The 115,343-nt window shown below is 42.2% G+C and carries 108 protein-coding genes and 12 pseudogenes (2 of these 120 only partly in view); 63 read left to right on the plus strand and 57 right to left on the minus strand.

Going from position 1 to position 115,343, the window contains the following annotated elements; all coding sequences use genetic code 11:
- The 4 genes from ACQY1X_RS15060 to ACQY1X_RS15075 form a co-directional block, all read right to left on the minus strand.
- Positions 1–77: the 5' portion of a WD40 repeat domain-containing protein gene (locus tag ACQY1X_RS15060; RefSeq protein WP_103112127.1), read on the minus strand. 994 nt of this gene lie to the left of the window's left edge; 77 of the gene's 1,071 nt are visible here — the first part of the coding sequence; it begins with the start codon at positions 75–77; its stop codon lies beyond the left edge, outside the window.
- Positions 78–164: 87 nt separating this feature from the next.
- Positions 165–458, minus strand: a complete 294-nt coding sequence (locus ACQY1X_RS15065; protein ID WP_002755534.1) for a hypothetical protein — start codon at positions 456–458, stop codon at positions 165–167.
- A gap of 110 nt (positions 459–568) precedes the next feature.
- Positions 569–1,723 (minus strand): glutamate--cysteine ligase, encoded by a 1,155-nt coding sequence (gene gshA, locus ACQY1X_RS15070; RefSeq protein WP_002773150.1) that lies wholly within the window; start codon positions 1,721–1,723, stop codon positions 569–571.
- Between the two features lie 39 nt (positions 1,724–1,762).
- Complete coding sequence (locus ACQY1X_RS15075) at positions 1,763–2,155, minus strand: pre-16S rRNA-processing nuclease YqgF (protein WP_316578412.1); 393 nt, start codon at positions 2,153–2,155, stop codon at positions 1,763–1,765.
- Between the two features lie 128 nt (positions 2,156–2,283).
- On the opposite strand from ACQY1X_RS15075, the gene ACQY1X_RS15080 reads away from it, so the two are divergent.
- On the plus strand, positions 2,284–3,186 hold the full coding sequence (locus tag ACQY1X_RS15080; RefSeq protein WP_430014839.1) for a DMT family transporter: 903 nt from the start codon (positions 2,284–2,286) through the stop codon (positions 3,184–3,186).
- 5 nt (positions 3,187–3,191) lie between these two features.
- Here the strand turns inward: ACQY1X_RS15080 and ACQY1X_RS15085 are convergent, their stop codons facing one another.
- From ACQY1X_RS15085 to ACQY1X_RS15105, 5 genes are all read right to left on the minus strand, one after another.
- Positions 3,192–4,442: a vWA domain-containing protein gene (locus tag ACQY1X_RS15085; RefSeq protein ID WP_002732528.1), complete on the minus strand. Its 1,251-nt coding sequence runs from the start codon at positions 4,440–4,442 to the stop codon at positions 3,192–3,194.
- Between the two features lie 316 nt (positions 4,443–4,758).
- Positions 4,759–5,574: a prohibitin family protein gene (locus tag ACQY1X_RS15090; protein ID WP_002732478.1), complete on the minus strand. Its 816-nt coding sequence runs from the start codon at positions 5,572–5,574 to the stop codon at positions 4,759–4,761.
- 155 nt (positions 5,575–5,729) lie between these two features.
- Positions 5,730–6,953, minus strand: a complete 1,224-nt coding sequence (locus ACQY1X_RS15095; RefSeq protein ID WP_430014840.1) for an aminotransferase class I/II-fold pyridoxal phosphate-dependent enzyme — start codon at positions 6,951–6,953, stop codon at positions 5,730–5,732.
- A gap of 257 nt (positions 6,954–7,210) precedes the next feature.
- Entirely contained in the window at positions 7,211–7,432 is a 222-nt protein-coding gene (locus tag ACQY1X_RS15100; RefSeq protein WP_148045307.1) for a hypothetical protein, read from the minus strand.
- A gap of 492 nt (positions 7,433–7,924) precedes the next feature.
- Entirely contained in the window at positions 7,925–9,016 is a 1,092-nt protein-coding gene (locus tag ACQY1X_RS15105; protein WP_430013059.1) for an ISAs1-like element ISMae8 family transposase, read from the minus strand.
- Positions 9,017–9,181: 165 nt separating this feature from the next.
- Between ACQY1X_RS15105 and ACQY1X_RS15110 the strand changes: the two genes are divergently transcribed.
- Positions 9,182–10,319 (plus strand): IS630 family transposase gene (locus ACQY1X_RS15110; protein WP_430014841.1). Its coding sequence is split into 2 segments (ribosomal slippage): positions 9,182–9,618 and positions 9,617–10,319, totalling 1,140 coding nucleotides; the frame shifts between segments, so codons are not numbered across the junction.
- Here the strand turns inward: ACQY1X_RS15110 and ACQY1X_RS15115 are convergent.
- Entirely contained in the window at positions 10,305–11,105 is an 801-nt protein-coding gene (locus ACQY1X_RS15115; RefSeq protein ID WP_430013061.1) for an RNA-guided endonuclease InsQ/TnpB family protein, read from the minus strand. The genes ACQY1X_RS15110 and ACQY1X_RS15115 overlap by 15 nt on opposite strands.
- A gap of 522 nt (positions 11,106–11,627) precedes the next feature.
- On the opposite strand from ACQY1X_RS15115, the pseudogene ACQY1X_RS15120 reads away from it, so the two are divergent.
- Positions 11,628–11,750 (plus strand): annotated as a pseudogene (locus ACQY1X_RS15120) (DUF4277 domain-containing protein); the annotation flags it as partial.
- A 60-nt stretch (positions 11,751–11,810) separates the two neighbouring features.
- On the opposite strand, the gene ACQY1X_RS15125 reads toward ACQY1X_RS15120, so the two are convergent.
- Positions 11,811–12,452, minus strand: coding sequence for a cofactor assembly of complex C subunit B (locus ACQY1X_RS15125; protein WP_002731649.1), 642 nt, complete (start codon positions 12,450–12,452; stop codon positions 11,811–11,813).
- A gap of 9 nt (positions 12,453–12,461) precedes the next feature.
- Positions 12,462–13,190, minus strand: coding sequence for a response regulator transcription factor RpaB (gene rpaB, locus ACQY1X_RS15130; protein ID WP_002734727.1), 729 nt, complete (start codon positions 13,188–13,190; stop codon positions 12,462–12,464).
- Positions 13,191–13,423: 233 nt separating this feature from the next.
- On the opposite strand from rpaB, the gene radA reads away from it, so the two are divergent.
- From radA to ACQY1X_RS15190, 12 genes are all read left to right on the plus strand, one after another.
- Positions 13,424–14,950 (plus strand): DNA repair protein RadA, encoded by a 1,527-nt coding sequence (gene radA, locus ACQY1X_RS15135; RefSeq protein WP_430013062.1) that lies wholly within the window; start codon positions 13,424–13,426, stop codon positions 14,948–14,950.
- Between the two features lie 45 nt (positions 14,951–14,995).
- Positions 14,996–15,097 (plus strand): cytochrome b6-f complex subunit PetL, encoded by a 102-nt coding sequence (petL, locus tag ACQY1X_RS15140; RefSeq protein WP_002752397.1) that lies wholly within the window; start codon positions 14,996–14,998, stop codon positions 15,095–15,097.
- 71 nt (positions 15,098–15,168) lie between these two features.
- Complete coding sequence (locus ACQY1X_RS15145) at positions 15,169–15,639, plus strand: DUF29 domain-containing protein (RefSeq protein WP_002733892.1); 471 nt, start codon at positions 15,169–15,171, stop codon at positions 15,637–15,639.
- Positions 15,636–16,091, plus strand: coding sequence for a DUF29 domain-containing protein (locus ACQY1X_RS15150; RefSeq protein WP_016515037.1), 456 nt, complete (start codon positions 15,636–15,638; stop codon positions 16,089–16,091). The genes ACQY1X_RS15145 and ACQY1X_RS15150 overlap by 4 nt, the downstream gene beginning before the upstream one ends.
- Before the next feature lie 11 nt (positions 16,092–16,102).
- Entirely contained in the window at positions 16,103–16,558 is a 456-nt protein-coding gene (locus ACQY1X_RS15155) for a DUF29 domain-containing protein (RefSeq protein WP_430013063.1), read from the plus strand.
- An 11-nt stretch (positions 16,559–16,569) separates the two neighbouring features.
- Positions 16,570–17,028: a DUF29 domain-containing protein gene (locus ACQY1X_RS15160; protein ID WP_430013064.1), complete on the plus strand. Its 459-nt coding sequence runs from the start codon at positions 16,570–16,572 to the stop codon at positions 17,026–17,028.
- On the plus strand, positions 17,021–17,950 hold the full coding sequence (locus ACQY1X_RS15165; protein WP_024969564.1) for a lysylphosphatidylglycerol synthase transmembrane domain-containing protein: 930 nt from the start codon (positions 17,021–17,023) through the stop codon (positions 17,948–17,950). The genes ACQY1X_RS15160 and ACQY1X_RS15165 overlap by 8 nt, the downstream gene beginning before the upstream one ends.
- 185 nt (positions 17,951–18,135) lie before the next feature.
- Complete coding sequence (locus ACQY1X_RS15170) at positions 18,136–18,945, plus strand: Uma2 family endonuclease (protein ID WP_430013065.1); 810 nt, start codon at positions 18,136–18,138, stop codon at positions 18,943–18,945.
- Positions 18,946–19,240: 295 nt separating this feature from the next.
- The gene (locus tag ACQY1X_RS15175) at positions 19,241–20,614 is read left to right on the plus strand and encodes a 1-acyl-sn-glycerol-3-phosphate acyltransferase (RefSeq protein ID WP_430013066.1); all 1,374 of its coding nucleotides are present in this window, start codon (positions 19,241–19,243) and stop codon (positions 20,612–20,614) included.
- A gap of 39 nt (positions 20,615–20,653) precedes the next feature.
- Positions 20,654–21,475 carry an alpha-ketoglutarate-dependent dioxygenase AlkB gene (locus tag ACQY1X_RS15180; RefSeq protein ID WP_002742372.1) on the plus strand — a complete coding sequence of 274 codons (822 nt, stop codon included), beginning with the start codon at positions 20,654–20,656 and terminating at the stop codon, positions 21,473–21,475.
- A 2-nt stretch (positions 21,476–21,477) separates the two neighbouring features.
- Positions 21,478–22,857, plus strand: a complete 1,380-nt coding sequence (locus tag ACQY1X_RS15185; protein ID WP_430014842.1) for a hypothetical protein — start codon at positions 21,478–21,480, stop codon at positions 22,855–22,857.
- Between the two features lie 295 nt (positions 22,858–23,152).
- Positions 23,153–23,614 (plus strand): Hsp20/alpha crystallin family protein, encoded by a 462-nt coding sequence (locus ACQY1X_RS15190; RefSeq protein ID WP_002733604.1) that lies wholly within the window; start codon positions 23,153–23,155, stop codon positions 23,612–23,614.
- A gap of 102 nt (positions 23,615–23,716) precedes the next feature.
- Here the strand turns inward: ACQY1X_RS15190 and ACQY1X_RS15195 are convergent, their stop codons facing one another.
- The 3 genes from ACQY1X_RS15195 to ACQY1X_RS15205 all read right to left on the minus strand — a co-directional run bounded on the left by ACQY1X_RS15195 (position 23,717) and on the right by ACQY1X_RS15205 (position 25,786).
- On the minus strand, positions 23,717–24,931 hold the full coding sequence (locus tag ACQY1X_RS15195) for a DUF790 family protein (protein ID WP_430014843.1): 1,215 nt from the start codon (positions 24,929–24,931) through the stop codon (positions 23,717–23,719).
- 78 nt (positions 24,932–25,009) lie between these two features.
- On the minus strand, positions 25,010–25,354 hold the full coding sequence (locus tag ACQY1X_RS15200) for a hypothetical protein (RefSeq protein WP_002732938.1): 345 nt from the start codon (positions 25,352–25,354) through the stop codon (positions 25,010–25,012).
- 237 nt (positions 25,355–25,591) lie between these two features.
- Entirely contained in the window at positions 25,592–25,786 is a 195-nt protein-coding gene (locus ACQY1X_RS15205) for a hypothetical protein (protein WP_430014844.1), read from the minus strand.
- A 359-nt stretch (positions 25,787–26,145) separates the two neighbouring features.
- Here ACQY1X_RS15205 and ACQY1X_RS15210 point away from each other — a divergent pair, with 359 nt between their 5' ends.
- The 3 genes from ACQY1X_RS15210 to ACQY1X_RS15220 all read left to right on the plus strand — a co-directional run bounded on the left by ACQY1X_RS15210 (position 26,146) and on the right by ACQY1X_RS15220 (position 28,073).
- The gene (locus ACQY1X_RS15210) at positions 26,146–26,496 is read left to right on the plus strand and encodes an STAS domain-containing protein (RefSeq protein ID WP_002742362.1); all 351 of its coding nucleotides are present in this window, start codon (positions 26,146–26,148) and stop codon (positions 26,494–26,496) included.
- Between the two features lie 292 nt (positions 26,497–26,788).
- Positions 26,789–27,718 carry a CoB--CoM heterodisulfide reductase iron-sulfur subunit B family protein gene (locus tag ACQY1X_RS15215; RefSeq protein WP_002776286.1) on the plus strand — a complete coding sequence of 310 codons (930 nt, stop codon included), beginning with the start codon at positions 26,789–26,791 and terminating at the stop codon, positions 27,716–27,718.
- Between the two features lie 22 nt (positions 27,719–27,740).
- The gene (locus ACQY1X_RS15220) at positions 27,741–28,073 is read left to right on the plus strand and encodes a hypothetical protein (protein WP_016515043.1); all 333 of its coding nucleotides are present in this window, start codon (positions 27,741–27,743) and stop codon (positions 28,071–28,073) included.
- Between the two features lie 332 nt (positions 28,074–28,405).
- On the opposite strand, the gene ACQY1X_RS15225 is transcribed toward ACQY1X_RS15220, so the two are convergent.
- Positions 28,406–29,323, minus strand: a complete 918-nt coding sequence (locus tag ACQY1X_RS15225; RefSeq protein ID WP_002732786.1) for a glycosyltransferase family 2 protein — start codon at positions 29,321–29,323, stop codon at positions 28,406–28,408.
- 459 nt (positions 29,324–29,782) lie between these two features.
- On the opposite strand from ACQY1X_RS15225, the gene trpA reads away from it, so the two are divergent.
- Positions 29,783–30,577 carry a tryptophan synthase subunit alpha gene (gene trpA, locus ACQY1X_RS15230; RefSeq protein ID WP_430013068.1) on the plus strand — a complete coding sequence of 265 codons (795 nt, stop codon included), beginning with the start codon at positions 29,783–29,785 and terminating at the stop codon, positions 30,575–30,577.
- An 87-nt stretch (positions 30,578–30,664) separates the two neighbouring features.
- On the opposite strand, the gene ACQY1X_RS15235 is transcribed toward trpA, so the two are convergent.
- The 7 genes and pseudogenes from ACQY1X_RS15235 to ACQY1X_RS15265 form a co-directional block, all read right to left on the minus strand.
- Positions 30,665–31,530, minus strand: a protein-coding gene (locus ACQY1X_RS15235) for an IS5 family transposase (RefSeq protein ID WP_420065259.1) whose coding sequence is annotated in 2 segments (ribosomal slippage) — positions 30,665–31,140 and positions 31,140–31,530 — 867 coding nt in all. Because the reading frame shifts where the segments join, the coding sequence is not laid out codon by codon here.
- A gap of 21 nt (positions 31,531–31,551) precedes the next feature.
- Positions 31,552–31,728: a hypothetical protein gene (locus ACQY1X_RS15240; protein WP_306766097.1), complete on the minus strand. Its 177-nt coding sequence runs from the start codon at positions 31,726–31,728 to the stop codon at positions 31,552–31,554.
- An 85-nt stretch (positions 31,729–31,813) separates the two neighbouring features.
- A complete protein-coding gene (locus ACQY1X_RS15245) occupies positions 31,814–32,065 on the minus strand; it encodes a hypothetical protein (protein WP_069474849.1) in 252 nt (83 codons plus the stop codon).
- 75 nt (positions 32,066–32,140) lie between these two features.
- A pseudogene (locus ACQY1X_RS15250) lies at positions 32,141–32,425 on the minus strand (IS1634 family transposase); the annotation flags it as partial.
- A 24-nt stretch (positions 32,426–32,449) separates the two neighbouring features.
- Positions 32,450–33,424 (minus strand): annotated as a pseudogene (locus tag ACQY1X_RS15255) (ISL3 family transposase); the annotation flags it as partial.
- 207 nt (positions 33,425–33,631) lie between these two features.
- Positions 33,632–33,904: a transposase family protein gene (locus ACQY1X_RS15260; protein ID WP_430013069.1), complete on the minus strand. Its 273-nt coding sequence runs from the start codon at positions 33,902–33,904 to the stop codon at positions 33,632–33,634.
- 213 nt (positions 33,905–34,117) lie between these two features.
- Positions 34,118–35,791 carry an IS1634 family transposase gene (locus ACQY1X_RS15265; protein ID WP_430013070.1) on the minus strand — a complete coding sequence of 558 codons (1,674 nt, stop codon included), beginning with the start codon at positions 35,789–35,791 and terminating at the stop codon, positions 34,118–34,120.
- 400 nt (positions 35,792–36,191) lie between these two features.
- Between ACQY1X_RS15265 and ACQY1X_RS15270 the strand changes: the two are divergent.
- Positions 36,192–36,728: pseudogene (locus ACQY1X_RS15270) on the plus strand (IS1634 family transposase); the annotation flags it as partial.
- An 8-nt stretch (positions 36,729–36,736) separates the two neighbouring features.
- Here ACQY1X_RS15270 and ACQY1X_RS15275 read toward each other — a convergent pair.
- Positions 36,737–37,735, minus strand: coding sequence for an IS30-like element ISMae39 family transposase (locus ACQY1X_RS15275; protein WP_430013071.1), 999 nt, complete (start codon positions 37,733–37,735; stop codon positions 36,737–36,739).
- 17 nt (positions 37,736–37,752) lie between these two features.
- Here ACQY1X_RS15275 and ACQY1X_RS15280 point away from each other — a divergent pair, with 17 nt between their 5' ends.
- Positions 37,753–38,907 carry an ISL3 family transposase gene (locus tag ACQY1X_RS15280; RefSeq protein WP_002735266.1) on the plus strand — a complete coding sequence of 385 codons (1,155 nt, stop codon included), beginning with the start codon at positions 37,753–37,755 and terminating at the stop codon, positions 38,905–38,907.
- 282 nt (positions 38,908–39,189) lie between these two features.
- Here the strand turns inward: ACQY1X_RS15280 and ACQY1X_RS15285 are convergent, their stop codons facing one another.
- The 5 genes from ACQY1X_RS15285 to ACQY1X_RS15305 are packed head-to-tail and all read right to left on the minus strand — an operon-like array spanning position 39,190 to position 44,748.
- Positions 39,190–39,387, minus strand: coding sequence for a type II toxin-antitoxin system MqsA family antitoxin (locus tag ACQY1X_RS15285; protein WP_069475497.1), 198 nt, complete (start codon positions 39,385–39,387; stop codon positions 39,190–39,192).
- Between the two features lie 57 nt (positions 39,388–39,444).
- Positions 39,445–40,179 (minus strand): foldase protein PrsA, encoded by a 735-nt coding sequence (locus ACQY1X_RS15290; protein WP_430013072.1) that lies wholly within the window; start codon positions 40,177–40,179, stop codon positions 39,445–39,447.
- 18 nt (positions 40,180–40,197) lie between these two features.
- Entirely contained in the window at positions 40,198–41,652 is a 1,455-nt protein-coding gene (locus ACQY1X_RS15295) for an HlyD family efflux transporter periplasmic adaptor subunit (RefSeq protein ID WP_430013073.1), read from the minus strand.
- A 2-nt stretch (positions 41,653–41,654) separates the two neighbouring features.
- Complete coding sequence (locus ACQY1X_RS15300) at positions 41,655–44,273, minus strand: ABC transporter transmembrane domain-containing protein (protein WP_430013074.1); 2,619 nt, start codon at positions 44,271–44,273, stop codon at positions 41,655–41,657.
- 7 nt (positions 44,274–44,280) lie between these two features.
- On the minus strand, positions 44,281–44,748 hold the full coding sequence (locus ACQY1X_RS15305) for a helix-turn-helix domain-containing protein (protein ID WP_430013075.1): 468 nt from the start codon (positions 44,746–44,748) through the stop codon (positions 44,281–44,283).
- A gap of 437 nt (positions 44,749–45,185) precedes the next feature.
- Between ACQY1X_RS15305 and ACQY1X_RS15310 the strand changes: the two genes are divergently transcribed.
- Both ACQY1X_RS15310 and ACQY1X_RS15315 read left to right on the plus strand, forming a co-directional pair.
- Positions 45,186–45,785: a peroxiredoxin gene (locus tag ACQY1X_RS15310; protein WP_002735961.1), complete on the plus strand. Its 600-nt coding sequence runs from the start codon at positions 45,186–45,188 to the stop codon at positions 45,783–45,785.
- A 168-nt stretch (positions 45,786–45,953) separates the two neighbouring features.
- Complete coding sequence (locus ACQY1X_RS15315; protein ID WP_430013076.1) at positions 45,954–47,213, plus strand: L-lactate MFS transporter; 1,260 nt, start codon at positions 45,954–45,956, stop codon at positions 47,211–47,213.
- Positions 47,214–47,252: 39 nt separating this feature from the next.
- On the opposite strand, the gene ACQY1X_RS15320 is transcribed toward ACQY1X_RS15315, so the two are convergent.
- From ACQY1X_RS15320 to ACQY1X_RS15340, 5 genes are read right to left on the minus strand one after another with little or no spacing between them, the layout of a single operon-like run.
- Entirely contained in the window at positions 47,253–47,504 is a 252-nt protein-coding gene (locus tag ACQY1X_RS15320) for a hypothetical protein (protein WP_430013077.1), read from the minus strand.
- A 33-nt stretch (positions 47,505–47,537) separates the two neighbouring features.
- Positions 47,538–47,789, minus strand: a complete 252-nt coding sequence (nrtS, locus tag ACQY1X_RS15325; protein WP_123229848.1) for a nitrate/nitrite transporter NrtS — start codon at positions 47,787–47,789, stop codon at positions 47,538–47,540.
- Between the two features lie 3 nt (positions 47,790–47,792).
- On the minus strand, positions 47,793–48,356 hold the full coding sequence (locus tag ACQY1X_RS15330; protein ID WP_002776305.1) for a GUN4 domain-containing protein: 564 nt from the start codon (positions 48,354–48,356) through the stop codon (positions 47,793–47,795).
- Between the two features lie 54 nt (positions 48,357–48,410).
- Complete coding sequence (locus ACQY1X_RS15335; protein WP_430014845.1) at positions 48,411–49,541, minus strand: CO2 hydration protein; 1,131 nt, start codon at positions 49,539–49,541, stop codon at positions 48,411–48,413.
- 31 nt (positions 49,542–49,572) lie between these two features.
- Positions 49,573–49,929, minus strand: a complete 357-nt coding sequence (locus tag ACQY1X_RS15340; RefSeq protein WP_002752462.1) for a DUF1823 family protein — start codon at positions 49,927–49,929, stop codon at positions 49,573–49,575.
- A gap of 182 nt (positions 49,930–50,111) precedes the next feature.
- Here ACQY1X_RS15340 and ACQY1X_RS15345 point away from each other — a divergent pair, with 182 nt between their 5' ends.
- The 3 genes from ACQY1X_RS15345 (at position 50,112) to ACQY1X_RS15355 (ending at position 52,652) form a co-directional block, all read left to right on the plus strand.
- Entirely contained in the window at positions 50,112–51,005 is an 894-nt protein-coding gene (locus ACQY1X_RS15345; RefSeq protein WP_430013078.1) for a DMT family transporter, read from the plus strand.
- A 449-nt stretch (positions 51,006–51,454) separates the two neighbouring features.
- Complete coding sequence (locus ACQY1X_RS15350) at positions 51,455–52,054, plus strand: type 4 pilin (RefSeq protein ID WP_430014846.1); 600 nt, start codon at positions 51,455–51,457, stop codon at positions 52,052–52,054.
- Positions 52,029–52,652 (plus strand): pilus assembly FimT family protein, encoded by a 624-nt coding sequence (locus ACQY1X_RS15355; protein ID WP_430013079.1) that lies wholly within the window; start codon positions 52,029–52,031, stop codon positions 52,650–52,652. The genes ACQY1X_RS15350 and ACQY1X_RS15355 overlap by 26 nt, the downstream gene beginning before the upstream one ends.
- A gap of 124 nt (positions 52,653–52,776) precedes the next feature.
- On the opposite strand, the gene ACQY1X_RS15360 is transcribed toward ACQY1X_RS15355, so the two are convergent.
- Complete coding sequence (locus tag ACQY1X_RS15360) at positions 52,777–53,160, minus strand: hypothetical protein (RefSeq protein WP_002737184.1); 384 nt, start codon at positions 53,158–53,160, stop codon at positions 52,777–52,779.
- Between the two features lie 84 nt (positions 53,161–53,244).
- On the opposite strand from ACQY1X_RS15360, the gene hslO reads away from it, so the two are divergent.
- The 5 genes from hslO (at position 53,245) to ACQY1X_RS15385 (ending at position 61,477) form a co-directional block, all read left to right on the plus strand.
- On the plus strand, positions 53,245–54,159 hold the full coding sequence (gene hslO, locus ACQY1X_RS15365; protein ID WP_069475506.1) for an Hsp33 family molecular chaperone HslO: 915 nt from the start codon (positions 53,245–53,247) through the stop codon (positions 54,157–54,159).
- 63 nt (positions 54,160–54,222) lie between these two features.
- Positions 54,223–56,178: a chromosome segregation ATPase gene (locus ACQY1X_RS15370; RefSeq protein ID WP_287637545.1), complete on the plus strand. Its 1,956-nt coding sequence runs from the start codon at positions 54,223–54,225 to the stop codon at positions 56,176–56,178.
- Between the two features lie 488 nt (positions 56,179–56,666).
- Positions 56,667–57,878: a pentapeptide repeat-containing protein gene (locus tag ACQY1X_RS15375; RefSeq protein WP_430013080.1), complete on the plus strand. Its 1,212-nt coding sequence runs from the start codon at positions 56,667–56,669 to the stop codon at positions 57,876–57,878.
- A gap of 105 nt (positions 57,879–57,983) precedes the next feature.
- On the plus strand, positions 57,984–59,627 hold the full coding sequence (locus ACQY1X_RS15380; RefSeq protein WP_002738182.1) for a Ppx/GppA phosphatase family protein: 1,644 nt from the start codon (positions 57,984–57,986) through the stop codon (positions 59,625–59,627).
- A 200-nt stretch (positions 59,628–59,827) separates the two neighbouring features.
- Positions 59,828–61,477, plus strand: coding sequence for an alpha/beta hydrolase (locus ACQY1X_RS15385; RefSeq protein ID WP_002776298.1), 1,650 nt, complete (start codon positions 59,828–59,830; stop codon positions 61,475–61,477).
- A gap of 74 nt (positions 61,478–61,551) precedes the next feature.
- Here ACQY1X_RS15385 and ACQY1X_RS15390 read toward each other — a convergent pair whose 3' ends face one another.
- Positions 61,552–61,842 (minus strand): DUF3082 domain-containing protein, encoded by a 291-nt coding sequence (locus ACQY1X_RS15390; protein ID WP_002737160.1) that lies wholly within the window; start codon positions 61,840–61,842, stop codon positions 61,552–61,554.
- A gap of 447 nt (positions 61,843–62,289) precedes the next feature.
- Between ACQY1X_RS15390 and ACQY1X_RS15395 the strand changes: the two are divergent.
- A pseudogene (locus tag ACQY1X_RS15395) lies at positions 62,290–62,451 on the plus strand (IS630 family transposase); the annotation flags it as partial.
- Positions 62,452–62,550: 99 nt separating this feature from the next.
- Here ACQY1X_RS15395 and ACQY1X_RS15400 read toward each other — a convergent pair.
- Positions 62,551–63,108 (minus strand): 50S ribosomal protein L25/general stress protein Ctc, encoded by a 558-nt coding sequence (locus ACQY1X_RS15400; RefSeq protein WP_002736662.1) that lies wholly within the window; start codon positions 63,106–63,108, stop codon positions 62,551–62,553.
- Between the two features lie 27 nt (positions 63,109–63,135).
- Positions 63,136–64,479 (minus strand): adenylosuccinate synthase, encoded by a 1,344-nt coding sequence (locus ACQY1X_RS15405; protein WP_002776296.1) that lies wholly within the window; start codon positions 64,477–64,479, stop codon positions 63,136–63,138.
- A 298-nt stretch (positions 64,480–64,777) separates the two neighbouring features.
- On the opposite strand from ACQY1X_RS15405, the gene ACQY1X_RS15410 reads away from it, so the two are divergent.
- Positions 64,778–64,855, plus strand: coding sequence for a DUF4351 domain-containing protein (locus ACQY1X_RS15410; protein WP_223212305.1), 78 nt, complete (start codon positions 64,778–64,780; stop codon positions 64,853–64,855).
- Between the two features lie 200 nt (positions 64,856–65,055).
- Here ACQY1X_RS15410 and ACQY1X_RS15415 read toward each other — a convergent pair whose 3' ends face one another.
- The 3 genes from ACQY1X_RS15415 to ACQY1X_RS15425 form a co-directional block, all read right to left on the minus strand.
- On the minus strand, positions 65,056–66,210 hold the full coding sequence (locus ACQY1X_RS15415) for a pyridoxal-phosphate-dependent aminotransferase family protein (RefSeq protein ID WP_103111880.1): 1,155 nt from the start codon (positions 66,208–66,210) through the stop codon (positions 65,056–65,058).
- A 221-nt stretch (positions 66,211–66,431) separates the two neighbouring features.
- Positions 66,432–67,322: an indole-3-glycerol phosphate synthase TrpC gene (gene trpC / locus ACQY1X_RS15420; protein ID WP_002736464.1), complete on the minus strand. Its 891-nt coding sequence runs from the start codon at positions 67,320–67,322 to the stop codon at positions 66,432–66,434.
- Between the two features lie 138 nt (positions 67,323–67,460).
- A complete protein-coding gene (locus ACQY1X_RS15425) occupies positions 67,461–67,673 on the minus strand; it encodes a hypothetical protein (protein ID WP_002735306.1) in 213 nt (70 codons plus the stop codon).
- 299 nt (positions 67,674–67,972) lie between these two features.
- Here ACQY1X_RS15425 and ACQY1X_RS15430 point away from each other — a divergent pair, with 299 nt between their 5' ends.
- On the plus strand, positions 67,973–68,650 hold the full coding sequence (locus tag ACQY1X_RS15430) for a hypothetical protein (protein WP_430014847.1): 678 nt from the start codon (positions 67,973–67,975) through the stop codon (positions 68,648–68,650).
- A 2-nt stretch (positions 68,651–68,652) separates the two neighbouring features.
- Positions 68,653–68,943: a DUF3288 family protein gene (locus ACQY1X_RS15435; protein WP_002738029.1), complete on the plus strand. Its 291-nt coding sequence runs from the start codon at positions 68,653–68,655 to the stop codon at positions 68,941–68,943.
- A gap of 161 nt (positions 68,944–69,104) precedes the next feature.
- Here the strand turns inward: ACQY1X_RS15435 and ACQY1X_RS15440 are convergent.
- The 3 genes and pseudogenes from ACQY1X_RS15440 to ACQY1X_RS15450 form a co-directional block, all read right to left on the minus strand.
- A pseudogene (locus tag ACQY1X_RS15440) lies at positions 69,105–70,010 on the minus strand (Npun_R2821/Npun_R2822 family protein).
- Positions 70,011–70,244: 234 nt separating this feature from the next.
- Entirely contained in the window at positions 70,245–71,240 is a 996-nt protein-coding gene (locus ACQY1X_RS15445) for a glycosyltransferase (protein WP_069475512.1), read from the minus strand.
- A 379-nt stretch (positions 71,241–71,619) separates the two neighbouring features.
- Positions 71,620–72,486, minus strand: coding sequence for an IS5 family transposase (locus ACQY1X_RS15450; RefSeq protein ID WP_430014848.1), 867 nt, complete (start codon positions 72,484–72,486; stop codon positions 71,620–71,622).
- 62 nt (positions 72,487–72,548) lie between these two features.
- Between ACQY1X_RS15450 and ACQY1X_RS15455 the strand changes: the two genes are divergently transcribed.
- The 4 genes and pseudogenes from ACQY1X_RS15455 (at position 72,549) to ACQY1X_RS15470 (ending at position 76,716) form a co-directional block, all read left to right on the plus strand.
- Positions 72,549–73,337 carry an acetyl-CoA hydrolase/transferase family protein gene (locus tag ACQY1X_RS15455; RefSeq protein ID WP_002735669.1) on the plus strand — a complete coding sequence of 263 codons (789 nt, stop codon included), beginning with the start codon at positions 72,549–72,551 and terminating at the stop codon, positions 73,335–73,337.
- A gap of 195 nt (positions 73,338–73,532) precedes the next feature.
- The gene (locus ACQY1X_RS15460) at positions 73,533–74,879 is read left to right on the plus strand and encodes a CHAT domain-containing protein (protein ID WP_430014849.1); all 1,347 of its coding nucleotides are present in this window, start codon (positions 73,533–73,535) and stop codon (positions 74,877–74,879) included.
- A 293-nt stretch (positions 74,880–75,172) separates the two neighbouring features.
- Positions 75,173–75,571: pseudogene (locus tag ACQY1X_RS15465) on the plus strand (transposase family protein); the annotation flags it as partial.
- 93 nt (positions 75,572–75,664) lie between these two features.
- Positions 75,665–76,716, plus strand: a protein-coding gene (locus tag ACQY1X_RS15470) for an ISKra4-like element ISMae18 family transposase (protein ID WP_420064666.1) whose coding sequence is annotated in 2 segments (ribosomal slippage) — positions 75,665–75,821 and positions 75,821–76,716 — 1,053 coding nt in all. Because the reading frame shifts where the segments join, the coding sequence is not laid out codon by codon here.
- A gap of 34 nt (positions 76,717–76,750) precedes the next feature.
- On the opposite strand, the pseudogene ACQY1X_RS15475 reads toward ACQY1X_RS15470, so the two are convergent.
- Positions 76,751–77,548, minus strand: a pseudogene (locus ACQY1X_RS15475) (IS4-like element ISMae7 family transposase); the annotation flags it as partial.
- A gap of 355 nt (positions 77,549–77,903) precedes the next feature.
- Between ACQY1X_RS15475 and ACQY1X_RS15480 the strand changes: the two are divergent.
- A protein-coding gene (locus ACQY1X_RS15480; RefSeq protein ID WP_430014850.1) for an ISAzo13-like element ISMae28 family transposase occupies positions 77,904–79,126 on the plus strand; the annotation gives its coding sequence in 2 pieces (ribosomal slippage) (positions 77,904–78,384 and positions 78,384–79,126; 1,224 coding nt in all).
- Between the two features lie 223 nt (positions 79,127–79,349).
- Here the strand turns inward: ACQY1X_RS15480 and ACQY1X_RS15485 are convergent.
- Positions 79,350–80,354, minus strand: a complete 1,005-nt coding sequence (locus ACQY1X_RS15485) for a glycoside hydrolase family 10 protein (RefSeq protein ID WP_430014851.1) — start codon at positions 80,352–80,354, stop codon at positions 79,350–79,352.
- Positions 80,355–80,550: 196 nt separating this feature from the next.
- Positions 80,551–80,985, minus strand: coding sequence for a peroxiredoxin (locus ACQY1X_RS15490; RefSeq protein ID WP_002736091.1), 435 nt, complete (start codon positions 80,983–80,985; stop codon positions 80,551–80,553).
- Positions 80,986–81,223: 238 nt separating this feature from the next.
- Here ACQY1X_RS15490 and ACQY1X_RS15495 point away from each other — a divergent pair, with 238 nt between their 5' ends.
- The 4 genes from ACQY1X_RS15495 (at position 81,224) to ACQY1X_RS15510 (ending at position 87,809) form a co-directional block, all read left to right on the plus strand.
- Complete coding sequence (locus tag ACQY1X_RS15495) at positions 81,224–83,020, plus strand: N-acetylmuramoyl-L-alanine amidase (protein WP_430014852.1); 1,797 nt, start codon at positions 81,224–81,226, stop codon at positions 83,018–83,020.
- Positions 82,984–83,250, plus strand: a complete 267-nt coding sequence (locus tag ACQY1X_RS15500; RefSeq protein WP_193979982.1) for a hypothetical protein — start codon at positions 82,984–82,986, stop codon at positions 83,248–83,250. The genes ACQY1X_RS15495 and ACQY1X_RS15500 overlap by 37 nt, the downstream gene beginning before the upstream one ends.
- A gap of 433 nt (positions 83,251–83,683) precedes the next feature.
- Entirely contained in the window at positions 83,684–85,780 is a 2,097-nt protein-coding gene (pta, locus tag ACQY1X_RS15505; RefSeq protein ID WP_430014853.1) for a phosphate acetyltransferase, read from the plus strand.
- A 160-nt stretch (positions 85,781–85,940) separates the two neighbouring features.
- Positions 85,941–87,809 (plus strand): cation:proton antiporter, encoded by a 1,869-nt coding sequence (locus ACQY1X_RS15510; RefSeq protein WP_002737432.1) that lies wholly within the window; start codon positions 85,941–85,943, stop codon positions 87,807–87,809.
- A gap of 17 nt (positions 87,810–87,826) precedes the next feature.
- Here ACQY1X_RS15510 and ACQY1X_RS15515 read toward each other — a convergent pair whose 3' ends face one another.
- Positions 87,827–88,690: a hypothetical protein gene (locus tag ACQY1X_RS15515; protein WP_002801837.1), complete on the minus strand. Its 864-nt coding sequence runs from the start codon at positions 88,688–88,690 to the stop codon at positions 87,827–87,829.
- 49 nt (positions 88,691–88,739) lie between these two features.
- Between ACQY1X_RS15515 and ACQY1X_RS15520 the strand changes: the two genes are divergently transcribed.
- The 8 genes and pseudogenes from ACQY1X_RS15520 (at position 88,740) to ACQY1X_RS15555 (ending at position 97,154) form a co-directional block, all read left to right on the plus strand.
- Complete coding sequence (locus ACQY1X_RS15520; RefSeq protein WP_430014854.1) at positions 88,740–89,294, plus strand: hypothetical protein; 555 nt, start codon at positions 88,740–88,742, stop codon at positions 89,292–89,294.
- 646 nt (positions 89,295–89,940) lie between these two features.
- On the plus strand, positions 89,941–90,309 hold the full coding sequence (locus tag ACQY1X_RS15525; protein WP_002755507.1) for a GxxExxY protein: 369 nt from the start codon (positions 89,941–89,943) through the stop codon (positions 90,307–90,309).
- A gap of 674 nt (positions 90,310–90,983) precedes the next feature.
- On the plus strand, positions 90,984–94,100 hold the full coding sequence (locus ACQY1X_RS15530; protein WP_430014855.1) for a CHAT domain-containing protein: 3,117 nt from the start codon (positions 90,984–90,986) through the stop codon (positions 94,098–94,100).
- 22 nt (positions 94,101–94,122) lie between these two features.
- Positions 94,123–94,557, plus strand: a pseudogene (locus ACQY1X_RS15535) (transposase); the annotation flags it as partial.
- A 146-nt stretch (positions 94,558–94,703) separates the two neighbouring features.
- The gene (locus tag ACQY1X_RS15540) at positions 94,704–96,440 is read left to right on the plus strand and encodes an IS1634 family transposase (RefSeq protein ID WP_430015718.1); all 1,737 of its coding nucleotides are present in this window, start codon (positions 94,704–94,706) and stop codon (positions 96,438–96,440) included.
- A 63-nt stretch (positions 96,441–96,503) separates the two neighbouring features.
- Positions 96,504–96,699: pseudogene (locus ACQY1X_RS15545) on the plus strand (IS5/IS1182 family transposase); the annotation flags it as partial.
- Between the two features lie 30 nt (positions 96,700–96,729).
- Complete coding sequence (locus ACQY1X_RS15550; protein ID WP_002748521.1) at positions 96,730–96,966, plus strand: DUF29 family protein; 237 nt, start codon at positions 96,730–96,732, stop codon at positions 96,964–96,966.
- Positions 96,906–97,154 (plus strand): DUF29 family protein, encoded by a 249-nt coding sequence (locus ACQY1X_RS15555; protein ID WP_230457652.1) that lies wholly within the window; start codon positions 96,906–96,908, stop codon positions 97,152–97,154. The genes ACQY1X_RS15550 and ACQY1X_RS15555 overlap by 61 nt, the downstream gene beginning before the upstream one ends.
- Positions 97,155–97,580: 426 nt before the next feature.
- Here ACQY1X_RS15555 and ACQY1X_RS15560 read toward each other — a convergent pair whose 3' ends face one another.
- The gene (locus ACQY1X_RS15560) at positions 97,581–98,237 is read right to left on the minus strand and encodes an MAE_28990/MAE_18760 family HEPN-like nuclease (protein WP_430013090.1); all 657 of its coding nucleotides are present in this window, start codon (positions 98,235–98,237) and stop codon (positions 97,581–97,583) included.
- Positions 98,218–99,363, minus strand: a complete 1,146-nt coding sequence (locus ACQY1X_RS15565; protein WP_036390270.1) for a DUF262 domain-containing protein — start codon at positions 99,361–99,363, stop codon at positions 98,218–98,220. The genes ACQY1X_RS15560 and ACQY1X_RS15565 overlap by 20 nt, the downstream gene beginning before the upstream one ends.
- A 439-nt stretch (positions 99,364–99,802) precedes the next feature.
- Between ACQY1X_RS15565 and ACQY1X_RS15570 the strand changes: the two genes are divergently transcribed.
- The 3 genes and pseudogenes from ACQY1X_RS15570 to ACQY1X_RS15580 form a co-directional block, all read left to right on the plus strand.
- Entirely contained in the window at positions 99,803–101,602 is a 1,800-nt protein-coding gene (locus ACQY1X_RS15570) for an acyl-CoA dehydrogenase family protein (protein ID WP_430014856.1), read from the plus strand.
- Positions 101,580–101,942: an acyl carrier protein gene (locus ACQY1X_RS15575; RefSeq protein ID WP_016516957.1), complete on the plus strand. Its 363-nt coding sequence runs from the start codon at positions 101,580–101,582 to the stop codon at positions 101,940–101,942. The genes ACQY1X_RS15570 and ACQY1X_RS15575 overlap by 23 nt, the downstream gene beginning before the upstream one ends.
- A gap of 558 nt (positions 101,943–102,500) precedes the next feature.
- Positions 102,501–102,587: pseudogene (locus tag ACQY1X_RS15580) on the plus strand (DUF4351 domain-containing protein); the annotation flags it as partial.
- 6 nt (positions 102,588–102,593) lie between these two features.
- Here the strand turns inward: ACQY1X_RS15580 and ACQY1X_RS15585 are convergent.
- Positions 102,594–103,400 carry an MlaE family lipid ABC transporter permease subunit gene (locus ACQY1X_RS15585; protein WP_002736708.1) on the minus strand — a complete coding sequence of 269 codons (807 nt, stop codon included), beginning with the start codon at positions 103,398–103,400 and terminating at the stop codon, positions 102,594–102,596.
- Between the two features lie 228 nt (positions 103,401–103,628).
- On the minus strand, positions 103,629–105,752 hold the full coding sequence (locus ACQY1X_RS15590; RefSeq protein ID WP_430015743.1) for a tetratricopeptide repeat protein: 2,124 nt from the start codon (positions 105,750–105,752) through the stop codon (positions 103,629–103,631).
- Positions 105,753–105,960: 208 nt separating this feature from the next.
- Between ACQY1X_RS15590 and ACQY1X_RS15595 the strand changes: the two genes are divergently transcribed.
- The 5 genes and pseudogenes from ACQY1X_RS15595 to ACQY1X_RS15615 all read left to right on the plus strand — a co-directional run bounded on the left by ACQY1X_RS15595 (position 105,961) and on the right by ACQY1X_RS15615 (position 110,618).
- Entirely contained in the window at positions 105,961–106,629 is a 669-nt protein-coding gene (locus tag ACQY1X_RS15595; RefSeq protein ID WP_016515509.1) for a hypothetical protein, read from the plus strand.
- 151 nt (positions 106,630–106,780) lie between these two features.
- Entirely contained in the window at positions 106,781–107,950 is a 1,170-nt protein-coding gene (locus ACQY1X_RS15600; protein WP_123229967.1) for an HhoA/HhoB/HtrA family serine endopeptidase, read from the plus strand.
- 188 nt (positions 107,951–108,138) lie between these two features.
- The gene (locus ACQY1X_RS15605) at positions 108,139–108,954 is read left to right on the plus strand and encodes a mechanosensitive ion channel family protein (RefSeq protein ID WP_069475339.1); all 816 of its coding nucleotides are present in this window, start codon (positions 108,139–108,141) and stop codon (positions 108,952–108,954) included.
- Positions 108,955–108,981: 27 nt separating this feature from the next.
- Positions 108,982–109,170: pseudogene (locus ACQY1X_RS15610) on the plus strand (PDZ domain-containing protein); the annotation flags it as partial.
- Between the two features lie 893 nt (positions 109,171–110,063).
- Entirely contained in the window at positions 110,064–110,618 is a 555-nt protein-coding gene (locus ACQY1X_RS15615) for a hypothetical protein (RefSeq protein ID WP_430013094.1), read from the plus strand.
- Here ACQY1X_RS15615 and ACQY1X_RS15620 read toward each other — a convergent pair whose 3' ends face one another.
- The 3 genes from ACQY1X_RS15620 to ACQY1X_RS15630 all read right to left on the minus strand — a co-directional run bounded on the left by ACQY1X_RS15620 (position 110,619) and on the right by ACQY1X_RS15630 (position 112,620).
- Positions 110,619–110,936, minus strand: a complete 318-nt coding sequence (locus ACQY1X_RS15620) for a hypothetical protein (protein ID WP_271934979.1) — start codon at positions 110,934–110,936, stop codon at positions 110,619–110,621. It abuts the gene before it with no gap.
- Positions 110,937–111,058: 122 nt separating this feature from the next.
- Positions 111,059–111,949: a beta-carotene hydroxylase gene (crtR, locus tag ACQY1X_RS15625; RefSeq protein ID WP_002777092.1), complete on the minus strand. Its 891-nt coding sequence runs from the start codon at positions 111,947–111,949 to the stop codon at positions 111,059–111,061.
- 161 nt (positions 111,950–112,110) lie between these two features.
- Positions 112,111–112,620, minus strand: a complete 510-nt coding sequence (locus ACQY1X_RS15630) for a transcriptional regulator (protein WP_430014857.1) — start codon at positions 112,618–112,620, stop codon at positions 112,111–112,113.
- Between the two features lie 261 nt (positions 112,621–112,881).
- Here ACQY1X_RS15630 and ACQY1X_RS15635 point away from each other — a divergent pair, with 261 nt between their 5' ends.
- On the plus strand, positions 112,882–113,442 hold the full coding sequence (locus tag ACQY1X_RS15635; protein ID WP_430014858.1) for a PEP-CTERM sorting domain-containing protein: 561 nt from the start codon (positions 112,882–112,884) through the stop codon (positions 113,440–113,442).
- A 274-nt stretch (positions 113,443–113,716) separates the two neighbouring features.
- On the opposite strand, the gene ACQY1X_RS15640 is transcribed toward ACQY1X_RS15635, so the two are convergent.
- Together ACQY1X_RS15640 and ACQY1X_RS15645 are read right to left on the minus strand one after the other, a co-directional pair.
- Entirely contained in the window at positions 113,717–113,854 is a 138-nt protein-coding gene (locus ACQY1X_RS15640) for a hypothetical protein (protein ID WP_288138306.1), read from the minus strand.
- Positions 113,844–113,981 carry a hypothetical protein gene (locus ACQY1X_RS15645; protein ID WP_430014859.1) on the minus strand — a complete coding sequence of 46 codons (138 nt, stop codon included), beginning with the start codon at positions 113,979–113,981 and terminating at the stop codon, positions 113,844–113,846. Before ACQY1X_RS15645 ends, ACQY1X_RS15640 begins: the two co-directional genes overlap by 11 nt.
- 198 nt (positions 113,982–114,179) lie before the next feature.
- Here ACQY1X_RS15645 and ACQY1X_RS15650 point away from each other — a divergent pair, with 198 nt between their 5' ends.
- Both ACQY1X_RS15650 and ACQY1X_RS15655 read left to right on the plus strand, forming a co-directional pair.
- Complete coding sequence (locus ACQY1X_RS15650; RefSeq protein ID WP_002763566.1) at positions 114,180–114,347, plus strand: hypothetical protein; 168 nt, start codon at positions 114,180–114,182, stop codon at positions 114,345–114,347.
- A gap of 146 nt (positions 114,348–114,493) precedes the next feature.
- Positions 114,494–115,343 carry the 5' portion of an STING domain-containing protein gene (locus ACQY1X_RS15655; protein ID WP_430014860.1) on the plus strand. It continues 266 nt past the right edge of the window, so only the first 850 of its 1,116 coding nucleotides appear in the window; the start codon lies at positions 114,494–114,496; its stop codon lies beyond the right edge, outside the window.

Genomic DNA, 115,343 nt, shown 5'->3' on the forward strand with positions numbered 1-115,343 from the left:
CCGATTGTCAGCGTGGTTAAGACACTGACCACAATTGCCCCGACAAGTTTCTCCCCACGCGTAAATCGGAATTTCATAAATTTAGTTGAATATTAACAAATGAACGGTGCTATAGATTCTAGCCTTTGAGGGGATTGATTGCCAAGCAAGGTCAGATTTCTGAGCTAAGAAGGTCGATTTTTTTCGTTTTTCAGGGTTGGTAAAGCTACTTGACTTGATTGGGGCGGTAAATAGTATCTTGCTGCTTCTTCTTTGTTGATTGCCTTGCTTTTTTGGCTCTGTTGCCACCTGGCGAATATAGCGATCGCCATAATCGTTGCCCCTAAGGATAGCAGTGTCCATCTTTGTCCTAGAACCCCGATGATGACATCTATTGCCGCTGCGGTAAAGATAAAGCTAGTTATTGGTTCTTGACGGTAAGCTTTCTTGAGGAAACGCGGCCAGAGGAGATTACTCATTTTATCTATTATTTCTACGGTTTCGATAATTCCAGCTTATCCTATCATCCTGAAAAATGTTGTCGATATAACCTCAAGAGAGCCAAATAATTAGAGAAAAAGTCTTTTATTCAGGCAACTAGAATATGTTGACATAATTTATGTTCTAACTCTCGTTCCTGTTTTTCTAGGGTAATAATCGCCTGTTTGATAATACTTTTAACATCCATCCCCTGGTCGGATTGTTTTAACCATTGTTGTGCGGTGTTACCTTCACGGAGGATTTTTTGTAGGGGAGAGAGGAAACAACTAAAACCCTTTTCTTTAGCAACGGGATAAACTTGAACATAGAGGTCTTTAATCCAATCCCTAGCTAAGATTTCCCGGCCATCGTACCAATGTCTCAGGGTGGCATCAAGACTAAAACGTGCGGCAGCCTGTTCGTTTTCTTGGGTTAAAGTTAATAAATCCTCGCTGCGATTGCTACTGGGTAATTGACTTAAAATTAAGGGGTCTAATTGGGGATCTTGTAAAAGTTGAGTTAAACGGGCCTCTAAAAAAGCCATAACTGCTAATAAACTAATAGGATTAGCAATCAGGTCACAAATTCGCAATTCTAGACGATTGAGATTATAGGGACGATTGCTACCGTTAGGACGTACCGAAACCCAGAGATGACGAACATTCTGCATCGTACCGAGTTTTAATTGTTCCTCGGTCCAAGTGACAAAATGTTTATGACTTTCAAAGAGGGGAACATAAGCGGGAGTTTGGGGGAAAACTTGCCAACGACGGGAATGGGAACCGGTGATTTTACCGTCGAGAAAGGGAGAGGAAGCACTTAAAGCCAAGTATAAAGGAGCTTCTAGGCGAATTAAGCGACAGGCACGCATTAAATCCTCATAATCGCTAATACCGACGTTAATATGAATACTGGCCGTGACTACATTAGTGCCGTAGGTCTGTTCGATATAGTCATGATAGGGATTGTGGGGGTCACTGCGATAAAAATATTGACTATCGCCCAAGGAGAGGGTACTGCCGGGGATGAGGGTATAATCGCCTAAACGACGCAAATATTGCCGTAGAGCTAGACGAGGTTTTAAAGTAGCGCATAAAAGACGGTCATAGTTAGTCATGGGAGCCGTGGTATATTCTACGTTACGACTATCCGGTTCCCGGACAAAACCATCTAAATCCTTGACAATGCGATCGGATAAACCGATAATTTCTCCGGCTGCTGTTCCGGTGTACATTTCCACTTCAAAACCTTTACTTAGGAGCATCGTCAATTCACCCTGCTGTGTCTATTTTGTAGTGTGACATTATTTTGACTGTAAATGACGTTCAATCAGCAGAATCGCCACTATATCATCAATGGGGCGATCGGGAAGACGCATACCTTGGGGGATGAGTTTCTGTAATCCTTTGGGGGGAAACATCAGCCAATAGCGATCGCGAGCTTCTAGGGTACTATTGCGTTCATCTACTAGAGTAATCGGGATGGTGACACGAGCGGCAATTTTTTCGTGCCAACTTTTTGAGGTGGTTTGATTCCCCATCACCAATAATTCGATCGGATATTGTTGACAGAGACTGGCTAAACGCTCGATCGCTTGTGACGATGATATCACCTCATGGGTATAAATTTTCCCCGTCGATGACCTGACCGCGATCCCACATTTATCCTTACCCGGATCAAAACCGAGAATACACATAGTTTTTATCTTCTGCAGCAGTGGTCGGTTTTATTAAATCACTAAATTAGCGGGGGTGTGGGAAGTGGGGATAATAAATAAAAATAGTCTCGGAGTCTTCTTAATACTGTCTCCTGACAAATATAATAATGCTCAACGGATTTAGTCTCGGTGAAAATTTAACGGGAGAGATAGCGGCTTTGAGTGCGGCGGCGCTTTGGGCGGTTTCTGCGGCGATTTATAGCCTATTAGGCCAGAAAATCCCGCCTTTATTGCTTAATTTTCTGAAAGGAGTAGTCGCGATCGCTTTAATTGCCCTGACGCTGCCCCTTTCCGGACAATGGCACGATGTTAATCAACAAAGTTCGGTATTTATACTCTTGACAAGTGGCGCAATTGGTATAGGAATCGGTGACACGGCCTATTTTACCGCCCTCAATTACTTGGGACCGCGAAAAACCCTCCTGTTAGGAACCCTTTCGCCTCCCTTGGGGGCGATTCTAGCGGCGACTTTTTTGGGGGAATCCCTGAAAATATCGGCTTATATTGGCATTATTTTGACCATCTTCGGGGTTGCTTGGGTTATTTCCGAAAAAACTCCCGAAATCAATAGTCAACGCCCCTGGCGGCAAGGAATTGCCTGGGCTTTAATTGCGGCGATTTCCCAAGCGGTGGGGGCGGTTTTATCTCGTCAGGCACTGGTGCAGTCGGGAATGTCTTCTTTGCAGAGTGCCCTGTTTCGTCTGTTAGCGGGGACGGGAATAGTGTTAATTCTAATGTTTTTTCGCCGTCAGGAATCATCACCACCGATTAACTGGTCATTGCGTCTGATTGCTATTATTATTGTCACTGCTTTCGGCAGTACGTTTTTAGGCATTTGGTTACAGCAAACTGCTTTAAAATTCTCTCCTGTGGGTATTGCCCAAACTCTCACCGCTACCAGTCCTTTATTTGTCCTGCCGATCGCAGCCATGATGGGGGATCGGATTAACTTGCGGGCGATTTTCGGAGTGACAATTGCTTTGCTAGGAATTGGGATTTTGTTTCAATAAGTAGTTTATTCATCGGTTTGTAGTCTTGTTTTAGCAATAATACGGGTTTTCTTTAAATCTCCCTCGCTCAATTCTTCTCCCACCTGTAAACGGGTGGCATTAGTTTGGAGGACAGTGGCGGCATTTTTCTCTCCCAATTGTAGGGCCGTTTTGGCTGCGGTTTGTAGCATGGTGGCGGCGGCTGCTCGATCGCCCTGTTTTAATTTTTCTTCGGCGATTTGGGTTTGACGATATTTGGCTAAAGTCAGAATTGATTTCTGAACTTGATCGTTTAATTGGGATTGATAGAGAGCTTGGGAGGTGATATCAAGGCTAAAAGTCGCAGTTTCTAGCCCTTTTTGACCGGAAGCGGGATCATCGTAGCGAATCTTCACCTTAGCTATGGTGTGAGTACCGGGGGGAATTTGGTCAATATAGAGATTGAGGAGGAGAATTTTTTCTTCATCTATCATTAAATCCCCCAAACGGGTGATGTAAAAATTGCCCTCTTTTTGTAAGCTCATTTCTATAGTTTCTGGAGCAACTTGGGCAATGGGTTTTAAGTCGGCTAAATGAGTCCGAGCATCTAATTCTAATTGCAGGAAAGCGTTAGTTAACCGCACAGATTGCAGACGGTTAAACAGACGAGTAAATTCAATTAAAGCCTGTTCGGGTCTTTCGATATAGGATAAACTTCCGCCGGCGATATCGGCAATTTTTTCTAGGATATCTTGATTCCAATGATCGCCAAAACCGAAGGTATTTAAGGTGATGCCGTACTCAGCTGCTACTGCGGCTAATTTTAAACAGCGTTGATTATCTCCGTGTTCATTTTCACCATCGGTAAGCAGAAAAATATGAGATACATAACCTTTGCTGCCGCTGGAACTTTCTTGAATGCCTAATTTTATCCCTTCATCGATCGCCGTACCTCCTCCCGCTCGTAATTGTTGAATTTTTGAGCGAATTAAGGTCAGATCATCCTGTCGCGATTGGGAGGGAAGAATAACTTTAGCGCGATGATCGAAAGCTATCACCGAGAGACGATCATTAACTCCGAGGGATTCTATTAAACTTAAAGCCGCTTTTTTGACCGTTTCTAGGGGTTTTCCCTGCATAGAACCGCTATGATCGAGAACTAAACAAAGATTAATCGGTAAATTTGTGTCAATCTGTTCACTGGTGGCGGCGATCGATAGCATCAGTTGACGTTGACTGCTGCTTTGATTAGCATCGATATTACTGTCACTCAAGGCCGATTTTAGAGTTACCCGCATAAGAGTTTTTAATCGTGGTCGTTGATATTTATATTCTAATGAGTATAGTTAAATTTGTGCTTATTTTCTCGTCTGGCATCGAGTTAGACAAGTTGGAAACTGGGTGCATCTCATTTTTGTCAATCTACGATACTCACCTGTGGTTGTTCATATATTGGGAATAATTTAAAAATCACTGATAATTCCCGATTGTCGATATTTTTACTAAGTTAAGATGCAGCCCCAGCAGTTCTTGTGGGAAATTTTACCTTAGCCAGTCGGCCCTATTCTTTCGTGGAAGTCATGGTAAAATCTCTTTAATGCGAACTAAAGTTATTTACTTTTTTTGAGATGATAATAAATTGGAATCGATATTGATCAGGGGAAGGGAGCCTGAACCAGCCATGACGATAGGAAAACGTCCATCCCACTTTTCGATTGCTCGTTGTTGTAAAATTTCTGCTGTTAGGTTTTGGCGCAATAGTTTTTGAGCTTCTGCCTGTCCCTTCGCACGGTTGATTTCCGCTTTCGCTTCCTGTGCTGCTTGTTGTGCGCGAAAAGCAGCTTCTTGTGCCTTTTGTTCTGCTACTTGTTTGGCTTCAATCGCCGCGTTAAACTCTTCAGAAAAACCAAAATTAACGAGAGATACATCATTGATAATTATCCCATAACGTCTTAGTCTTTGGGCGAGGGAAGTGTCAATTTCACGTTTGAGTTCTCCTCGCTCTTGCAAGATATTTTGTACGGCACGTTGTGCTGTTGCTGCTTTGACAATTTCCGATACTGCTGGGTTGATAATACCAGAGACAATCTCATTGATATCCCCAACTTGTTGATAAATCTGATTGACTTTGTCGGGGTCGATGTGCCAGTTAACGATAATAGTTGTTTCCACATCTTGCAAATCTTTAGAAGCTCCTTTTGCCTTTACTTCCGTTGTTTGCACTCGAACGTTGAGGGTCTTGATCTTGGTGACAATCGGTATAACAGGATGAATTCCTTCATCGAGGATTTGTTTTTGCACTTTGCCAAAGTACATGACAACGCCGCGTTCGCCAGTATCAATAACGGCAAAAGGGCGCAGTATGGTAGTAAAAGCTAATATTAAAATTCCCCCCGCTATGAATGGGAACATATTGCGATTGTAATTCATGACAACTCCTTAGATATTTGATCGGTTTTATCGTACCACTGTTATTATAATCCTGTTTAAAAAGTATGGGAAAGTGGTGAGAAATAATCCATAACTGAGTTTTTAAAGTTCGATTGGGATTAACTAGAGGAGAGAAGGAAAGTGAGAGGGACCGTTTAAGATAAAGCGGCGATCGCTTGTTCTAAAGCTAGGGAAATATGGGTCCAATGGGTTCCCCCCTGACAAAAAACGATATAGGGTTCCCGTAGGGGTCCATCGGCGGAGAATTCCGAGGTGCTACCATCGATAAACGTGCCACCAGCCATCACTACTTGGCTCTCATAGCCCGGCATTTGGGCAGGAATGGGATCCAAGTAGGAACCGATGGGAGAATAGGCTTGAATGGCTTTACAGAAGGCAATCAGCTTATCGGGGGAACCGAGTTTAATCGCTTGAATAATATCGCGTCGAGGCACAAAAGGGGCAGGATTGACCGGATAACCCAACTTATCGCCCACATAGGCGATTAAATGACTGCCTTTCATCGCTTCTCCCACCATTTGCGGCGCTAGAAACAATCCCTGATAAAGGAGACGATTTTGGTCAAAAGTTGCCCCTCCCTCGCTACCGATCCCCGGTGCTGTCAGACGATAGCAGGCCATTTCCACTAATTCCGCTTTACCTGCTATGTATCCCCCGGCCGTGACAATTGTACCTCCGGGGTTTTTAATTAGAGAACCGGCCATCAGATCTGCCCCCACGTCGGTGGGTTCTTGGGTGCTGATAAATTCTCCATAGCAGTTATCGACAAAACAGACGGTATTCGGGTTTTGTTGTTTAACCATACGGACAATTCTCTCGATTTCGTCAATAGACAAACTCGATCGCCAGGAATAACCGCAGGATCTTTGAATATGCACTAAACGGGTTTGGGGTTTCACTGCTGTTGCCAAAGCCAACCAATCGATCGCACCGGTAGAATCTAGCTCTAATTGCCGATAACTAACGCCAAAATCCTTTAAAGAGCCTTGACCACTGCCCCTAATTCCAATTACTTCCTCTAGGGTATCGTAGGGCGCACCGGCTACCGCTAACATCTCATCCCCAGGTCGGAGAACCCCATACAAGGCACAGGCGATCGCATGGGTTCCTGAAACAAATTGTACTCGCACCGCTGCCTTTTGGGCCCCCAGGGCTTGGGCGAACACTTGATCTAAAGTATCCCGTCCCAAGTCATCATGACCATAACCACTAACACTGGCGAAATGATGCACCCCGACGCGGTTTTCACGGAAAGCAGCGAGGACTTTACGGAGATTTTCCTTGACCTGTGCGTCAATTTCCGAAAAGATGGGGAGAAGGGACTTTTCTGCCCTGTGGAGTAGAGAGGGGATATCCATCAAACAATAGATTCTGATCTGTATTGCATTTACCTTAAATGTCGGCTTGAAGAAACTCTCGGTTTTACCTCGGAGATGAAAAGCCGACCAATATAGAACAGCACTTCGACAGGCTCAGTGTCCACATTTCGACACATTTCGACACATTTCGACAGGCTCAATGTCAAGGCTCAATGTCAAGGCTCAATGTCAAGGCTCAATGTCAAGGCTCAGTGACACGAAGCACAACTCTAAACAGTTGTGTTAAAATCTGAGAGTCAACAGGTTGAAATGCCGCTCACATCGTGGAAATCCCGTTGCAATAGTACGGCACTTTTGAGGAGAAAAAAGAAGACAAGAGCCACCCGAAAACTCTTAAAACAGGGGAGTAAGTCTTTTCCAAGACTGAAATAAACTAAAAACATTTTGCCGTAAGGCAGATAGGGTAGGGCATACCCGGATATTGGTTGAAAGACCAAAACGCTTGGAGAGCTATCCACAAGTGGACAACTAGATAACAAGTGATATTCTAGTAGGTTCGGATAGGACATAATCGTGTAAGACGTGAGTAGGGGAAACCAGAAAGCGCAGTGATTAGCTCAAGAATCCCTCGCCTGAGCGCTTCGGGGATTGTCAACAAGCCTACTGATCATACAACGCCAATCCTTCCCTTAAAACAGCTCCCAAGGTTGACCCTAGTAATGATTAGAGCGGCCCGCCGGGGGGAGGTGCGGCTCCCTGTGGTGGGGCTCCGGGTATGGTTGATTCATTTAAATTAAGTATAGCTGATTTTGAGTCAATAAATTTGATCGAGGATTCTCAAGTTTATCTTTTTCTAATCAGAAGAGTTAGTCATAATAACTAATCTTTAATCTTCTGCCAATATTTATTATGAATAGATTGATAAAGCCTGTTTCCAAGCCACTAAAAGCCTATCTCTCTTGAAATTGTCTGAGAGTACATCCTGTTAATTTAGCTAATTTTTCTGCTTCTTACGTCGATAAAACTATCAGTTTTTCCCAACGTTCAGCTAACCACCTCTGTCCCTCTGTTATTGAGAGAAAACCCAAACCTCTGAAAAGATTCAATCCTATGGTTGTGAGAATTGACCAATTGCTTGCCGCTTGAAAATCACTTATCTCGCTTTTATCTTCCTCAAAAATTACATCTTTTACCCAATGTAACTGATTTTCTATTTTCCAGTGTCCTCGAATAATTTTAGCAAATACTTGAGCGGATTCGGTTAGGCTACTGATATAGTAAGCTGTTTCTTCATAGGTTTTATCCCCGCGACTACCCTTTCTTTCTACTTTAATAACTCTTCGCAGATTTTCAAACCCTTGTCTTTCATTTTTTCTAACTTTAAAAACTTCTATTTTTCTTGATATTTTTCGTCCATGACTATTATCTTGTTCGAGAAAGCAACTTTCTGGCTTTGAGGAATTACTCAGGTCTTGTATTCGCTGATAAAGATTTTTCTGATTTCCTTTAACGGTGATAACATAATCATTTTTACTCTTGGCTATTAAGCTGATTGTTTTTTTCTGACAGTGTAAAGCATCGCCAGTAAAAACTTTATTTTGGAGAGAGCAATCCTCAATTATAGCTTGCCCTTCGTCGATTTCAGACCCTTTTTTGTTTTCGATTCTTTTTAAGTGTAATACTAATCCACTTTCTTGACTAAACAATGAGACAAACATGATGAAATTTTGTTGTTCATTATTAGGATTCTTTAGGGTGTTTTTGAGACTTTTTCCATCCATCCCTAGCCAATTTATATCATCTCTTTGTCCATATTCTTCTAATGCCCATTCGTTAAATATTTTTAACAAACTCTGCCAGTCAACTCCCATCATTACCCTTTTAATTGTTGAATAGGATGGGACTCTTTCTGGAATTATGTTAAATTCTTTACTCAGCCTGTGCCGATTATTTTTAGCAAACTCTCCTAGCTCTCTATAACCTGAGTATCCTAGCATTGTTCCCAGTATTATTACTACTAATACTATCCATAAAGGGTGTCTTTTTCCTTTATCTTTCCGAAAGTCCTTGACTTGTTTTAGTTTTTCTATTAAGCTCAACATATATTTGAAAGGTTGGCGGTCACTCCTCATTTTACCTGATAGTGATCGCTTTTACTTTTGATATTCTGATGGGAGAATGAAACAGCCCTAGTAGAGCATCAATTTTGTTTTGAGGGATAAAAAAAGAGCTAATCTGGAAGAAGTTATCCAACTTCAGACAAAAAAATGCCGAAGAAAAAATATATTGTAGATATAACAGACTCCGAAAGAACTGAACTCGAGCAGCTAACCAAGAAAGGAAAAATAGCAGCTTACAAAATGAACCATGCCAGAATACTACTTTTAGCAGACGTCAATCAACAGGAAGGTGGTTGGACTGACTCGAAAATTAGTGAAGCCTTAAATGTTGCTCAAGCCACCATTGAGAGAGTACAACAAAGATTTGTCGAGTCAGGAATTGAATCATCATTAATTCGAAAAAAGCAAGAACATCGCCGTGCCAAAATTATCGATGGGGAAAAGGAAGCATATCTGATTGCCATCGCTTGTAGTGAAACACCAAAGGGACGAGCAAAATGGACACTTCAAATGCTGGCAGATAAAATGGTCGAACTTGAATATGTGGAAAAAATATCACGAGAAACCATCAGAAAAACCTTAAAAAAATGAATTGAAACCATGGCTGAATCAATCATGGGTCATTCCCCCAAAAGAATCAGCGGAGTTTGTCTGTGCCATGGAAGATGTCTTGGATATTTATCATAGTGAGTATGACCAGCAAAATCCCTGGCTGTGTTTTGATGAGAGTTGTAAACAATTAGTCAAAGAAACAAAAGAGAAAATACCAGCCGAACCAAGAGAACCAGAAAGGTATGACTATCAATATGAGCGTAATGGTGTAGCCAATATGTTTATGTTTTTTGAACCATTACAAGGTGGGCGACATGTAGAAGTTACACAACAAAGGACGGCGAGCGATTATGCACACCAAATGAAATATTTGGTTGATGAGCGTTATCCGGATGCCCAGAAAATTAGAGTAATTCAAGACAACTTAAATACTCATGTAAAAGCCTCATTATATAAAGCCTTTGAACCAGAAGAGGCCAAGAGAATTTTAGATAAACTCGAATTTCATTACACTCCCAAACATGGCAGCTGGTTAAATATGGCAGAAATTGAGTTGAGCGTTTTGAATCGTCAATGTCTCGATCGTCGTATCCCAGACATGGATAGTTTAAAACAAGAAATTAAGGCATGGGAAGAAAATCGAAATGAAAAGTCAAATTCAGTTGACTGGAGATTTACTGATGCTGATGCTCGTATTAAATTAAAAAAACTCTATCCCTCAATTCAAACTTGACAGACTACTAGCCTGATGAAGATAATTATCTATCTTCTGATTACGACAGCGAGTTAAACGGCGAATCCTCTGGGAACTTTGACGATTACCTTTTAACAGAGATTGTAACTCAGCCCGACGTTGGTTATAAAATTGATTCAGGCTTTTTAACGGTCTGCCATTAATCAACAAAGGGATAAAGTCCGGTTGATTTGAAGTTACAGCCATCAAATTATCTATGCCTAAATCCATCGCAGCTATCTTTTCATTAGGAGCTAAGAACTGTTCGGTTTTCTCATAAATTACCTCGATTACATAACAATCACATTTAGGAACTATTCTGACTTCTGCTATGCGCTCCGCTACTCTCGTCGGCAAGGCAATTGAAGTACCTGATAGTTTGACTATTCCTTGCCTAAGACCTACTTTGCTTATAGCTTGAATCGTGTAAACTAAGAGATTTCTTCCTTTTTTTGGCTCCTTATAGCTAGGGATTTTGGGTTTTCCCAGAAATTTATCGGGGTGACTTTTAAACTCTGATGAAGCGGCAAAAAATGATTGCCAGTTTTTGTCTAATACTCTTAAAACTTGTTGGGAAACTTTAGCGGGTAAAGCTTGATACTGTTCTGTCTTTTTCATCAGAGAGGCCATCTGATTATAGGTCAAATAGCCATGACCATAAATGAAGTTTTGTCGGATTAAATAATTGGCTGAGTTGTAAAGATTTTTAGACTGCCAAGATAAATTATCTATCTCAGCCCAAAATCGATGTCCTTTCTTGATAATGTGTCTTTCTGCTACTAACATTATTGTCCGTTGTCTTTTAACTCAGCGTCGGGTTTTGAAGGGTTGTCATCCGTTGTGATAATTGTACCAGAAGGCAATTGATAACCTGTTAAATTCCCTTGTTTCCACCACCTCCAAGCCGTTCGATAACTTATTCCTGTTTTTTTTGCCTAGTCCGATAGTTTTGTCTGCACATATTACCATGAATGACTATATATGACCATATTTATATTGAAACTTTACAATACAACCCACATTCTGCACTTCAACTTGTAGTATAACTGGTAGCATATAAAATGAAAAACCAGTTAAGTATTTATACTTATAATCTTAGGGAAGAAAAAGTGGCTCTCTTATTCTTTGTTTGATCAGTTTAACTTAATATAGAAGCGATCAATCTTTGCATCCTCTGTGTCTGGAGTGGTTCCTTCCACTCCCTCGCCAGCAGGAATGTATCTTAGAATACATTTTACCCACCAAACCCAAGAGAGCCAAAAAGTGAGAAACTAAAAAGGTTCTCAAAAAATATTCAAGTCAAGAAAAATGTCAAAGATAGAAGTAAAAAATCTAGATCACTTAGGAATAGTAGCGGGAATAATTGATGAAATAGGAATCGAAGAGATAATTAACTTAAAATTAGGAATAGATCAGCGAGAGAAAATAACATTTTGAGCGCTAATTGCCTACTCTCATCTTAACCAAATTCTTAAATCTTACTGAAATCGTCTAAAACTGACTGAAAGTGTTGGCTAATTTATCAGCAATTCCCTCGATCCAAATTTCATCTTGTTTAGTATAACTGCGCGGCGCATTTGCCGCCAAAATTAACACCCCTTCCTTACCGATGGGTTGACAGATTAAGCCTTGGGTGTTTTCCGGCAAATAGTCAAATTCGATTTTGGCGGGATATAAATTTAAATTAACTAAATAGACGGCTTTACCGGTTTCTAAAACTCTTTTGATAATATTACTAACTTTAACTTCAGAATTCTGGCTTAAGATACCGCGACGTAATAAAACTTTTCCCTGATAATAAACGATCAGAGATTTTGTCACGGTGTTGGTTAAAAGTAAATGGGAAGCCCAGGCAAGCTCAATTTTAACTGATTCTGGCAAATCTGGGGCAAATTCCAGACCTTCGCGCCCGATTAATTCCACCGCATCCGGTAAGCGGGGTTGAACTCTTTGCCAGATTAAACCCACCAAAATTAAAACCCCACTCAAAATCACTCCCATCACATCGGAACGCGCTTGCGATGGGGTTAAATCGGCAGTGGCAAAACGATTAAACATTAATACCGTACCCCCGACGATGCCGGCGAACAGGGGTAACAGTCTTAAAATACGATTGGGATCAGCTGGTGCCATAGCTGAGAACTATTCCTCGTCTAGTTCTAAAATCCGCTGGAAAAGATAGCCTGTACCTCTAGCGGTGAGAATTAACTCAGGATTGCTGGGATCATCTTCTAATTTGGCTCGTAAACGGGAAATATGCACATCCACTACCCGCGTATCCACATGACGTTCGGGGGTATAACCCCAAACTTCCTGAAGGATTTCCGAGCGGGAAAAAGCTTCTCCTGATCGACTGACCAATAATTCTAGTAAACTAAATTCCATACCGGTCAGACGGATGCGTTCATCCCCCTTATAAACTTGGCGTTTATTGGTATCGATTTTAATGGAACCGATATGAATCACACCGGAACTAGGAATCCCCGGAGCGCCATTTTTCTCTACCCGACGCAACACCGAACGAATCCGCGCCTCGAGTTCTTTGGGAGAAAAAGGTTTAACTACATAGTCATCCGCGCCCAATTCTAGCCCAGTAATTCGATCGGCCACATCGCCCAAAGCGGTTAACATAATGATAGGAATATCCGATTCTTTGCGGAGTTCCTGACAGACACCGTAACCGTCTAATTTCGGCATCATCACATCCAAAACCACTAAATCGGGTTCGGCGGTGCGGAAGGTTTCTAAAGCTTCCTCTCCGTCGGCGGCGGTGACGACTTCATAACCAATCATCGACAAACGAGTCTCTAAGATACGACGGATGCTGGCTTCATCATCAACAACGAGAATTTTTTCCTTCTGGTTCTCCAACTGAATTAACACTCCTTAGTTAAATAGTGTGATGAATTTTAAAGTTAAATAACGAGCGTTCCTGTTTATAGAATATCCCTTTGCCGTTATCATTAAGCCTAAATTTCCTATTTTATTTCTTTTATGGCAATTATCAATAACTTTATGGTCTTCCTTCCCCTTTATCATACTTAACTAAATTTGACAAGAGAATTGATCCTCAAACCGCTTTTCTTCAACTTTTCTTAAAAAACATGGCGAAATCGCGAACAATATATATCTGTAGCGCTTGTGGGGCGGAATCTCCCCAATGGTTGGGAAAATGCCCCAGTTGTGACACCTACGGGACGCTAGAAGAACAAGTGATGGCTGGTGGCAATAATCCGGCGGGAAATCGCCCAGGATGGCAAAATAGTCGCCCAAATAACGGCAAAGGGCAACGCAACCCGCAACCGCGCATCTCGGTGCGCTTCTCGGAAATTACCCAGTATGAACAGGAACGTTTTCCCTCTGGTTACGGGGAATTCGATCGCGTTCTCGGCGGTGGCATTGTCCCCGGTTCTCTTGTACTAATCGGCGGCGATCCGGGTATCGGCAAATCGACGCTTTTACTGCAAGTTACCAACCAACTCGCCCAAAGATTACCGCGCATCCTCTACGTTTCCGCTGAAGAATCGGGACAACAGATTAAACTGCGGGCTGCCCGTTTGGGGGTGGGAGTGGTTGCCGTGGAGTCGGAAAATAACGGCAATGGCAAGGAGAAAAAAGCCTCTGAATCAACCTCAGAACTCGATAATCATCTCTATGTTCTGCCAGAAACCGATTTAGAGGAAATTTTGCGGGAATTAGAATCTTTACGCCCACAGGTGGCGGTAATTGACAGTATTCAAACTCTTTATTTTGGGGCGTTAACTTCCGCACCGGGATCCGTCGCCCAAGTTCGCGAATGTACCTCCGCCTTGATGCAGGTGGCAAAACGGGAGAATATTACTTTATTAATTGTCGGTCATGTGACTAAAGAAGGGGCGATCGCTGGTCCGCGAGTTTTGGAACATTTGGTCGATACGGTGTTATATTTTGAAGGCGATCGCTATGCCTCCCATCGTCTCTTAAGATCCGTGAAAAACCGTTTTGGGGCCACCCATGAGATCGGTATTTTCGAGATGGTGGATCACGGTTTGGTGGAAGTGGAAAACCCCTCAGAATTGTTTTTAGGCAATCGCGACGAATTTTCCCCGGGTACGGCGACGGTGGTAGCCTGTGAAGGTACACGCCCGATTGTGGTGGAGTTACAGGCATTAGTTAGCCCTACCAGCTATGCTTCCCCCCGAAGATCGACTACTGGCATAGAATACAACCGATTACAGCAAATTCTCGCCGTTTTAGAAAAGCGCGTCGGCATTCCTTTATCGAAATTAGATGCCTATGTTGCCTCCGCAGGAGGGTTGGGAGTGGAAGAACCGGCGGCGGATCTGGGAGTTGCGATCGCTGTTGTCGCCAGTTTTCGCGATCGAGTTGTGGATCCGCGCACAGTCTTAATCGGGGAAGTGGGATTAGGCGGACAAGTGCGCCTAGTGTCGCAAATGGAACTAAGATTAAAAGAAGCGGCTAAATTGGGCTTTAAACGGGCAATTGTCCCCAGAGGTCAAGTTTATCCCGAAGATGTGGGCTTAGAAATTGTTCCAGTCGGCAAGGTAATCGAGGCAATTGTCGCCGCAATTCCCCCCCAGCAGCGCTTTGGGGAAGATATAGAAGAGGAGGAAGGGGAAGGGCAAGAATAACGGTACAATGCTAAAAAAGATTAAATTACTTGGGAGATTTTCACCATGTCTGTGTTAGCTGTTGCCGCTTTAGCGGGTTATCTGATCGTTTTTACCGGAATTGCCCTCGGTCTCTTTTTCGGTCTGCGCTCCGCTAAAATTATCTAGTATATAAACAGGAAAAAGCTTTAGTGATCGGTTTAACTGGTCACTATTGCCAATTCTAGGGGAAATAAAAAATGACTGTTATTCTAGACTTAAAAACTCTCTACGAAATTGATGATTCTCTCTGGTTAGAAGAAACTATCGAACTCTTGAAAGCGAAAAAATTTGACGCTTTAGATTTAGACAATTTAATCGAGGAGTTAGAAGACTTGGGGAACGAAAAAAGGTTTCGTGTTGCTAGTTTTTTACAGCAAATTATTAGACATTGTTTATTATTACAGTTTTGGACAAGGGAAAGAGAATATAATCAAGCTCATTGGCAAGCAGAGATAGTGAGTTTTAAAGATCAACTAAAACGTTATTTAACCACAAATCTTCGTAAATATCTAGAACAGGAATTTGAGCAAATTTACTTTGAGTCCGTGCGATACGTTCGTCAAAAAACCGATAATAAAGTCAACTTTCCTGATATTTGTCCCTACAGTTTAGAAGAACTTCTCGATCCTAATTGGCTACCATCTGACAATCAAGGAGATAAAAAATGACTGTTATTCCCGACTTAAAAACTCTCTACGAGATTGATGATTCTCTTTGGTTAGAAGAAACTATAGAACTGCTCAAGGCTAAAAATTTTGAGGCTTTAGATTTAGAGAATTTAATCGAGGAGTTAGAAGACTTGGGAAACGAAAAAAAGTTTCGTGTTGCCAGTTTATTAGAGCAAATTATTCGTCATGCTTTGTTACTGCAATTTTGGACAGAGAAAAGAGCATATAATCAGGATCACTGGGAGTTAGAAATAGTCAACTTTCAAATTCAGCTAAAAAGATACTTAACCACCAATCTCCGTAATTATTTACAAAATGAATTAACTAACATTTATGAAGATGCAGTTTTCTTTGTCAGAAAAAAGACTAAAAATCAAGTCAACTTTCCCGATACTTGTCCCTACAGTTTAGAAGAACTTCTCAATCCCAATTGGCTACCACCTTACGAATAAAGGAAATGATAATGACTGTTATTCCCGACTTAAAAACTCTCTACGAAGTTGATGATTCTCTCTGGTTAGAAGAAACTATCGAACTCTTAAAAGCGAGAAGATTTGACGCTTTAGATTTAGAGAATTTAATCGAGGAGTTAGAAGATTTGGGAAACGAAAAAAAGTTTCGTGTTGCTAGTTTTTTACAGCAAATTATTCGTCATGCTTTGTTACTGCAATTTTGGACAAGGGAAAGAGAATATAATCAAAGTCATTGGGAATCAGAACTGGTAAATTTTCAAGATCAATTAAATACCTACCTAACGGCAAGTTTACGGAAATATTTAGAACAAGAATTTGATAATATTTATCAGAAGGCAACCCGTTATGTGAGAAAAAAGACAAAAAATCAAGTTATTTTTCCCGATACTTGTCCCTACAGTTTAGAAGAACTTCTCGATCCCAATTGGCTACCACCATACGAATAAAGGAGATGATAATGACTGTTATTCCCGACTTAAAAACTCTCTACGAAATTGATGATTCTCTCTGGTTAGAAGAAACTATCGAACTCTTAAAAGCGAAGAGATTTGACGCTTTAGACTTAGAGAATTTAATCGAGGAGTTAGAAGATTTGGGAAACGAAAAAAAGTTTCGTGTTGCTAGTTTATTAGAGCAAATTATTAGACATTGTTTATTGTTACAATTTTGGATAAGGGAAAGAGAATATAATCGTTCTCATTGGCGTTCAGAAATCGTCAATTTCAAAAACCAGATCGACACTTATTTAACTACTAATCTCCGCAATTATCTCACTCAAGAATCACCTCGTATTTACCAGAAAGCTTTAAATTATGTTAGAGAAAAAACCGATAATCAAGTTAGTTTTCCTGGGGAATGTCCCTACAGTTTAGAAAATCTTCTTGATCTCGATTGGTTCCCCCCAGAAAATGAATAAAGGAAAAAATGAAATGCTGAAAAAGTTTCTACGTTGGCTGATTATTGGGGGAACCTTATTTTTTGTTCTCAGTAACCTTAAAAATAACTGGGATAACGTCACCTCAGTTAGAATTGAAAATCATGGCTGGTTATTTCTTTTCTTGGCACTTGTAACCACTGTTATCGCTCAAATTTGGGCAGGATGGGTGTGGACATGGATACTCAAAAGCTATCAACAACCGATTAAAACCTCCACAGGAATTGGCATCTATATGATTACCAATTTAGGAAAATACTTACCTGGTAATATCGGTCACTTTTATGCTCGCATCGTGGCAATTAATAAAGCAGGAAGTGATTGGGGAATCGCCAGTTTAAGCGTTTTATTAGAACTTTTATTGCTGGTGTGTGCAGCCTTAGCCATAGCAGTTATTGGTAGTGGTTTAGGTTGGATGAAATCTAGCTCAAGTCTAGGGATACAGATATTAGTTTTAGGATTAATTTTAATCAGCATTCATCCCAAATTTTTAAATTATCCTCTCAAAATCCTTAGCCAAAAGAAAAAGATTGCTCAAGAACCTGTTTATCTAACTAAATATCCTCTCGTCCCTCTCTTGGGTGAAACTGGATTTTTATTGTGGCGCGGTGCGGGTTTTATTTTAGCTTGGATGGTGTTAAAAATGATTACCCCCGCTCAGATTTTACCCCTCTTAGGAACCTTTAGTTTTGCTTGGTTATTGGGTTTAGTTGTCCCCGGAGCGCCGGGGGGATTAGGAGTGTTTGAAGCTACAGCGATTGCACTTTTTGACACAGAAAAATTTCCCGCCGCTAACGTACTTGTCACCGTTGCTATCTATCGTTTAATTAGCATTCTCTCCGAAGTCATTGCCGCCGGAATCGGGACAAAATTAGTTAAAGATAAAGCCAAGTTTTTTGGTTAGCTTAAGGATATTATTCGGGTGTGTTAGCCCAGTATAATGCACCCGGAAGAAAAGTTTTGATCATTGTTAAGCGAAGATAATTTTCTCAACTCCTAACATCTATCTCCTCACTCCTAAATTCTGATGTAACATAGGATCAATAATCAGCAAAAACATGGATACTCCCACCTAGAGAGGCCGAAAAAATGACGATTGCCAAAAGCGACGAAACTGCCACCTCTCCGGCACTGATAGAAGAAGATTTCGAGGACTTCTGGGAACCCCCCCCACCCCCCACAGACTTAATTTTTGATGATGGTGAACCTTTGGAAAGCAACCGACACCGCATTGCCATGAATGTCTTGATTCGCTCCCTACAGCAGGGTTACGGTGAACGAGACGACTTCTACACCGGTGGCAATATGTTTATTTATTTCAGCCGTGAACAAGCCAAAAATCGCGATTTTCGCGGGCCAGATTTCTTCGCTGTCCTCAATGTCGATGGTACGAGAGAGCGACAGGGTTGGGTAATTTGGGAAGAAGAGGGACGTTATCCTGACGTTATCGTGGAATTAACCTCTCCTAGTACCGCTAAGACTGATAAAGTGCGAAAAAAGGCAATTTATGAGGGAACCTTCCGCACGCCAGATTATTTCATCTACGATCCTTTTGATGCCAATTCTTTACAAGGATGGCATTTAGGGGCCGACCAACGCTACCATTCTTTAGAACGAAACGAGCGCGGCTGGTTATGGTGCGAAACTTTAGGCTATTGGTTGGGAACTTGGGAAGGCACTATTGACCGAGAAACGGCAATCTGGGCAAGATTTTATGACTCGGAAGGCAATTTAATCCCCTTGCCAGAAGAAGCAGCCCAGGAGCAGGCGGCTGCAGCACAGGAGCAGGCGGCTGCAGCACAGGAGCAATTAAATGCTACTCAGCAAGCTCTGGAAGCGGAAAGACAGCGTTCTCAACGGCTGGCAGCTCGTTTGCAGGAAATGGGGATAGAGCTATAGTATAGCTGTATTTGTTTAGGTGAGGAGGTAAACTGCTCCTGTTCCTCCTCGCTCAAAGTCGGTTAATTTCTCCTTTCACGGTTGAGGGAGCCTGTAATCCCAGTCTATTTGAAATCTAGCTCGACATCTGTTTGCTGCTGTGATTAGCTTTTGACCAGTGAGTAATTATTGATCAGAGTTTTCTTGGATTCTTTCTTAAACAGTAAACAGTGAACTGAAAACTCAAATTTGATAACTGATAACTGATAACTGATAACTGTCTCAACTAGGAAATTTATTTGGCACGACTACTTATATGTCTAATCTATCTTTGGGCGCACAACCTCCTCTAGAATTTATACCCCCTGACCTTAATCCCTTGCTTTTAAAGGGATGTCAAATCTTTTTACCTCTCTGGTTACAAACTCAAACCAACTTAAGGGAAATTTCGGCCGCTAATCTAGAAACTTTAATCACATTTTATCAAAAAAGTCAAGAGAAAAAAGTACGTTTACTGCTTGCCTTTCGTCATCCCAGTATTAACGATCCCTACTGTATGGCCTATCTTTTGTGGAAATTAGTACCCAAAAAAGCCCAAGAGTTAGGAATAAAATTAAACAATCCAATTCACGCTTATTTTATGTACGATCGAGGGATTCCTTTATGGGCGGGAGAAAGGGTAGGATGGTTATATTCTAAGTTAGGTGGCACACCAATTCAACGGGGAAAAGCTGATTTAATCGGATTGCGTTCGGCTCGTCGTTTATTATTAGAAGGAGATTATCCTTTAGCCGCCGCTCCGGAAGGGGCAACTAACGGACATAATGAGCTTGTGAGTGCGATTGAACCGGGTATTTCTCAATTGGCTTTTTGGGGGGTGGATGATGTCAGAAAAGCTAAACAAGAGCAAGAAGTAATTATTTTACCCATTGGTATTCAGTATTTTTATCTGACTCCAGTGTGGCAAGAAATCGAGCGAATTTTAACTAATTTAGAAACCGATAGCGGTTTAGAAACAATCCCAAATTTATCCCTAGAAGAAAAGGTTTTATACGAGCGTCTTTTTCGTTTAGGAGAAAGATTATTATCCTTAATGGAGGATTTTTATCGAGATTTCTACTATCAATCTTTGCCTGTAGTGCCTGCCAATGGTGATGATCCAAATGAAACCCTAGCCAAACGTTTAGCCAATTTATTAGATGTGGCCTTACAAACCGTAGAAAAGTATTTTAATCTTTCTCCTAATGGTAATGTAATTGATCGCTGTCGTCGTTTAGAACAAGCAGGATGGGAACGCATTTATCGGGAAGAATTAAAACCCACTCATTCTATTTCTCCCCTTGAATTAGGATTAGCTGATCGCCTGGCCGATGAAGCTAATTTAAAAATGTGGCACATGAGAATTGTCGAAAGTTTCGTCTCAGTAACTGGTTATTATGTCAAAGAAAAACCCACCGTAGAAAGATTTGCTGAGACAATTTTATTACTCTGGGATTTAGTGACAAGAATTAAAGGAGGTAATCCCTTTTTCCGTCCCCAAATTGGTCAACAAAAAGCGATAATAACTATCGGTAAACCTATTTCCGTATCCGAGCGCTATGCCGATTATAAAAGCGAGCGACGCTCGGCCGTAGCACAATTAACCCAAGATTTACAAACCAGTTTAGAAAGTTTAATTATTCATCAGTAGATAATTAATATCAAAATGTTTTAATTTTTTATCCTATCTATGAGTAAATATAAAACTTTGCATATCAAAGAATCTATCTCTCTTTTAAAAGTCTATCTGCTAGAGGCAGAAAAAACTCAGCCGATACAAGCATTGATTGACTTTAAAACATCTCAGTCTGATAATATTAGACAGTTTGCTCAATTTTCAGATTATAGCTATAGCACATTATACAAATGGTTTAGGCGTTATCGTCAGCAAGGAATTAGAGAATTTATCAAAATTAATCCTCTAGAATCAACCATTGGAGAAACATTAATTAATCGAGACGGTGAAGTTATTTTTTACCAAGAAATATTCAATGATAAACAAAGTGAATATTTGCTAAATATTTTGCAAAATGAGATAGCTTGGCGACAGGATTATATAAAAATGATGGGGCAAACCTTACCTCTACCTCGATTAACTGCTTGGTATGGCGATTCAGATAAATCCTATACTTATTCAGGAATTAATATGAATCCTCTTGCTTGGACAGATACCTTATTATATATTAAAGAGAGAGCGGAAACTCTAGCAGGTACGAAATTTAATAGCGTGCTTCTGAATTTTTATCGAGATGGTCGAGATAGCGTCGCTTGGCATAGTGATGATGAACCAGAATTAGGCAAAAATCCAGTTATTGCATCGGTTAGTTTTGGCAGCACAAGAAAATTTTCACTTAAACATAAACAGGAGGAAGATATTATCAATCTTGAGCTAACATCAGGTAGTTTGCTAATCATGCGCGGAGCAACTCAACACCACTGGTTACATCAATTACCCAAAACTAATCACAATATTTCTGCGAGAATTAATCTTACTTTTAGGAATATTATCTAACCATGAACGAACTTAACAATTTATACCACTTAATTATCGAAAATTTAATTGATCTGAATAGATTACAGGGAAAAAGTCTTAGTATTAAATCTTACTTACAATCTTTGCAACCTGATGTTAAACGACTAAGAAGTAGTTTTCATACTAATCATGTAAGTGTAGATTATTCTAATTATAACACTCAGGCTGCTTACTTACTGGCTTACTATCCTCATTATGTAGAAATGACTTATAGAGTTTTGGAAAGCTTGCAAGAAAAAGACCCCAGCTTGATGCAGCTAGTTTTTGATAAAAAACATCTCAAAGTTTGTTTATTTTGCGCGGGTGCTGCACCTGAAGCTATTGGTTTATTAAGTTTTTTACGACAATTTTACCCAGAAGTAAAATCGATAGTTATCTATTCCTACGACCTATATTCTGATACTTGGCGAATCAGTCAAGACATCACTAAAAATATAATCAACAATTGCTTTAAAGACTATCATTTTGCTCTCCTCAGTCATCATTTAGATATAAATCAAATTGATTCCTTTTTTTCAATAGTTAGTAATATAAAAGACAGCAATATTTTCATGTTTCAAAACTGTTTAAATGAATTTGGAGAAAATGATAAAGATTTAAAAACAATACTTGAAAACATGAAATTCTTATCAGAAAATATGCCTAGCCATAGCTTTATGTTTATAAACGATTTGAGATTATACACTCAAGTTAACAGAATTATAGATAGTATTATTAGTATAATTAATGATTTAAATAAAACGAACTTTGATGATTACAATGAACAAGCATTTTTGATCAATAAGAGTATGGAAGAAACTTTCAAATCATCAATCGCCATTTCTGATAATGTAACGAAATATTTATTAACGGGTGCGAACAACTTAATTCCCAGAAAAATAATTAATTATAATTATCTTAGCGTTTACAAAATTTTCAGGAAAGAAAGCAAGCTATTTGAACAAAGTATTGATAATAAATATATCGATTTATTAGAACAAGTTAACCGACTACAAACTAAGTTTAATAGTTTTGATGTTAAGCTAGAACAGTTATTAGCTGTTGAAAGTAATTATTTAAAAATTTCTGAGATTGTAGAATCCTATGATCAAAAATTAGAGGAATTTCAGACAACCTTGCAAAAGCAAAAAGATACAATACAAGCTGATTTAGAAACTTTTAAATCTCATCTGCAAAATCTTGAGACTAAGAACTCGAAACAAAAAATTAAGTTAGAGGAAATTGAGCGCAGACTGAATCGTTTTCAGGAAGAACGAAAAAACTTAACACGCCAACTAGAGAGAAATCGCAAAGCCGTTATATTCGCCATCTTAATTGGCTTGCTAGGGGTTATTTTAGGAGTTATTGCTCTATTTCGATGAAAATAATAGACAATAATTAGGTTTTGCTGAAAAAGTTTGTTGTTGGAGTCAGTTATCAGTTATCAGTTATCAGTCATCAGTTATCAGTTCTCAGTTCACTGAGAAAACACCCCACACCCCACACCCCACACCAGGAAAAACTTTTTCAGCAGACCCTAGTATAGGAGATAGTACGGGAATCTGGAAAAACTCAATACCGAAAACCCTACCCCGGTCAGACAATCTTTTATCTATCCTAAAAGTGTAGAGATAAACCAACATCTCTAGCGTTAAGAAAACTTCGGAGGTGACTTATATGGCACTTATACGCTGGGAACCTTTCAGAGAAGTAGAAAGCCTACAGAAAGAAATGAATCGCTTGTTGGACCGTATTGTGCCGACTGATGTAGGCAATGGCGAAAAAGTGGGGTTATCCTTCATCCCGGCGGCGGAAATGACCGAAACGCCAGAGGCAGTTCAGCTTAAACTGGAAATACCCGGTATGGAAGCCAAAGACCTCAACGTGGAAGTAACAGCCGATAGTCTGACCATTAATGGTGAAAGAAAATCGGAAATTAAAACCGAAGAAGAAGGATTTACCCGCACTGAATTCCGTTATGGTAAATTCCATCGGGTTATTCCTCTACCGGTTCAGGTTGATAACACTAACGTGGCTGCTGAATACAAAGATGGTATTCTCAATCTCACCCTCCCGAAAGCGGAAGAAGAAAAAAATAAAGTGGTGAAAGTGTCCATCAGTCCTGCCATTGCTCAATGATATAGCACTCATTGTCCGGTCTTAAGCGAAAGAGTTGACCTAGTCTGATTAAACCGAAGCGGGAGTATTAAATCATACTTCCGCTTTTAGCTTCTTAACCCTTTAACTTAAAACTTCTAACACTGCTTGGGGTGATAATTTATCTTTAAACCAGATAACCTGAGCGGGTAGATTTTGAAATTTAACTCCGGCTTTTTCTAGATTTAACCGTTCCGATACGGCTAAAATTAGATTATTTGCTTGGGCCGATTTAACCTGTAAAAATTTCTTTTGTAGGTATTCTGGTCGCCAATAACCAACAATTTCGAGGAGAAAAACGCGACCATCGGGATGCACTAAACGGAAATCGGGAATCATCACTCCTCCGGGTAAAGGCACTAAATCCACTTCCCTTTCTAACTGCCATTCAGTTTTTAACTGTAACCAACGTTTAGCAAAAGATTCCTCTAACATACTATCGTAGGGTTTACCCGGGGAATAGTGGGACACCAGACCACAGTTATCCTCTAAATTGAACTGTTGTTTTTTAATAGTTCCTGTATAGGAATCTTTATACTGTAATTGTGCCTTCAAATTCCAGTGAGTAACATGGAGTAAGGCAGGAATTAATTTAGCGATTTCAAAGCCATAACGACTATTAGCTTTAAATAAACTGGTGGGACCATCGATAGTAATAGTAAATCCCGTGTCGGCATCCCCTTCGATATAAGTCATTAAACGAAATAGTTTTAGATAGCGAAAGAGATATTTATATTCCCCCGGATCGTTGCGATGGACGTTGATAATTAAATAACTGGCCCGATAAAAAATACCTTGAATTTGCGAGAGGTTAAAACGATGGATTAAGTTTTCGGGGGTGGGAGCATCAAATTGAGTGAGAATTTTATTCTCCGCTAAATCAGCATAGAGTCCTTTTTCTAGAGCTACTGGAAAAATTTCTTGATTTAATTCTTGGCTGAGTTGCTGGGCAATTTTCTCCAGAATTAGCGATCGATTTTGGGGAATAGGAACAAAGTTAGCCGCTTGTTCAAAAACTCTTTTTCTTAATTCCTGGGGTTCTAAGGGACTAATAATCTCAAAGTTGGCAAAATGATTGGTTAATAGGTGAGCAAATCCCCGTTTAATTTTATAATCGGGACTGTCTCCCTCCAAGATTAGGAGTTTTTGGCTTAATTCTCCCTTAGTTTGACCGATACTTTCCTGAAAACAGCTGATTTGTTCTTTGGCGATCGCCAGATAATCGGGAGCGATCGGTAAGCGTTTGGGAATAATTGTCTCGCCATTTTGACGGGAAATCAATAAATCGGTCGGTAACATGGCAAGCTAGAGAAGAATAGTCAGATGGGGAGAGGTGGGACGACAAGGAAAGGTCGAAACCCCAAAAATCCCCCGATTCTAACTATTTTGGTCGATATAACGCTCTAAATCCTCGATCACACGGGTTAATTCTGCTTCTGTGGTTAAGCGCAGGCGATCATCGCGAACCGTTAACAAAACTTTAGCCGAAAAAGGATTCGGATAAATATTGGGATTACAAAACACTTCCAGAAACACATCACCAGTGTGCTGATATTCCAGCGGTTTTTGGGGTTGGGGTTTACCCCCACTAGCGGCATTACTGGCGATCGCTTTCAGTCGATCGAGTAAAATGTTAATTTCCCTTTGCAAATCCAGAGCAGCACTGGGACTGAAACGAAAAGTAACGGAACCTTGCAAGAGATTAAGAGTTAAAGGAATCATCGAAGAAATTAGGTTAAGAGAAAGCCTGCAGCTAATTATATTAATTTGGGGAAATTTGGGGAAATTGGGTTTTGGGGGATGGTTCAGCCAACAGTAATCAGTCAGGTTCTTCGTTACTAGGTCCGGTTCGATCGGGTGATCGCTAAATCATCCCTTATAACCCCGTCCATTGCATAAGCAGGAACCGAAAGGCCATCAGTGAACTGAAAACTCACCACTGATAACTGATAACTGAAGTTACCGACGCGGAACGAGATTAATCCGGCCTTCGTCCATTTCATCCATGAGTAACTCGAGGGCCTCGTAATCCACATCAGAAACGTAGCCAAGACGACCGAGGAGTTCACTGATTCCGTTCTCGATTTCTGGGGTGATTTGACGATAATATAGGGCTTTTTCCACTAATTGGCGGATAGTCGGCCGGGTATCCACAATTTCCTTACTCTAGCTCAACAAATCTAGTTTCTGTATCCTGCTTTACTTTATTTTAACAAAAATACCGGTATAATAGTGGGTTATCATCAGTTATTCGGGATTAGAGCTTAAACCTAACGACTTTCCCCTAGTGTTCACCCTAATAAGCCTTGATGACTGTTTCTCTTTACTGCCCAGATTATGAGGTTAACCTAAAACCAGTTCCTCCCTACAGGGGTCAAGATTAAGAAAAGATTAATCTTTTCAAGAGAGAGGAAATTTATCAAGACCGGGGTTGCAAAATCAGAAAGTTAGGACATAATAGCGGTATCTGATTTCTAGTTAAAAGGTTCATTTATGAATTTCAAAGCCCAGCCATGAAAAGTCCCGTAAAAGTCCCAGAAATTGCTCTATTTGAGCCAAGTGGCTATATTACCGCCGCTAACGTCCTAGAATTTCAAGAGCAGCTGACCAATCTGGTTAACCGGAGTCGCTCTATCACTTTTCTTGTGGATATGAGTAGGGTGGAATTCCTCGACAGCGCTGGATTAATGGCTTTAGTTACCGTCTTTCGTCTGGCTCAAAGTCAAGAAAAATCCCTCAATATCTGTTCTATTCCACCTTCAGTCAAGATTATCTTTGAATTAACCCAACTGGACCGGGTTCTCTCGATTTTCCCTAGCCGTGCTGACTTTGATGCTGTTATCACCCTCCCCCAAGCGGCGTAAGCCGACAAAATAGGGTTTCTCGCCGTAATTTCTCGGCTGAACTCTCAATTCTACCGATAAATCACCTCTTGACCGGATAGATTCCCATTTATATAACCCACTCCTCATGACAACAATTTTTCTCAAGGAGAGCCATTATACTGCTGAGATGGCTCTCCTCCTGTTTGGATATTATCTCTAGGGACAAACTACTCTACACTTGTTCGGAGCAGCTCACAAAAGACTGTCTGTTAAGAAATTCCATGACTTTAGTGATGACAGGGGGGAAGGGGGGCAAGATGGTAGATAGGTAATGAGTAGTAATTTCCTAGAATCCATGACAGTCAACAATCTCCAGTATGCTTATTTTCCCGGTTGTGTCGCCCAAGGTGCCTGTCGGGAACTATATCTATCCACGGCAGCCCTGACGGAAGCTTTGGGGATTAATTTAGTCGAACTCAAAAAAGCTGCCTGTTGTGGTTCGGGAACCTATAAGGAAGATTCGCAACTCTTGGAAGATGCCGTCAATGCGCGCAATATTGCCCTAGCAGAAGCCCTCAATTTACCCCTGTTGACTCACTGTAGCACCTGTCAAGGGGTGATCGGTCATGTGGATGAGCGCTTGAAGGAAGCAAAGCATAATAATCCCAATTATGTTGAGGAAGTTAATAATTATTTACAGAAAGAACATTGTTCCCCCTACCAAGGTACGACGACGGTTAAACACCTACTCTGGGCAATTGTCGGCGATTATGGCTTAGATAATCTGGCGGCCAAGGTGATTCGTCCCTTATCAGGCTTAAATTGTGCCGGTTTTTATGGTTGTTATCTCCTGCGGGCCCAGGATACTCTCCCCTACGATAATCCTTTTCAGCCGGAATCCCTAGAAAATGTCTTTCGAGCGGTGGGAGCAAATCCGATTTATTATCAAGGACGCACTCAATGCTGTGGTTGGCCCCTGTCCAGTTATGCCACCACCCAATCGTTCCAAATGGCAGGAAAACACATTTTAGAGGCCATGGCAGCGGGGGCCGATTGTTTAGTCACCCCTTGTCCTTTATGCCATCTTAATCTTGATTCCCGACAACCGGAAGTGGCAAAAGTGATCGGTCGAAGTTTAGGTTTACCTGTACTACATTTTTCCCAATTAGTCGCTTTAGCGGTGGGAGTCAGTCCTGATCGTTTAGGATTAGATCGACACATCGTTTCCACTAAATCCCTCTTAAAGAAATTGGGGTTTTAGAACTCAATCAGGAGTGTTAGCAATGGATTGGTTAAAAAGAATTTTTGGCTTAGATAAACCGGCAGATGCCGCTAGTGCGATCACAGGTAAAGCCGCTGCTGCGGGTATTCCCCCCGAAAGAGTCGGATTAGACGGAAAATACGACGAAAGCGGACTAGCTAAACGAGTAGTTTTAGCTTTTGACGAGACACCGGATTTAGCTGATGAAGACAAATTGTGGGTCGCTCAAACTGGTAGTAAAGTTGTACTAAAAGGCAGGGTTTCCCATCAGGCGACTTTAAATAAAATGGTAGCAATTGCCAGTAAAGTCCATGGGGCAACCAGCGTCGATACCAGTCAAGTAACTATTGGGTGAAGTCGAACGGCTGTATTCCCCGTGAAAATTAACCACTGAGTAGGTGGATTAGCATTGTTTTTTGTTCCTGAGTTGTTGTTAGGTCATTGCCGGCTGATTAATTAGGGTCTGCTGAATAAATCTAAAAACCTTGCTGGATAAGACTTTTAGCCTTTTTTGAAATCCAAAAGTACCAGATATGGGAGTGATCAGGGGGAAATTCAGGTACTTTTTCCCTGAAAATTAGGTAATTGACCCCCTCAAAATCGGTAAAACCCCACACCCCACACCCTACACCCTACACCCTGCCCCTAGGAAAAACTTTTTCAGCAGACCCTAATTATGGTTAAATGTTAATCGGCTTTTCCTTTTAGGGAGACAAAACCGGGCCTATGGGAATTACTATTGTTACTATTTTGCGGGGTATGAAAACGATTTCTCAGTTCGGGGGGAGTGGGTAAACCCTGTTTCATTTCCGCCACTTTTAAGAGGATCAAATACTCATAAAAAGCTTGCAGAGTACACCAAGCAAAACCAGCTTTACCATCGAGAATTCCCGCTAGGATAAAATACATATAAAACCAACGAAGCAAGGGACGAAAAGGCAATCGTAGGGATAAATCTTTTAAAGCTCTCCGTCTATCTACTTCGGTTTCACCAAAAAATAAATTTTTCCAACTAACACCCCCGTTAGCCAACTGATGTAGGGTTTCTGCTGCTTCATCGGTAGAATAACGATTGTGTTTTTCAATCCAACGACTTAAACCCTTACTACAGGTATAGTGGGGATAGGTTTCTTCTAAAAAAGAGGTTTTTCCTCGACATTCTTCCCTTTCCGTGTGACCATAATCGCTAAACCAGACTTGATCTTTTCTAAATAGACGCATTTGATAACGGGGATACTGGGTGCTGCGACGAATCCAAGTTCCCATAAACATAACTCTTTCGGCCACATAAAAACCAGTAAATTCTGTCTGTTGCGTGGCACTCAGACATTCTGCATACAGTTGGGGTGTCATCCTTTCATCTGCTTCGAGGATATAAACCCAATCGTATTTAGTCTCGATATTTTCTAACATCCAAGTTCTTTGTTTACCATGACTTTCAAATTGATGCTGAATCACGCGCACTGGATAACGAGAAGCAATCTCTACTGTTTGATCGCTACTGTAGGAGTCAACCACAATCACATCATCGGATAGAAGTGCCGATTCTACACAGGCGGCAATATCAATTTCTTCGTTATAGGTGAGAATGTAAATGGAAAACATGGATATAATATGGTGTTTGATTATACGCAAACCGATCGGGCAGTAGTCCTATTTTGTACCAGAAAAAGCGGAACAAAAACCCATGTTATGCCAGAAACTTTCTCAAAACTACTAGACTGAGCCTATTTTACCCTTGATCGCCATTTTGTCAATATTCTTTAAGTATTACTTGAAAAATTCTGGCTCTTCGTTACTTGTTATGGTTCGATAGGGGGGCATAAATTGACTAAATCCTTCTCTGGCAAGAGACTTAATTGATGAGTTCGCTCTAGATAAAAAACAATTGACAAAAATCGCCAAATGCCTTTCTACATAAGGAGTCCATCCCTTATAACCCCAGTCCATTGCATAACACAAACCGAAGAACCAAAATTCTTTACCTGAGCTGACAGCGACCGGCGATGAGCTATTCCCCGCCATGAGATAATAGACGGTGCTTTATCTCTCCAGTAATTTTCGATGACTGCTGTTTCCGAGTGTTTTCGTTCTCTCCGTTCCCAGGGGAATTGTGCCTTAATTCCCTTTATTACTGCCGGTGATCCCGATTTATCTACTACTGCCCAAGCTTTACGCATTTTAGACCGGGCAGGGGCTGATCTGATCGAGTTGGGGGTTCCCTATTCCGATCCTCTTGCGGATGGTCCGGTTATTCAAGCGGCAGCCACCCGCGCTTTAAATCGGGGTGTCAAGTTGGAAGATGTGCTAGAAATCGTCAAAAATGCCCAGGGAGAGGTGAAAGCTCCGATTATTCTGTTTACTTACTATAATCCCATCTATCATCGCGGGATAGATGTCTTTTTAGACCAAATTAAAGCAGCCGGGGTGAGTGGTTTGGTGGTTCCCGATTTACCCCTAGAGGAAGCGGAAAGTCTGCTGCAACCGGCTGCCGCTAAGGGAATTGAAGTGATTTTATTGGTAGCGCCTACCAGTCCCCCGGAACGAATACAAGCGATCGCCAGGCAATCCCAAGGTTTTATTTATCTGGTTAGTGTCACGGGAGTGACGGGAATGCGGAAGCAAGTGGCCACCAGAGTGGAGGAATTGCTCGATTCTATCCGTTCTGTCACCGATAAACCCGTCGGGGTAGGATTTGGCATTTCTGACGCGACACAGGCGCTACAGGTGAAAAACTGGGGTGCTGATGCGGTAATTGTCGGCAGTGCCATGGTTAAACGTTTGGCCGATAATTACCCCGGCGATGGTCTAAAATCCCTCGAAGAACTTTGCCGTAGTTTAAAACAGGCGATTCGATGAGAGATGAGGGGTTACTGGATGCGGATTAGATCGAGCTTTCATGTCTTCTCGTTCTGAATTCGTTCAATAGATCTCTTGCAAAAGTAATCAAGATATATCCTTTTGTCGGTAACGAAGTTCGTAATTGTAGATACCAGCAATCAAATTCAATCTCAGACCAAATCGCCGTCTGCGATTTCTGTATCTTGATGAAAGTATCCGAAATATTTTGAGACGACGATGAATATGCTCTATAACTATGCGCCGTTGTGATAACTGACGATTGGCTTTTTTTTGCTCTTTACTTAGTTTTTCTTTTTTCTTTTTTTTATGAGGAATTTGACTGTTTTGATGGAGCTTCTGAATTCCTTGATAGCCTTTATCCCCTAATATTTCTATTTTCTTATTTAACCTTATTTTGCTCTCTTTCCACAGTCGAAAATCATGGACTCTTCCTTTCTCACAACGGACACAGATTACCTGCCCGCTTTTTTGGTCGCAACGCGCTCGCTGCGCGAGATCGGCAAGTACTTGCGACTTTAATGTGTGGTATCCCTGCTTGCCACTATAGTATGATTTCTGTTTTTTTTGGGTCTTTCTATCTCCTGTTCTGACACATCCACCACTATTACTTCTATTTCACTATTACTTTCTAAGAGGGCTTTTTTTCCAGGTAGATTAAACAGACCTGATTTGATGAGAATATTCTCTACTTTCCTAACAATTCTATACGCCGTTGATTCGTTAATACCCCAACTATTTCCCAGATGAAAATAGGTGCGATATTCTCGCCAATATTCTAGTGTTATTAGTAGTTGGTCTTCCGTACTCAATTTGCTAGGTCTACCTGTCTTTTTTTGCCAAACTTTTTCTGCCTTTAGGACTGTTACCATATCCTTAAATGTATCTGGATACACGCCACACAAGCGTTTGAACTCTGTTGGCTTTAAAGTTTTTACTTGTTCGTAAGTCATCTTTCAATCTTAACTCTTGGACTATTTTATCCTATTTTGTCTAGACTTATGCAAGAGATCTAATAAGGATCGTCCGAAAACCCGGGGCATATTCTGGTTGACTTCCACGATCAGCCGTTTAGCTGCCCTGGCGGCGCTGCTGGTGTAATCGTTATTGGTTCCGAAGGTGAAATAGCCGTTACTGTCCATCGGTGACACGGTTATACCATTTCTCTAAATGAAAACTACACATCGAATTTAAATCCCCCTTTAAGTTCCCCTTTTTAAGGGGGATTTAGGGGGATTAAACTTCTGTAGTCAGACTTTGGAGAATTGGTATTACTAGAAACGTGTCCAGATGAATGTGATCGCTAAAGAACCGCACCGATTGGCTGAAAGAATTCGGCACATAAAAGACAACCTTGCGATCGCCGTCTTCTTGTCCTTTTTTAACCAGGTCACGCTCGGCTTTCTGCATGAACATGGAATAGGGTTTGATGCGCCCCATCAATTCGTAGCGCAGCAGCGAGCGTTGCATGGGTTCTTCTGCGTGCATATAACTGGACTTCCCCGTTGACAAAAGGCCATAACCTATGCTGTAGGAGGGATTAAGAGAATTTCCGCCGCCCCGTTACTGGGTACAAATCAGGGAAACTCCCAATAAATCTAACGCTTTTTGTTGCAGTTGGGTCGGTCGAGTTATCTTAGAAAAACGATAACTTCCCTCCCTAATCGTACATTCCACTGTATTCAAGCAAATTGTCCCCAGGTCTTCCAACAAAGTCCGAAAACTATGCACAGGGAGGTTCTCTTGATTCCGTTTTTTTCTCTCTTTAGACTGAGCGGATTCACTCCGATTGGCTTTAATCACGTTCAGAGAACCATCATCAATTTCTTCATCCTCAAATAATAAAGGCTCTTCGTTACTCTTTATGCTAAATTAACATACAAGATGCCAAGACAACATACTTCTAACCCAAAAATTCCGAAAGTTTCTAAAGCCATAGGCTCTCCGTTTTATTAGTTTAAGTTTATTGTTGATTCCCTCGACCATCCCATTCGTTGTCCTTCGCTCGAAATAACTAATTATTTCTCCAAACCAGTTTCGGATTGTTTGACAACTCTTAGTAAAAACACTGGAGGATTTTGCCAACCATTCCGAGATGGATAGCAGTCCTTCTGTCGGATTCTCTGAGGTTTCATAAATCTTTCTAAATTCTTCCTTTAACTCGTGCATCTTTTTCAAATTTGGGAAATTTTCTTTGATAGCTTCTAGTTTGATTTTTTGGGTTTCCGTTAAATCTTTTTCATTTTTTAACAAGCTATATTTACTTCGCTTTAAAACTTCTAGCTTCGCTTCTTTTTCCGCTTTCTGTTTTTTATTTCTCTGCGCTTCTACGGCTCTTTTTTCTGCTTTTCTTTGTTCGTCTAACTCTTGATTAATTTGTTTCATTACATGAAATCTATCGGCGACTACCTCGGCCGATGGCATCAATTCTTTCACCAAATTTTTATAGGGCAACCAAAAATCTATGCTGACTTCTTCAATTTGCTCTAACACCTCTTTTCCCCAGCCTGTCAGCGTTTTCCTCAATTCTTCTTGTGTTCGCTTCTCTAGAATAGCTATTAGTTTTCCCGTATCTAAATTTACTAAAACTGCACAGTAATTTTTTTGCCCTTTGACTAGAGCGATTTCATCAATTCCTAGTCTTTTTAATTCCGATAGGTCTGGCTCTGTAATTTCTTCGGCGATGTCCTCTATCATTCTTTGAATCTCTTCTTCCGTTACGTCATTTCTTCGGCTAACATTTAAAATATCTCCTTCTTTTAATTGTTCGAGTATATTCTCGGCTAGTCTTTTTGTATAGGTTCGTTTCTTGGCGACAAAATCTAACTCTTCGCTAAAGGGTTTCTGCTGACAGGGGGACAAGAAGGCTGAAATCCATATATCGTAAGCTTTTCATGGTTTTAGCTCGAAAAAGTTTGCCGCACCATCTCTCACTTATTAATAATAATTCCTAGTAAGCTCGCTCCTATCCCTAGTTCTTTCGTTAGCTTTTTGCCTAGAATCGCTAGATCTATTTCTAGTGAGAGAAGCCAGAAGCCTTTGTTAGCAAGTTTTCTAGCTCGCTTGTCCCCCTGTCAGGGGTTTCTGACAATTACCGCACTTAAATTGACGACGATTAACTTGTAGGTACACTGGTTGACCTGAGATTGGTAAATCTTTGACTAAATGTCGATGATTTTGGTGGAGTTTATCGCTCTCTAACCCACAACGAGGACAGATTGCTTTTTGATTTTTCGATTCGATTCGGAAAACTATACCGATATTTTCTAGGTGTCGATAGCCTTGAATACAGGTTCCTTGTAGGTTCAAAAATTTGTCAAGTATCATAAGTAAAATAATCTCGTTTTTGGCAATTATATCAAATCTTAACTCAATTGTCTATCTTTTGGCATTAACCTGTTTGTGCCTTAAGTCCTTCCCTGTATGGATTTCAGCTACTTTTGAGCTTAGGTACTCTCATCGAATTTTATTTTAAGTTAATTATTTGCATAACAATTCCCGAAGAGCCGTTTTATTACCCCTTGAAGTCAATACCTCTCGTCAAGATAAGAGATAATATTCCTGGCAAGGTTTGGGAAAAAATCTCAAAATGTTGCGCCTCTCATCCGTTAAGTTACTAATCTTTTGATTGTCTTGAATAGGTCGGAGATGAATCCCTTGAAAGTTCTGAAATATCCAGCGTAATGTTGGTCTGTCAGTTAACTTACCCAACTGATTTTTCAGTCCCGTCTCCTGCTGTTTTAAGTTCAGACGAAGTTGTCTTTGACCAATAGTATAAACCAGCAGGTACAAGCCCATGAGCATGGCCATGACCTCGATTCTATGGGGAGATTTGAGAAAGACACTGTGGGCAAAAAAGCAGGAGTCTTTGAGAAAAGAAAATCCTCTTTCTGGAGCTTGTTGCCCTTTATATTTTTTGAGTATATCCTCACTGCTCAATCGTTTTTTCTCCAATTCGTTAGTTGCTAAAACGAATCGTCCTGCTCGTTTCTTTAGCCTCTCAATGGCTGGCAAATTTAACTCTAATTCGGCTTGAACTTGATAGCTTTGAGAGGATAAATCGTCTTTTGATTTAAGTTTTGACTGCTGGGACTCAGGCGGAATGAGATTGATTTTAATCTCCGTTAACTGATGATATTTTAAGGAGTCAGATAATCCCTTGAATATCGCCAACGCCACCGCTCTATTCTCAAATTCTCTTCGGGATAGTTGGCGGATTTTTTCTTGGGCAGAATTCTTTTCTTGCTCGATTTTTTTCTCTAATTTTTTCAAGTCTGATTCTTGTCTAGCTTGACTTTCAACTAGCAACCATCTTTGTTCTATCCCCCCATAGTTAGAGCTTGTTTCCCGCCAGGAATAACCCGGTATTTCTGAATCGGTTAACTCTTTTTCTGAGATGCTATCGACTAACTTTTGAGCCTCTTTAATGCTGAAGGGGACTCGAGACAACCAACGCATTTCTCTCATTAGTTTTAAATTCTCTTTGCTATAGAGGGCGCTATCGCCGACTATTAAACTGTCAAAGTCAACTTGTTTTTTAAATTCTCGGGCGATTTGACCAAAAACCGCTTTGTCCGCTTCATTTCCGTCCCCTACTTTCAGGAATAAAGGTACATCTCCATCCCCACTTACGATTAAGTCAATCATAAATTGTTTTAAGTCAGGTCTTCGGTCGCGGGAGTATCCGTAGGTAATTTTTATTGGCTTTTGTCTGGTTTCAATTTCTTCTCCCACTGCTCCTGATTTCAGGATTTCTACTGTTGGGTATTCCTTTTTATATTCTCCTTCTACTGATAGAGAAGTCGAATCTAAATGGGAATTCTCGGTTGCTACACCAAATTTTTTCACGGCGGCTAAACTAATGAGTAGGAAAATGACCGAAACATTAAGTTGATAAAGTTTGTCCATTACTCGACCAATTTTATCATCATTTAATTGTTTGGGTTCGATGCCCTCTCCCAGCAGATGTTCGGTTGCTTTATCTTCAAAAAATTGAGGAAATAAATACAAGTCCCAGGAGACAAATCCCAATCCATTCAGGATAATTGCTTTGACGACTTGCCCCGCTGTGACAATTTCTCCTCGCTCAATTGAGACTTGTTCGTTGATAATTTCAACGATTCCTATTTCATCGATAATTCCGGCTACTAATCCCAGATGGTCTAGATTTTTGACTTCAATTTCTGTTGATTGATTCCTGGTCGAACAGTCCACTCGCCTCAGTTTTCCAACAATTCCTATTTTTTCATAATTAGGGCTTGCTGAATAAATCTAAAAACCTTGTTGGATAAGGCTTTTAGACTTTTTTTCCCTCAAAAAGTGCCGACCATTGGAGGGATCGGGGGTAAAATTCAGGTACTTTTTCCCTGAAAATTAGGTAACTGACTACCTCAAAATCGGTAAAACCCTACACCCCACACCCCACACCCTGCCCCCACCAACAAACTTTTTCAGCAGACCCTAATTACTGAACTTCCCCCATACATATATACTATAATAGCCGAAAACCCTTATCCATCAATGGATACGCCCCTTAACCTTTCTTAATGTACCCATGTAATTTGTAACATTTCTTAATGGACAAGAATTCTCTCTATTTGCTAGAATGATAGCCATGTATATAGAAAAAGTTCCTAACCGTAATTCCCCCCCCGCCGTTCTTCTTCGGGAGTCCTACCGAGAAGGAGATCAAGTCAAAAAAAGAACCCTGGCCAATCTCTCAAAATTACCCGATGATATTATCGACAATCTGAAACTGGCTCTTAAAGGCGCAACACTGTCCATGACTGAAGGCATTCCCAATCATTTTGAAGTGATTAGAAGTCTTCCTCATGGTCATGTAATGGCTATTTTAGAGACGATTAAAAAATTAGGTTTAGATAAAATAATCAGTGAAAAATCCTCACGAATCAGAAACTTAGTGGTGGCGATGATTGTGGCAAGAATCATCAATCCTAAATCGAAACTAGCCACAGCGAGAGGGTTTAATAGCGAGACTTGTAGTCAGAGTTTAGGACAATTGTTAGACTTAGAGAAAGCCGATGAAGACGAATTATATAACGCCTTAGATTGGTTATTAGAAAAACAAGAGAAAATTGAGAAGCACCTAGCAATTAAACACTTAGAATCAGGAACATTAGTCTTGTATGATGGGCCAATTCAAGTCTGAATTGCATCACTGTCTGATCTACCTTTATAGAATACCTCATTCGGGGTACGATAGTCAAGACATTTTCGAGGACGATTGTTAATCAAGTTTACGGCTCTTTCCACCTCCTCTGGCTTAACGATTTTAAAATTCGTTCCCTTAGGGAAAAATTGTCTTAACAGTCCATTGGTATGCTCGTTTAATCCCCTCTCCCACGAATGATAAGGAGTAGCAAAATAAAAATCTGCTCCTAGTTTCTGACTCAACTCTTGATGTCCACAAAATTCTTTGCCGTTGTCACAAGTAAAGGTTTTTCTTTTGTCAGGGTGAATCTCTTGAAAAAGTTTTTCTGTGACTCTATTGATTTCCGATGCGGTTTTGTTTTTGGCTAATCCTGCTACTAAAAATTTCGAGGCTTTATCTACATGAGTAACGAGAACTCCTAGATGATTGCCTCCAATCATTGTGTCACTTTCCCAATGACCGATTTCAGTTTTCTGGTCAGCAATTACTGGTCGCTCGCTGATATCTACACGCCCTGGAATCCCTCCACGCTTACTTTTTGCTCCGCCTCGACTCTTTCTTTGACAAAGCCCCCGGCGTAAATATTTCTGGTACTCTCCACATCCGTGATAGTTCTGATAGATCATTTGATAGATGGTTTCGTGACTGAGAGATTCTTGACTGGCTCTTTTCAGACGACCTGCTATTTGTTCGGGACTATGATAATCTTTCAATCCTTCTTTGACCAACTCTAAGGCTGACTCGCTGACATTTTTAAAGGGTTGTTTGGCATTTTTTCGCCTTGTCTCGCTTTCAGCTTGTGCTGTGTCAGGTAGATAGCAGCCAAGAGAACTTTGATTCCTTTTTAATTCCCGTGATATTGTGCTTTGATGACATCCGAGCCAGACGGCCATTTGCCGTTGAGATAAATTTCCCTCCTGACTAAGTTGGTAGAGCAAGTTTCTGGCTCTTCTAGGTTCTGTGTGAGCATGGTATAATAGTAACACAGAACAGGAGGTGGGTTATGTGGATAAATTTTGATCAACTCCTCGATTTACCAAATGTAACAGTGGTCAATTATCAAAAAATTGCTCAGACAATTTTCCTAAAGCTCGCTCTTTTAAATGAAACAATTGAATGTCCGAATTGCCATCAAACCTTGGACAGAATCAATCAGACAGAGTATAATCTAGTCAGAGATTTGTCAATATTAGGCAATCCGGTATATTTAGAAGTACCACGCCGCCAGTTTCATTGTCAAAAGTGCCAAAAGTATATCAGCGAAAGACTGAGTTTTATGAGATTAAGACAGCCTCAGACAATTCGCTATGAATCGATGATTTATGAGAGAGTAAAAAATTGTAGCATCGAAGAAATAAGTCGAGAAGAAGGGTTAGGATGGTCAGAAGTTGAGTTAATATTTAATCACTGTGCTAAAGAACTAGAAAAGGAAGAGTGGGAAGCACCAGAACGAATAAGCTTGGATGAATTTAGTAACTTAAAAGGACATAAAGATTTCATAACAACGGTCGTAGATCTGGACAAAAAAATTTTACTAGATGTGATTAAAGGACATAAGCAAGAAGAATTAATGGAAGCCTTAAAGGCACAGCCAGACGCAGTTCGGGAGAAGGTGAAAGAAGTGAGCGTCGATATGTGGTCAGGATTTACAGCAGTGAGCAAGGAATTATTTCCCAATGCTAAAATCATCTATGACCGTTTTCATGTAATGGATATCATTAATGACGAGCTTAATAAATTGAGAAAGTTAATGGGGGTGCATGAAAAAGGATTACCTCATTTATTATGGAAGAATAAAGAGGACTTAAAGGACGAGCAAAAACAACAACTAGAAGTTATCCTGAAAGAACATCCCTGCTTGGGAATAGCCTGGGAAATGAAAGAAGAAATTAGACAAATTTATCAAAGTAGTAGAACGTTCAGAGGTGCTGAGAGAAAATTGGAAAAATGGATAAGAATAGGCGGGATATTATATCAAAGTAGTGCCAGCATGATCCAGAAGCATTTGCCTGGTATTTGTAATTACTTTGAAAATCATATAACCAACGGATTAATTGAGGGAATGAATACCAAAATCAAGCTTATTAAAAGAATGAGTTATGGATTTACCAATTTTGAACATCTTCGACTTAAGCTGTTTGCTTGCTTTAATTTATAACAAAAATTAACACACGAAAACCAGGAGAGCCTTTATTTTTTTAATTAACTGGGAATTCTGTTAATGAATAGATTCAGGAATTTTTAAAAGTGTATGTATTAAAAATCGCTTTGTTGGTTTTTATGCTGAATAAGCTCACTCAAGAATAATCGGATTATTGGTATTTTATTAATCCATATTGTATTAATCTTATAGTAAAATAATCCGTAGGTTGGGTTAAACGAAGTGCAACCCAACACAAAACATGAAGAATAATAGGGGGATGATGTTGGGTTTCATGCTTCAACCCAACCTACAAAATAGGCGATCAGCCTTCTGTAAAACTTCCGCAGTGACCGACTCGCTTAGATAATACTCCCCGCAATTCTGACAGATATCCGCAGGGACTTGTTTTAAAATCACGATACAATTATCTCTCTCTAAAGTAACGGTAACAAAACCCGATCGAGTCGTACCGTGTTTACAGATCACACATTCCATAACTCTTATCTTCCCTTACTATGTTTGCGGGGTGAGCAATGCCCACCCCGTTCACGATTAATTACTAAACTCGTATTCTATCTCTTGAATCTTCTCCTTTACCCAGCCGTTAAACAAATCAACACCGATTTTCAGAGCCAACTCCTCGGTTAATTTTGGTTTAAGGATTTCCTCGACAAAAATCAGGTGAAAACCTCGATCGCCTTGCAGCGGCTTCAACAATCGAGAAGAATCCGATGCGAAAATTGCGGACGAAAGATTCGGTCGTAAATCCTTACGGTAAACAGTACCGCGATAACCCCCCTTGCGTCGTAACTCCACATCCTCGATATAGCGATGCGCTACTTCCTGAAAGCTGATTTCCTCCTCCTGAATCGATTCATACAACTCCTCCGCCATCGCCTGATCTGCTAACACCACCTCGTAGATCACCGCGCCAGTATAATCCAGCTGGTGTTCCATAAAATAGGATTCAATTTTGTCTGCGAAAAGATGTTCGACTAATTTACCCGATAGTAAACTGAATTGAACGATCGCCTCGAAATCATCTAGGGATAAGCCCTGTTTTTGCAACCAATTCCATGTATCTTTGGCGTTATGTAATTCTTTGGCGAGACGGAATTGATCGGCCGCCTGTTGTAACTCGTCAGTCGTGTTTTTAATCCCCGCTGCCGTGGCGGTTTCGGTGATGATTTTCCGAGCGATAATTCCCTCGACCATTTCGGGGACTTTCCCCGATAGCTTAAGCTGTTGGATAAGGTCTTGATTGGTGATGGTGATACTATGGGACATAATGACTCCTGAAAAAAACTACAGTTTTAACCCATCTTTTTGTAGATCCTTAAAGGGATCGAGGATGTAATCGATCACCCGACGCTGACGGACGATCGCTTCTGCGGTAGCCGTATCTCCCGGATTGAGGGGAATACATTGATTTCCCTTTTGAATACAGGAGCGATCGAGTTGAATTTCTAGCTCGAAAACGTTAATTTTTCCGTTTGGCGTTTCCTTTTCGAGCGCCGTCGGTGATTTCTTGGTGATCTTGCCGCCGATAATGCCGTAATCCTGAAAAGGATAGGCATCGAACTTGACTTTTATCGGCATACCGGCGCGGAGAAATTGACTTTGATCCGTGGGCATTTCTGCCTTGAGAATAAACCGCGATCCTTTCGGTGCTATCTCCGCAACCCGCGTTCCCGACTGCACCACCGCACCCGCGCGTTTAATCGGTAATGAAAAGATTGTGCCGTCGGTATTCGCCTTTAAAACCCTCTGACTTAGTTGGATTTGGAGCGCTTGCCGTTGGCTCTCGCTTTGGGCGATTTCCGATGCCAGTGTTGCGATCTCCGTGTCTAGATTGTTAATCTGCTCCTGTACCCTTAAGAGTGCCAACTCGTTGGAATGGCGGAGACTTTGATAACCCCGCTGCCGCTCCTGTAATTGCAGACGCGCTTGGGCGATATCGGCGCTCGTTTGTTGACTCGTCTGACGGTAGGCACTTTTTAATTCCGCTAGTTTATGTTGATTTTCTTTTACCTCCGCTTTTCCCCGCTCGTAGAGTTGTTGGCGCTCCTTGGCATTGTCCTCGCGCTCGATGAATTGCACCTCCGATATCGCGCCATCTTCCCACGCTTTTCGGTAGCGATCGACTTCTTTTAAAGCCGTTTCATAACGACTTTTGAGAATCGGATAATCGGTCTGACTTTGTGCGAGGGCGGTTTTCGCTTGATTTACCCGCGCTTGTTGTTCTTCTAGGGATATTTTGGCCTTCTTGATTAATGCGTTCACATTCTCCCGCGCTTGTTCGATCGAGGCTTCTTTTTCCGCTGCTGCCGCGCGATTTTGTTGGCTTTGGGTGGTTAAAGAAATCTCTAACTGACTTTTGACAAGTTTCTGTTGGGAAAGACGGCTTTTTTGTCCTTCTATTTTCTCCTCAATTTGTTGTATTTCCTTGCCGATTAATGAGGAATCTAGGGTTAAAATCGGTTGTCCTGCTTTCACCTCTTGGCCTTCACGGACATAGATTTTTTCCACTTTTCCCGTCGCGATAGCATCGATTTTGACTGTTTCTCCTTGGGGTTCCAGTTTTCCTGGTCCGACACCGGTTTCATCGACTTTTGAGAATATCGCCCAGGGGAGAATGATCGAGACGAAAATAATCAGAAAATAGAGTAAACCACGCGTCCAGGGTAGGGGTAAAGTATCGATCAATTCTTTGGTATGGAAAGACCAGTTATCGCGCTCTCTGTCTAGATTGGTTGTCATAGTTATTCACTCAATTGATTAGAGTTCAAATTACGGTAAATTCCAGGTCTGGCCATTAATTCTTCGTGGGTTCCACTATCGACTAATACCCCTCGATCGAGAACGAGAATACAATCCGCGTTCCGCACCGTAGAGAGGCGATGGGCGATAATCACCATGGTGCGATTCTGCCGAATTTTCTGGAGATTTGTTTGAATAATCCGTTCCGATTCGGTATCGAGGTGGGAAGTGGCTTCATCGAGGATTAATAACCGCGGCTCTCCCATCAACGATCGAGCGATGGCGATCCGTTGTCTCTGTCCCCCGGAAAGTAGCCCTCCACCCTCGCCGATCTGGGTTTCGTACCCCATCGGCAGTGATTGAATAAAGTCATGAATTCCCGCTAATTTCGCCGCGACCACCACATTTTCTAGGGGGCGATCGGGATGACCTAAACTGATATTTTCCCGAATCGTGGAACCGAAGAGAAAGGTATCCTGATCGACGACTCCCACCTGTTGCCGGAGGGAACTGAGGGCGATCGTACTCAGATCGTAACCGTCGATCGATATCTTCCCATCGGTGGGGGGATAGAGGCCGATCAGTAATTTCGAGATCGTGGTTTTTCCCGAACCGCTCCGACCGACGATGGCAACGGTTTGACCGGGTAAAATTTCAAAACTGAGGTTTTCTAAAACATTCTGATCGCTGTCGGTGTGGTAGCGAAAGGTGACATTTTCAAAGCGAATATGTCCCTGTAATTCTGGGAGAAACTGACGGGAAAGTTCCTCTAAATTCTCCTCCGGCTTTGCGTCTAGTACATCGTTAATGCGCTCGACGGCGATATTGACTTCTTGAAATTGCGTCCAGAGAACGGTTAAGCGTTGAAAAGGCGCGATGATCTGGGCAAAAAGCATATTAAAGGCGATCAATTGTCCGATCGATAATTGATTTTGAATCACTAGATAGGCACCGAAACAGAGTAACCCCGTCGTCGCTAAAGATTCGATCAGATTACTGAATATCTGGAGATTATTGCCGATGATCTGCCCGGAGAAATTTTTCTTGACCTCCACCGAGAAAAGGTCTTCCCAGTGCCAACGGGTCGAGCGCTCTGTGGCGGTAGATTTGACGGTACGAATACCGGTTAAAATCTCGATCAGGTAACTGCTTTCTTTAGCGATCGCCTGAAAAATATCCCGGGATATTCGCTGGAGAAAAGGGGTAGAAATTAACGCAAGGAAAAAGAACGGTGGCACGATCGCCAAACTGATGAGGGCTAATTGCCAGCTATAGCGGAACATCACCGCCACATACACGAAAACCGTTAATAAGTCAAGTAAAATCGAGAGAGCTTCCCCAGAGAGAAAACGCTGAATCTTGCGATTTTCCCCGACGCGAGAAATAATATCGCCCACATAGCGGGACTCGAAATAACCGAGGGGAAGGCTGAGGGTATGGCGGATAAAACCGGTGATTAATGCCGTATCGATGCGATTAGCGGTGTGATCGAGGAGATAGGCGCGTAAACCGGTAATTGCTACCCGAAAAACCCCGAAAATTAGCGCACCGATCCCCATCGCCCAAAGGGTAGTTAAGGACCCCTGGACGATTACTCGATCGAGGATTAACTGGGTGAAAATCGGCGTAATTAAGCCGAATATCTGGATAAAAAGCGAGGCGACGAAAATTTCCAGCAGCACGAACCAATGGGGTTCCAGTAAGCGATAAAACTGCCAGAGAGAGGTTTTATCCTCTTTCGTGTCCCGGAATTTCTGGTTCGGTTGGAGCAGCAGGGTGAATCCCGTCCATTTACTGGCGAATTCGGCACGACTTAGGGTTAATTGCCCGATCGCTGGATCGCCAATAATCACCTGTTTGGGGGTAATTTTCCAGATAACAACGAAGTGTTTGCCTTCCCAGTGAGCGATCGCCGGTAGGGGCTGTTTCCCTAATCCCTCTAGAGTCGCTTTTACCGGACGGGTGGAGAGGCCGATATTTTCCGCTGCGGTGATCAGTCCCTTCAGGGATGCCCCGTCGCGGTTGACGTTGGCCATTTCCCGCAAACGGTTGACGCTGATTCTTTTGCCGTGATAACGGGCGATCATGACTAAACCGGCCGCCCCGCAATCGGAGGCGGACTGTTGCTCGAAGAAGGGATAACGGCGGAGGGATTGCCCGATCCAGTGACCTAACCGCCGCGCCGGAGAGGGGAAATAGGCTCGATCGCTTTTTTTGTCCGTTTCTTCTGTCTTCGTCCCAAGAAGTTGCTCAATTTCCCGCGCCCGTTGCAGTAATGTTTTTTTCAGGGCGGGGTGTTTTTTCAGGATCGGCCTCAGGGCGGACTCGGGGATAAGAAGTAGTTCCGCCTTCGCCGAGACTCGAACCGAGTAGGGAAGAAAACCCGATCGGGGAAAGAGGGAGAATTCCCCGAAAAATTCGCCGGTTTTGAGCGCAATCATCTCTTTTTGCTGCGAGTTCGCTATACGAACTTTGCCGCCAACGACTAGGTATAACCCCGACTGTACGGGCAGTGTACCCGCTTCCGGAGAGAGGGTGATCGCCGTTTTCTGGAGACTCCGCCACTGGGTTTCGGACAGGAATTCCGGCCAGGGATTGACGAGGCTGTGAGTATCGAGCATAGTTGTTTTAAGCTTTGGCTGAAGGAGAAAGATCGACGATGCGGAGCGGCTGTAGCTGTTTGCGGAGGCGATTGATGTGGGTGGGGGTGAGTGCAACCCCGAATTCTTTCTCTAGATGCCGCGCTAACCAAACTCCCGACCATCGCTTAAAGGAATAGCCGAAATCCCGGGGGGATTTACTAATCAGTTCCTTCAGGCGATCGAGGTAAGGTTGATCAACTTTTGAAGGGCGACCGCGGCGGTATTTTTGCCAGCGATCGATCTTGCCACTCTCGGCGATCAGTATCCATTTACTAGCGGTGGCGGCAGTACAATCGAGAAGCTTACGGATCTCGCCCTGGGATTTGCCCTCGTCAGCGAAAAGAATGATTTGAATCCGTTTGCGATCGATATCGAGGATATTCGGTTCTGTTGAGATTTCGAGAAGTTGCTGACGTTGGGATGAGGATAGATATTTACCGGTGCTTGATGACATTGACATAGCCTTTGTAACTATAAGTAAAAGCAGACAGCAGCAGGTCGGAGCGTTGAGGCAAGAAAGATGTACTAAGTTGTACAATGGGCTGACTTCCCCGGGTGACGATCTCTTTCGCTGTCCTTAAATTATTATTGTGGCTGCGAAAGTGAAAATTATGGAGTCTATTAAATTCTTTTGCTCTCCCCCGATAAGCTGTTGACTATCTAAATTACTCGTTAAGACTGCAAGGGAGCGGGCAGCAGGGAGCAGGGATCGGCAGTTTGAGCATTTGTACTAAAATTTCCAATATGCAGTTTAAATTCAGTACAGCTGACAACCTTCCCAACAACCAACTAACGGCCAATTACTCAAAATCGTTATGACTATGATATAGTTGTTAAGGAATGTAAAAATAGTTGCATTTTCCCAGAAACTAGATTAAGGAGATTAAAAGTATGACCGCCGAAGGTTGCTTAAGAGTCGGACAAGCGGCGCCGGATTTCACCGCGACCGCCGTTTTCGATCAAGAGTTCAAAACCATCAAATTATCGGATTATCGGGGTAAATACGTCGTTTTATTCTTCTATCCCCTCGATTTTACCTTTGTTTGCCCCACGGAAATTACCGCTTTCAGCGATCGAGTTAGCGAATTTGCCAGCATCAACACCGAGATTTTAGGGGTGTCCGTCGATAGCGAATTTGCTCACCTCGCATGGATTCAAACCGAGAGAAAATCCGGCGGTGTGGGGGATGTGGCCTATCCTTTGGTGTCGGATCTGAAAAAAGAAATCAGCACCGCTTACAATGTTCTTGATCCTGATGCGGGGGTATCCCTGCGTGGTCTCTTTATCATCGATAAAGAAGGTGTTATCCAACACGCTACTATTAATAATCTTTCCTTTGGTCGCAGTGTCGATGAAACCCTCCGCACTCTGAAAGCGATTCAATACGTCCAATCCCATCCGGATGAAGTTTGTCCCGCCGGTTGGCAAGAAGGCGATGCTACCATGGTTCCCGATCCTGTGAAGTCAAAAGTTTACTTCGCAGCAGTTTAGTTAAAGTTCGTCAGAAGTCCCTCAGCTATAGATGGGGAGAGACTTTTAAGGGGGTGAATTATTTCACCCCCCATTTTAATCGGAAAATTTTCTGGAAAATTGGCCCTATTAGCCATGACCTCATCTAGAATACTGGCCAGACAAGTCTAGAAAGAGTCACGGCGATCTATGACTACCAGTAATTATGATTCCGAGTTGACAGTTTTGGGATTACCCGCAGCCAAAGGTAGATGGTTATTAATACCTCTAGGAATGGGCGTTTTACTCTGTTTAGGGACGGTGTACTCTTGGAGTATCTTTAGAAAACCCCTAGAAACAGAGTTAAATCTCAGCGCCACGGAAAGCTTACTACCCTACACTGTGGCCCTAGTGTTTTATGCCGCTTCTATGCCGATCGCCGGTTTTTATATCCCCCGGGTAGGTACTCGCAGGATGACCGCTATCGGCGGAATTATCGTCGGTTTAGGCTATATTCTCGCTAGTTTTGCCGCTCAGATCCAGACAATTATTCTGACCTACGGAGTCATTGCTGGCACGGGAGTCGGCATCGCTTACGGTGTTCCCATGGCAGTGGTGGCACGCTGGTTTCCCGACAAAAAAGGTTTAGCGGTGGGTTTAACTATCATCGGATTTGGCCTTTCTCCCCTGATTACCGCACCTTTAGCCAATCGATTAATCAATGAATATAGCGTTAGACCAAGTTTAAGATTTTTGGGGATTATCTTTACAATAATTATTATGATTATTGCCCTCGCCATGAAATTACCCCCCCAGGACTGGCAACCTCCCGCAAATTTAGCTAATCGAAAATCCGACTTTCAGGCCAATTATCCAGTGAATATGCTGAAAAGTCGCTCATTTTATGGCTTATGGCTTTGCTATGCCATTGGTGCTTTAATTGGCTTGAGTGCCATCGGTATTTCTAGTCCCGTCGCTGAGGAAATTATTCAGATTGAGCCAGGGTTAGCCGCTAGTAGTGTTGCTCTATTTGCCTTGTTTAATGGTATTAGTCGTCCTTTGTTCGGTTGGTTGAGCGATCGCTGGAAACCCCATTATCTAGCGATTGGGGCCTATACACTCATTTTGATCGGTTGCCTGTTGATGGTCAAGGCCGAAAAAGGGGCAGTTACTAGCTATCTAGTGGCTTTTTGTCTATTTTGGTTCTGTTTAGGGGGATGGTTAGCCCTAGCTCCCGCTACCACTCTCCACTTCTTTAATCCTGACCACTACGCCCAAAATTACGGTATTGTTTTTACTGCCTACGGTGTCGGTGCTTTGATCGGAACTTTAGTAACTGGTAGAATTCGCGATTGGTTCGGTACTTACACTTATGCTTTTTATGCTATGGCTGTATTGGCAATACTGGGCATTTTTCTCGCTAGTGCCTTACTGAAAAGAGAGCGATCGCAGCTATCAAATCCTAGCTAAGGGAGTTAATCTTACCCTAGAGTAGATACTGCTGCTATTTTATAGTTTAAAAGACTCGAAAGAGGTCACATTGAACGGTATAGGTCTTTTAATCGCTCTTTTTCTGGGTGATTGTCGATCTTGAATCAAATCTCGGTTTTTCTCGAGGAAAGAAATTAACTGATCATCAGGGATTTCTTGGAATTCGCCAGTTTTCAATAAAACAGCAGCCATGGTAAATCGGACTCCCCAATATTCCTCTCGATCGCTATCATAGCAGCCCTCTGCTAACAGGGAGTTCCCTAGAGTCAAAGAAATCACCACTTAGAGGTATATTCATTGCCTTTATTGTTGGGATTTTTTCGGCCACTGCTGACGGCGATAACTGCTATACTGCCCATGAACATTGACCAGATAGGGAACTAGATAAGTCAGTGATGCCGCCAGCCAGCGATCGCTTGTCATACGGCCGCCCACTATAGCATAACCGTGGTTAATTGTCAATAAAATTGTCCCCACTACTACAGCCACTTTTATCCCGGTGGGAGCAAATTGGGGGGATAATAAAGCCCGAAAATAGCCGATAATCCCTTTCATTGCCTATAAATCGCACTCTATCAGGCGAGTAAAGCAAAAAGTCACCATTTTTAACCCGTAGGGAGATTTCCACCAGAGAGCGGGAAAACAACCTTGAGGAGCTGCGAGACTAAAATCCCAGTGATCATAATCATCGATACGCCACTGCTCTTTATCGCGCCATCCTACCAATTCACCAAATTTTCTAATCGTTTCCGCGTCTTGGGTACGCAGGGTGTTAATACTACCGCCGGCGGCAAAATATAACTTCACCTGATTGCTAAAACCGAAATGATCGCCGCTATAATTTTTCCAAAGGCGATCGAGTACTCGAATCACATTAACGGGAAACCGCATCATATCCTCTGGGGTTAAAGTATCGCGGGTTCTGCCGGCAGTTTCGAGGATAACTCGGAGAGTTTCTGCGTCTGCCTCCCTAAAGTTCCCCTCAGCTAGTAATTGCTGTAATTTACCATAGCGCTCGATGTCTGGTACTAACATCTGCCGCGCTTCGATGAGGGCAACCCGTTCGGTTAAAGATTGCAATTGAGCTAAAATATCCTGAAGTTGGGCGTTAATATCTGACATAAATGTAAAGGGGGTTTGTTGACTGCAAAACTTACCGATTTATCGGCAGAATAATTATTGATTTACCGCTTCTAATCTTGACTTGACAAAGCGATTCATCCATGCTTCTAGATAGATGCGATTGGCTTTTTGTTCTTTTAAATCTGTGGTAGTTAAAGGGTAAGGTGCTAATCCTTGAATGGCTGCCGTTGTCACACAAAACATCGACTTTTGAAAAGTTTCGCAAATCTGGACTAATAAATCTTCTTCTTGACGAAAACTCTTTTTATAAATGTCGTGCAGATAATCTGGTAAAAAGTGACGCATATCCTGCATTAATAGTGTGGGAGGAATCCCTGCACCTCCGATGGGTAAAGGATCCGCATACAAAGCACCATAGGCAAACATTCCTTGATCGTAGGGAATTTGATAGGCTTGGGCATTATAGGAAATTGTACCGGGAAAAGGTGTTCCGCGAAAGAAAACCGCCTCAACGTAGGGGATTGCCGTATCTGCAAGAAAGGTTAATCCTGCCGATTTGGGGATCAGATCATAGGTTTGTCCTTTGATTTTTACCTGATAGACAATTGCTTGACTAGCATTATCAACTAAATTTTTCTTAATGTGTGCCACCACTTCGGGAATATTGGTAATTTTTCCGACATCGTAGAGATCGGATAAACTTAAAAAAGTATCGGCCATAATTCGCCAAAATTGACCTAAACCGCTATAGTAGGCCATCATCCGCATTTGTTCTGGCAAAAATTCAGGAAAGGCTTTATTTAAAATTAAAACTAGGGGATTATTCCTAAATTTGGCTTGAATAACCTTGGCTGTCACTTCTCGAAAAGCGGCAACATCTACATAACTATCTAAACCACCCCCACCATGCCAAAACATGGCTTTCATACAGTATTCAGCATACTCAAAATTAATGCGATTATGCCACCAGTGTTGTAGTAATTTCTGCCAAGATACTTGACCATTAAAATATTTAAAGAAAGGGAAAAAAACCAAAAACTGATTTTCCGCAATATAAATTAAATTTTTGGAATAAGCATCTAACACCACTCCGTAACTTTTCAGGATACCCACTACCTCGATCAAATTCTGGGGAGTATCTTTTAACAATGCTTCCCCAGCAGTGAGACGCTCAATATAGGATGCTAGGGGATGAGAGGAGGACTTGACAGGGATAGTAACCATGCTAGAAGCTTGATAAAATAACTTTCCTGATCTATTTTAACCCATAAAAGCACAACCAATTAGCGGCGGTGGCACGGCGAGTCATGCGGGGATTGAATTCGCCAATTTTATAACCGGTAAACCCCAATTTATCTTTTAATAATTGTTTATTTTCTGGCAAGATCGATCGAGTTAATTTTACTGTTGGGGGACGATTGGCAATAAAATCCGGGGGTTCGGGATATTCCCGTCGCCAATCTTCCTCTACTTGACTATTATCCCATTTTCCTTGACTTTCATCGTAGCGATAACCTAAACTTTGCCAAACCAATTTATTAACGGTTTCGTCGTCAATTTCATCGTTAATAATCGCCCAAATTATCTCTATATTTAATTCTGGTAGTTCCATAATCAAGTGAATGGGGTGTAGGGTGTGGGGTGTGGGGTGTGGGGTGTGGGGTGTGGGGTGTGGGGAGAATAAATAAAATAATCTCCTATTTCCTGACGACCGGCTACTGAGGACTGGCTACTGCCTACGGTTAAAATAACTGGTGAATAACATCATTGATCATCGCGTAAGCGTAGCCTATTTTGCCTCCTTCTAACGCCAAAATTATTTTTATTCTAACTATCGGTGTGGTGTCGGTTTCTGCATCGGCAATTTTTATCCGGTTAGCGATCGAAGCGGTAGGTAATGCTACGATCGCATTTAGTTTATTTTTAGCGACTTCCCGTCTGATATTAGCTTCTGTTGTCCTAATTCCGAACTGGTTGACCTTATCACGCCAAAAAGTCCCTATTCAAGCCTATTATTACGCAGTGGGGGCAGGATTTTGTTTAGCTCTCCATTTTGCTACTTGGATTACTTCTCTATCCTACACCTCGATCGCCGCTTCTACCACTTTAGTCACCACTAACCCCCTCTGGGTTTCCCTGTTGGGTTGGTGGTGGTTTCGAGAAAAACCGACAAAATTAACTTTTATCGGCATTTTTGTGGCTTTAACGGGGGGATTATTGATTGTTTTAGCCGATCGAGATGTGAGTAGTTCTTATCCTAACCCTTTATTGGGCAATAGCTTGGCTTTAATTGGGGCAATTCTCGTCAGTGGTTATATTCTCCTCGGACGGGAAGCACAAAGGAAGGGCTTAAATATTAAGAATTATATAACTGTAGCCTACACTACCGCAGGATTAGCCTTATTACCTTCTATTTTTTTATTTGGTCAAGATTACGAAAGCTATCCCCTATCCGTGTATGTTTATGTGTTAATGATGGCGATTTTTCCGCAATTAATCGGTCATACTAGCTTTAACTGGGCTTTGCGATGGGTAGCACCGACAATAGTAACCATGGTAATTTTATTAGAGCCAATCGCAGCTAGTCTGTTAGGAGTGTTCATTTTTGGGGAAATCCCCCCCCAAGAAGTTATTTATGGTGGATTAATTCTGTTAATGGGTGTAGGAATTGCTATTTTAGGCGGATAAGCTGTTAGTGGCTCTAATATTGCTGGTTAAGTTTAATCTCGATCGCCGATTGTAACCACAGACAAAGACTAGATTAGTGTACAATGATGACTGAATGAGAGTTTAAGTAGGTAGGTCTTAAAAACTTGCGGATGCCCCCCTTATCAAGGGGGGATTAAGGGGGGATCAGCACCCCCCTTATCAAGGGGGGATTAAGGGGGGATCGAACCCAGAATCTATCTTCAATTTAATTGAAACCAGCTACTTAGACAATCTGACTCAATTGAAAAATAGGGTTTTCGGGGAATTAATTCCCTGACTAAAGTTAGAAATATCCGATCATTTGCGTACTCTGTAGTTGAGATATAAAAAAGCCAGTAGTTTTCGGGAAAAACGGGGGGGGGTAAAAAGTGAAATCAAAAGGAAAGGGGATACAGTCAAAACTGTCATCATCCGAGTCGGGTTTCTCGATGTTAGAAGTGATGGTTGCCATTTTAACTATTACCGCTTTCTCAATAGGAACCCTACAGTTAATGGCGTTCACTGCCTTATATAAAGTTCGGTCAGAAAGACAGGCTCAAGCTAACTTTTGGATTCAAGAAGATTTTGAGGATGTCAAATTTTTAGCTTCGACTTTAGATGTTAATGACAATGATGATAGCGTCAATGCAGATAATCATGATCTCGATCTTTTCAGTGAAATATTTCCTAATGTTTGCTCAGATCCGAATCAAGGTTATGCCATTGAATTAAGGAGGCGATTACCGAATGCTGAACCTCCTGACAGTCCGAAATTTGATCCAGATGATCCCAGTAAGGATTATGCTATTCCCGCTGATAATTTACCTGAAGAAACATTAGTAGCAACAAAAGAAATTGTTGGTAAAAACTATTCTATCTATCGAACTTTTAATATTACTAACCAAGCGAATCATCCCCATCGTCTCCGTATTGATTATCGAGTCGAAGCAACAGATGAAACTCCTAAAGATTACCCCAACCAAGAAGATGTTATTGCTGAAAGTTCTGTCGAGGTGATTCCCGATGCGTCGTTTAAATGTCCACCATAAAAATCAGGGTTTTACCCTGTTAGAAATTTTGGTAGCTTTGGCAATTACGGGAATTCTTGCCGCCTTAACCGGACCTAATTTATTAGCGTGGTTGAATAGAAATGAAGTCCAACAAGCCACCGATGCTATACAATTAGCTCTAGAGGATGCCCAAAGACAAGCTATCCGTCGAGGGAAAAGTTGCACGATTAATTTTACTAACCCGACTGGCACTGGCCCCACAGTTTACTCGCAAATAACTGCCACTGAAGCAGGTTGTTTAGTGGCGACTAATACTAATGCGAGTTCCCTAAATCTGCCAGAGGAAATATTTATGGTGGTGAGGAATTTTCCCACCCTAGGCGGCACTCCGGGGGTACAGTTTTCCTTTCGGGGTCATGTGCCGAGGTTAACCTTTGTTCCGAGGGCAAACCAAGCGATAATCGTATTATATCCCGCCGCCAATGCCACCGCCGATCCCTATCCCAACCAAGAAAAAAAATGTATAGTTATCGCTTCTCTGCTAGGAATAGTTAAACAAGGCACTTATACTGGAACTTCTCTAACTAACCTCGATGCTCGTCAATGTGAAATCCGTCTCGATGGAACTCAACCCTAATCAGTTATCAGTTATCAGGTGTGAGTTATCAGTTATCAGTTACCAAATGTGAGTTATCAGGTGTGAGTTTTTAGTTTACTGATTACTGTTCACTGATTACTGTTCACTGTTTACTGATTACTCATTACTTTTGATTGCTCAGAAATAGTCGTAATTTCAATAAACTGAGAGTTTGACCGAGATTGAGGGGAAGGAGAGAAATGCCTTCTAACCGCGATTGTAACCAACCATCGCCCCAATACCATTCGTGATAGCCATCGATACCTTGACTCAAAAGCAAGCGTAAACACTGGTCATTGGCCAATAAAACCTGATGTTGTACGGGGATTAAACCTAACCAAGAGGTAAAAGTCAAACCTTCCTCTAATTTATCGGGTAGATTAGGTGAGAGCATTTGCGGCCACAGCCATTGACGGAGATGAGCAGTTTTGAGCAAACTATCCCCGATAGCCTGTTCACTGGCCGAGATTTCGATACGCAGCTGACTTTGTTGAAAATTGCCGAACATATGATTGTCTGATAATTTTTGTTAAGTTAGTTAAAGAATAACTAAAAATCGGGACAGTGTTTTCCAAGGATAACAGTAAGTAGTATGGCAGATAAATTAATCCGCGCCACGGCCGCCGATGGGGGAATTAGAGTAGTAGGAGTGATTACCACCCGTTTAACCGAAGAAGCTCGCCAAAGACATCAATTATCTAACGTAGCCAGCGCTGCTCTCGGTCGCACGATGGCATCGGCTTTACTCTTGGCTTCCAGTTTAAAAAAACCCGGTTCTAGGATTAATATTCGCATTAAAGGCGATGGTCCCCTGGGCGGTGTTTTGGTTGATGCCGGACTCGATGGCACGGTGCGCGGTTATGTGGACTATCCCCAAGTGGAATTACTCCCCAATGCTAAGGGTAAATTAGATGTGGGTCGCGCGGTGGGTAACAAGGGTTATGTGCGAGTCTTACGCGAAGAAAAAGGCGAGGGGAGAAATGAACTTCAAGAAAGCATCGTCGAGATAGTTTCTGGGGAAGTGGGGGAAGATATCGCCTACTATCTAGACCAATCGGAACAAATTCCCTCCGCTTTGCAAGTGGGGGTTTTTGTCGGTACAACCACAGGAGTAACGGCAGCCGGGGGAATTTTATTACAAGTTCTCTCTAAAGAAGCGTCCCGGGATGAGGTCTTGGTGGCTCGTTTAGAGTCGAGATTGCGAAAATTAACGGGATTTACGCCTCTTTTACGCGCAGGAAAAGGACTAGAAGATATTTTTCAGGAACTTCTCGGAGATATGGGTCTAGAAATTTTTCCGGCTGTGCAGTTGCTGCGTTTTGATTGTGATTGTTCTTTTGAACGGGCCCTAGGAGCTTTAAAATTCCTCGGGGTCGATGAATTAAAAGACATCATCGAAAAAGATAAACAAGCGGAAGCCGTCTGTGAGTTTTGTCGGGAAGTGTATAATGCCAACGAGAGACAATTAATCGAATTAGTCGAGTCTCTACAGGCTGAATCTTGCTGAGAAGTTGGGCAATGAGCGCCATTAGGGTAAAATCTATCTAAAATATCTGCTGGGGAGTTGTGAATGTCTAAAGGAAAAGAATTAACCGAAAATCTAGTCAAACGAGAATCGATTGACCCCCTGACTCGTTGGCCAGAGAAAACTAAGTCTTTTCTTTTTCTCTTTTGGTCTCGATACCAGCATCGTTTCACTTGGAAAGTTTGGGCGGCTTTATTTGTGGTGGTCTTTGGCGGTGTTGGCTTTCTCGCCACTTGGCAGTTATTAAATATGCAGAAGTCGCCCAATTGCCCAAAAATCTTCTGGCCTATCGCTTCTGCCTCCCTGCGTCTCTACTGCGCTCAACTTTCCGCCGATAGTCGCACCGTGGCAGGTTTACTCGAAGCCATTGCCCTAGTGGAAGCTTTACCCGAAGACCATCCCTTGCGATCGCAAGTCAATCAACAGGTGGAAGAATGGGCGCGAGATATACTGAATTTGGCCGAAAAAGACTATCAAGCGGGAAATTTAAAGCAGGCAATCGCTAAAGCTCGTCAAATCCCCAATAATATGGCAGTAGCGGCAATTATTGAAGAAAGAATCGCTAAGTGGCAAGAAACTTGGACGGAAGGCAACGAGATATTAAGCAAACTAGAGGAAAATCTCCGCGCTTCCAACTGGAATCAATCTTTCCGTCTGGCAGTGGATTTATTGAACTTAAATAACGAATATTGGGCAACGGTTAAGTATAATGAAGCGATCGCTAAAATTACCGTCGCCCGGGAAGATAGCAGTAAATTAGATAATGCCTTTAATCTCTTTGCCCGGGGCGGTCTCAACAATTGGTTCAAAGTCATCGAAGAAGCTAGAAAAATTCCAGCCAGCAGTTATGCCTATCAGGAGGCACAAAAATTAATCGCGAAAACCGAGGATAAACTAAAAGAATACGCCGAAAGATTAATTGAGCGGAAGCAATGGCAAGCTCTCCGGGATTTGGCTAACCAAACCCCCAAAGACCTCAAAATTAAAGCAGATGTCACCGATTGGTCTCTCTTGTCGGAAGCGGCCTTAGATGCGGAAACCGGCACGGTGGACGGATTAGAAGCCGGCATACTGGGACTAGAACAAATTGACGCTTCTCGACCCCTCCATCAAACGTCCCTAGCTATGAAGGAGCGCTGGCAGTTACAGGTACAGGATCTAAAAATACTGTCCGAGGCTAGAGATTTAGCACAAGCAGGTACAATCGAGCAGTATAGCGCCGCTATCGCGAAAGCGGGAGAGGTCCCCCGTAATAATCCCCTCTGGTCGCAAGCACAGCAGGAAATTGGCTCTTGGAATCGTCAAATACAAGTGATTGAAGACCGGCCGATTTTAGAACGGGCGCGGGAAATCGCTATCCCCGGCGATATTAATTCCCTCAGTAGTGCTATTATTCAGGCCCGGGCTATTGGCAAGAATCGGGCCTTATACCGAGATGCTCAACGGGAAATTCGCGACTGGCAAGCGCGGATTGAACGCATGGAGGATCAACCCATTTTAGATCAGGCTCAAGCTTTGGCCAATCTCAAAGACTATAGCACAGCGATCGAAACTGCCAATCAAATTCCCCCCGGTCGCACTCTTTCCTCGGAAGCTTCCCAAAATATCCGTCGTTGGCGCCGAGAGTTGCGGGCCCGTCAAAATCTCCAACAGGCTAATCAATTAGCGGCGACGGGAAGCGCAGAGGGTTTAACCCGAGCGATTGCTTTAGTTACCAATATTTCCACTCAAACCGACGCAGGTGTGCAACGGACTGAATTGCTGGAACGTTGGAGTTATCAGCTTTTGTCTTTAGCCATGGACCAAGCTAATAATGGCCGTTATCTGGAAGCTATTCGCCTTGCTGAATCCGTATCCCGGGAAAGTACCGCCTACAGTTCGGCTCGCTCCCAAATGCAAGGCTGGCGCAATATTCTCCAACCGCCGGCCCCACCACCAATAGTTGAATCGACTCCCCTTTCTCCAGAGTCCCCGATAGAAACACCAAGTCCGGGTCAATAAATTGATACAGTCTTGGGGCAGTGAGTGTAGCGAACCACAGAGACACAAAGGACACAAAGATCGATCGCTACTATATAAGTTAAACTTATCACACAAAGAATAAGGGAGCCAAATACCTGTATTATCCTAAATCCGGTTATTAAAGACTGATTATCTATTCCTTCTCTTGTCCCCTGCCTATCCTGATGATATTTAGCCTATACTCAACGGATTTAGTATAGCCAACAAATAACCAAAGCCAATTTTTAAAAGATAATAGGTGTTATGAATTAAATTAATTAATCAAGCAAAAAACAGATATCCGTAATTTCTATAAACCTCCTGCATAATTAATTTTTGATGGTTCAAAAACGGCAATAATAAGGATTAAATAACACAAAATCTTTAAATAGACCATTTAATTGATTATTATTCATTCTTAATTCTCCCGACTACTGGCTACTGACTCCTAACCCTAAAAACGATTTTTGATTTCTGTAAGAGGTCTTATGAAAGCAAGTGAGGTACTGGATTTATATGCCAAAGGGAAACGCAATTTTAAAGGAGTAAAATTAAAAGGACAGTGTTTTCGCGGACAGAATTTATCGGGGGCTAATTTTAGTCAAGCAGATCTGCGTGGTACTAATTTTCAAGGGGCTATTTTAGAGGGAACTAAATTTACCGAGGCCAGGGCAGGATTACTAAAGCGCGGTCGGCTACAATTAATCTTAATTTCTTGGTTAATAGCGGCTTTCTGCGGCTTTGTGTGGGGATTAGCTGGTTATTATCTAGCTTTAATGCTGGTGACGGATGTAAGCCAATTTAAAATCATTGGTGCGGTGATAATCACGATTTTATCCCTAATTTATGTAAGATTTTATCGTCAGCGAGTTGGGGGATTACCCTTAGTTTTATCCTTGATTTCTGGTCAATCAACAAGTTTTATCCTAGCAATTTTCATCAGCTTAATTTTAACTTTATTGACAGTAATTATCTTGGCTTTTCAGGGAGCATTAGCTGGAATAGCCGTGATGAATGGAACTTTTTCTATAGCTTTGATTGTTGGGGTTTGTGGTACTTTATTCACCGCTTATCTGGCCTGGTTGTCCCTAGAAGAATCGAGACAAACAATCACGAAATCGATAGCAATTGCTTTTTTAGCCAGTAAAGGTACAAATTTTTGCGGCGCAAATCTTAAAGAAGCGGATTTCACGGGAGCGCAGTTAAAAGCCACTGATTTAAGAGCAAAAGATTTAACTAGAACTCGATTTTATCTGGTATCGGGCATCGATCGAGCGCGTTGGGAAAAGACAATTTTAGCCGAAGTGGCGATGAGAAATCTTCTCGTTACTGGTCAAGGGGAAAATAAAGCTTATATTGGCTATAATTTTCGTGGACTGAATCTTTACGGGTTTAACTTCAAAAATGCCAATCTGACTAGGGCAAATTTGAGCGAGGCAAATTTAGCCTACGCTAATCTAGAAGGGGCAAATTTAGCCCATAGTAACGTGATGAGAGCCAATTTACAGGCAGCCACCCTGACAGGCGCTTGTATCGAAGCTTGGAAAATCGCCGAAAATACCAATTTAGAAGGGGTTGATTGTGATTATATCTATTTAGTCGAGTCCGACCAAGAGCGCCGTCCCAAGCAGGGAGAATTTGGGGAAGGGGAATTCCAGCAATTGGCCCTGGAGCAGCGAAAATTGTATATTGACGAATGAATGCTATACAAAGCTAAAATTGCCGCGCCGAGGCGGACAATTAGAGGGATAATAAGACCAGCCTTAACACCTATCCCCCGACTGGTAACTGATCACTGATAAGCGATGGTGAATATTTCTAATCAAGTTACACCCAATTGGGGACTAGCGCCCCTGGCAAAAGTCCCCGATGTCCAAATCCTAGCGGCGATCGATATTGGTACGAATTCGGTTCACATGGTAGTGGTGAAAATTGAACCGTCTTTACCCGCTTTTACGATTATTGCCAGAGAAAAGGATACAGTCCGTCTGGGCGATCGAGATAGGAAAACTGGTAAATTAACCCTAGCGGCCATGGAAAGAGCGATCGCGGCTTTAAAACGCTGTCACGATCTGGCTATTAGTCTCCATGCGGATCAGATTATCGCCGTGGCCACCAGCGCCACCCGGGAAGCAGCCAACGGTGACGAATTTTTGGCTTTAATCGAGAAAGAAGTCGGTATTTCTGTAAATCTCATCTCTGGACAGGAGGAAGCGCGCCGGATTTATCTCGGTGTCGTCTCGGGAATGGATTTCCAAAATCAAGCCCATATTATTATCGATATTGGTGGCGGTTCCACGGAATTAATCTTAGCTGATAGCCAAGAAATTCGCTTTCTTAGTAGTACCAAAATCGGGGCGGTGCGTTTGACGCAAGATTTGATCACCACCGATCCCATTAGTACCACAGAATTAGCCTATTTAAGGGCATACACCAGGGGAATGTTGGAGCGGGCAGTAGAGGAAATTAAACATCATTTACAGGTGGGAGAAGTGCCGCGTTTAGTGGGAACTTCTGGGACGATCGAAACTTTGATGACTATCCATGCTTTGGAGAAATTGGGGTTAATTCCCAATCCTTTAAATGGCTATCAATTAACCCGCAAAGATGTCAGAGAATTGGTTAAACGTTTCGCCAGTTTGGACTATCACCAAAGACTGGCAATTCTGGGAATGTCCGATAAACGGGCCGAGATAATTCTAGCAGGTTCGATCGTGCTTTTGGAAGCGATGACCATGTTAGATGTTGATAAGTTAGTTCTCTGTGAAAGGGCCCTGCGAGAAGGGGTAATCGTCGATTGGATGCTGACCCACGGTTTAATTGATAATCGGTTACTTTATCAGAGTGAAATCCGTCAGCGCAGTGTCTTGAAAATAGCGAAAAAGTATCAAGTTAATTTAGAATCTGCTGAGAGAATAGCGACATTTTCCCTGTCTTTGTTCGAGCAAACCCAAGCACAATTACATTCTTGGAATCAGGAGGCTAAAGATCTATTATGGGCGGCGGCAATTTTACATAATAGTGGTTTATATGTTAGTCATGCTGCCCATCATAAACATTCCTATTATTTAATTCGCAATGGTGAACTGTTGGGCTATACAGAAATAGAGTTAGAAGTTATCGCTAATATCGCTCGTTATCACCGTAAAAGTAAGCCGAAGAAAAGACACGATGATTTTATGAAATTAACGGAATACTATCAGTATATGGTCAGACATCTAAGTGCTATACTGCGGTTGGCCGTGGCTTTAGATCGACGACAAATAGGAGCGATTAAAAAGATTGAATGTAAGTACGATCCCGAATATAGAACCCTACATCTGCATCTTTTTCCTAATAATGCTGAAGATGATTGTGCTTTAGAATTGTGGAGTTTAGACTATAAAAAACCCGTTTTTGAGGAAGAATTTGGGGTGAAAGTAGTGGCAACTTTGGCATTTTTACCCTGAAATCATGAGCGATGAGTAGCTTGAAATCGGCAAGATTGGAATTTTCGAGACTTGTTACCCGTTATTCTAGGTCAAGATTATCGACCGTGGCAAATTGATAATTTTTGTTGATAGTCAAGCAGGAAAACAGTTAAAAACTGCGAAGTTACTGTTATAATCCAGAGGGAATAGGAACGCAGAAAGAAAAGGAGCCGAAAAACTTGTTGCAATTAGCCAAAATCAGCCGCTCGATCGCTCTTGGTTGCTTAGGAACAATACTGACTAGCTTCCCTGTCCTCTCGGCCGAGAGAATCACTTTTATCTTAGCGCCCTTTAGTCGTACCCTAGAAATTAGTTCCCTAGAAAAGTTTGCCAAAACTGGCAGAATTGACGCTAATCTAAGACAATATTTAGGTAATACGACTGCGGAACAACAAAAAGAATTTCGCCAAGCTTTAACCACAAGTAAAGAAATTAATCCCGTCCTGATCTCGCGCTTTTTTAACACCAGAATGGGGGAAGATATTCTCAACCTTTTAGGGGAACTGATCACCATTCAAGGGGGTATTAATGGTAAATTTGCCCTGCGTTCTGCCCTAGTTAAATCAGCTTTTGAACCGGAAGGGGTAACTATTCTTAGCCTGCTGCGTAATCTGCCCACTAATATGCAGATTGATGTGACAAAAGTGCAAAGATTAGCCCGGGCGATCGATGTCGTCCTGAAAGCCACCACGGTATTTACGGAAAAGGTGGCGCAATTATCCTTAGAAGAAGCTAAAAAGGCCGGTGAAATTAATTTTACCGCCATGACCGACCCCCGACAACCCGGACCGCAACAAGTGGAACAGATGCGGCTGGATTTAACCGATAGCCGTCGTCAGAGGAAACTTTATCTAATTATTGTCAAACCCAAGGGGCAATTAACCCAGAAAACCCCCGTTATCGTCTTTTCCCACGGTTTAGCTTCTCGTCCTGAAGATTTTGTCCGACACGCAGAACACTTTGCTAGTTACGGTTATCTCGTCGCTATGCCCCAACACCCCGGCAGCGATACCCTACAGGTACAGAATCTACTCGCCGGTTTATCGCGGACGGTTTTTTATACCAACGAATTTGTCGATCGTCCATTGGACATATCTTTTGTGATCGATGAATTGCAAAGACGAAACGCGGGGGAATTTCAGGGGCAATTAGATTTAGATAATGTGGGAGTTGGTGGACATTCCTTCGGCGGTTATACAGCCTTAGCTGTGGGTGGAGCGACAATCGATTTCGAGAATCTACAACGGGACTGTCAAAGAAGATTGGCTTTTCTCAATGTCTCCCTCTTGCTGCAGTGTCGTGCTTTGGATTTACCCCGGGAAGAATACAACTTTCGCGATCCGAGAATCAAAGCGATTTTTGCGGTTAATCCGTTTAATTGGAGTATTTTTGGGGCTAAAGGACTGGCTAAAATCGAAATTCCCACTTTTGTGGCGGCAGGAACCTACGATCCGGCTACCCCCGCTATTTTTGAACAGGTGCGCTCTTTTCCCCTGCTCAAAACCGAAAATAAATATTTAGCTCTGATTGAAGGTCAAGCTCACGTTGACTTTTCGGTACTAGATGCGGGAATTAACGAAGCGATCGAATCCATAGCCGATCTTACCCTGCCAGCACCATATCTGATCGATAGTTACGCCCATTCCCTATCTTTGGCCTTTTTTGAGGTCTATATTCGCAAAAACCCCAGCTATAAACCTTTTTTACAGGCGGCCTATTCCCAATATCTCAGTCAAGGCCAGGAGTTTAGATGTTTTCTGATTACCCGCGCTTCCTCGGCTGCTTTAGAACAACTGATCAAAGATTTTGTTGCTCAAAATGTCCGTTAATCAGTGATCAGTTATCAGTTAACTGAAAAAAATTACCACCTCCTACTCCCAATTCATAATTCATAATTCATAATTTATGTTTGTTGAGGGCGTTTAAGTAGTAATTGGATAGCCAAAAGAATTAAACCAATGGTGACAAAAACAAAAATAAAGGTTCCCAGAGAAGCTAAACCAAAAACTAAAGTGCGGACAGCACTGCCAATTCTCAAGGCGATCGGACTGTGAGCAACCATTGGTTTTGAGTAAAAAGAATGACCGATCGCTGCCGTGAGATAATAGAGAATTGTCCCCAATGCTGCCGAAATTGCCGCGCCAACTAAACAGCGAGTAGGAGTAACTTTTTTGGTTTCTAATTCTGTGGTCATTACTTTTTATTCCTCAAATACTGCCCGGGTTAAATTTTAATTAGGGTTTGCTGAAAAAGTTTTTCGTGGGGGTAGGGTGTGGGGTGTGGGGTTTTACGGATTTTGAGGGGGTCAGTTACCTAATTTTCAGGGAAAAAGTCCTGGAATTTTACCCCCGATCACTCCAATAGCTGGCACTTTTTGAGGGAAAAAAAGTCTAAAAGTCTTATCCAACAAGGGTTTTAGATTTATTCAGCAACCCCTAATTAAACCTCTTGCATAATTAATTTTTGAGGGTTCAAAAACGTCAAAAATAAGGATTAAATGGCATCAAATCTGTAAATAGATCATTTAATTGATTATTATTCATTCTCAATTTTCCTAACTACTGACTCATAACCCTAACAACAATTTTTGATTTTTACAAGAGGTCTTATGAAGGTAGATCAGACAGTGATGCAATTCAGACTTGAATCAGCCTATTATGAAAACTTTTCTGACTTTTCTTCAGCTATTTATGGATGCCTGAATGATGCCGATCTGAAACATAAAAAACAACTGGATTCCTTGCTTACTCTAGGATTTCAGAAGTTTAATAAATCTCAGATTATGAACGTCCAAAGTATATAAACCCCCAGTAGATGGGAGTGCCAGAGATGCGGAGCAGTAACCAGTAAACAGTAAATAATGAAATATGATTTGCTGATGACTGATCACTGATCACTGAATTTATCTTTTAGCGGCAACAATGGCAAAAACGGTGGTATGGGGATCATCTTTTAAAGTCACCCCTTCCGGCATTTTTAAATCACCCACGAGCAGGAATTGCCCCACACCGATGCCCGAAACATCAAATTCGATCACTTCCGGGATATTATCAGCAATACAGGAGACATTAACTTCGTTAACGAACTGTTCGATTAAACCGCCCTGTTTGGTTCCGATCGCTTCTCCTATGGCTTTAATCGGAACGACGATATCGAGCTTACCGTGGGCAGATACCGAGAAGAAACTGAGGTGATAGAGATTTCTTTTCCAGGGATGAGATTGTACCTCTTGGATCAAAGCTTTTCCCGTCCAAGGCATTTCCGGAACATTGACATCCACCAGGGTATTATTCACCGAGGCCTTTTTAAGCAGGGTTAAGGCCGCTTTTTCTCCCACCACGAGGGAAACCGATTCCGTGCCGTTATGGCCATATAGAACCGCCGGGATCAAACCCTGACGACGTAGAGCCCTGGGGTTAATATTTTCGGGTCTTTTTTGACATTCAACGCTAACTTGCATAGTTGACTAATCCTCTTTAGCAATGATTTAAAATTCGTAATTATCCCAAGGCGAGCCATTTTCGTCCAAAAGAGCGCGTTTGGGTCCGTGAATGGGATCTTCAACGATAATAGTTTGGTCGCGACTAGCTCCTAGGGAGATAATAGCGATCGGTACTTCCATGATCGCCCCTAGGAATTTTAGATAATCGAGGGCCTGTTTGGGCAAGTCTTCCAGACTCCGACAAGCGCTGGTGGGTTGTTGCCACCCCGGCATCGTTCGGTAAATCGGTTGACAACGGGCGAATTCCACCGCACTACTGGGTAAATGGCGACAGGTTTTGCCGTCCAATTGGTAGGCGACACAGACTTTGATTTCCTCTAGGGTATCGAGAACATCTAATTTAGTGATCGCTAGACAGTCTAAACCATTGATTCGCACTGCGTAACGACCGATAACCGCGTCAAACCAACCGCAGCGACGACGGCGGCCGGTGGTAGTCCCGAATTCCGCCCCACGATCGCATAATAACTGCTCGACATCACCCTCTAATTCCGTCGGAAATGGACCTTCACCTACCCTAGTGGTGTAAGCTTTGGCCACACCGATCACTCGATCGATTACCGTCGGACCGATGCCAGAACCCACACAAGCACCCCCGGCGATCGGATTGGAGGAGGTAACGTAGGGATAGGTTCCGTGATCGAGGTCGAGTAGGGTGCCTTGGGCCCCTTCAAAAAGAATATTCTTACGCTTGCGGATTGCTTCGTAGATTTTTAAGGAACTATCGACCACATGGGGACGCAGTTTCTCGGCATATTCTAGATATTCCTCGATCACCGTCTTCGGATCTAAAGGCGGTAAGTTATATAACTTTTCTAAAATGACGTTTTTATAATTGATCGTCCATTCTAGTTTTTGCTGCAGATTCTCGGTATTGATCAAGTCGATGACTCGAATACCGATGCGCTCGGATTTGTCGGCATAGGTGGGGCCGATACCCCTTCCCGTGGTGCCGATTTTATATTTCCCCCGTTTTTCCTCGGATGCTTGATCGAGCAGCCGGTGATAGGGCATAGTGACATGAGCCGTTTGCGAGATATAGAGATTGTCGGTAGTAACATTGAGGGCGTGTAATTGCGCCATCTCTTTGAGTAACACCGAGGGATCTATGACTGTTCCAGAGCCGATTATACATTCCGTATCCGGGTAGAGAATCCCAGAGGGAATTAGATGGAGTTTGAACGTTTGTTCATCGACGACGACGGTATGACCCGCATTTACGCCACCTTGAGAACGCACCACCACATCCGCCGATCGACTCAGCAGATCCGTGATTTTTCCTTTTCCTTCGTCGCCCCACTGAGCGCCGATTACAATAACGTTAGCCAAGGTATTTTAGTCTAGCTAAAGTTCACACAAACTACCATTATCCACACTGGATAGATATTTTGTCAAGAGCATTATTGATTTAGTTATGGCTTTATTTCGTCGTCCTTCACCACGTTTATTCACCCTATTTACCTTTTTCTTGTTGCTCTGCCCTGGGGCAGCGTTCTTTTTCCAAGGGAAACTATGCCGCGAGACTTTAGTCCCTCTGCCTCAAGATCCATAGAAAACGGGTTTCTCAAAGAAACCCGTTTTCTGGAATAAGAGGCGATCGCAAATTTAATCTCTCTCAATTAATCAACTGGAAGCTTTAGGAGAAGCTTTGTTAGATTTTACCAAAGCGGGAGATTTAGAGGAATGGGTGCGATCGCTTCTGTAGGTGAACCTGGTGTTAAAACTATTTGGTTGGGACTGGGAAGATGACATAATATCAGCGAGACTTGGAAGCTATCTGATCAAATCAGTTCCCCCAGAGAACCCCCTTGAGCCATCCTGCACACTTTTCTCTCTTTGTCAAATTTTATGTTAAGAAAGATGTGACTAATGGATAGGGGGAGAAGGGGAAAAGCAAACCTAAGATTAACCCTGCACCATCACCGAGGCAGCCGCAGCCACACCGGCGCCGGGGGTGACACTTTCGACACCTAACTCGATTAAAGTCGCTTCAATGGCAGCGATAACCGTGAGGATATCCCTCTCACTAGCAAAACCTAAATGACCGATACGGAAGATTTTACCCTTGAGGTGATCCTGACCACCAGCCACAGCGATGTCGAACTTTTTATTGAGAGTCGAACGAATTTTTTCCGCATCTACTAGAGTGGGGGCTACCGCAGTAATCGCCGTGGAAGCCCAGGAATCCGCCGCGTAGAGGGGCAAATCCAGGGCGCGCATACCCGCCCGCGTCATCTGCGTTAAGCGTTGGTGACGGGCGAAAATTGCCGCTAATCCCTCCCTTCTCATCATTTGCAGAGAAGCTTGTAAACCGTACATCAGGTTAACTGGGGGGGTAAAGGGGGAACTATCCTCATCGGTGGCTTTTTTGTATTTGCCCAAATCTAGATAAAAACGGGGCAGTTTGGCGGTTTCGTAGGCTTTCCAAGCTTTTTTGCTTACGGAAACAAAACCTAAACCGGGAGGAATCATATAACCTTTCTGGGAACCAGAACCGACCACATCTAAACCCCATTCGTCGATGGGAATATGATAAGCTCCTAAACTGGTGACAGCATCGACGATAATTAAAGCTTCCCCGTGGTCTTTTACCGCTTTGTTAATGCTTTCCAAGTCATTGAGAACCCCGGTGGAAGTTTCTGAATGGGTGATAATTACCGCTTTGATGGCTTTTTCCTTGTCTTCGGTCAGTTTAGCGGTGAATGCTTCTGGATCTAGGGGTTTACCCCATTCTGCCTTAACTACATCCACATTTAAGCCGTAGGCTTTCGCGACTTTCCCCCAACGTTCCCCAAATTTACCATTATCCCCCACCAAAACTCGATCGCCGGGGCTGAGAAAATTAATAATTCCCGCTTCCATGACACCGGTTCCCGAAGCGGTTAGCATTAAGACATCGCCACTGGTTTGATGCAACCATTTAAGATTTTCGGTTAATTCGGCGATTACCTTGCTAAAAGCACCGGTCCGATGACCTATCGGTGCTTTAGCCATAGCCAATAATACCGCTTCCGGCACCGGTGTGGGGCCGGGAATCATCAACATATTTTTATTTTCCATGGTTCGTCCTCTCTCGTTGGGCCATATTTAACAAAGATAAAAAACCAAATCTCGATCGCATCAATTCTGAGGGGTTGATTTAAGATTTGGCAAACTCTGATTATATCGCAGGAAGCAGGGGGCGGTCGGCAGGGGGCAGGAGTTAGCTTTTTTCTCCCCAATTCCCCACTTCATAATTCGTAATTTATAATTCATCATTCCGACTCCCCACTTCCTAACTCCTATTCCCGATTTTCAAACAATTTCTGGATACCGACGGCAGGATCGGGCAGTTTTACCAAAGATTCGCCGATTAGAACCGCATTTGCTCCCGCTTGCTTCACTTTCGCCAGATCTGTTGCTGTGTTTAATCCCGATTCGCTGACGATCAGAATACCTTTTTCTCGCACCTTTTCGCCTCTAGCTTCTAGTAATTGGCGAGTATTGTCTAAATCGACTGTAAATGTCTCTAAATTACGGTTATTAATGCCGATTAGTTCGATTCCCTCAATGGCTAACACTCGATCGAATTCGGCCAGACTATGCACCTCTACCAAAGCTGTCATCCCTAAACCCTTGACAATTTTGACAAAATATGCTAGGTCTTGATCGCTTAAAATAGCGGCAATTAAAAGAACAGCATCGGCTCCTTTAGAGCGAGCGTAGTAGATTTGATAGGGATAAAGGATAAATTCTTTGCATAATAGGGGTAAAGATACCGCTTGCCGGACGAGGCTAAGATTTTCGTAACTACCTTGAAAAAACTTACTATCGGTTAAAACCGATAAACAAGTGGCTCCTCCCTGTTCATAGGTACGGGCGATCGCTACAGGATCAAAATCTTCGCGGATAACTCCCTTGCTAGGAGAAGCTTTTTTGACTTCGGCAATCAAAGCGGGTTGGGTTTTACCCTGTTTTAAAGCGGCTAAAAAGTCGCAAGGTGGCGCAGTATTGGCTATTTTTTGGCGTAATTCCAATAAAGGCAACCTTTCGCGCAATTTATCGACTTCGATCTCTTTATGCCAAACGATTTCTTCTAAAATATTTTGCGGTTGTGCCTCTGGCACTTTCACCACATAACTCAAACTCTCAACTTTAACGGCAGGATTGGGGTGTTTTCTTCGGATCTGCATTTTTTCACTGTCCAGAGCTTAACAGTGATTAGTGTAACAGTGATTAGTTATCGGGGATTGAAATAGAGACGGGGAAAACCACGTCTCTACAGACATTTAACTCTACTTCTGTGGATATTCCCAGTCTTCACCGAAAGGCTATTGCATAGCTTCGATCGAACGTTCTAAAATTTTATCTTGGAGTTTTTCGTCTTCTTGACGATTTTCAGTTAATAAAACCCGCGCTTTCGCAGTTTCTGCCTCTCCTTCCCCTAAAAGCTCCTCTGTACGAGTTAAGACATTCTCTTCGAGCATTCCTTCTGCTTGTCGTTCTTGGGTTAGATTAAGACGTGCTTTTTCTTCAATATTCATAAATTTATCCCTGCCACAGGTGCGATCGACTTCTACCTTTAGTCTGACACAAATTTGCTATTCCGTATCATTAACTACAGAAAAATTTAGAATCTTACTGGTGAAACTGAGATTTAGGTATTTGTTCTCATTCCTTAAATGGACAGGGATCGATCGACCTCAAGCTATAAAATAAAACCTATGGAACAATTCCCCAGCTTAATCAAGCTTGTATATCGGGCGAATAATTATCGATTGCCTAAACCAACAGATTTCTGGACAGTATCCGATTCTATCGTAATATCCTATTTGCACAGCTTATGACCAAAGGTAATTTAAACGATCTCATCCGTACAGAAGCTAATAAAGAGGTAGAATCCCAAACCTCTCCTTCTCCCAAACGTCCGAAGGAAACTAACGCCACCCTACAGGCAAAAATTAACGACTTGACAACAGAATTAGAAAAAACTGAGAAAAATCAGCAAACTCTCCAAGAAAAGGTTATTTCTCTGGAAAAAGAAGTCCAAGAACATCTGGAACTCTCTGTCAGGTTACAGCAGTTACAACAACAGACCGAGCAGTTAGAATCTGTCCTCTCGGAAAAAACCACTTTGGTGGCACAATTATCGAGTCAATTAAGTCAATTCCAGACGGAACTAACCGAGAAAAAACAGTTGATTGAAAAATTATCGAGTCAATTAAGTAAAACAGAAATAGAACTGACTGAGAAAAAACAGTTAATTGAAAAATTATCGAGTCAATTAAGTCAATCCCAGACGGAATTAACCGAGAAAAAACAGTTAATTGAAAAACTATATAATCAAATTAAAACCCTAGAAAATAGTCCCACCCCCACGCCTGAACCGTCAGCAATTACCAAACCTGCGCCGAAGAAACCCAGTCTTTATAACTTTGAAATGGCAACTTTAGTCCGTTATATTGCCCCAACTCCTACCCCCACAGAGTTAACGGATTCCGATATCGGTTGGTTCGATTAATTATGGCTAGTAAAAACCAAGAACAACAACATCCACAGGAAAGAATTGATCGCCCGATTGTTGATCAGCTGCTGCAATCAGAACCTAATGATTTAAACTTAGCTGAATGCGCTCGTTTACGCATACGTTATCAAAACTTTCCGGGGGCAAGAGAAATCCAAAGAGATTTAGATTTAATCCTAGAAAAATGGCAGTTAGATGAAGCTAGTTTATGGGCAAAAACTCGACAACTGCACAGTCATGGACAAGTGTATCAAATTCGCCAAAGCGAGGAGCAACAGGATTGGAGTTAAATTAAGCTATAGGGTTGAAAAAAACACTTCTTCCCTTTCACCTTATCTCAGAAAATAATATTATTGTAGGGGCGAATTGCATTCGCCCTCTTTTAATAACTTCTGCTGCTCGCCTATATGTGAGAGAAAGTCACAAATAGGAGATGCACCAAAAATAAAACCTATAATTTGATTTTATCTAATAATCTCTGAAAAGGATTTTTTGGTTTGCTTGCTGGCGGATCTGCGGGGGGATTAGGATCATCTAGATAACGATAATATCTCCAGATATCCCAGTAGGGACATCCCGGTTCAATGCGAATTCCTGCCCAATGTAAATATTTTAAGGGCTGATTTAATCTCGGATCGATTAAAATATTCCCCTGAGGTTGAAAATGAGAACTTCCCCCCCAATTTCCCGCTTGACAACCCGGAGCGCGGACAATATTAAATCGATTGGGAACTCGTTTGAGAATGGTATAATTAATAATCGGTTGATCGGAGGTTTTTTGAGAAAAATCAAAATATTCTGGATGAGCGGCACATTCTTGAAAAGCACTATATAATTCCTGTTCTGAGAACAGATTCTTTTTACTAGCCCAAAAACCACCGTTAAACATTCCACTTAGATCATTTTCTGTGAAGATTCCTTGTTCTAAAACAATCGGATTAAAGACATCAGTAATCCCTTTTTTGTGTTGGTAATCACAGCAGAGAAAATCTTAGGTATCGAGGAAATTTAGATTATCTATTATTTTTTCAAAAACTACGATATCCGTATCGATATAAAGAAATTGATCTAATTCTCCAAACCAATACACCTGCTTGCGAAATTGATTGGGACGAGCAAAGAATTTTTCTCCAAAAATATCATAGATTTTCTGGGCTAATTCTTCCACTAATTGCAGATCGGGATAGAGAATAACGCCATATTTTTCGGACAATAAATCGGCAATTTTTTGATAATTATTGTCGTAGGGAATCAAGATGACGGGAGAATCGGGATCGTACAAACGAATACTATTCATTAATGCGAGCGCCTGCTCGATAACTCGATCATTAGCGGTAATGTAAATTCCTCGCTTCATAAATATCCTGGGGGTAAGAGTTAGAAATAATTATATAGCAGTTATCTTAATGGTGAAGTAGAAAGTTTTCCTTTTGGGGAGTCAGCCATCAGCTTTTTTCTCCCGATATCCCTGTTCACTGATAACTGATAACTGATCACTGATAACTGAATAGCCGATCGATCTTTCTCTGTCAACTCTTAAAATTGATGCGTTTTATTTTTGAATTGGCGAATAATGAAGGAAAGATCACTGCTACTTAAACAGTTTTTTCTTAAGTTTAGCCAGAGAACTCTGCATCCATAATTTTTTAAGTCGCAGGGGTTCTAAACCTTCTATATCAGCCGGATAGCGTTTTTTAATATCAAAGAAATCATTAATTTCTCTTAAAATTGTTTCAAAACGTGGTAATAATTTTTCGGGATGATAATCATCGATAAAATTAGCAGGTAAAGAATTAACGGGAAAATTACGGGCATAATTAAGAATACGTTCCAGATCGTATTGAGTGGAATAGGCCCCGATTTTTTGACAATTGAAACCGGGATCGAGATAATCGGCTAGGGCGCTATTGACGCTAGAAAATACCGTACAACCACAGGCTAAAGCTTCCAGGGGCGGTAAGCCAAAACCTTCCGTTAAACCGTTTACAGCCCAATATTCAGCCGAATCGTAGAGATAAACCCGACTACGATTGAATAATCCCACTAAATCCTCCACATAGCTATCTAAAACCTTAAGGCGACAGTGGGGACGGAGGGCGGGAACTAGACGATTGAGAAGATACTTTGAGGATTTACGCCCCTGTACTAGAACATCGATATCCCTTTCTAATCCTAAATTGAGAAATTCTGAGCCAATTTGATTAGGAAGATAGTAAATCAGAGCATTAGGAGCCTTTTCCCCCCAATAACCCATAGTATTACGGCTAACGGTTATAATTGGTATTTGGGAGGGTAAACGGAAGCCGTAACCTGTACTATGGGCATGATAAATGATATTATGCGATCGCAATCTTGGCACCAGTTTAGGCAGATCAAAACCCCAGCTAACCACAAAAATACTGTCATCTGAGTTTATTTTCGCGAGTATATCCTCTAAAAAGAGATAATTTAACTCTTTTTGACGATAAGTCACAATCTGGGCACTACAAATTTGACTAGCTAAATTGACGGTTTTCATTTCTGCCCACAGTCCACCCCCACCAAAGGGAGAAGTAGTACCGGGCAAGAGAAAATAGAGGTTTCTCATCGGTATAATAGAGGTTTTGGTTAAGCGGTAGTCTGGAGACTCGGCTATTCTATGCTTAATTATTAAGGTGTGAGGTATCTAAAGGCAATAGTCGATCGAGCATAGATATTATACTATAGCTTTTCCTGTTCCCAAGAGGTACATTATCGATGTCGAAAAATTTAATCAGCAAAGGTTAAACTGTGCCACACAGGCGTGAGAAACCTTATATATCCATTGATATTAGCAAGGGGTTTTTAATACTTAATTACTCTATTTTTATTCGGATGAAAAATGAACTAGAGATTCTATGACCTAGAACACGGAGATCGCCTAAGTATAAATACTCGAAAAATCGCTATTTTTTGAACTTAAATGATTAGATCTCTTGCAAAAGTAATCAAGATATATCCTTTTGTCGGTAACGAAGTTCGTAATTGTAGATACCAGCAATCAAATTCAATCTCAGACCAAATCGCCGTCTGCGATTTCTGTATCTTGATGAAAGTATCCGAAATATTTTGAGACGACGATGAATATATTTTATAACTATACGCCGTTGTGATAACTGACGATTGGCTTTTTTTTGCTCTTTACTTAGTTTTTCTTTTTTCTTTTTTTTATGAGGAATTTGACTGTTTTGATGGAGCTTCTGAATTCCTTGATAGCCTTTATCCCCTAATATTTCTATTTTCTTATTTAACCTTATTTTGCTCTCTTTCCACAGTCGAAAATCATGGACTCTTCCTTTCTCACAACGGACACAGATTACCTGCTCGCTTTTTTGGTCGCAACGCGCTCGCTGCGCGAGATCGGCAACGACTTGCGACTTTAATGTGTGGTATCCCTGCTTGCCACTATAGTATGATTTCTGTTTTTTTTTGGGTCTTTCTATCTCCTGTTCTGACACATCCACCACTATTACTTCTATTTCACTATTACTTTCTAAGAGGGCTTTTTTTTTCGGTAGATTAAACAGACCTGATTTGATGAGAATATTCTCTACTTTCCTAACAATTCTATACGCCGTTGATTCGTTAATACCCCAACTATTTCCCAGATGAAAATAGGTGCGATATTCTCGCCAATATTCTAGTGTTATTAGTAGTTGGTCTTCCGTACTCAATTTGCTAGGTCTACCTGTCTTTTTTTGCCAAACTTTTTCTGCCTTTAGGACTGTTACCATATCCTTAAATGTATCTGGATACACGCCACACAAGCGTTTGAACTCTGTTGGCTTTAAAGTTTTTACTTGTTCGTAAGTCATCTTTCAATCTTAACTCTTGGACTATTTTATCCTATTTTGTCTAGACTTATGCAAGAGATCTATTGCATATTTCCGAAGTAGATACCATCGTAGAACATCATGTTCCGTTGCCAATGCTGAAACCTCGACCGGTCACGGAGCAAGAGAGGAAGATTGGCCAGTTAATTGCAGAACGAATTCCTGAACACGCCTGTCTGCAAATCGGCGTAGGTGGAGTACCTAGCGGAGTCTGCGAGGCGCTAATGGATTGGCAGGATCTCGGCATTCATACTGAGGTACTCGTTCCTGCTTTAGCAAGCCTGATTCAGAACGGTGTTGTCACCAACAAATGGAAAAAAATCAACCTGGGCAAATCTGTCTTCACCTTTGCCATGGGAGATGAAGCTTTCTACAACTTCATCAATGACAACATCTCGCTGGAAAGTCATCCCGTCAATTATGTGAATGACCCGGCTGTGATTGCCCAAAATGACAATGTGGTGTCGGTAAATTCCACAATTGAAATGAACTTAACCGGAGCTTGCAATTCGGAATATGTTGGCGGTCATCAGTTTACCTCGACCGGTGGCCAGTTGGATTTCGTCCAGGGGGCCTATGCCTCGAAGGGCGGTATGTCCTTCATCGCCTTCCAGTCTTCAATCAAGGATGGCAAGATCAGTAAGATCGTTCCTCGGCTTTCTGGGCCGGTCACGACACCCCGCACCGATGTTCACTATGTGGTCACTGAAAACGGTGTTGTCGATCTCAAGGGACTCTCCTCAACCGAAAGGGCGGAGTCTTTGATCGGACTAGCGGATCCAGCGTTTCGAGACGAACTCACCGCCGCTGCCAAGTCAATGCACTTGATCTAGTGATTTTTATTCAGATTAGGACTAAGTAATGAGCAATTACAATGTTGGACTGAAGGCTCTCGATTTTACAGGGTAATCGCACGTCGTTTTGTATAAAATGTAAGGTTCTTCATACGATTACCCTGTGCTTGACATTCATCGGCTATTATGCTATTACTGAGACTGTGTTAGCTTTACCGCCAGAGGATTAGGTACATGAAAATCCTTCATATTAGCTTAACGCCTCAAGGCTCGGATTATGTCTCTTTACGCTATTTTTGGGACAATCCTAATCAATATGAAGAACGCAGACTCCCTCTGGCTGAAATTAAAGATTTAGGCAACCAAGCAGAGACGAATTATTATACCCGTATTCCCGTAGATTATGCCATTACAGGACAAAAACTCTATCATTGGTTGGATGGGAATAACCGTCTTTTAGCCAATGCGCTCAAGGAATCTCAGCAACAAGGGTTGATTATTGCCATTGCGGCAGATAAGGGACTTGCCCATCTACCGTGGGAATTATTACATGATGGTCAATGTTTCCTAGTAGAAAAACAACCCCCTATTATCCCTATTAGATGGGTATCTAATAGTCAATCAATTGTAATAGTAACTCAACCCAAAAATCGTGCTTTAAATGTGCTATTTATGGCAACTTCTCCCTTAGATGTTGAACCCGAATTAGATTATGAAGCAGAAGAAGGGCAAATTTTAGAAGCAACAAAACGCACTCCTGCTAATTTGAGAGTAGAAGAAAGTGGTTGTTTAACTGAGTTGAGTTATGTGGTTGGGGAATATGAGAAAAATTACTTTGATATCTTCCATTTAACAGGTCATGCAACCCATCAAAATGAAAAACCTTGCTTTCTTACTGAAGACGAATATGGGGGTTTAGTTTATAGTAATACATCAGAAATTGCTACAGCATTAAGATACCCTTTACCTCCCTTAATTTTCCTCTCTGGTTGCCGTACAGGTTATGCTAGTGATGGTGTAGTTCCCTCGATGGCTGAAGAATTATTGAATCTGGGTGCAACTGCTGTTTTAGGATGGGGTCAAAATGTCCGCGATAAGGATGCTACTGAGGCGGCAAGTCGCTTGTATTGGGAGTTATCCCAAGGGGAAACGGTGGCAAAAGCGATCGCATCTACCTATCAATCTTTAATTAAGCAAAATGCACGAGATTGGCATAAATTACGATTATATATCAGCAATACTTTACCCCAAGCCTTAGTGACTCCCTTAAGAACAAAGGGACGGAAACAACTGCCAAAACCGACTACAACCTTAGAATTTAGGGATGATGAAAATCGTTTAAGGGTAGCCAGTCGAGAGGAGTTTGTAGGTCGTCGTCGTCAATTACAAAACTGTTTACGAACTCTAAAAACAGATTATAACAAAGTAGGGGTATTAATTCACGGAATGGGGGGATGGGGTAAAAGTAGCATTGCTTCTCGAATGTGGGATAGATTACCTGATTATGAAAAGATTCTTTGGTGGCGACAAATTGATGAATCTAACCTAATTAAGGCTCTTCGGGAATTGTTATGCAAATAATTAACTTAAAATAAAATTCGATGAGAGCAACTACGCTCAAAAGTAGCTGAAATTCATACAGGAAAGGACTTAAGGCACAAATAGGTTAATACCAAAAGATAGACAATCGAGTTAAGATTTGATATAATAGCCAAAAACGAGGGCTCTTCTGGTTTCTGTGTGGAAACGAGGTCTATACTGATAGTTTCTTCTGCAAAATAGTCTTAAAAGTCTTGTCCAGTAAGCATTTCACGATTCTATAAGCAAAACTTATCACACAAAGCCGAGAAGAGCCAAACGAGATTATTTTACTTATGATACTTGACAAATTTTTGAACCTACAAGGAACCTGTATTCAAGGCTATCGACACCTAGAAAATATCGGTATAGTTTTCCAAATCGAATCGAAAAATAAAAAAGCAGCCTGTCCTCGTTGTGGGTTAGAGAGCGATAAACTTCACCAAAATCATCGACATTTAGTCAAAGATTTACCGCTCTCAGGTCAACCAGTGTACCTACAAGTTAATCGTCGTCAATTTAAGTGCGGTAATTGTCAGAAACCCTTTAGCGAAGAGTTAGATTTTGTCGCCAAGAAACGAACCTATACGAAAAGACTAGCCGAGAATATACTCGAACAATTAAAAGAAGGAGATATTTTAAATGTTAGCCGAAGAAATGACGTAACGGAAGAAGAGATTCAAAGAATGATAGAGGGGAGCATCCCAATTTTGCAATAAGTATAAATGCTTAGAGACTAAAAACGTTAGCTAAGGCAAAATAAAGAGAAACAATTAAACGGTAGAATCATGAATACAGACCAAAAAGAACAACTAGATCAACATTTAAAAGCCATTGCTCAAATTCTAGTCGATAATACCCCAGAAGAACAACTACGTAGCTTTGAGGGCATTGAAACCGCCCTGCGAGACCATTGGCTGACTACATTGGGTCCTGCCATAGGCAATTTTTTTTTGAATCAGCAACAGGAACCCAAGCAGGGCGAACCAAAAGCGTAAGCAGTATCATAGGGAAAGTCAAGATAAGCGAGAAACAAGCCGATAAACTAGGATTAAGCAAGAATAATCGATTAAGTCCCATGCTGGAGAAATGTTGCTTAGGAGCAGTGGCTAAAGTCTCTTTTGAAGATGCGGAAAAAGATATCAAAATGGCGACAGGAATGGCAGTTTCAGGCAGTAGTCAACAGAGGCTTGTACAAAGATATAAATTTGAGGAAGCAGAAGCAAAGAGTCCGGTAGAAGCATTGAGTGTAGAGGTCGGAAAAGTCAGAATCAGAACGCCCAAAGGACAACCGAGTCAAGGTCGAGATTACAAAGCAGTAAGTCTGCATGGTCAAGAATGTGCGGGATTTTTTCAGCAAAATGAAGAATTACTGGAATGGGTGAACCGTCAGCCCTTAACAGAGGTAGTCACCTGTTTAGGAGATGGTCATGATGGGGTGTGGAATCTGATGGAGAAAATCGGTGTTAAAAGGAGAGAAATATTGGATTGGTATCATTTAGTAGAGAATATGAATAAAATAGGCGGGTCAAACCAGCGTCTGAATAGAATCAAAGAGAATTTATGGAAAGGAGAGGTGAAAAGAGTTTTAGAGGAATTAGAGGGATGCAAAAAGAAACAGGCTATAAATTTCACCAAATATGTCGATAAACATCGAGAAAGAATACCCAATTACGAACTCTATCAATCACAAGGGATTTGCATCGGTTCTGGAAGTGTAGAGTCAAAGATTAAGCAAATAGGTGCAAGAATGAAAATTGTGGGAGCACAATGGAAAGCAGAGAATGTTCCTCAGTATTTGAAGCTACGTTGTGCTTATCTCAACGGCGATATTGCCTGAGTATTTTTACTCATTGCAAAACTGGGATGCTCCCGGCAAATCTAACTGTTAGTTTAGCTAGTCTAGCCTCGTGATTAGGATTGCGTTTTACTTGCACATCTAGGCTACCACAGGCTTTTATTTCTCTGATGGATTGATGTAAATATTTAGGCTCTGGATGCCCTGACTTTTGCTTGTCTTCGAGATAGTTAACTTTTCGGTTATGAGTTCCTCGGATTAATAAATGAGAGTTAGGACTTCTTGATTGGGCAAATAAATCAAATATGTCTGCCTCACAATCTCCGATTGTTACTACTTGAATTTCTTCGGGTATTTGTTGTTGTGTTTCTGACAAAGAATCTAACCATCTTTGACTTTCTTTTTCTTCGGTTTCTCTTTTTTTGCGTTGCTTGGCAATCCCTAAATTCTTTTCTTCTCTTGCCCAGACATATTGATTAATCAGTCCTAAAGGTATTCCTTGCGCTGACACTCCTAAGGTGGTATGAACTTTGAGACCAAAGGATCTTTTATAATCTAGATAACCCATTCCTTTTTTGGCTTTTTGCGTCGTAAAGTCTAAACTTGTTGTGTCTTGCACTGCCAAAACTATTGGATGTTCTTTGATTCTTTCTACTGTACTTTTGGCTTGGGCGGCAATTATATCTGAGGGGTGAAAATAGGGGGAATTCCAAAAGTCGTAGGTGGCACTCGCTGCGGCTAGATTTCCCGAAGCTTGTGGCACACTTGTACTAGGTTGGCTGGCCAAGTTTTCTACGATACTGATTAACCTTTTCTTTCTTCTGGTGTCCCCTAGGTCTGCATACTGTAATTCTTGGGCTGCCCATTTCTCCATTTTTTTGCTTACCTCCACCTTAATTCCTTCTTTCAAAACTATACCTATCAATCGTTTCCCCTTTTTTTAAGTTTCTTCTCTTTTTGTTAAGAAAGATCTGACTAATGGATAGCTTGATAAGGGGGGTGCCGATCCCCCCTTAGTCCCCCCTTAATCCCTCCTTAATAAGGGGGGCATCTGATAATTTTTAACGCCTACCTACTTAGGGACTTCCAAAAAATAAACTATTCATTCTCAAGAATAATAATCATTCTCGGAGTGTGGGAGGTAGGGATCGATGGTTGCCCCCTCCTTCCAATTTTGTAGTAGAATTAATCCTGTACATTATTAATCAAGTTTTTCTTTTTAAGAATATATGGAATTAACTGATTCCCTCAAGAAATTGCTCAGTGAAACTGCACTTCAATTAAAAGGTGCAGCTAAAAGAAGATTCATGGCGCAAACAGTCTTAGAATTAGGCTATGGGGGACAAACCCTTGCTGCACAGGAGTTAGGCTGGAATCGAACTACTATTCGTAAAGGAATTAAAGAACTAAAAAGAGGCATTATTTGTGTTGATAATCATTCAGCTAAGGGGCGGAAAAAAGCAGAAGAACATTTACCTTTTCTATTGGAAAACATCAAAAATTTAGTGGATTCTCAAAGCCAAACTGACCCAAGTTTTAAAAGCCAAAGGCTTTATGTGAGACTGAGTGCGGCCGAAGTCCGAAAGCAATTAATCTCTAAATATGGGTACAGTGATGAGGATTTACCGAGCGAGGAAACTATTCGGGTTAAATTAAATAACTTAGGTTATCGTCTGAAAAGAGTCGCTAAAGTTTTACCTCAAAAAAAATTCCAGAAACCGAGGCAATCTTTGAGGAATTAGCTAACATTAATCGGGAAGCGGATGAAGACCCTACGATGTTACGTCTTAGTTTAGATGCCAAAGCCCGTGTTAATATTGGACTGTTTGATCGAGGAGGTAAAAATAGAATAACTGTCGAAACAAACGATCATGATTTTAATCCGAAAACAACCCTAACCCCTTACGGAATATTTATTCCAGAATTTGATGAGTTGTTTTTTTATTTCACTACCTCCACAGTCACCAGTGACTTTATTGTTGATATATTAGAGGATTTCTGGGAATCTGAAAAATCTCGTTTTGAGAAAATTAAAACTTTGATAATTAATCAAGATAATGGATCAGAAAATAATTCGAGACGAACTCAGTTTATGAAACGTATAGTTGAGTTTTCCCAAAAATATCAAGTTAATATACGTTTAGCTTACTATCCCCCCTACCATAGTAAATATAATCCTATTGAACGAACCTGGGCTGTGTTAGAAAACCATTGGAATGGGAGTATTTTAGATGAAATCGAAACAGCTTTGAAATTCGCCCAAACTATGACTTGGAAAGGAAAACACCCGATTGTTAAGTTGATTACTGAAACTTACGAAAAAGGAGTAAAGCTTACTAAAAAAGCCATGGAAAAAATCGAAGAAAAAATCGAACGTCTCACAGAATCAACGAATCAAGACTTTCCCGATTTGGGGCAATGGTTTATTGATATTTATTATGATAAGACCTAGTTTGTAGTTAACTAAGATGGTTAGCTAAAAACTGTATTTGATTCTTTAACTTGTCCTTGTTATACTCGAAAAAGCTCGGAAGTATAAAAGTTTATGCTGCTATTTTTTTTCGGAAAAATAGGTTGTAATGGGAGACTCTTTGTTTTCCTAGACAAAAATAATTACTTTTTCAAAAAAACACTTTTCTATTTTTTTGTTGGGTATTTTATTCTCTGGAAGTCCCTTAAAACCGAGGAATATGATTAAAAAGATGACGCATGACCACAAACTCCCAACAAAATAACGAATAGCCATAACCCTGCTGCTCCACCGTCCTCACCTGAGCTTGTAAACCCTTTAAGGAAAAATCAGGATTCCAACCCGCATATAAACCCACCCCCACCGGCACATCCCGGGAAGCTGTCGCCAGTCCCGATCCCGAAAGACTTGCCGCCACCTGATTGGGAGTTTTCCGATAGATCTGTAAGACCACCTCATCCACAATCCCTTGACGCACCCAAGCCAACCAATTTTGATTATATTTATTCACCGCAAAAGAGTGAGGATTAGGCGAAAGACTCACCACCAACTTGGGATTAATCGCCTTGACATGATCGTGCAACTTGCGGGTTAAATTCGTTAAAGCCTGACTTTTATTACCAAAAACACGCGGAACTGCCCAATGATCATCTAACTGAATCCCCGCCAAATCTTTTTCTTTTAAAATATCTTCCATATTCCCCAAAAGATAGGCTTGTACCTGCGGATTCGCCGGATCTAACCAGACATTGGTTTCCACCACCGTCTTCCCTGCGGGCGTTTTTAATAGCCAATCCGGATGCTTTTTGGCAATGGGATCCTTAGGGGATAACATCAAACCATACTCAAACCAAGCAAATGGCTTCAAACCCTGCCGTAAAGACTCCTTAACCGCTGCCCTCCAGGGATTGCTCAACGGCGGCACAAACAACCAATTCGTCGGACGTTGGGAAGTCGGATAAAGTGTTCCCCCAAACCCATAAACACTAAAATACACCCGGTCATAACCCGATTGCGAAAGATGATTTAACACCTCATCTAAGGACGTAGTGTGATGTAACAATATCGTGCCAATATTGGTTAACCAAACCCCCTTCATCTGCTCATTTTCCACTGCCTTTCGGGGAGCCGCTCGGTGAGTAACCAACAACAAAAAAGCCACTCCAGCAACAATCCCAAACCTCTTTAGGTACTTGCTAAACTTAACCATGATTGCCGATTAATCCCACCAAGATATTTGATAATAGTATTATTTTAGTCCGATTTTTGATATTCAGTTCATCATCAGCAGGCCCTATTTAGTCATACTCAATCCGGTTATTAAAAACTGATTATCAGTGAACTAAAAAATAGATATCGGGTGTATTAGGCTCCCCTAACACACCCAGAAAAGATTTTAGGAAAAATTAACCGACGACGCAGAGAATATCCGATGCGTGACTAGCGGTATTCACTTTGTCATCCATATAGCTAATTTTGCCTTCCGCATCGATGATATAGGTGACGCGCTTAGAATAGCCACCACCATCGACATCATAAGCTTTGGTGATAGCACCATCGGTATCTACGAGCAATTGGAAGGGTAAACTGTATTTTTCTTTAAATTGTGCATGGGAACCTTGGTCATCCCTGCTCACCCCGAAGACTACTATTTCCTTGTCTTGGTATTGTTCGTAGTTATCCCGGAAACTTTGCGCTTGCTTGGTGCAGCCGGGGGTATCATCTTTGGGATAGAAGTATAAAACTACGACTTTACCTTGAAAATCCGACAGGGAAACGGTTTTTCCAGTATCGTCGGTGGTGGTAAAGTTCGGTGCGATTGTTCCAACGGTTAAAGCCATAACTCCGATTCCTTTACAAAAGTTAATCTATATCGATCATAAGGGATGAGGGTCACAAACAGGGTGTGGGAATTATGAATTATGAATTGGGGAATGGGGAGAGGGGAGAGGGGAGAAGAAGTCAGAGCATTTGTACTGAATTTCCTGATCAGTTTAAATGCAGTACAGCTTAGAAGACGAACAACAAACCTTTAGAATTTGTCTTAGGATAATATTTGTCAGCTAAGAGGGGGATAATATGGGGCGATTCTGGTTAAAGGTGAGAACTTTTGGGCAAAATATCTTAATCGGTTTAGGTTTAGTCCTATTAATCGGTTTTTATCACAGTATCAGCGCCAAATCTACCTCATTAATGATTGTTTATCCTCCCGATAATCATCAAACCACGGCATCGAGAATCTTTTTTATTGGTTCTGCTCCTCCATCGGGTCAAGTTTTGCTCAATAATCAACCGATTCAACGCAGTGCTAAAGGATATTTTGCCCCTAGTTTTCCCCTAGAAGTTGGCGAAAATAATTTCACTATTCGCTATCAAAACCAAACTATTAATCGTCAAATAATTCGTCTAGATACTCAAGCAATTATTCTCCAAGGATTAGCTTTTGCTGATAACTCTCTCAGTCCTTCTGTCCATAAGACGAGGTTAGTGGGGGAATGGATTTGTTTTAGTGCGATTGCCACTCCCCAAGCTCAGGTTTCTGTGCAGTTAGGAGATAAAATCTTACCTCTTTTACCCCAAACTCAAACCACAAAACTGCCTAGTAATGCCGCAGTTTTAACTAATCTTAATCAAGCGAATTCCGAGGATAAAACTGGTTACTATCGAGGTTGTCAGCAGTTTAAGCAAGAGGCTAACTTAGGAAAACCTATTTTTACAGCACAATTAAATAATCGCTCGATTAGCCAACAAGGTCAAGGAGAAATTAACATTATTAGCGATCAAAATTTACCAGTGATTGAAATTATAGCAGACCAAGGAGTAGCTCGCACGGGGCCGGGTAGTAATTATTCCCGTTTAACTCCTTTACCCCAAGGCACGAAAGCGAGAGTCACCGGGAAAGAAGGGGATTGGTTACGGTTAGATTATGGTGGTTGGATTTTAGAGCGAGAAACCCGTTTAATAGTTAATGAAGTCCTAGATAATGCTAATATTCGTGGTCTCTCTTCTCGCAGTATCAATCAAGCAACAGAAATTATTTTTCCCCTCTCCCATCCTGTACCCATCGCCGTGAGACAAGAAGATGATAAATTTATTTTGACCCTTTATAATACCATTGCCCAAACCGATACAATTTTTCTGGTGGATAATCCTTTAGTTAGACGTTTAGATTGGCGACAAATTAACCCGACCACGATAGAATACACTTTTAATCTTAATCAAAAACAACAGTGGGGTTATAGTCTTCGTTATCAGGGGACAAATTTAATCTTAACCCTGCGTCATCCCCCGGAAAAAAGTGAAAATTTACAGGGCAAAGTTATTTTATTAGATCCCGGACACGGAGGTAAAGAAACTGGTGCTGTCGGTCCAACGGGTTACACGGAAAAAGAGATTAATTTGCTTATGTCTAAATTAATTAAACGGGAGTTAGAAAAATTGGGGGCAACAGTTTATTTAACCAGAGAAACTGACATCGACTTATCTTTACCGGCACGGGTAGAGATGATTAATAATCTGCAACCAACCCTAGCACTATCGGTTCACTATAATGCTTTACCCGATGATGGAGATGCCTTAAATACTAAAGGAATTGGCATATTTTGGTATCATCCCCAGGCAGCGGATTTATCGGTTTTTCTCCACGATTATTTAACCAAAAATCTTAACCGTCCTTCCTATGGAGTATTTTGGAATAATTTAGCTTTAACTCGGCCTTATAGTAGTCCTTCATTGTTATTAGAGTTAGGATTTATGAGTAACCCTCAAGAATTTGAATGGATTACCGATACTCAGGCACAAAAACAATTAGCGCAAGTTTTAGCCGCCGGAATTAGCCAATGGTTTCAACAATCTGGGGTAATTGCTTCCAGTTAAAATTTAATGGCAATCCGAGGGAGATAAGCTTAAATCTTTATGAAAAACCAAGCCCTAGCTGGAAAGCCAGTGATAGGATTTTATGGAGTCTTTATTTTAGTCTGAGGAAATTAAATCAAGTTCATGGAAAAAATGTTACCAGTGAACAGCAATCGGACAAAATAACTGCTAGATTACAAGGTATAGTCCATCACTCTCTGGTAGATATTCAAACAGCGATCGCTCTGTGAGAAAAATCTCTGGATTAGCCAACAACTAAAGATAGTTTACCTGAAAATTTCCCAACAATTCACGCCCTTATAGACAACTTGATCGCAGCCCCCCTTATTAAGGGGGGATTAAGGGGGGATCAAAACCACCTTATTAAGGGGGGATTAAGGGGGGATTAAGGGGGGATCAAAACCACCTTATTAAGGGGGGATCAAGGGTGGATTAAGGGGGGATTAAGGGGGGATCAAAACCACCTTATTAAGGGGGATTAAGGGGGGATCAAGGGGGGATTAAGGGGGGATCAATCTTCTATTTGATTAGAACTACTTACTTAAAAGTTAATTATTGCCATCAACAGATTCATCAAAATTATCTAGATTTAGCTGAAAAAGCCCACCTCAAGGTTGGGGTGAGTGAATTAAATTCCACCCTCGTTATTATTCTTCTCTACCCATGACTAACTCTTTATATATCAGCACGACGGCAACGGGAAGCGGTAAAGCGTTAGTAGCTTTAGGAATTATCGACTTAATTCTCCGCAAAACTAATAAAGTTGCCTTTTTCCAGCCAATTGTTCTCGACTGTTCCGAAGGTCATCGGGATGAAGACATTGACTTAATCCTCAATTATTTTAAATTAGAACAAACCTACGAAGAAGCCTTCGGTTTATGTTATGAAGAAGTTAAGGATTTATTGGTACAACAAAAATTTGATGAAATCATTGAAAGAATTATCAAAAAGTTTAAAAACTTAGAAAAAAAATATGATTTTATCCTCTGTGAAGGTTCCGATTACCTGCAAGAAAATTCCGCCTTTGAATTTGAACTAAATACAGAAATTGCCAAAAATCTCGGCCATCCCATCTTAATATTAGGTAATGCTCACCAGCGCAGTATCGAAGATGCCCTTAGTCCGATCCTGATTTCCTGCGATACCTACCAAGATAAAGGTTGTAAGGTGATTGGGATTATTATCAATCAAGCTGAAGAGGAAAAAATAGAGGAATTACGGAAAACCCTGACTAAAATTTTTCCTCCACAAGAATATGCCCTAGGAGTAATTCCCCATAATGCCAAACTTAGCAGCCCGCGAGTAGCAGAAATCGCCCAACAATTGCAGGCAAAAGTTCTCTACGGACAGCAGAGATTAGATAGTTTAGCTAGTAACTTTCTGGTGGTGGCCATGCAGATGCAAAATGCCCTAGAGCGGTTAAAAGAAGATAGTTTAATTATCACCCCTTGGGATCGCGGCGATGTGATTATCGGGATGTTACAGGCCCACCAATCGGCCAATTATCCCCAATTAGCCGGTATAGTCTTAACAGCAGGTCATAACCTCAATCCTTCGATCGCCCGTTTAATTGAAGGTTTGCCCGATCCCTTACCGATTCTCTCCGTCACCACCGATACCTACACCACGGCCGAACGCATCCACGATGTGCGAACCACCCTAACCTCGACGGACTACGATAAAATTAACCTCAGTCTGCAGCTTTTTCACAGTAACATCAATCTCGATCGCCTAGAAGCGCAAATTCACACTTTGCGGACCCAGGGGATTACCCCGAAGATGTTCACCTATAATCTCGTACAACAGGCCAAAGCGCAAAAACGTCACATCGTTTTGGCCGAAGGGACCGAACCGCGCATCCTCCAGGCAGCCACAGTTTTAATCGAACAGGATATCGTTGATTTAACCCTCTTGGGACAACCGGACGAGATCGCAATGGTGATTAAAAAACATGGTATCACTCTCGATCTCGATCGCCTGCAAATTATTGACCCCGTGGCTAGTCCCCATTTTGAAAGCTATGTGCAGACCCTCTACGAAGCGAGAAAAGCCAAGGGAATGAATCTCGACATGGCCCGGGATTATGCTCAGGATGTCTCCTATTTTGGCACTTTAATGGTGTATCAAGGCGATGCTGATGGTATGGTATCGGGGGCAGTGCATACCACTCAACACACGATTCGGCCTGCACTCCAGATTATCAAAACTAAGCCCGATTGTGCGATCGTCTCCTCGGTCTTTTTTATGTGTCTAGAGGATCGGGTCTTGGTTTATGGGGATTGTGCGGTCAATCCCGACCCCAGTGCCGAGGAATTAGCCGAAATCGCCCTATCTTCTGCCGAAACCGCCCAAAAATTCGGAATTGAACCGCGAATCGCCCTGCTTTCCTATTCTTCGGGTCAATCGGGCCAGGGAGAAGACGTGGAAAAAGTACGACAAGCGACCAAAATCGCTAGGGAAAAACGCCCCGATTTGAAGTTAGAAGGCCCGATTCAGTACGATGCGGCCGTGGATAGGGAAGTAGCTGCCCAAAAAATGCCGGGGTCAGAGGTAGCGGGCCAAGCGACGGTGTTTATTTTTCCTGACCTGAATACAGGTAATAATACTTATAAAGCCGTGCAGCGGGAAACGAAAGCTTTAGCCATCGGTCCAATCCTACAGGGATTAAAAAAACCCGTCAATGATCTCAGTCGCGGTTGTACCGTTCCCGATATTATCAATACGGTGGTAATCACAGCAATTCAATCCCAATCTTTTTGATTTATCAGTTAGAAAACGGGTTTCTTTGAGAAACCCGTTTTCTAGAGCTTGTTATGCTTATTTCCTCCCGACCGGGCTGAAGCGGGAATCAAAACTATAATTAGAATCATTAAACCCCAACCATAACCCCGCCTCGATAGCCGATAACCGATCGCTAAACATGGATCCATCTTTCGCCCTTACTCTGCAAATTGTCATCACTGTGGTGGCGGGGATTACAGCCCAAGTCATTGCCGAATACCTGAAAGTTCCCAGTATTGTTTTCCTGCTCATTTTTGGGATTGCTTTGGGGTCTGATGGTTGGGAAATTTTACACCCCCAAAGTCTGGGAATTGGTTTAGAAGTCCTTGTTGCTCTCTCTGTGGCGATTATCCTATTTGAAGGCGGTTTAAGCCTAAGCGGACGGGAATTAGGGCGAGTTTCTGGCAGTTTACGCAATCTTGTCACCCTCGGTACTTCCATCACTCTCATCGGTGGCGGTATGGCAGCCCACTGGTTGGGGGAATTTCCCTGGCCGATCGCTTTTCTTTACGCTTCTTTAGTGGTGGTAACTGGTCCGACGGTGATCGGGCCTTTGCTGAAGCAAGTAGCCGTAGATCGACGGGTGGCGACGCTTTTGGAAGGAGAAGGGGTATTAATCGACCCTGTGGGCGCAATTTTAGCCGTAGTGGTGCTAAATACGATTATTGATAGTCATTCCCGCCCCATGGAAATTATCACCGGTTTAACCCTGCGTTTAGGCATCGGGGCGGCGATCGGCATTGCTGGAGGCGGATTGTTAAGTTTTATTATAAAAACTTGCAATTTTCTCACTTTTGAGTTAAAGAATCTCGTGGTTTTAGCGGGAGTCTGGGGGTTATTTGGTTTATCGCAATTTAGTCGCAGTGAATCGGGGTTAATGGCGGTGGTAATGGCGGGAATTGTCCTAAAAGCGGCGGCTGTTCCCGATGAGCGGTTATTAAGGCGTTTTAAGGGTCAATTAACGACTCTTTGCGTGTCGGTACTGTTTATTTTACTAGCGGCGGATCTTTCGATCGCCAGTGTCATCGCTTTGGGTTGGGGCAGCGTCCTGACGGTGTTAGTCTTGATGCTGGTGGTACGTCCCCTAAGTGTGGCTCTGTGTACCCTAAAAAGTGACCTAAATTGGCGACATAAGTTATTTATCGCTTGGGTTGCCCCTAGGGGAATCGTTTCTGCCTCCGTAGCTTCTTTATTTGCCATTTTACTCACCCGTGCCGGTATTAATGGCGGTGAAGCGATCAAAGCTTTAGTCTTTTTAACAATTTTAATGACCGTTTTTATTCAGGGATTAACGGCGCGGTGGGTGGCAAAAGGGCTAAAAATCACTTCTTCTGCGGCAACAGGAGCAGTAATCGTCGGTTGTAATCCCCTAGGTCGCTTAATCGGCTGTTTATTCCAAGAACAAGGGGAAACCGTGGTTTTAATCGATACGGATGCCGCAGCCTGTCAGCAAGCAAAAGAAGACGGTTTGACGGTGCTGCAGAGTAGCGCACTTGATACAAAAATACTGCAAGAAGCAGGCATCGAATCCATGGGGACTTTTCTAGTTTTGACTAATAATAGCGAGGTTAATCTGGTTTTAGTCCAAAGAGCCAGCGAGGAATTTCATCCTCCCCGGTTGTTGGCTGCCTTTGCGGGAACCCCCAACCCAGATAAAAATAAGGTTAATCAGGTTTTTCTCCCTAGTTTTTCGGTCAAGGAATGGAATCAGTATTTAGACGATAATCAGATTAAATTAGGTAAAACTATCTTTAAAGCCGATGATTTGAGCGAACAACAAACCAGATTAACTAAATTAATCGAAAATGGTGAACTGCTGCCCCTACTATTGCGTCGCGATAATTCCCTACAGGTAGTCACAGAAAGGGAAGAATGGCGCACAGGAGACGAATTAATCTATATTCTGCGCGATTTACGCCCACAACTGCTTAAACGTCTTTCTGGCACTGTCAGAACCCGTTTATCTTTAGAAATCTTACCCGAAGTGGAAATCGCCACCAGTAGATAACTTGAGACTGTTCTATACTATTTAGTGGATTTAACGGGTTCAGGGCTTAAAATAAGCAACTGCCGACCGACGTTAGATTTAGCGACACCTAGCAGTACGGGATGTTCAGTTTTGGGGGCATCTTGGGGTAAAGCACGAAAAAGGTACAGCCATCCCCCTCTTTCCAGTAATAATCGCCAGACGCGATCTTGCTCCGTATCGGTTAGGTTGCGCTGTTGAATAATGCGGGCTAAATTAGGATCACCAATGAGACTCTGCTGATCTTCGGGCGTTAGGGCTTCAAAAAGGGGCTGATTGGGGTCAAGATCCCCTGCTTCTTTACCTAAAATGAGCAGTTCCTTGGCACTAATCAGGGTGACAACGGGGAGAGTAGAAGTGGGATTCACCGCATCTCGACGGGCATCCTTTAAACCTTGATCCCGGGCAAGATGGAAGATGAGTAAGAGAATCCAACTCAGGAGAATCAGTTCTGAGACGAGAGGAAGGGTTAACTGACGCTGAAAGCGGGGACGAGGAGCATAGGGTATTTTTCGGCGATTGCGTTGGTTTTGTCTTTTCAGTTGCCAATTTTTCAGTCTAGTGAGCCACTGTTGATATTGCCAGTGAAGGAAAGCAAGACAAAGGGTGGAAAGCTGAAAAAGTATAGGAATCAGAAGGGCAATAATCAGGGTGTTAGCAATACTTTGAGGCGTACCAAAGAAGACTTGAAGAGGGAGTAATAAGAAGGATTCAACCGGAAAATCGAGGCTGGTGATACCGAGTTGGTAATAGGCAAAGTATGCCCAACGATAGACCCAACCTGTATAGTACAATCCCGCACCAATGAGACCGGCGGCACTGGCAAGATTGAGGAGAATCGTCGGGGGAGAAGGAGTCGTCACAGGGGGCTACTAACGCTAAAAAAGAACGCTAAAATTAAAGTTATTATAGATGATCATTGTAGGGCGAGTTATGGTCAGACGTTTAGAAATTTTATCTGGTATAGCTTTAGTTTTTTTGGGATTTTTGACTGTTTCTAGTATCGCTCAAGCACCCACCCTCGAAGCGGCTTTACCACGATTAGCAAATATTACGTTACACAATGGCAGAGATTATAAGGGGGTGACGTTAACTCGGTTCGATCGCCCTCAGCGTCGGATTTCTTTTAAGCAAGGGGGTAAGGAGTTTAATCTACCCATTGCCCAAGTGACACAATTAACCTTAGAGGGAGAAACCATCATCAGTATTCCCGAAAACCCGATAATTGTGATTCAGGGAGAGGACAAGCGATGTGGTTCGGTTTATGCTCTACCGCGCCGTTTTGAGCATTTGAGTTTGGTGGAAAAGCAAAAGCGTAAGCAGGTAGAGATTAACTTATCAGATTTGCCTCCACAGATGCAAAGAGAGTTAACTCAGAAAGGGGCTTATGGTTATGTGTTGAAACAGTTAGAATTTGCTAATGGCGAGTTAAAAGCGGCAGGAGTGGTGCGTTGTCGGGCAAATTAATCACCAAAATTATGTCAATAAAAATCAGTATCAGGATTTTTAGGATTAAAGGATTAACAGGATTAGGTGACTTGTGAAAAGTCTATAATTAAAGGATCATAAAGAATATTATATCTATCCTGAAAATCCTCCAATCCCCTAAATCCTGATACTGGCATTTAGGATTAAAGGATTAACAGGATTAGGTGACTTGTGAAAAGTCTATAATTAAAGGATCATAAAGAATATTATATCTATCCTGAAAATCCTCCAATCCCCTAAATCCTGATACTGGCATTTAGGATTAAGGGATTAACAGGATTAGGTGACTTGTGAAGAGTCTATAATTAAAGGATCATAAAGAATATTATATCTATCCTGAAAATCCTCAAATCCTCAAAATCCTGATACTGGCATTTAGGATTAAAGGATTAACAGGATTAGGTGACTTGTGAAGAGTCTATAATTAAAGGATCATAAAGAATATTATATCTATCCTGAAAATCCTCAAATCCTCAAAATCCTGATACTGGCATTTAGGATTAAGGGATTAACAGGATTAGGTGACTTGTGAAGAGTCTATAATTAAAGGATGCAGGGAATAGGACACCCACCCTCAACCCCATCCTGAAAATCCTCCAATCCTCAAAATCCTGATACTGGCATTATGGAATTAGACGAAATCACCTATAAAATTATTGGTTGTTGTATGAAAATCCATCGAACACTGGGGAATGGGTTTCAAGAAGTCATCTATCAAAGATGTCTCGATATTGAATTAGGAAAAACAGGATTAACCTTTGAAAGAGAAAAAGAACAACTTATCTTTTATGAAGGAATACAAGTCGGAACAAGACGCGCTGATTTTACCGTAGAAGGAAAAGTCATTGTCGAATTAAAAGCAGTAATTCGCCTAGAAAATGTCCATCTTGCACAAGCAAAAAATTACGTCGTTGCTTATAATTTTCCTGTTGGTTTATTAATCAACTTTGGCGCAACCAGTTTAGAATACAAAAAGATATTTAATAATAGATAACAAATATCAGTATCAGGATTTAGAGGATTAAGGGATTAACAAGATTAGGTTATTGGCAAGGAGTACATAATTAAAGGATCATAAAGAATATTATATCTATCCTGAAAATCCTCCAATCCTCAAAATCCTGATACTGGCATTGAGGATTAAGGGATTAACAGGATTAGGTGACTTGTGAAAAGTCTATAATTAAAGGATCATAAAGAATATTATATCTATCCTGAAAATCCTCCAATCCTCAAAATCCTGATACTGGCATTGAGGATTAAAGGATTAACAGGATTAGGTTATTGGCAAGGAGTAGATAATTAAAGGATCATAAAGAATATTATATCTATCCTGAAAATCCTCAAATCCTCAAAATCCTGATACTGGGATTGAGAATTAAGGGATTAACAGGATTAAGTTATTGGCAAGGAGTAGGATAATTAAAGGATCATAAAGAATATTATATCTATCCTGAAAATCCTCAAATCCTCAAAATCCTGATACTGGCATTGAGGATTAAGGGATTAACAGGATTAGGTTATTGGCAAGGAGTACATAATTAAAAGATACAGGGAATAGGACACCCACCCCCAACCCCATCCTGAAAATCCTCCAATCCTCAAAATCCTGATACTGGCATTATTGAGATAATATAAAGAATCATTTGAGTCTGGCGAGGGGAAGCAATGAAGACAGGTTTAGGGATCTTACTCAGTCTAGGGCTAGTCGTAACAGCGCCGCATTTGACGGTTATAGCTTCCCCCCTATTGGTGCAGACAGATTTACGTCAAGAAGCAGATCGATTACTTCAAGAAGGTGCTGAATTGTTCCAGTCTGGAACATTACAAGGCTATCAGGGGGCATTAGGGAAGTGGCAACAGGCGTTAAAGCTTTATCAGCAACTCGATAGCAAATTAGAGCAAGCAGTCGTCCTCACCGGTTTAGGGCGTATCTATGATCTTTTAGGAGAAAAACAGAAGGCATTAGACTACTACCAACAGGCTTTACCCATACTTCAGTCGGTGGGCAATCGCGCAGTGGAAGCCACTACTCTCAGTAATATTGGTGCTGTCTATTCAGATTTAGGGGAGAAACAGAAGGCATTAGACTACTTCCAACAGGCTTTACCCTTATCGCGGGCGGTGGGTGATCGCTCCGGGGAAGCCACTACTCTCAATAATATTGGTCGTGTCTATGATGATTTAGGGGAGAAACAAAAGGCTTTAGACTACTTCCAACAGGCTTTACCCTTATCGCGGGCGGTGGGAGATCGCGCAGGGGAAGCCACTACTCTCAGTAATATTGGTGCTGTCTATTCAGATTTAGGGGAGAAACAGAAGGCATTAGACTACTTCCAACAGGCTTTACCCTTAAGACGGGCAGTGGGCGATCGCTCCGGGGAAGCCACTACTCTCAATAATATTGGTCGTGTCTATGATGATTTAGGGGAGAAACAAAAGGCTTTAGACTACTTCCAACAGGCTTTACCCTTAAGACGGGCGGTGGGCGATCGCTCTGGGGAAGCCACTACTCTCAATAATATTGGTGGTGTCTATTCTGCTTTAGGGGAGAAACAGAAGGCATTAGACTATTACCTACAGGCTTTACCCTTATCGCGGGCGGTGGGCAATCGCACGGGGGAAGCGATTACCCTCAATAATATTGGTGGTGTCTATTCTGCTTTAGGGGAGAAACAGAAGGCATTAGACTACTTCCAACAGGCTTTACCCTTATCGCGGGCGGTGGGCAATCGCACGGGGGAAGCGATTACCCTCAATAATATTGGTCGTGTCTATGATGATTTAGGGGAGAAACAAAAGGCTTTAGACTACTTCCAACAGGCTTTACCCTTATGGCGGGCGGTGGGCGATCGCTCTGGGGAAGCCACTACTCTCAATAATATTGGTGGTGTCTATTCTGCTTTAGGGGAGAAACAGAAGGCATTAGACTACTACCAACAGGCTTTACTCTTAAGACGGGCGGTGGGCAATCGCTCTGGGGAAGCCACTACTCTCAATAATATTGGTCGTGTCTATGATGATTTAGGGGAGAAACAAAAGGCTTTAGACTACTTCCAACAGGCTTTACCCTTAAGACGGGCGGTGGGCGATCGCTCTGGGGAAGCCACTACTCTCAATAATATTGGTGGTGTCTATTCTGCTTTAGGGGAGAAACAGAAGGCATTAGACTATTACCTACAGGCTTTACCCTTAAGACGGGCAGTGGGCGATCGCTCTGGGGAAGCCGTTACTCTCAGTAATATTGGGGCTGTCTATGATGCTTTAGGGGAAAAGCAAAAGGCTTTGGACTATTTGGAACAATCCGCTAATCTGATTCTGGAGCTAAGGCGGGGGGTTAGCCGTTCCTTGCGGGCAACCTTCCTAGAAAGTCAGCCAGGGACAAGCATTGCCCTAGTGGATCTCCTGATTCGCCAGAATTCCCCTCAAAAAGCTTTTGAATGGGCAAATCTCAGCACCACTTTTGACCTCGTGGATTACGATCGCCTTGCGGGAACGGAAGGACAAGTCAAAAATCCTGTCGCCAATCAAGCTTATCAGGAGTGGAAAGCACAGGCACGGCAACTGGAAGCCCGGCGCCAAGAATTACAAACCAACTTCAGCGACACCCTCTCCCGACAAGTCCTGCAACAACAAGCCGCCCTCAGCGAACAAGCGGAAATCCTTGTGGAAAAATACCCCGAATTAGCCGATTTACTGGAAATTACCCCCACTGACCTCGCCCAACTGCAAGCCAATCTACCTGCTAATACCACCCTCCTCCAACCCGTCCTACTCACAGGGATAGATAACGTTGAACATACCGTCGCCCTCTTTACCCTTACCCGTACTAGCCTTAAGGTTCAGCAAGTTCCCGTCCCTAAAGATCTTAATGAGCGTCTGCAACGCTACGCCAGTCAACTGGAAAGCGACCTAGAAATCGTCGATCGCGCCCTCAGTTCCCAACTCTATGACCTGCTGATTCGTCCCATTGAAGCCCAAATTGCCCCGAATCAAACCCTGGCCATCATTGCCACGGGTGCTTTGCAAAGAATCCCCTTTGAAACCCTCTACGACAACCAAACCCAACAGTATCTCCTGCAAAAATATCCCATTCACTACCTCACCCGTCTGAGTAAAGTGCAGCCCCAACCCACGCCGAAAGTCAATAATCCTAGTGTCCTCGTCTTTGCTAATCCCCGTCCTACCCAAGCCGAATTAATCGGGACAGAAGCCCAAGCGGATTTTCTGCAAAAAACCTATGCCAACAGCCAAATCTACAAACACCAACAAGCCACCCTCGACGCCTTTTTAAGCCAATCGCCTCGGTTTCCTATTCTGCACTTAGGCACTCATGGTTGTTTCCGTCCAGAGGGGTGTCCTAGCCTAGGCATGAAAGCGAATACCCTACTGTTTGCCAACAAGAGAGAGTATGAACTCAAAGATGCCGTGAAACTGGGACTGCAAAACACCGAACTGATTACTATTGGCGCTTGTGAAACGGCGCGGGAAGTGGATGGAGTCGGTTTGGCGGGTTTGGCCTATGTTTGGGAAAGAGCGGGGGCGAAAACTACCCTCGCCAGTCTTTGGAATGCTACTGATTTTGTGCAATATTCCCAACAAAACAGCCCAGAATTGCCCACGGCGGCGATTTTAAATCAATTTTATGCCAATTTACAACAGGGCATGACCAAAGCGGAAGCCCTCCGTCAAGCAAAACTCGCCCATATTGACCTTCATCCTTTCTTTTGGGCGGCGTTTATCCTGATTGGAGATGGTCAAGAGTTGGGAGCAAGTGGCAGGTAGCAGGGAAGCTTTTTTTGGCTCTATTGTCAGCTTAACTCAACCCCACATCCGTCCGATAGTCAGAGGAAAAGCTGGAAAACCCGTAGAATTTGGGGCTAAATTCTCAGCAAGCTGTATAGATGGTTACATATTTTTAGACCGGATTAGTTGGGATAACTTTAATGAATCGGGAGATTTAAAAGCACAAATAGAAGCTTATTATGACTATACAGGATACTATCCAGAATCAGTTCATGTGGACAAAATTTATCGAACCAGAGAAAACCGAGCTTGGTGTAAAGAAATGGGAATCAGAATCAGTGGTCCCCCATTAGGAAGACCAGCCAAAAATGTTAGTAAAGAACAAAAGAAACAAGCTACCGATGATGAGATGATTCGGAATTGTATAGAGGGCAAATTTGGACAAGGGAAAAGAAGATTTAGTTTAGGTAAAGTGATGGCTAAACTTCCTCATACCTGAACTTCCCCCATACATATATACTATAATAGCCGAAAACCCTTATCCATCAATGGATACGCCCCTTAACTTTTCTTAATGTACCCATGTAATTTGTAACATTTCTTAATGGACAAGAATTCTCTCTATTTGCTAGAATGATAGCCATGTATATAGAAAAAGTTCCTAACCGTAATTCCCCCCCCGCCGTTCTTCTTCGGGAGTCCTACCGAGAAGGAGATCAAGTCAAAAAAAGAACCCTGGCCAATCTCTCAAAATTACCCGATGATATTATCGACAATTTGAAACTGGCTCTCAAAGGGGCAACACTGTCCATGAATGAAGGCATTCCCAATCATTTTGAAGTGATTAGAAGTCTTCCTCATGGTCATGTGATGGCTATTTTAGAGACGATTAAAAAATTAGGTTTAGATAAAATAATCAGTGAAAAATCCTCACGAATCAGAAACTTAGTAGTGGCGATGATTGTGGCAAGAATCATCAATCCTAAATCGAAACTAGCCACAGCGAGAGGGTTTAATAGCGAGACTTGTAGTCAGAGTTTAGGACAATTGTTAGACTTAGAGAAAGCCGATGAAGACGAATTATATAACGCCTTAGATTGGTTATTAGAAAAACAAGAGAAAATTGAGAAGCACCTAGCAATTAAACACTTAGAATCAGGAACATTAGTCTTGTATGATGTCACTTCTACCTACCTAGAAGGAAATGGTTGTGAACTGGGAAAATATGGTTATAACCGAGATAAAAAGAAAGGGAAAACTCAGATAGTTTTTGGTCTGCTCTGTTCAGCCAAGGGTTGTCCGATAGCGGTAGAAGTATTTGAAGGAAACACTTCAGACGGTGCTACTTTAAGCGGACAAATTGAGAAAGTCAGAAAGGGTTGGGGGATTGAGAATGTTGTCTGGGTAAGCGATAGAGGAATTTTAACCAACTCGAAAATCAACGAATTAGTAAAACCCATAGAAGGATTAGACTATATTACTGGTTTAACTAAGCCTCAAATTCGGAAACTGGCTGAGGTAGAAGTGATTCAATTAGGATTATTTGATCAGGTAAACTTGGTGGAATTTGAGAGTGAAGATTATCCCGATGAAAGATTAATTGCTTGTCGGAATCCCTTAATCGCCCAGAAAAATCAACTACAAAGAGAGGCATTATTAGAAGCGGTAGAGAAGGAACTAGATTTGATTGTTCAGGCGACTCAAAGGGAGAAAAGAGCTTTAAAGGGTCAAGATAAGATAGCTTTGAGAGTGGGCAAGGTTCTTAATCAGTTTAAGGTCAATAAATACTATAACTTAGAGATAACAGAAGAAGGCTTTTCTTATCAGCGTCAGCGGGAATTAATCGCTCAAGAAACGGCTTTGGATGGTGTGTATGTGTTAAGAACTTCTCTGGAGTCAACTTTGATGGATGCAGCGACGACGGTTAAAGCTTATAAAAGTTTGTCTCAAGTGGAGGAGGCATTTCGCTGTTATAAGTCAATTGATTTAAAGGTACGTCCTATATATCATTATAAGGGTGATAGAGTCAAAGCTCATATCTTTTTATGTATGTTGGCTTATTATGTGGAATGGCATTTAAAACAGTGCTTGGCTCCTTTGTTATTTGAGGATGAAGAAATTGATGATGGTTCTCTGAATGTGATTAAAGCGAGTCGCAGTGAATCCGCTCAGTCTAAAGAGAGAAAAAAACGGAATCAAGAGAACCTCCCTGTGCATAGCTTTCGGACTTTGTTGGAAGACCTGGGGACAATTTGCTTGAATACAGTGGAATGTACGATTAGGGAGGGAAGTTATCGTTTTTCTAAGATAACTCGACCGACCCAACTGCAACAAAAAGCGTTAGATTTATTGGGAGTTTCCCTGATTTGTACCCAGTAACGGGGCGGCGGAAATTCTCTTAATCCCTCCTACAGCATAGGTTATGGCCTTTTGTCAACGGGGAAGTCCAGTCATACTTCCTTTTCAGCGATTGCTATTACTTTTTTAGTCATGAATCTTTCTAACCTGTTGAGGCAGGTTTTTTGGGCTTTTTTATGTCTGAAATGGAAAAACAGCACTTTTTCTCGGTCAATGATTAGGATAAGTTATAATTTAAAAAATTAATCAACAACTAAAGCTTATGCTTTTAGCTAAGTGAAATCATTGATTAAGAGACCTGTACTTTTCAATGACTTTTTGCCGCAAACCCTATGTAGCTTGGCTGCAAGACCAAGCAGCAAAACTGCGATCGCCTGATCGCAATACTTTAGATTGGCAAACTTTAGCCGAGGAATTAGAGGAAATGGTGGATGAACGCAAATACAAAGCAGAAAGCTTTCTTTTCTTATTCAACTCCTCAGTCACCTGCTACTTTACGCCTACTGGAATCATCCTTACTACCTACCCCACTGGACAGACGAGATAGATAATTTCAGATTAGAATTGAGCTTGCTGTTTCGCTCTCAGGTAATCTACAATCATGCCTTAGAACGGTTTGGTTATTGTTATCAAAAAGCTCTGGGAAAAGCGAGCCGCAAAAGTGGATTAACTTTACCAGTGGATTGTCCTTGGACAATTGAGAAAATTCTTGATGAGGATTCGTTACCTGGTTAAAAACTCGAGCTTGCAATCCAACTTACATCCATACAACAATAGGGTGGGCATTGCCCACCTTACTTCAGTTGCTCAACAACTAATACTAAATCCGGTTATTAAAAACTGATTATTTATTCTCAGTTTTGCATGAGTGCCTCTTGCATGAGTGCCTCTCCTGATATGTAGCCTATACTCAACGGATTTAGTATAATAGCTGGTATTCCAAAATCTGGTTGAAAAAGAAATTGATACCAATTTTCAATAGTCGTGATTAACATCTGAAAGTGCAATTCCGCTCTCAGAGAGGAATTGCACTTTGGAATAATCAACTAAGTCTGTCATCACTTTTGAAAAATGATATGAGTCAGCGGTTTAATCACTATCGGTGCAGCAGCAGGAGCCACATTAGGGAACGCACCCTACAGCGATTAAAATGCGTAGATTTCATGATGAGCTAGGCGGATTTGATGGTTTCAAATACTTCTTATTATCTAAGCAATCAATTACAGATAGTCCTAGCTCATACATAGCTTCCAAAGCCGCATTTTCATACTTGTTATACTCAGTCAGATCATGAATTATGTCTTTCTGCCCATGAGCTATATTATTTCTCCTGCTTACTAATGTCTTAAGTAAAAGCTCATGTTGATCCACCATTGAGCATGATAAACCAGCATCTGTAGAGTTCTTTTTAAGCAGCATAGGCTTTAAATTGCTATCTGCTTCTAAGCGAATATTGAATTCAATATTCTCATTAATTAAAGCTGGCAATTCGTTGAAAAAAAAGCTCCAAACTCCATCTGCTGACAAATCACCTCCAAGTTCTTTAAAGCGCTTCCTTAGCGATAGCTTTATAACCTCCTCACGGCATTGATTGCGTTTAATATTTTGCCTTTGAATTGTATCGAGGTATAAATCCCATGCAAATCTACAAAAACCTTCATAGTGAGCATATAGCAAAGTAGTAATAGCTCTCAAGAGAGCTTCATACCTTACAGGATGCTTAACCCTATCAGTCGTTAATATTTGAATTTTAATTGCAGCCAGTTCTCCTTCTCTCCAGTTGAGATCAGCCTCGATCTCATTCGCCCAGTTGCTCATTAAAATTACTCCAGAAGCTGAGTTGATTTAAACCTTCTTGAATACATCCAATTCTATTAGAAAGCTTAGTTCTGGAGTTAGCTCCAGGTCCAATATTATCCTTAAAGCTGTTTGACTGAACAATTTTGATTATTTCATCCCTAACAGAAGAATTATCCAGATTCTCTAATCTTTCTAGTATCCTAAACACGCCAATTGTAACAGCTTCAAAATAAGCTGGAGCTAAAGCACCAATTGGTGATTGATCGCGATATCGAACAAAAGCACCACTGCCAAGAATTTGGCTCAAGTAATCAAATAATCTATTAAAGTCTTGTGTTTCAGTAGAATAATCAAATTGTATTTCTCCAAATAATATATTTTCCATGTATGTGTCTAACCAATCTCTCACACTCCCCCGGAAGAGATCTTGAGCATTTTTTGCGGCAAAAAATCTTAAGACAAGCTCTTCGTCTCCCTTTTGTTCTTTTTCTGATTGAGACAATGTATCTATGCAAGTCTTAAAGTTTGAATAGGAGGATCTTTCTTGGAGAAACCTATAGAACTTTATACCTGGCTCACCAAACATCCTAGAAGAACAGTTGCGAATTTCCTGTGGAGCTAGAATTGATCCCCCAGTATTTAACCTCTTGAACATTTCATAACGCAGAAAAGAATTACTTTGCCTTTTAATAATTACTGTCCTTACAGAGGATCTTTTAATCCTAAGCTTGAGTCTCAATGATAAATCTTCAAAAGTCAGATTATTAAGTTCTGAAATCTGATCACAACCTTCTAACTTTAGAGATTTCAGCTTTTCTCCATCTATATCAGTGAAATTCAGTACATTGGCATCAATGAATTGAATCACAGAGCTAAGGCGTTGTAAGCCATCAATTAACTCCAAAACCCCATCTGAGTTCTCAATAGTAAATATCTGTGGTATTGGCAACTCAAGAAGTATGGATTCTATTAAACGAGACTTTTGTTGATTAGACCATCGGAATAACCTTTGATATTCCGGTTGAATAATGAGTTCATTTTGAGAATATAAACTGATGATTTCTCCAAAGCTGAGATCGATAGATTCAGTACGAACCTCACCAATTTTGGCATCTATCCGTTCATCTATTGATTCCATCATCATATTGCTCCTAGACTTCTAAACCCTATGGCAAGCAAAACTTGTACCTTAAACATTCTAATCGTAATCTGCCAGTTGAATATTACATTCAAGGAAAAAGTATGAACAGGGAACGAGCCGCATAACTATTAATCATACCGCTCCCTGCGGTCGAGTAACCTCCCCCATCCTAATATCCCACTTCCATCGGTCTAACACCGCCTCAATAAAACCTAATACCGCACTGTGCGGTTTAATCACCTCAATTTGGGCATAATTACCGCAGAGGGTAGTCTAGCACCCCACCCAAGTGGGTTCTAGCACATTTAAGGTAAAGGCGAAATTAAAAATTGTTGCCATTGTACGGCCAAAAGTCTAGAATGGTCGTTAATTTTTGTGCATGGTCGGGTCTTCTAACCGAAGGCATTGACGAAAAACACATTGTATCTGTCCTAGAGGCACTATGAAAAAGCTTAAGCAATACTGGACTGCTGAAGCACTGGAAAAAGACTTAGGCGATCCTCTCAATCCCGATAACCCTCTATCCTACAAGCGGGTGATCGAAATTGACGAGAGCGAAGAATTTCCCCACGAGGAAATTCGCTGGTTATACGACTGGAAACTCCAACACTACTACATTCCCACGGATTGCGGCGGTGAGTTCACCTCTTTTGAGGAATTTGTCGCTTTTGTGCGCGTACTGTCTCGACGGGATCAAACTATCGGCATCGCTTTTACTACCCTATTCTGGTCGTTTTTAAACTGGATGGCGGGAACCCCAGAACAGAAACAGAAGCTCGCCCGTTTTATCATGGATGACTATGGGGCGATGTGTCTGGGTTACTCGGAAAAGGAACACGGCAGCGATCTGATCAATGGTGATCTGACCGCGACGAAGGTGGAAGGAGGTTATATTCTCAATGGGGAGAAATGGCCGATTAACCGGGCGACTATCTCTGGAATTTCCTTTATTTTGGCGAAAACCGATGCTAACGGCGGTCCGAAGTGTTTAACCCTATTTATGGTCGATAAACGGCAATTAGAACCCGAAAAATACTATAATTTGCCGAAAATATACACCCATGGTGTGCGGGCCTCGGATATGAGTGGCATTGGTTTTAAGGATTGTTTCGTCCCTGATTCCATGCGTTTACGCGAGGAGGGAGACGGTTTAGAATTAGCCCTGAAAGGTTTCCAGATTACCCGAATGTTGTGCGCTGCTTTTTCCCACGGGGCAGCCGATACCGCTTTAAGAACTACCCTCGGTTTTGCCGTTAATCGGGTAATTTATAACAAAACTGTGATGGATTTGCCCCAACCCCGGCGCACTCTCGTGGATGCTTTCCTTGACATCCTTATTTGCGATTGCGAGACGATTCCGGCTGCGAGAGGTTTTCATATTATCCCCGAACAGTTTAGCGTCTGGGCTTCGGTGGTAAAATATTTTGTTACTGTCCGTCTGGAGGAGATGGTTAATAGTGTTTATGTGGTCTTGGGATCGCGTTTTTATATGCGAGAAGAACACGAATTCGGCATCTTCCAGAAGCTACTGCGGGATAATTCGATTATCAGTATGTTTGACGGCAGTTCGATCGTCAATCTTCATGCTTTAATCCTACAATTGCGTCCTTTAACCAAATATCGGGCTAAACGCAACTCGCGCACCATGTCGGCGTTAAAAACCCGTTTAGAGGCGATTTTTAGCCTAGAAAAGTCAGTTCCTCCCTTTGAACCCAATAATTTAGAATTATTTGGCCGGGGAATGGATGATTCCCTGCAAGGTTTAGAAATTGCCCTTGATATACTGGAAGGATTGAAAAATTCTGACGAAGTGGACCCAGAGATATTAGAAAATCTATTGATGTTGGGTAATTTAGTTTTAGAGGAACTAAATGCTCACGATGAAAAGATTAGTCAATCGAAATTCGAGTATGGTCACGACCAATCACCCGAATTGTTCGAGATTGCCAAGAAATACTGCACTTTACACGCCGCTTCTGCTTGTTTACACACTTGGCTTTATAATCGTTCTATCTTGGGGGAATTTTTTGCCCGGGGGGAATGGTTGGTGTTGAGTTTACACCGATTACTGCGAACTCTGCGGCCGCTGCCTTACACTCTATCTGAGGTGTATGTAGAAAATGTTGCCCAAGAACTGCTGAAATTATATCAAGAAAATCAACATTTTTCGATTGTGCCTTTTCAATTAGCCCCTTCACAAACTACCGAGGAAAAAACCCATGAACTCCAGCTCCAATCTTAATAATCTGGTACAAAATTGGTTAGTTAAACAGTTAGCTGATCAGTTATCTTTGGATGCTAAAACAATTAATGTGACTGAACCTTTAACCCGTTATGGTTTAGATTCGATCGATGCAGTAACGATGGTGGGTGATCTAGAAGATTGGGTCGGTCAAGAGTTACCTTCTACGCTTTTCTGGGATTATTCTACTATTGAAAAAGCGTCTCTTTTCCTAGTAGAAAACTACGATCTTTCTAATCTTTCTGATGAGGAAACCCCCGCAGAAGTTGCCTCCGTCGCTGAAAAAGCTGAACCGGCCGTTAGTGGTGGCAAAGGTTGGAGTTTATTCGGTCGTCGTTAATTATCAGTTATCAGTGATCAGTTACCAGTTACGGCATTTCTCATAAAAATGAAGTATAACCTATAGGATAACTGCTGTAAATTGAAATATACAAAAAAGGGCGATCAATTGAGCGCCCTTTTCTCCTACTAAATAGGGTTTGCTGAAAAAGCTTTTCCTAGGGGCAGGGTGTGGGGTGTGGGGTATGGGGTATGGGGTGTGGGGTTTTACCGATTTTCAGGGGGTCAATTAGCTAATTTTCAGGGAAAAAGTACCTGAATTTTCCCCCCAATCACTCCAAAGGTCGGCACTTTTTGAGGGAAAAAAAGTCTAAAAGTCTGATCCAACAAGGTTTTTAGATTTATTCAGCAAGCCCTAAATAACAAAAATTAAGGCTCTTCGTTACTTGTTATGGTTCGATAGGGGGGCATAAATCGACTAAATCCTTATCTGGCAAGAGACTTAATTGATTAGTTCGCTCTAGATAAAAAACAATTGACAAAAATTGCTAAATGCCTTTCTCTATAAGGGTTCCATCCCTTATAACTCCCGTACATTGCATAACACGAACCGAAGAGCCAAAATTTAGAAAACTTAGGAGAGGCCTTATTAGATTTCCAGTCAGTAGAGGATTTAGAACAATGGCTAGAAAATGAGCGTTTTTAACTAAAATTACTGTCCAAATAAAACCGAACTATTACCAGAGCCTTGGAACAAGATCCAAGTCATCAGCAGATTAGATACAAAAATCGCTAAGAGCATAGTGACTACGGCTGCGGTCGTAGCTTGGCCGACTCCCTTAGCACCGCCATCGGTCGTTAAACCCCAATTACAGCCGATAATCGCAATTAAAGCCCCAAAAACCAACCCTTTAACCGGTCCACTCAGCACGTCTCCCACGCGCAGGAAACCGCGAACCGAGTCGAGAAAAACTGAATTAGCAATCCCGTATAAACTTTGGCCGACCAGCAAACCGCTACCTAAACCGATCAGCAACGCCATAATACTCAAAGCGGGAACCATCAGACAACAGGCAATTAAACGAGGCAGCACCAGATATTCCACGGGATCGGTTTTGAGCATATAGAGTGCGTCGATCTGCTCTGTCACCTTCATGGTGCCGATTTCCGCCGCAAAAGCCGATCCTACCCGACCGGCTACCACGATCGCCATCATAATCGGACAGAGTTCCCGACCGAGAGCAAGGGCCAAAATTCCCCCCACCATACTGCCAGCACCCAAAGCTTGGAACTCCCGGGCCACTTGGATGGTAAAGATCATCCCGATCACCGCAGCCGTGATCATGGCAATAATCAGGGAAGCAGGCCCGGCTGCCACCATTTGTTCTTGGGTGACGCGCCAATCGGGTTTGCGCGTGAATAGGAAGTAAAAAACCCTGCCGGTTAAGAGTATCGCTAACCAACAGCGCCGAAACCAAGAGCTTAATTCCTTGCTAAAAATCGCCAATAAATCCTTCATGGCCACCAAAATCGATCGGACTAGAGAAAAGTCTATCCTGTTTTGTCTTCTAACTCCCATTTCCTACCACGCTATGGATAGCGCAGAATTTTTATACTGAACTAAAATAGCGATCGCTGATTAGCTGGTAGTGAATAATTAGAACTCTTGCAAATTGATTATATGTTATAGTAATAGGCTGGCCAATTCAAGTCTGAATTGCATCACTATCTGAAAAAAGAGCGGAAGTTAGGGAACTGGTTCCTCGCTATCCACTTTCGGGGTTGGGTTTTGGGGAGATTGCTGAAGTTCTTGCCAGCGAGTTTCTGCCAGTTGTTTTTGTGTTTGCACTTCTTGGTCATTGGAACGATAACGAAGTGATTCTTGATAAGCTTGAATCGCTCGCTCGTATTGACCGAGTTTAAACCAACTATTGCCTAAACTTTTCCAGGTTTCGGGGTTATCTTTTTGTCTTTGAATCGCCTGTTGATAGGCGGTTATGGCTTGGGAATAGTCGCCTAAACGATAGCAAGCGTTACCGATACCGATAAAAACTTCAGATTTTCGGGAAGAAATACGGCGAGCTTTTTCGTAGGATGCGATCGCTTCTTGAAATCTTTCCAGTTGATGAAGTAATACGCCTTGATTTAACCAAGCTTGATAATAATTAGAATTGGCTTTAGTTGCTTGAGTAAATGCCTCCAAAGCTTCTGAATTGCGGCCTAATTTTTGCAGAATAATCCCTTGACTATAGTAAGCTTGGGAAAATTGGGGATTAAATTGTCCGGCTTTGCTATAACTTTCTAAAGCATTATTAATTTTATTTAATTGATACAAACTATTCCCTTTTTGATACCAAATTAAGGCATTATCTGACTCGATCGCTAGAGCCTGATCGTAGGCTTTAACTGCCCCTTCATAATCCTCAAGATTTTGTAATGACCAGCCTTTTTTATACCAGATTTTGGCATCATTTTGCTGAAAAGTTAACAATTTTTCAAGAGCTTTTTGAGCGGCGGAATATTGTTGCAGTTCTAGATAAATATCGGCTTTACCTTGCCAAGCTTGACTAGCGGCAGGATTAAGAGATAAGACCCGCTCAAAACTTTCTAAAGCCTCCTGATTTTTGCCTAATTTATCTAAAGCTTCCCCGCGACCGAGCCAAGCTTGCCAAGCGGAATCTGGGTTAATTTGAATAGCTTTTTCGTAGGTATTTAAAGCTTCCGAGTATCTTTTTAAAGCCAATAAAGCATCGGCTTTTCCTTGCAATGCCTCAAGATAATCGGGATTAATTTTTAAGGCTTGACCATAGGAATTAAGGGCATCAGTATAACGTTTGAGTTGATAAAAAGTCTGACCTTGTTGATAGTAACCAAGAGAATTACGAGAATTTTGCCAATAGTCAAAACCCAGATAAGCACCAGCTATTAAACCAATTGTCCCCGATACAAACAAGATTTTTGTTAGCAAAGATTTCCCTTGACGAGTAACTTGACTTTGAGATTTCACCGCCTGGGTAGTTTTCGGATCGAGATGATGAATTTTTCCTAATTTTCTCAGAGCGATTAATGCTTCACTGGCGCTGGTATAACGCTGACGAAAATCATAGCGGATCATGCGATCAATAACATCACTAAACTCGGCGCTAGTCATGGCCAAATGTTGCCAGAGAATTTCCCCCGTGCGAGCATCCAAGGGAATATCTTGGGGAGCTTTACCGGTTAAAGCTTGTAATCCAATCATACCAGTGGCATAGATATCGCTACTAAAACGGGGATAACCTTGGGCCTGTTCACTAGGGAAATAACCCGGGGTACCGATAGCGACTGTAGAAACGGTTTTACCTTCTTTAACTACTTGAGTGCTAATTTGTTTGACAGCACCAAAATCAATTAAAACCAATTGATCATCTTGGCTGCGACGAATAAGATTGAAGGGATTAACATCGCGATGGATCACCTGTTTCTGATGGACAAATTCGAGAATTGAGAGAATTTCTATTAATAAAGCCACTACTTTCTCTTCATTTTGCCTATAGACACCGGCAGTAATTTCTGTGGCTAAATCTTCCCCTTCAATGTATTCTTGCACGAGGAAAAATTGCCCATTTTCCTCAAAATAAGCAAATAAACGGGGAATATGGCGATGATTGCCCAATTCTTGCAGGATTTTCGCCTCGGTTTCAAAGAGTCGTCTAGCGATGGCTACAGTTTCGGCATTCCGGCACTGGGGTTGAAATTGTTTGATCACACAGCGATTTTGATTGGGTAACTGGCGATCGCAGGACAAAAAAGTCTGTCCGAATCCCCCTTTTCCCAATTGACGGATAATTTGGTAGCGATGACTAAGGATTTTTCCGGCAGCGAGTTCCATAGACGATGGCAATCCGAGGTTTTTTACCATTCTAGGCTTTTCGACTCTCTTTTGCGGTCGATGGACAAAATGCAGAAATTCTGCCATTCTACTTTTTTCCCTATAGAAAGGGAAAAAATTCCCTGTGGAGGGGACTGACATGACAGACAGAAAAAAATAATCTAGAAACAGAGAAAGTTCACTGTTGTTTTTTGAGAGGATAACCGCTATGTCTATCAATCCTGTTACCAGAGCCAGTACAGCCTTACTGATTACCCTGCTCATGGGTTCCATGTCCGGCACTTTTCCCGTCCTCGCTCAAAGTAATATTAATCGGCAAAGTCTCATCGCTCAACAAATCTCGATTCCGGCGGGAACAGTTATCCCTTTGAATTACGAGAAAGCCGATAAAATTTTAGTTTCTAAAAGTGATGTTATTCCTCTGACTTTAACCGTAGCCAGAGATATTCGTAACCGGAATGGGAGTGTGGTGATTGCAGCGGGAAGTGAAGTCAAGGGTACTTTACAAGCGATGGGCCAAGGTGTGCGGTTTATTGCCGAGGAAATTCGCCTCGATGGGGGTAATCGCACTATTCCCCTCAATGCCACTTCGCGATTAATTACTACCACTGAAACCGTGCGTAAAGGGGCAAAAACTCAAGATATCTTAGCGGGAACCGTCGCCGGTGCGGGGGCAGCCACAGCGATCGCTGCCCTTACGGGCGATCGCAAGATCGAAGTTCTCGATGTCTTAGCGGGGGCAGCCGTGGGAACCCTTGCAGGATGGGGTTTACCGACGGCGGGAATTGTCGGTGGTAGTTCCGCGCAGTTATACTCTGTTAACCCCGATCGAGATTTAAATATTACCCTGCAATCGCCCCTAGTGATCAGAGATTAGTAAACGGCAAACCATCACCAAATCCGCCAGCAGACGGATTTGGTGTCAACCATCGATTTAATCGGAGCGATCGATTTGTTAGATTTTTAATAGTCGGTCTGTCAACCGATAGACAGAAACAGTTAAAACATCAGAATTCAGAGATCAAAGTATGAAACTTCCTACAGGGTTACGGCGAACTATTACCCACGCTTTGGCAACTTTTCTGGGAGTTATGCTCGGTTTTAGCAGTTTAGCGGCGGTAAATGCTCAAAATCTGCCCACTGCTGCCACCGATCTGGCCAGAATCCCCCCGGAGATGACGGCGGAAAGTTTTGTCGCTAAGGCAGTGGCCCGCACAGGTGCGGCAGTGGTGCGAATTGACACCGAAGCGATCATTACTCGTCCCAATAGCCCCTTTTTTGATGATCCTTTTTTTCAGGAGTTTTTTGGAGAACAGTTTCGTCTTCCCACCCAGCAGCGAGTGGCGGGCCAGGGATCGGGTTTTATTATCGATGGCAGTGGTTTAATCTTAACTAATGCCCATGTGGTCGATAATGCCGATAAGGTAACGGTAACTTTAAAAGATGGTCGTAGCTTCAAGGGAGAAGTACGCGGTACTGATGAGATCACTGATTTAGCCGTGGTGAAAATTAATCCCCAAGGGGAAAAATTACCTGTGGCCGTCCTGGGCAATTCCGCATCCATACAAGTGGGGGACTGGGCGATCGCAGTAGGCAATCCCGTCGGTCTAGATAATACGGTAACTTTAGGAATTATTAGCACGATCGGGCGCTCGGCGGCTAAGGCGGGTATTCCCGATAAACGCATTGATTTTATCCAAACCGATGCCGCTATTAACCCCGGCAATTCCGGCGGTCCTTTACTCAACGCCCAAGGGGAAGTCATCGGTATCAATACGGCGATTCGTGCTGATGCCATGGGCATCGGTTTTGCCATTCCCATCGACCGGGCTAAGCAGTTACAAGCGACCCTAGAATCAGGTCAAAAGGTGGCCCATCCCTATATTGGTGTGCAGATGGTTAATCTAACTCCCGATTTAGCCCGGGCTAATAATCAAAACCCCAATTCTGCCATGATCGTCCCGGAAGTGTCGGGAATTTTGGTGGTGAAAGTCCTACCCAATACCCCCGCCGAAAAAGCCGGGATCCGTCGCGCGGATGTGATTGTTAAAGCTAATAATCAACCGGTTAGCGATGGCGCTGAGTTACAGGAAATGGTGGAAAAAGCCGGGATCGGTCAATCTTTACCCCTAAGAATCAGAAGGGGGGAAAGGGCGATCGATCTCACCGTAATCACCGCCCAAATGTCAAATCAGTAATCAGTAATCAGTAATCAGTAATCAGTTATCAGTTATCAGATGTAAGTTTTCAGTTCACTGTTTACTGTTCACTGAAAATACTCCCCATCACCAAATCGGTTTTTTTCCTTGAGAGAGTTCTCGGTTTTTCCTCTCGCCCCTATAATCTGTGTGTAAATTAGCTTTATTTCTTTGCGAGGATAATAACTATGGATCCGGCTCAAGTTAGCAATCAAATGTACTTTATCAGGGATTTAGCGATTAGCTTCGGGGCGAAATTAATCGGGGCGATCGTACTCTGGTTTATCGGTAAATGGTTGATTAATCTAGCGGTTAATCTGCTCAAAACCAGTTTGGCCAAGGGCAACGTCGATCCTACCATCATTAGATATATCATTTCTTTCATCCTCATTGCCCTGCAAGTTGTCCTGATCGTGGCGATTTTGGGCTTTTTTGGCGTTGAAACCACTTCTTTTGCCGCACTTTTAGCCGCTACTGGTATTGCGATCGGGGCTGCCTGGGGGGGGCTGTTGGCCAATTTTGCCGCCGGGGCTTTTTTAGTTATGTTCCGTCCCTTCAAGGTGGGCGATTTTGTCTCTGCGGGAGGTATAACTGGCACGGTGGACGAATTGGGTTTATTTGCCACTACTATTAACACTCCTGACAACATTAAAACTGTAGTCGGCAATAACAGCATTTTTTCTGGGAATATTCAAAATTTTTCCGCTAATCCCTATCGTCGTGTGGAGTTGACCGCTCAATTAAGTCACGGGGTAAATGTCCCAGAAGCGATCGCTCTGTTAAAGGATAAAATTAGCCGTATCCCCAATGTTTTGACTGATCCCGCTCCCGATGTGGAAATTTTAGAATTTAATCCCTCCGGACTTCTCTTAGCAGTACGTCCCTATTGCAGTAACGATAACTATTGGCAGGTCTATTTTGACACTAATAAGGTTATCTATGAATCCTTCGGTGAAGCGGGCTATCCTATTCCTGCTACCCACACGGTTTTACACAATCGATAGACCGGGTTAAGCGAAGACCAGTTTTATGCCGAAAAAGCCGGGATCCGTCGCGCGGATGTGATTGTTAAAGCTAATAATCAACCGGTTAGCGATGGCGCTGAGTTACAGGAAATGGTGGAAAAAGCCTGGATCGGTCAATCTTTACCCCTAAGAATCAGAAGGGGGGAAAGGGCGATCGATCTCACCGTAATCACCGCCCAAATGTCAAATCAGTAATCGGCAGTCCGGAGTCAGTTATCAGATGTGAGTTTTCAGTTCACTGATCACGGTTCTTCGTTACTTGGTATAGTTCGATCGGGTGGCATAAATCGACTAAATCCTTATCTGACAAGAGACTTAATTGATTAGCTCGCTCTAGATCGAAAACAATTGACAAATATCGCAGCAATGTCTTTCTCTATAAGGGTTTCATCTCCTATCATCCCGTCCCGGCTCTTCTCGACTTTGTGTGATAATTTTTGCTTATGGAATCGTGAAATGTTGACGGAGAAAGACTTTTACGACTATTTTGCCGAAGAAACTATCAGTATAGGCTTCGTTTCCACACAGAAACCGGAAGAGCCTATAAGGGTTTCATCTCCTATCATCCCGTCCCTTGCATAAGACAAACCGAAGAGCCCAAAAAAGACCAGGTAAGGATGAGAAAGTCTTAGAAAAGAAGATACAATAAATCTTGAAAAGTTATCGTTTAACTGGATATCTTGAATACTAAATTGAGAAAAAGATTAGTTATAAAAAAGTCTATAAAGGTCGTGGAAGAGGAGTCTATTTATAAGTACCTAAGCAAAATGGCTCTCTTAGGTTTGGTGGGCAAAATGTATTCTAAGATACATTCTCAAGAGCGAGGGGGTGGAACGAACCACAAAGACACAAAGGACACAAAGACTGATCAATCATATTGTAAGTTAAACTTATCACACAGAACCTAGAAGAGCCGCAAAATTAATTACACATATCTAACCACCTCTTGCCTCCTGCCTTTTGCCCATCTTCACTAGGAAATTTATTTTGCACGACTACTTATGAGATGCAGCCCTTTCACCTTGAGGATTTATTCGGTAACGAGAAAATGCTATGATTCGGGTTGAATTTACCAAGTTTATTAAATTATGCGTTCTCCCCAATTAATTGTTCTATTGCTCGGTTTATCCCTTCTCCCCGGTATCTCCCCCCCTTTTGTCCATGCTAATCCCTCGATAGTGCCGGTGAAACAATCGGGTAATCGCGATTGGGGACAAAAAATCAGTGAAGCGGAAATTAAAGCAATGATTCAAGACATTGAAACCGCCATTAAAGATAAAAATATCCCCCTAATCCTCAAACACTATGCCCCGTTTATTTCCTCGCAATTGACCATTAAAACCGATGCTAGTACCGAAATTTTTGAGTTAGATGGCATCACGGAACATAAAATATTTTTAGAGGAATCCTACAAAAATATTAAAAGTATAGAGGTTCTTTCTGAGAATTGGGACGTGGATATTCTTGCTAATAACGAGATGGCGATTATCACTCGCGAGCGGGTAGTCAATATTACCAACACCGAGGGTGATAACTATATAGTTGCATCGGAAGCGGTGGCTAAAGTCGCTCCCATCGACGGCAAATTGAGGATCTTTTCCATTCAAGAAACCGCCGAAGTGGGACGCAGACCAAACAAATAATTAGTTTCTCCGGTTGGGACTGGACCAACCCGACTCCCGCCGTCTTCGTCCTTCGATAAAACCGTCATCGTAGTCTCTGGAATTGCGCGGATTATCATAGCGGGCAAAGTTAAAACCGTCCTCTAGTCCGCGCTGAAATTCTTGCTCTGGTGGCACAAATCGATAACGTTGTCTATTATCCTGTACCGCTCGGTTGATTAACAAGGCCCCCGCTCCAATACCCACGGCCTCACCAAAGGTTAAAGACCTAGCATAATTGATGTTAATTGTCAAGAGAGTTGTTGTTAAAATTAAGGCTTTTCCCCAATGTTGACTCATAAAATCCTCCTTCAAAAAATCAGGTTGACAACAAAACCAGTACAGATAGAGAGTTTCTCACAAAATCGACCACCGACTCCCTAAAATGAAAACTTTGTACCTCATCATTACGATAAATAAGATCAAGAAGTTTTAGAAGAATGGGAGTGAAAGCGAATACCTAGGAAGACATCGTAGAGAAAACTCCAGAAATTCTTACCTTGCAGTAAACCCAAAGACTGTTCACAGTCTTTTGCGTCTAAAAGCGGTTTAGTGGCATAGTATGCCGGTTGGTATTTGTACCAGGGAATCGACGGCCAAAGATGATGCACGAGATGATAATTCTGCCCTAAAATCAGCAGATTTAACAGGGGACTGGGGTAAACTCGGGCATTTTTCCAACGATTACGCTCTTGGAAAGGACGATGGGGGAGATAATCGAAAAATAAACCGAGGGCAATTCCCACCACTAAAGCGGGAACAAACCAAAAATTCATCACATAGCTGATAAAACCGTATTGACAGGCGACGATGACTATGGTAGCCACAAAAAGACGACTGAGGAACCATTCCAGCAGTTCGTATTTTCGCCAGAGTTGCCGCTTAAAAAAGAAGATTTCGTGATAAAAAAATCTGGCCGCAATCATCCACAACGGTCCACCAGTGGAGACAAAATGATCCGGATCATTTTCGGGATCGTTAACGTGCGCGTGGTGCTGTAAATGGACTCTAGTGAAGACCGGAAAGGCAAAACCGAGCATTAAAGCACTGCCATGACCTAAAATAGCATTAAATACCCGATTGCTATGGGCAGAATTATGAGAAGCATCGTGGATAACTGTCCCCGATAAATGTAAAGCGAGGACATTAGCACTAAAACAAATCCAGTCCGGCCAGGACCATAGCCAATAGCCACAGGTAGATAGGGTTATTAGGCTCAAGGCACTGAAAAACATGGTAACGTTTGGGTTGAAGCCCCCCGGTGCTTTTAAATACTCTTTGGGGACTGTCAGCAACATCTCGGCCGACTGCATTATGGGTGTTGCTCCTTATTGTGTTCGCTTTACTGGCGTAAATTATCATACTACGCCTTTTTCATAAAGTTTTGTAACATTATCTTAATTAATCTAAAGTTATGAAGAAAGTAAGGATTTGTTATATGGTCTTCCCCCCCAGTCCCCGAGGGAAAGCGAGGCTACAAGAGAAAATCACGGGCGCTTAACGCCAGTTTCGCACTTAAACGATTAAAAAATTCGGCTAGAGACTCGGCTTGAGAAGGAGCGATCGCCTGTTTCCCCCCTATCACCGATTCTACTCTATCCCGATCGCCGAAAATATCGACAAGACACTCCCTATCGATATCGAATTCATCAAGTAAAGATTCTAACGTAGCGGTAGGATTTGTTCGGGCGATCGGATAATATTTCCGCTCGTATTCTTCCACTAATAACACCAGTAAATCGAATAATATTCCTTCGTCATTGCTTAACTCCCGTGACATCATCTCTTCAATTATGCTTAAAAATCGCTCGTATTCTTGGGAGTTATTAATCGGTTTCGGTTGATACTGCAAGCGACCTTGAACCTCTACTAAATTTTTCCAGTTAGCCTTACTAGCGAAGTTATACCAATCCCTAAGAGCGTCTTCTGCGTCCGAGTGGCGTTGCCAAAACTCTCGTAATTTAACTTTACTGATCACGTGCATCGATCGCTAGTTTTATTGTTGTTTTTAACTTAGATAAACATCGATCGCTCTGATAATTATAGTGTATGCCAATTTTACCGATCGCCCCCCGCACCCTAGAAAAGCGCACCACTTCGCCGCTCTCTTGGCAGATCCCCCTCAATCCCCAATCGAGTAATCAATAGCTAGATAAAGCATAATAAATATAAATAGCAACAACCTTGACAAAATCGGGGGGGGGGTAAGATTTGGCTAGATTTTAAACAAATTCAAGTCAGAATTATGTCCCTGAAAAAATCCTTCAACAAACCCCTAACCGTCGCCCTCGCCACAGTAGCCACCGCCACCCTCGCACCGGTTGCCAGTGCCGCCACTTTTAACTTCTCCTTCGGCAACGTAACCGGTCCGGTGAACGGAACCGTACAGGGGACGCTCACCCTACCAGACGGAGATGGAACAAATTTGTCCGCCACTTCGCTGATCGTGACTTCCGCTCCCTCCGCTCTGGGCTACACGCTCCCCTTTAATGTTCTGGCGAATCTTACTATTTTACTGAGTAATAGTTTTACGGTCAGTGGCGGGGTGATTGCCGCGAGTTCATTTATCGCTCAGAGTAATAATAACGATACTTTGGCTCTAAATTTTGTCCCTGGCAACTTCGGGAGTTTATTCTCTGTCCAGGGAGGAGCAAATATATTCAGTGGTGTCCTCGATGTCAATAGTACAACCCTAACCTACTCTCCCGCCGCTCCTACCACCGTTCCCGAACCAGCGACGGTTCTCGGTTTACTCTCTGTTGCCGGGGTCGGTTTATTGTGCAAAGGCCGGAAACTAGAAGGGTAATTTTGACCGATTGATCCCCCCTGCCCTCCTTATCAAGGTAGGGTTAATTCATAGTAGGGGACTTGCGCTTTGATAATGTACCTTTTGGGCGAACGCAGTTCGCCCCTACATTGTGGACAAAATCCGTTACTGTAGGGGCGCAAAGCTTGCGCCCTCCGATCGATTGGGATATTATTCTCACGCAAGTCCCTAGGGTTGATTATAAGTAGGGTTGATTCATGAATCAACCCTACTTATCAAGGGGGGTGTCTGACAACTTTTAACACCTACCTACTTAACTAAAGGGATTAACGATCATCAATTGATTCTCGATTCGCTGACCATGTTGTAAATCTTCACTGTAGAGAATTTGACAGCCCGCTTCCAGAGCGCTGGCCAGTATTAAACTATCAAAAAAAACTTTATCGGGCATTAGCCTCGTCCCGATCGAATGTAAATCCCCGTGTATTTAAAGAAATCGCCTCGAACATCGTTTTTTCAGTTTTCTGGCTCGAATCGGGGACGATTTCCGAGTCATCCAAAACAATCACGCGTATCATCTTACCTTCCCATCGAGAAGAATATCGGGGGGGAACGCTCACCTGACCCTTATGAATAACCGTCCTAAATTCGATCGCTTCCATACATGGCTCCAATTAAACCCTATCTCTACTTTAGCTCTAGAGTCAAGCTATCATAGCTCGGACGTATTTTAGAAACTAGAATAAGGTTAAAAATCGCTTGCAGGGTTTACGGTGATGGAAGAAAAAGAAACAGGACTAAATGAACGGGAACTAGAGGAAATTCTGGAAATGGCACGGGATGCGGCGGAAAAAGCCCGATCGATGTGCGAGGTAATTACAGAAAATTCAAAAAAATGGCGAGAAAGAGCGAAACAATCGCCGCAAGTGAGATCGGGTGGCTGAAGTAACCGAACCGATATTTATGGGGAATAGTCGGGGGTTCGATCGATACGATAAACTAAACGATATCCACTCCAGAAAACCGCGATGGTTCAAGCGATTCTAGTCGAAATTACTTATAAAAAACACAAGATGGGGAGGTAGCGACAATGTTTGATGCCTGTATATTGGAAGTTTTCATCGCATCAACCAATGATCTTAAACAAGAGCGGCTGGCCGTTGAGGAAGTACTTCGGGACTGGAACTCCCGCAACGGGGAGGAGCGGCACATCATGCTCAAACCGATTCGGTGGGAGGAAGATACTACTCCAGAATTAGGACCGGGGAGCTTTCAGGCGGTTACCAACCAGCGCCTCCTTGATCCGGCTGATATTCTCATCGGGATCGTCGGCAAGCGCCTGGGTTCGCCCACCGAAAACAGCATCGCCGGGACAGTCGAAGAGATCGAAAGGTTCGCTGCCGCCAAGAAGCCCGTTTTACTCTACTTCTCCGACAGGGAATTCAACCTCTCCGAGATCGATCCCCAGGAGTTGGAACGTGTCCGCGAGTTCCGGAAGGCTATGCAGACGCGGGGACTCTTTCGCACCTTCAATGACATTGAGAAATTCAAGGAGGGTCTGCGAAGCCACCTCGATACGCTACTTGGAGACTTCAAACCTCTGCTGATTCCCGCGTCGCGTGCGCTGGCTTACGGATATTTCAAGAACTTCGTCGAGCCTGTCCACGAGTGCCTGTACAATGATGATAAGGAAGTGAAGCTGCCTGACTACAAGCTCCCGAATGAGAAGAATAAAATGACATTGTCGTATTCGTCATTCCGGATCAGGATCGCAAAACCTGTGTCGTTGGACCATGCTACCAATAATGCTGTCCGCCAGTTACGAGAGAATCGTTTAGCAGAAATTAGCGTGAAGGCACCCAATTCACCCCGCGCCTTCCGCGTTTACGTTCCGACTGAGACAAAGAAGCTTCTTGACGACGCAATGAGCAACAATCTCG

Origin of the sequence: Microcystis protocystis FBCC-A270 (assembly GCF_050500235.1) — a bacterium.
Classification (GTDB): domain Bacteria; phylum Cyanobacteriota; class Cyanobacteriia; order Cyanobacteriales; family Microcystaceae; genus Microcystis; species Microcystis ichthyoblabe_A.

Bases quoted from the DNA above. Each gene is read 5' to 3' on its own strand.
- ACQY1X_RS15520 (WP_430014854.1), top strand. From the start codon at position 88,740: ATGATCATTGTAGGGCGAGTTATGGTCAGACGTTTAGAAATTTTATCT.
- ACQY1X_RS15605 (WP_069475339.1), top strand. From the start codon at position 108,139: ATGGATCCGGCTCAAGTTAGCAATCAAATGTACTTTATCAGGGATTTA.
- ACQY1X_RS15315 (WP_430013076.1), top strand. From the start codon at position 45,954: ATGACTACCAGTAATTATGATTCCGAGTTGACAGTTTTGGGATTACCC.
- ACQY1X_RS15495 (WP_430014852.1), top strand. From the start codon at position 81,224: ATGGGGCGATTCTGGTTAAAGGTGAGAACTTTTGGGCAAAATATCTTA.
- ACQY1X_RS15355 (WP_430013079.1), top strand. From the start codon at position 52,029: ATGCGTCGTTTAAATGTCCACCATAAAAATCAGGGTTTTACCCTGTTA.
- ACQY1X_RS15180 (WP_002742372.1), top strand. From the start codon at position 20,654: ATGAGTAAATATAAAACTTTGCATATCAAAGAATCTATCTCTCTTTTA.
- ACQY1X_RS15570 (WP_430014856.1), top strand. From the start codon at position 99,803: ATGAAAAAGCTTAAGCAATACTGGACTGCTGAAGCACTGGAAAAAGAC.
- ACQY1X_RS15650 (WP_002763566.1), top strand. From the start codon at position 114,180: ATGGAAGAAAAAGAAACAGGACTAAATGAACGGGAACTAGAGGAAATT.
- ACQY1X_RS15630 (WP_430014857.1), bottom strand. From the start codon at position 112,620: ATGCACGTGATCAGTAAAGTTAAATTACGAGAGTTTTGGCAACGCCAC.
- ACQY1X_RS15450 (WP_430014848.1), bottom strand. From the start codon at position 72,486: ATGACTTACGAACAAGTAAAAACTTTAAAGCCAACAGAGTTCAAACGC.
- ACQY1X_RS15485 (WP_430014851.1), bottom strand. From the start codon at position 80,354: ATGGTTAAGTTTAGCAAGTACCTAAAGAGGTTTGGGATTGTTGCTGGA.
- ACQY1X_RS15185 (WP_430014842.1), top strand. From the start codon at position 21,478: ATGAACGAACTTAACAATTTATACCACTTAATTATCGAAAATTTAATT.
- radA (WP_430013062.1), top strand. From the start codon at position 13,424: ATGGCGAAATCGCGAACAATATATATCTGTAGCGCTTGTGGGGCGGAA.
- ACQY1X_RS15560 (WP_430013090.1), bottom strand. From the start codon at position 98,237: ATGAGCAACTGGGCGAATGAGATCGAGGCTGATCTCAACTGGAGAGAA.
- ACQY1X_RS15445 (WP_069475512.1), bottom strand. From the start codon at position 71,240: ATGAGAAACCTCTATTTTCTCTTGCCCGGTACTACTTCTCCCTTTGGT.
- ACQY1X_RS15115 (WP_430013061.1), bottom strand. From the start codon at position 11,105: ATGTTAGTAGCAGAAAGACACATTATCAAGAAAGGACATCGATTTTGG.
- ACQY1X_RS15390 (WP_002737160.1), bottom strand. From the start codon at position 61,842: ATGACCACAGAATTAGAAACCAAAAAAGTTACTCCTACTCGCTGTTTA.
- ACQY1X_RS15215 (WP_002776286.1), top strand. From the start codon at position 26,789: ATGAGTAGTAATTTCCTAGAATCCATGACAGTCAACAATCTCCAGTAT.
- ACQY1X_RS15085 (WP_002732528.1), bottom strand. From the start codon at position 4,442: ATGCGGGTAACTCTAAAATCGGCCTTGAGTGACAGTAATATCGATGCT.
- ACQY1X_RS15290 (WP_430013072.1), bottom strand. From the start codon at position 40,179: ATGTCCCATAGTATCACCATCACCAATCAAGACCTTATCCAACAGCTT.
- ACQY1X_RS15380 (WP_002738182.1), top strand. From the start codon at position 57,984: ATGGTGAATATTTCTAATCAAGTTACACCCAATTGGGGACTAGCGCCC.
- ACQY1X_RS15370 (WP_287637545.1), top strand. From the start codon at position 54,223: ATGTCTAAAGGAAAAGAATTAACCGAAAATCTAGTCAAACGAGAATCG.
- ACQY1X_RS15080 (WP_430014839.1), top strand. From the start codon at position 2,284: ATGCTCAACGGATTTAGTCTCGGTGAAAATTTAACGGGAGAGATAGCG.
- nrtS (WP_123229848.1), bottom strand. From the start codon at position 47,789: ATGAAAGGGATTATCGGCTATTTTCGGGCTTTATTATCCCCCCAATTT.
- ACQY1X_RS15620 (WP_271934979.1), bottom strand. From the start codon at position 110,936: ATGAGTCAACATTGGGGAAAAGCCTTAATTTTAACAACAACTCTCTTG.
- ACQY1X_RS15220 (WP_016515043.1), top strand. From the start codon at position 27,741: ATGGATTGGTTAAAAAGAATTTTTGGCTTAGATAAACCGGCAGATGCC.
- ACQY1X_RS15285 (WP_069475497.1), bottom strand. From the start codon at position 39,387: ATGGAATGTGTGATCTGTAAACACGGTACGACTCGATCGGGTTTTGTT.
- ACQY1X_RS15195 (WP_430014843.1), bottom strand. From the start codon at position 24,931: ATGTTACCGACCGATTTATTGATTTCCCGTCAAAATGGCGAGACAATT.
- ACQY1X_RS15090 (WP_002732478.1), bottom strand. From the start codon at position 5,574: ATGAATTACAATCGCAATATGTTCCCATTCATAGCGGGGGGAATTTTA.
- trpC (WP_002736464.1), bottom strand. From the start codon at position 67,322: ATGCAGATCCGAAGAAAACACCCCAATCCTGCCGTTAAAGTTGAGAGT.
- ACQY1X_RS15190 (WP_002733604.1), top strand. From the start codon at position 23,153: ATGGCACTTATACGCTGGGAACCTTTCAGAGAAGTAGAAAGCCTACAG.
- ACQY1X_RS15295 (WP_430013073.1), bottom strand. From the start codon at position 41,652: ATGACAACCAATCTAGACAGAGAGCGCGATAACTGGTCTTTCCATACC.
- ACQY1X_RS15245 (WP_069474849.1), bottom strand. From the start codon at position 32,065: ATGCACGCAGAAGAACCCATGCAACGCTCGCTGCTGCGCTACGAATTG.
- ACQY1X_RS15425 (WP_002735306.1), bottom strand. From the start codon at position 67,673: ATGAATATTGAAGAAAAAGCACGTCTTAATCTAACCCAAGAACGACAA.
- ACQY1X_RS15280 (WP_002735266.1), top strand. From the start codon at position 37,753: ATGTGGATAAATTTTGATCAACTCCTCGATTTACCAAATGTAACAGTG.
- crtR (WP_002777092.1), bottom strand. From the start codon at position 111,949: ATGCAGTCGGCCGAGATGTTGCTGACAGTCCCCAAAGAGTATTTAAAA.
- ACQY1X_RS15150 (WP_016515037.1), top strand. From the start codon at position 15,636: ATGACTGTTATTCCCGACTTAAAAACTCTCTACGAGATTGATGATTCT.
- ACQY1X_RS15145 (WP_002733892.1), top strand. From the start codon at position 15,169: ATGACTGTTATTCTAGACTTAAAAACTCTCTACGAAATTGATGATTCT.
- ACQY1X_RS15550 (WP_002748521.1), top strand. From the start codon at position 96,730: ATGACTTTTTGCCGCAAACCCTATGTAGCTTGGCTGCAAGACCAAGCA.
- ACQY1X_RS15500 (WP_193979982.1), top strand. From the start codon at position 82,984: ATGGTTTCAACAATCTGGGGTAATTGCTTCCAGTTAAAATTTAATGGC.
- pta (WP_430014853.1), top strand. From the start codon at position 83,684: ATGACTAACTCTTTATATATCAGCACGACGGCAACGGGAAGCGGTAAA.
- ACQY1X_RS15565 (WP_036390270.1), bottom strand. From the start codon at position 99,363: ATGATGATGGAATCAATAGATGAACGGATAGATGCCAAAATTGGTGAG.
- ACQY1X_RS15400 (WP_002736662.1), bottom strand. From the start codon at position 63,108: ATGCAAGTTAGCGTTGAATGTCAAAAAAGACCCGAAAATATTAACCCC.
- ACQY1X_RS15375 (WP_430013080.1), top strand. From the start codon at position 56,667: ATGAAAGCAAGTGAGGTACTGGATTTATATGCCAAAGGGAAACGCAAT.
- ACQY1X_RS15175 (WP_430013066.1), top strand. From the start codon at position 19,241: ATGTCTAATCTATCTTTGGGCGCACAACCTCCTCTAGAATTTATACCC.
- ACQY1X_RS15170 (WP_430013065.1), top strand. From the start codon at position 18,136: ATGACGATTGCCAAAAGCGACGAAACTGCCACCTCTCCGGCACTGATA.
- ACQY1X_RS15165 (WP_024969564.1), top strand. From the start codon at position 17,021: ATGAATAAAGGAAAAAATGAAATGCTGAAAAAGTTTCTACGTTGGCTG.
- ACQY1X_RS15590 (WP_430015743.1), bottom strand. From the start codon at position 105,752: ATGGAACTCGCTGCCGGAAAAATCCTTAGTCATCGCTACCAAATTATC.
- ACQY1X_RS15525 (WP_002755507.1), top strand. From the start codon at position 89,941: ATGGAATTAGACGAAATCACCTATAAAATTATTGGTTGTTGTATGAAA.
- ACQY1X_RS15460 (WP_430014849.1), top strand. From the start codon at position 73,533: ATGAAAATCCTTCATATTAGCTTAACGCCTCAAGGCTCGGATTATGTC.
- hslO (WP_069475506.1), top strand. From the start codon at position 53,245: ATGGCAGATAAATTAATCCGCGCCACGGCCGCCGATGGGGGAATTAGA.
- ACQY1X_RS15530 (WP_430014855.1), top strand. From the start codon at position 90,984: ATGAAGACAGGTTTAGGGATCTTACTCAGTCTAGGGCTAGTCGTAACA.
- ACQY1X_RS15415 (WP_103111880.1), bottom strand. From the start codon at position 66,210: ATGGAAAATAAAAATATGTTGATGATTCCCGGCCCCACACCGGTGCCG.
- petL (WP_002752397.1), top strand. From the start codon at position 14,996: ATGTCTGTGTTAGCTGTTGCCGCTTTAGCGGGTTATCTGATCGTTTTT.
- gshA (WP_002773150.1), bottom strand. From the start codon at position 1,723: ATGCTCCTAAGTAAAGGTTTTGAAGTGGAAATGTACACCGGAACAGCA.
- ACQY1X_RS15615 (WP_430013094.1), top strand. From the start codon at position 110,064: ATGCGTTCTCCCCAATTAATTGTTCTATTGCTCGGTTTATCCCTTCTC.
- ACQY1X_RS15200 (WP_002732938.1), bottom strand. From the start codon at position 25,354: ATGATTCCTTTAACTCTTAATCTCTTGCAAGGTTCCGTTACTTTTCGT.
- ACQY1X_RS15575 (WP_016516957.1), top strand. From the start codon at position 101,580: ATGAACTCCAGCTCCAATCTTAATAATCTGGTACAAAATTGGTTAGTT.
- ACQY1X_RS15490 (WP_002736091.1), bottom strand. From the start codon at position 80,985: ATGGCTTTAACCGTTGGAACAATCGCACCGAACTTTACCACCACCGAC.
- ACQY1X_RS15160 (WP_430013064.1), top strand. From the start codon at position 16,570: ATGACTGTTATTCCCGACTTAAAAACTCTCTACGAAATTGATGATTCT.
- ACQY1X_RS15310 (WP_002735961.1), top strand. From the start codon at position 45,186: ATGACCGCCGAAGGTTGCTTAAGAGTCGGACAAGCGGCGCCGGATTTC.
- trpA (WP_430013068.1), top strand. From the start codon at position 29,783: ATGACTGCTGTTTCCGAGTGTTTTCGTTCTCTCCGTTCCCAGGGGAAT.
- ACQY1X_RS15340 (WP_002752462.1), bottom strand. From the start codon at position 49,929: ATGGAACTACCAGAATTAAATATAGAGATAATTTGGGCGATTATTAAC.
- ACQY1X_RS15595 (WP_016515509.1), top strand. From the start codon at position 105,961: ATGTCTATCAATCCTGTTACCAGAGCCAGTACAGCCTTACTGATTACC.
- ACQY1X_RS15640 (WP_288138306.1), bottom strand. From the start codon at position 113,854: ATGCCCGATAAAGTTTTTTTTGATAGTTTAATACTGGCCAGCGCTCTG.
- ACQY1X_RS15075 (WP_316578412.1), bottom strand. From the start codon at position 2,155: ATGTGTATTCTCGGTTTTGATCCGGGTAAGGATAAATGTGGGATCGCG.
- ACQY1X_RS15335 (WP_430014845.1), bottom strand. From the start codon at position 49,541: ATGGTTACTATCCCTGTCAAGTCCTCCTCTCATCCCCTAGCATCCTAT.
- ACQY1X_RS15125 (WP_002731649.1), bottom strand. From the start codon at position 12,452: ATGGCACCAGCTGATCCCAATCGTATTTTAAGACTGTTACCCCTGTTC.
- ACQY1X_RS15585 (WP_002736708.1), bottom strand. From the start codon at position 103,400: ATGAAGGATTTATTGGCGATTTTTAGCAAGGAATTAAGCTCTTGGTTT.
- ACQY1X_RS15155 (WP_430013063.1), top strand. From the start codon at position 16,103: ATGACTGTTATTCCCGACTTAAAAACTCTCTACGAAGTTGATGATTCT.
- ACQY1X_RS15225 (WP_002732786.1), bottom strand. From the start codon at position 29,323: ATGTTTTCCATTTACATTCTCACCTATAACGAAGAAATTGATATTGCC.
- ACQY1X_RS15435 (WP_002738029.1), top strand. From the start codon at position 68,653: ATGGCTAGTAAAAACCAAGAACAACAACATCCACAGGAAAGAATTGAT.
- ACQY1X_RS15645 (WP_430014859.1), bottom strand. From the start codon at position 113,981: ATGATACGCGTGATTGTTTTGGATGACTCGGAAATCGTCCCCGATTCG.
- ACQY1X_RS15350 (WP_430014846.1), top strand. From the start codon at position 51,455: ATGTTAGAAGTGATGGTTGCCATTTTAACTATTACCGCTTTCTCAATA.
- ACQY1X_RS15105 (WP_430013059.1), bottom strand. From the start codon at position 9,016: ATGTTGAGCTTAATAGAAAAACTAAAACAAGTCAAGGACTTTCGGAAA.
- ACQY1X_RS15065 (WP_002755534.1), bottom strand. From the start codon at position 458: ATGAGTAATCTCCTCTGGCCGCGTTTCCTCAAGAAAGCTTACCGTCAA.
- ACQY1X_RS15305 (WP_430013075.1), bottom strand. From the start codon at position 44,748: ATGTCATCAAGCACCGGTAAATATCTATCCTCATCCCAACGTCAGCAA.
- ACQY1X_RS15095 (WP_430014840.1), bottom strand. From the start codon at position 6,953: ATGGATATCCCCTCTCTACTCCACAGGGCAGAAAAGTCCCTTCTCCCC.
- ACQY1X_RS15260 (WP_430013069.1), bottom strand. From the start codon at position 33,904: ATGATACTTGACAAATTTTTGAACCTACAAGGAACCTGTATTCAAGGC.
- ACQY1X_RS15635 (WP_430014858.1), top strand. From the start codon at position 112,882: ATGTCCCTGAAAAAATCCTTCAACAAACCCCTAACCGTCGCCCTCGCC.
- ACQY1X_RS15540 (WP_430015718.1), top strand. From the start codon at position 94,704: ATGTATATAGAAAAAGTTCCTAACCGTAATTCCCCCCCCGCCGTTCTT.
- ACQY1X_RS15600 (WP_123229967.1), top strand. From the start codon at position 106,781: ATGAAACTTCCTACAGGGTTACGGCGAACTATTACCCACGCTTTGGCA.
- ACQY1X_RS15430 (WP_430014847.1), top strand. From the start codon at position 67,973: ATGACCAAAGGTAATTTAAACGATCTCATCCGTACAGAAGCTAATAAA.
- ACQY1X_RS15300 (WP_430013074.1), bottom strand. From the start codon at position 44,273: ATGCTCGATACTCACAGCCTCGTCAATCCCTGGCCGGAATTCCTGTCC.
- ACQY1X_RS15210 (WP_002742362.1), top strand. From the start codon at position 26,146: ATGAAAAGTCCCGTAAAAGTCCCAGAAATTGCTCTATTTGAGCCAAGT.
- ACQY1X_RS15330 (WP_002776305.1), bottom strand. From the start codon at position 48,356: ATGTCAGATATTAACGCCCAACTTCAGGATATTTTAGCTCAATTGCAA.
- ACQY1X_RS15360 (WP_002737184.1), bottom strand. From the start codon at position 53,160: ATGTTCGGCAATTTTCAACAAAGTCAGCTGCGTATCGAAATCTCGGCC.
- ACQY1X_RS15510 (WP_002737432.1), top strand. From the start codon at position 85,941: ATGGATCCATCTTTCGCCCTTACTCTGCAAATTGTCATCACTGTGGTG.